Genomic DNA, 86,674 nt, shown 5'->3' with positions numbered 1-86,674 from the left:
CTGGCGTTGACTTTTGGCACGCTGTTGAGTTCTCAAGGAACGGACGCTTCCTTCGTACTCACCCTCTCGGGCTTTCCTCCGGGCGCTTCCCTTCGATGTTTCCGACTCTATCAGATCTTTTCTCGATCCGATTTCCTCGGTGCTTTCCAGGTTCCCGCTCTCGCGTTTCCCTTTCCGGCGGACCCGACTTTATCAGAAGTTCTCGACCGGTCAGACCGGCCACTCATTTCCTGAGTAATCGGGGGGGCTTCTCGGAATGTGACTCCACGAGAAGCGGATAGAATCTAACGGGCGCCGCAGGGCATGTCCAGCTCTGGGCAACTGTTTGAATCTACCTCCCCACTCGACCCGTGTCAACGGGTCTCCGGGGGCGAAGAGGACAGTAGCAGGTCACCGGCGGTGCCCGCACATCAAGCGGCCATCGGCGCGGTCGCGCTGCGTTCGAAGGTCTCCAGGTCGCCCATGTCACCGGCCCTGGCCGCGCGGCCGCCCAGCACGAAGACGTAGGCGAGGAAGGCCAGCTCAGCGGCGATTCCGATGGCGATGCGGGCCCAGGTGGGCAGGCCAGATGGAGTGACGAAGCCTTCGATGGCTCCGGAGACGAAGAGGACGAGGGTCAGCCCGATCGCCATGCCGATCGCGGCCCGGCCCTCCTCCGCGAGGGCCGTACGGCGGGTGCGCGGACCGGGGTCGATGACGGTCCAGCCCAGGCGCAGGCCTGTTCCGGCGGCGACGAAGAGGGCGGTCAGTTCCAGCAGGCCGTGCGGGAGGACCAGGCCGAGGAAGGTGTCGAGCCGACCGGCCGACGACATCAGGCCGAAGCCGACGCCCAGGTTGAGCATGTTCTGGAGGAGGATCCAGAGGACCGGCAGGCCCAGGAAGACACCCAGGACCAGACAGAGCGCGGCGGCCTGGGCGTTGTTGGTCCACACCTGGGCCGAGAACGAGGCGGCGGGATGGCTGGAGTAGTACGTCTCGTATTCGCCGCCCGGGCGGGTCAGCTCACGCAGCTGGCTGGGGGCGGCGATCGACGACTGCACCTCCGGATGCGTACCGATCCACCAGCCCAGAAGGACCGCGACCGCCGTGGACAGCAGTGCGGTCGGTACCCACCAACGGCGCGACCGGTACACCGCGGCCGGAAAGCCCTGGCCCAGGAAGCGGGTCACATCGCGCCAGGAGGCGCGGCGTGTGCCTGTGACGGCGCTACGCGCGCGTGCCACCAGCTGGCTGAGCCGACCGGTCAGCTGGGGGTCGGGTGCGCTGGACTGGATCAGTGAGAGGTGGGTGGCGGTGCGCTGGTACAGGGCGACGAGTTCGTCCGCTTCGGCGCCGTTGAGACGGCGTCGTCGGCGCAGCAGGGCGTCTAGGCGGTCCCACTCGGCTCGGTGGGCGGAGACGAAGACGTCCAGGTCCATCGGTTGTGCCTGCCCCTCGGCCGGTCGTCGGCTGGTCGTCGGCCGGCGGTCGACCGCTCATTGTTGCTGTCAGCTTGTCCTACTGGCGCATGATGCGCGTTCAGCTTGGCAGACTTGCGGTTCTCGGGGCGGACCAGGGGAAGGACGACGGGTGTGAGTGAGCTGGTGACCGGCGAGGCGGTGGCGCTCGAACTACGCCCCGCCAAGCTGCCGAGCAGGGCACTGGCGGTGTTGCTCGACCTGACCGTGGCCATGCTCGTCTACATCGTCGTGGCCACGGTGCTGGTCGCATCGACGGCGTCCCTGGACGACGCTGCGCAGATGGCGCTGTCGATCGCGTCGTTCCTGCTGGTACTGGTGGGCGGGCCGATCGCGGTGGAGACGCTCAGCCATGGGCGCTCGCTGGGGAAGATGGCGTGCGGGCTGCGGGTGGTGCGGGACGACGGTGGACCGATCCGGTTCCGGCATGCGCTGATGCGCGGGGCGCTCGGTGTCGTGGAGATCCTGGTGACGTTCGGGGTGGTCGCGTGTATCGCCTCGCTGGTGTCGGCGCGGGGGCGGCGGCTCGGGGATGTCTTCGCGGGCACGCTGGTCGTGCGGGAGCGGGTGCCGGCCGGGCAAGCCGGTTCCGTGCCGCCTCCGCCGCCGTGGCTGGCGGGGCGTTTCTCGGCGCTCGACCTGTCTGCGGTCCCGGACGGTCTGTGGCTCGCCGTCCGTCAGTACCTGACGCGGATGCAGCAGCTCGACCCCCAGGTGTCCTGGGCGATGGCGGAGCGGCTGGCGGCCGATCTGGCGGCGCGCACGGGGGCCCCGGCGCCGCAGGGTGTTCCGCCGGCCGCCTATCTGGCCGCGGTGGTGCAAGAACGTCAGGCGCGTGAGGCCCGGAAGGCTTTCGGCGGCGCACCGGCCGTCGCGGGGGCACCCTCCGGTGGGCCGCCCTTCGGCGGTGTGCCCGTTGCCGGTGAGGCGCCGTCCGGTTTTCCCGCGGCGGGCTGGGCGCCGGGCGGCCATGTCGCTCCGGTGGCGCAGCCTCCCGCGCCGGGTGCGTACGCCCAGCCGCCGTCTTCGCCGCCGGTGGGGTACCCCGTTCAGGACGGTACGCGGGCTCCGGAGCCCGTCATGCCGCCCGTGCCGCCGGCCGGGGGCACGGCTCCGGCCGACCGTCCAGGCACCGGCTTCGTGCCGCCCGCGTAGGCGGGCAACCCGGGTCAGCCGAAGGCCGACGGGGGCGATTCGAGGTCTTCCAGTTCGACGCCGGGTGCGGCCAGCACCACGTCGCCGGCGATGTGAACGGTGTGCCTCTCGCCCGTGTCCAAGGCTGTGACCTGGTATTCGTCCACGGTCAGGGGGCCGTTGTCAGTGGCGTGTGCTTCGCTGTTCACCAAGGCCCAGGACTGGTCCACGGTGCGTGGGGCGAGGACCGGGTCCGTGAAGGCCACGAGGCGTACGCGGGTCGCGGAGGCGGAAGGGGTGAGGCGCAGGAGACGGGCGGTGGCGATGAGGAAGGCCGGGGAGGTGCCGGTGAAGGCGTGGGCGCGCACATTGCCTTCGGTGGCATGAGAGCCGGTGGGGTCGGTGCGGACCCAGGTGACGCCGTCGAGGGCGGCGCCGCGCACCTGCCAGCCGGCCGCGTGGAGTTCGAGGCGGATGGGGCGGCCGAGTTCGTCGATGGCGAGGTCGACCGAGCCGCTGGGTTCGCCGGACGGGGTGGTCAGCCGCGAGGCATAGCGCCAGCCGGAGGGGCCGGGGGCGCACTGGAAGTGTTCTTGTGCGAAGGGGGTGCGATGGTGCGGATCGAGGAGCGAATAACGGCCGCGGGGCATGGGGGTCCTGGGGCTTGACGGGCTGGTGGTCCGGTCGGCTCGACGGACCGTCCCGGCCGGTGTGACGGCCGGTCGGACCAAAGGGGCAGGCCCCCGGCACGGGGGTGCGGGGGCCTGCCTCGGAGGGACCGGCGCCGGAGGGGTACGTCCGTGGCGGGACGCACACTCCCCGGAGATTCGCCTGTGGGGCGGTGCTCAGTAGCGGTAGTGCTCCGGCTTGTACGGGCCCTCGACGTTCACGCCGATGTACGCGGCCTGCTCGGGGCGCAGCGTGGTCAGCTTCACGCCGAGCGCGTCCAGGTGAAGGCGGGCGACCCGCTCGTCGAGGTGCTTGGGCAGCGTGTAGACGCCGGTCGGGTACTCGTCGGGCTTGGTGAACAGCTCGATCTGGGCCAGGGTCTGGTCCGCGAAGGAGTTGGACATCACGAACGACGGGTGACCGGTGGCGTTGCCCAGGTTCAGCAGACGGCCCTCGGACAGCACGATGATCTTCTTGCCGTCCGGGAAGGTCCAGGTGTGGACCTGCGGCTTGACCTCGTCCTTGACGATGCCGGGGACCTTGGCGAGGCCGGCCATGTCGATCTCGTTGTCGAAGTGGCCGATGTTGCCGACGATCGCCTGGTGCTTCATCTTGGCCATGTCCGAGGCCATGATGATGTCCTTGTTGCCGGTCGTGGTGATGAAGATGTCGGCCTTGTCGACGACCTCTTCGAGGGTCGTGACCTGGTAGCCGTCCATGGCCGCCTGGAGCGCACAGATCGGGTCGATCTCGGTGACGATGACGCGGGCGCCCTGTCCGCGCAGGGACTCCGCGCAGCCCTTGCCCACGTCGCCGTAGCCGCAGATGACCGCGGTCTTGCCGCCGATCAGGACGTCGGTGGCGCGGTTGATGCCGTCGACCAGGGAGTGGCGGCAGCCGTACTTGTTGTCGAACTTCGACTTGGTGACGGCGTCGTTGACGTTGATCGCCGGGAAGAGGAGGACGCCGTCGCGCTGCATCTCGTACAGGCGGTGGACGCCGGTGGTGGTCTCCTCGGTGACACCGCGGATCTCGGAGGCCAGCTGGGTCCATTTCTGCGGGTTCTCGCCGAGGGTGCGGTGGAGCAACTGGAGGATGACGCGGTGTTCGTCGGACTCGGCGGTCTCCAGGCCGGGGACCTTGCCGTCCTTCTCGTACTCGACGCCCTTGTGGACGAGGAGGGTGGCGTCACCGCCGTCGTCCAAGATCATGTTGGGGCCGCCGGTGGCGCTGTCCGGCCAGGTCAGCGCCTGCTCGGTGCACCACCAGTACTCCTCCAGAGTCTCGCCCTTCCAGGCGAAGACCGGGATGCCCTGGGGGTTGTCGGGCGTGCCGTTCGGGCCGACGGCGATGGCGGCGGCCGCGTGGTCCTGGGTGGAGAAGATGTTGCAGGACGCCCAGCGGACGCGGGCGCCGAGGGCGACCAGGGTCTCGATGAGGACGGCGGTCTGCACGGTCATGTGCAGGGAGCCGGTGACACGGGCGCCGGCGAGGGGCTGCGCCTCGGCGTACTCCTTGCGGATCGCCATGAGGCCCGGCATCTCGTGCTCGGCGAGGGTGATCTCCTTGCGGCCGAACTCGGCCAGGGAGAGGTCGGCGACCTTGAAGTCCTGTCGGCTGTCGACAGTCGTCATTGCGAGCTGCTCCTCGGGGTTGGGGCGAGGTGGGTACGGCTGGTCTGCGCGGCGGCGGACAGGGGTGCCCGAAAAGAGGACACAGGCATGCCCACGTACACGCAGCGCAGTCCGTCGGAGGCCCTCTCTCCCTCGGTCGGCCCGCACCGGGGCCGCCCGACCGCCATCAGCAGCGACGTCTGGCTCCGTCCCAAGCTACACCGCAGGACCGTGCCGTCCCCAGTCGGTCTGCGAACACTTCACGCCGTTCCGGGGCGTCGTGGGCGGGCCGAAGGTCGGGGGCGGGCCGAAGGTCGGGGGCGGGCCGAAGGTCGGGGGCGGGCCGGGGTCAGTGCCCGGCCGCGTGCGGGGTGGGGCCGCCGGGGGCGGCTTCCGGGTCGGGGCCGCGGGTGGCCTCGGCCTCGCTGTAGATGTCCGGTTCCAGGTAGATGACCCGGGCGATGGGGACGGCGGCGCGGATGCGGGCCTCGGCGGCGTCGATGGCATCGGCGACCTCGGTGGCCGTGTCGTCGTGCTGGACCGCGATCTTGGCGGCGACCAGCAGTTCCTCGGGGCCGAGGTGGAGCGTGCGCATGTGGATGACGCCGGTGACGGTGTCGCCGTCGGTGATCGCGGCCTCGATCTTCTTGACCTCCTCGACGCCAGCGGCCTCGCCGAGGAGCAGCGACTTGGTCTCGGCGGCGAGGACGAGGGCGATGAGGACGAGCAGGACACCGATGCACAGCGTGCCGATGCCGTCCCAGATGCCGTCGCCGGTGACCAGGGCCAGGCCGACGCCGCCGAGGGCGAGGACGAGACCGATCAGGGCGCCGAAGTCCTCCAGGAGGACCACCGGCAGCTCGGGGGCCTTGGCACGGCGGATGAACTGCGACCAGGAGAGCGTGCCGCGCTGCTCGTTGGACTCCTTGATGGCCGTGCGGAAGGAGAAGCCCTCCGCGATGATCGCGAAGACGAGGACGCCGACCGGCCAGTACCAGTGCTCCAGCTCATGCGGGTGGCGGATCTTCTCGTAGCCCTCGTAGACGGCGAACATGCCGCCGATCGAGAAGAGGACGATCGAGACGAGGAAGGCGTAGATGTAGCGTTCGCGGCCGTAGCCGAAGGGGTGCTGCGGGGTCGCCTCGCGCTGGGCCTTCTTGCCGCCGATGAGCAGCAGGAACTGGTTGCCGGAGTCGGCGAGGGAGTGCACGCCCTCGGCGAGCATCGACGACGAGCCGCTGAACGCGAACGCCACGAACTTCGATACCGCGATCGCGAGATTGGCGCCGAGTGCCGCCACGATCGCCTTGGTGCCGCCTGACGCGCTCATGTGTCGCGTTGTCCCTTCGCCTACGTACGTCTACGCCGTCCAGGCCGGTGCCGGTTGTCTTTGCCCGCCCTTTGCCGGTGGGCCATTCTTGCAGCCCGTTCGGGTGGTGGTGCGGCAGGTGTCCACAACCTCGGTCGGATCGTCGGACAAGTCCGGTCAGAGTCGTACGGTGGCTCGGAAGAGGGTGCCGGTTCCGGACACCTCCGCCTTCTCGGCCGCCGGTACGAACACGGACTGGCCGGGGGTCAGCTCGTGCTCGCCCGCCCGTACGGAGCCGGCCGTGCACAGCAGGATCTGCGGGGTCGGCAGGGTGAGGTCGTGGGTGGTGCCGCCGGCCGGCAGGACGTACCGGGAGAGCCGGAATTCGTCGATCGGCGTCTCGTAGACCTCCTCGCCGTCCGGGGACGCCTCCGGGCGGAGCACGCCCGGGTCGCCCGGCTCGAAGCGGACGATGCGCAGCAGCTCGGGGACGTCGACGTGCTTGGGGGTGAGACCGCAGCGCAGCACGTTGTCGGAGTTGGCCATGATCTCGACGCCGAGCCCGCTCAGATAGGCGTGCGGGATGCCGGCGCCGAGGAACAGGGCCTCGCCGGGCTGGAGGCGGACGTGGTTGAGGAGCATGGCCGCGATGACGCCGGGGTCGCCCGGGTAGTGGTGGGCGATGCCCGCGTAGGGGGCGTGGTCGCCGCCGAGCCGGGCGCAGGCGGTTGCGGCTTGGGCGACGGTGTGGGCCATCTCGTCGCGGTCGGCGGTGAGGACCGCGGTGAGGACCTCGCGCAGCGCCGCGTCCGCGGGGCGGGCGTGCAGCAGGTCGACGTACGGCTTGAGGGAGTCGACGCCGAGCCCGTCGAGCAGGTCGGCGGCGCGCAGCGGGTCGCGGAAGCCGCACAGGCCGTCGAACTCGGTGAGCGCGCAGATCAGTTCGGGCTTGTGGTTGGCGTCCCGGTAGTTGCGGTGCGGGGCGTCCACCGGGATGCCGCGCCGCTCCTCGTCCGCGTAGCCCTGCCGGGCCTGTTCCAGGTCGGGGTGGACCTGGAGGGAGAGCGGGGCGCCGGCCGCGAGGATCTTCAGCAGGAACGGCAGACGCGGGCCGAACTCGGCGACCGCCTCCGGTCCCAGTTCCCGCTCGGGGTCCGCGTCGATGACGTCGACGAGTGTGCCGCGCGTGGTGCGCGAGGGCGCGCCGGGGTGGGCGCCCATCCACATCTCCGCCTGCGGTTCGCCGGTCGGCAGGGCGCCGAGGAGCTTCGGGATGGCGGTGGCCGAACCCCAGGCGTAGGGGCGGATGGTGTTGTCGAGGCGGTCCATGGGTTCTCTCTGCCGGGTGTTTGCTGCGTGGTGTCGCGGTGTACGTCTCGGGTTCGTCCCGTGTACGGCCGGCCGGACGTCGGCTACCAGATCAGGCCCCCGAAGCGAGCGCCAGGTAAACGGCGGCGAAATCCGTCATGGCGATCAGCTCGGCGAGGGTCTCCAGTTCGTCGCCGGGTTCCGGTTCCAGTTCGCTGACGGGTGTGTCGTGGCTGAGGACCAGGTCACGGGCGGCCGGGGCGGCGGTGAGGCCGCCGATGGGGCGGTCCCGGAGCAGTACCACGCGCGCGTGCAGTGCGGCCGGTTCCTCGACCCGGTCGCGGAAGAAGTCGTCCGGGTCGGCGCTGGCGGCGAGCGGGCCGGCGAGCAGGGCGCTGTGGGCGGCGAGCGCCTCGGGGAGTTCGGCGACCAGGGCGGGCCGGCCGGCCAGTTCGGCGAGGGCGGCGGCGAAACGCCGGCCCGCGGGACCGGCCGCCGCGCCCTCCGTCCAGATCACCGGGAGCGCGTCGGCGAGTTCGGCGGCGAGCGTCTTGGCGGGGTTGCTGTACGTCACGATGGCCGGGCCGCACCGCTCGGCGATGTGGTCGAGGCGGTCGGCGGCCTTCTCCAGGGCCTCGGGCGGGGCGGTGACCAGGCCGATGCGGTCGAGGAGGGCGAGCAGCGGGGTGAGCAGCGCCCACAGGACGCCCGGGGAGGACGCGGCGAGCGGTTCTTCCTGGTCGTAGGGGGCCGTCGCCATCGGTACGAACAGGCCGTGCGCGCCGGTGACCGCCTCGCCGAGCGGGGTGCGGGCGGGGGCCACGGCGACGACCGAGCAGCCGCGGCGGTAGGCCTGGTCGGCGAGGAGCGAGAGGCTGGGTTCGGTGCCGTCCGGGGTGGCGATCAGCAGCAGGTCGACGGAGCCGGCCCAGCCCGGCAGTTCCCAGCGCAGGGCGCCGGCGGCGGGGGCGACGCCGGAGGGCGCGAGCCGGATGACGGGGCTGCCGGGGCCGGCGAGCGAGCCGAGGAGGTCGGCGGCGTGGGTAGCGGCGGCGCCGGGGCCGGCGATCAGGACCGACCGGGGCCGGCCGTCCGGCTTGAGGTCGCCGATGCCGGCCTCGACGGCCTGGCGGGCGGCGGTGCGCACGCGGGCACCGGCTTCCGCGGCGCCTCGTAGGAGACCTCGGCGGTCGGCCTCGGCGAGGCCCTCCGGGGTGTCGAGCAGCGATTCGTCGAGCATGGGTGACGGCCTCCGATGCGCCGGGGTCCTGGGTGAGGGCTCTTCTGTGCGATGGGGCGCCTTGGGCCTACCGCCGGTCCCGGGCGGGGCTCGTCGTCAGGCGGGGCGGCGGGCCTCGTCTACGAGGAGGACCGGGATGCCGTCGCGGACGGGGTACGCGAGGCCGCAGTCCTGACCGGTGCAGATCAGCTCGGTGTCCTGCTCCTTGAGGGGAGCGTGGCAGGCCGGGCAGGCGAGGATCTCCAGGAGGCCGGCTTCGAGCGGCATGGGGTGTCCCTTCGGGCGGATGCGGGCGTGCACTGATGTGCCTGGTCAGGGTACCGCCGTGCGGGCGGCCCGCGGGGGCGGGTGGAGCGCTGCCCTGCGGCCCGGCACCGGACGGCAGGGGAGCCCGGCCGCACCCGGGGGCCCGGCCGTGCGGTGGCGCGATGCGGAGCGGGGTGGCCGTGGAGGTGTCGGCCGCCCCGGGGTCCGCAGGGTTCGGTGTCAGCCTCGGATGATGGCCAGCGCCTCGTCCCGCACCTTGGCCATGGTCGCCTCGTCGCGGGCCTCCGCGTTCAGCCGCAGCAGGGGTTCCGTGTTGGAGGGGCGGACGTTGAACCACCAGTCGGCGGCGGCCACGGTGAGTCCGTCGAGGTCGTCCAGGGTGACGTCCTCGCGCGTCCCGTAGGCGGCGCGGATCGCGGCGAGGCGGGCCTTCTGGTCGGCGACCGTGGAGTTGATCTCGCCGGAGCCGACGTAGCGGTCGTACTGGGCGACGAGGGCGGACAGCGGGCCGTCCTGGCCGCCGAGGGCCGCGAGGACATGCAGGGCCGCGAGCATGCCCGTGTCGGCGTTCCAGAAGTCCTTGAAGTAGTAGTGCGCGGAGTGCTCGCCGCCGAAGATCGCGCCCGTGCGCGCCATCTCCGCCTTGATGAACGAGTGGCCGACCCGGGTGCGCTGCGGGGTGCCGCCCTGCTCCTTGACGACCTCGGGGACCGACCAGGACGTGATCAGGTTGTGGATGACCGTGCCCTGCCCGCCGTTGCGGGCGAGTTCGCGGACGGCCACCAGGGCGGTGATCGCCGACGGCGACACGGGGTCGCCGTGCTCGTCGACGACGAAGCACCGGTCGGCGTCGCCGTCGAACGCGATGCCGAGGTCGGCGCCCTCCTCGCGCACCCGCTTCTGCAGGTCCACGAGGTTGGCGGGGTCGAGCGGGTTCGCCTCGTGGTTCGGGAAGGTGCCGTCCAGTTCGAAGTACATCGGGACCAGGGTCAGGGGCAGGCCGGCGAAGACCGTGGGGACCGTGTGCCCGCCCATGCCGTTGCCCGCGTCGACGACGACCTTCAGGGGGCGGATGGAGGTCAGGTCGACGAGTGAGCGCAGGTGCGCCGCGTAATCCTCCAACGTGTCGCGTCCGGTGATGGTTCCCGGTCGCGCGGTGGGCTGTGGGGCGCCCGACTCCAGCCAGCCCTCCGTCAGTTCACGGATCTGGGCGAGGCCGGTGTCCTGGCCGACCGGCGCGGCGCCCGCGCGGCACATCTTGATGCCGTTGTACTGCGCGGGGTTGTGCGAGGCCGTGAACATGGCGCCCGCGAGACCGAGGGCGCCCGAGGCGTAGTACAGCTGGTCGGTCGAGCACAGGCCGATCTCGGTGACGTCGACGCCGCGGGCCGCCGCACCCCGCGCGAAGGCACGGGCCAGGGCGGGCGACGACGGTCGCATGTCGTGGCCGGTCACGATCGCCCGGGCGCCGGTCACCTGGACGAACGCGGCCCCGAAGAGTTCGGCCAGCGTTTCGTCCCACTGGTCCGGGACCACTCCGCGTACGTCGTACGCCTTTACGATCTGCGACAGATCAGCAGCCACGGCCAACCCTCCTGAAGTCCTATCGGTCAGCACAAACTACCCGCCCGGACCTGCGGCGCGCTGTGCGGGCTCGGGGTGGCCGCTTTGCGCGTGCCGCCGAGGTCAGGGCAGCGTCCGGTCCAGGACCGGCGTGCTCTGGCCGACGACGATCAGGCACCTCACCAGGAGCAGGCCGGCGCTCCAGGGCAACACCCGGCGCAGCAGGTCGCCCTCGCGGCCGGCCAGGCCGACGGCGGCACAGGCGATGGTGAGGCTCTGCGGCGACCGGCTCCAGTTGCCCGACGGACACGGGGGGCCTCCCCGGTTTCCGTCATGCGGAAGGAGAATTCGCGTTCCGGTTGGCGGAGTGGTGGTGTTGGTGACAACCGTGCGCGCGATGGGTGTGCGGGGGTCCGCGGCAGGTTCCCCGGGGGGGTCAGTTGTCCGGTGAGCGCAGCACCCGCAGATGGCCGCGGCGGGCGACCTCCATCGGATCCGCCGCGCGCCCTCCGCCGCCGCCCGCTCCTGCCGCTCGCTCCTGGGGGCGTGCCGCCTCCCGCACGGCGTTGGCGAGCGCCTCCAGGTCGTCGCCGCTGGGGCGGGCCGGGGCCGAGCCGTCGATGAGTCGGACGACCTCCCAGCCGCGCGGGGCGGTCAGCCGCTCGGAGTGTTCGGCGCACAGGTCGTAGCAGTGGGGTTCGGCGTAGGTGGCGAGCGGGCCGAGGACCGCGGTCGAGTCGGCGTAGACGTACGTCAGCGTCGCGACGGCGGGTCGGCCGCAGGCGGTGCGCGAACAGCGACGTACAGGGCTCACGACGATGGACGGTACCGCACTCTTGAGCGGGCCGCGACGACTCTCCACCAGGTCACTCCACCGTGTCGTGCTGTGAAACGCCTCACATGCCTCTCCCGTCAGGCCCTGTTGACCTGCGCGAACGGTGACGCGGACGAAACCCGGCGCATCGGCATCCGGTCATGAGTCGGCACAAACACCGTCAATTGGCTTGAGCTCGGCGGTCCTGGAGGGATACGGAATCGTGCTCAACCTTGGCTGGAATGGTCATCACGCGACATGCGGTACAGGCCGCCCGGCCTGCGTTCCGGTTGCCGCGTGGGGACCGGCGGGCGGACCGCGCGAGGACTACGCTTCACCAGTGATGGACAACCGTGTACCGCCCCGTGCCGCCGGCCCCGGGCCCCGTCGTCGTGACCGCCACGGGCGCGGCATGCGCGGGCCCATCGCCCCGCCGCAGGTGCCGCTCGCGGCCAGTCGCGCCGAGGCGTTCGCGGACCTGGTGCAGGACTCCGTGGAACGGCTCGAACGACGGTGGCCGCAGCTCGCCGACATCGATTTCCTGGTGCTGGAGGTACCCCGGCTCGAGGGGCGGCCCGGGGACGTCTGGAGCGACGACGCCGTGCCGCTCGGCGGCACCCTGCCCGCGCGCGACGGGCACCCGGCGCGCGTGGTGGTGTACCGGCGCCCCGTGGAGATCCGCACGAAGGGGCGGGACGAGCGGGCGGCGCTGGTGCACGAGGTCGTCGTGGAGCAGGTCGCCGAGCTGCTGGGGCTCACTCCGAAGACCGTCGACCCCCGGTACGGGGAGGACTGAGCCCGCACCGCGCCCTCCCCTCATCGCGCCACCCCTGGTCGCGCCTACTTCTGCAGCACCGACAGGTCCTGGTCCGCCTCCGGCACCGCGACCGTCCCCCGGTCGTCCGGGAGCGTCTGGACCGTGAAGCCGGCGACGCCGGACTCCGTGTCGGTCAGGGTGCGGGAGGCGTACACCGGGCCGCCGGAGACGGATTCCACGGTCAGGGCGTACGTACCCTTCAGCCCGGCCGGGGCCGGGATGTCGAGGTCCTGGGTCGTGCCCGCCTTGACCGGATAGGTCTTCGTCACCGCGGTGCCGCCCTCGCTGCCCGCCGAGGCCGTCACCTTGACCTGGGCGGCGGTGGTGGGGGCGGTGACGGACAGGGTCGTGTCCTTGGCGCCGTTGCCGACGACCGTCGCGCGCCGGCCGACGGGCGCGGTGGCGGGGATGAAGGCCGTCTCCTGCTCGTCGCCCTTGCCGCGTATCACGCGCAGGGCGGCGACCACCGGCACCGACCGGTCCGTCGCCGACAGGACCAGGGAGCCCGCCTCGCCACGGGTGACCTCGCCCAGGTCGATCGCCGTGGTCATGCCCGACTTCACATGCAGCGTCTCGTTGCCTGCGGGGGTGATCAGACCGTCCGGGGAGGCCAGGCGGATCTTCACGTCCGCGTCGGAGTCCGCGGGGGTGAAGGCGATCAGGCGGACGGAGGTGGCGTCCTTCGGGATGCCGGGCAGCACCAGAGTGCCGGCCGGGTCGGTGGACGCGGTCAGCCAGTCGCCGCCGTTCTTGGCGTCCAGGGCCTGGACGGCCGCGCCGACCCGCCCGCTGCGCACGTTGACGTGCAGGGTCAGATCGGCCTGCTGCTGGTCGGCCAGCGTGGACAGCAGGACGGGCTTGCTGGAGTGCGGCGGGACCGTGATGCCCTCCCCCACCGTGGACTTGACCGCGCCGTCCTTGCCGTACAGATCCAGGTCGACGACGGCCGCGTTGTCGTCGGGGTTGGTGAGGTGTACGTAGTCGGTGCGGTCGGTGTCCGTGGCGACGCCCGGGAACCAGAACTCGGTGTCCGGCGCGGTGCAGGTGACGCCCTGGAGGCCGCGGCCGGCGCCGGCGGCGACCGCGGTGGTCTCCTGGACGGTCCAGCCGGGCGCGAACTTCCCCTCGGCGGTGCCGACGAGCGCGGCGCCGTCGGCGCCGGAGGTGTCGCCGGTGGCCGGGGTGCCGGGCTTCTTGGGGGTGAGCACCGGCTTGGCGGTCTTCTTCTTGCTGTCCCCGCCCTTCTTGGCGTCGCCCGAGCCGTCCCCCGACTCCTCGGTCGCCGCCTGGAGTTGGGCCTTTCCGTCGCCGGCCGCGCCCTTGGTGACCGGGGTGAAGGACGTGTACGACGTCTCGGCGATGTCGGAGAGGCTGGGTGCGGGACACAGCAGGCTCGTGCGCTCCACGGGCAGCTCGACGGCCGCCTCGGTGGTGGTCGTGCCGGCCGCGTCCGGGGTCTCCAGCGCGGCGAATCCGGTGACGGCGGCGAGCGCGGCCGTGCCGGCGATCAGGGACAGGGTCGTGCGCTTCACTGCTGGCTCCCGTCGGGGCGCTCGCTGCCGGTGGCGGGATGCGGCTGCTGGGGCGGGTGGGGCTGGGCCGCCGGGTCGTATCCGGGGTGGTATCCGGGGTCGTAGCCCTGCTGGTACGTCGGGTCGTACGCGCCCTGCTGGGACTGGCCGCCGTACCCGTAGGGGTCGTACTGGCCGCTCTGGTACGGGTCGGACTGGTAGGCCTGCTGGTCGTAACCGCCCTGGTACGGGTCGGCGCCCTGGTACTGGCCGCCGTAGTACTCGGCGCCCGCGTAGGCCGCCGGGTCGCCTTCCCAGGCGCGCGTGTCCTCGGCCGGGTGCGTCCCCGCCTCGTAGGACTGCTGATGCGGTACGGCCGCAGGGGCCTGGGGCGCGGGCGGCGGTGTGCCGTCCGGGTCGGTCACCTCCGGTGCGCCGGATGCCTCGGCCTCCGCCTGGGCCCGCAGCCGGCGGGCGCGGCGGCCCTCGCCGGTGGTGGTCTCGGCGTCGGCTGTCTCCTCCTCGGGCAGGTCGTCGTCGATGTCGCGGCGGCGGCCGGGCAGAGCGAGCACGACCAGGACGACGGCGAGCGCGCCCTGGGCCCACAGCCAGGCGGTGTGGCCGAACGGGGCGTCGTAGGTGACGTCCAGAGTGCCGCCGGTGGCGGGGAGTTCGAAGCCCTGGGCCCAGCCGTCGACCGTGGTGCGGGTGAGCGGCTTGCCGTCCAGGGTGGCGCTCCAGCCGTCGGCGGCGGTGTCGGCCAGCCGCAGGACGCGGCCGTCGGAGCCGGACGGGATCGTGGTGTGGATCTCCACGGGCCCGGCGGCGACGGACCGCGGGCTGCCCGAGCCGTCGGCGGACACGATGGCGACGCGGGAGACCGGCCGGTCGACGCGCCACAGCGCGCTGCCGTCCTGCTGGCTGAGCCTGCTCAGGCCGGGCGTGGCGTCGAGCACGCGGCTGACCTCGCGGGGCGCACCCTTGTGGACCAGGACGTAGCGGACGGCGAAGCCGCCGAGCTGGTCCACCTGGTCGGCGCCGGAGCCGGCGACGAGGTTGGCGACGACCTTGTCGAGGGTCGCGTTCTCCCCGTCGGCGACGGCGAGTTCGGCGTCGCCCATGCGGACGCCTGAGCCACGGACGAGGATGTAGCGCACATGCGCGCCGGAGTCGCTGTCGAGGACCAGGGTGCGGGCCTGGTCGCGGGTGCCGCTCTCCTCGGCGACGAACGCGGGCACCTGCACCGGGTCGCGCCGCTGCACCGGCCCGTCGGCGCCGCGGATCATCCAGCCGGCGGCGACCAGCAGCGGTCCGGCCGCGGCGGCGAAGGCGATCAGCGCGGCGACCGGCTGGCGCCAGCCGAAGCTCTGCTCGGCCACGCGTGCGCGTGCCCCGTCGGCGCCGAGCGCGGCGGCGGCCAGGAGCGCGATGCCGTAGACGAGGGTGGCGGGCCCGGCCCAGGCGGAGCCGTTGGACAGGGCCGCGAAGAACAGCGCGACCAGGGCGGCCACCCAGGCGGCGCGGATGCCCAGTTGGCGCTCGGAGCGCAGCAGCGCGGCCAGCGCGGCCAGGACCAGACCGATGAGCATCAGCCCGTGCATCGTGCCGGGGCCGCCCGGGCTGGCGCCGAGCAGATCGAGCGCGGAGGCGGCCGAGGAGCCGTACTCCAGGCCGGCCTCCTGGAAGAAGCCGGACGGGAGCAGCGTCAGCGACCAGGGCGCGAGGATCAGCAGCGGGGTGCCCAACTGGGCGAGGAAGCGCAGGCCGTGGGCGACAACGTCAGCGCGGCGCAGGGCCAGCACGCCGACGCCGAGGATCAGGGCGATGGGCCACACGATCGGCGTGAAGGCGGTGGCCACGGTCAGCAGCAGTGCGTACGCCCAGGTGGCGCGCCAGCTGCCGCGCGCGCCCGGGCCGTGCGCCAGGCCGCTCGCGGCGATGCCCGCGCGGGCGATCAGCGGCAGCAGCACGGCCAGTACCGCGGTGCCGATCCGGCCGCCCGCGAGGGCGCCGGTGGCGGCCGGCAGGAACGCGTAGGCGACGGCCGCCCAGGCGCGCAGGAGGCGGGAGGTGACGAGCGGCCGGGAGACGAAGTACGCGGTGACGCCGGCCAGCGGCACCGAGCAGGCGAGCAGGACGGTGACCGCGAGGCCCGTCGAGCCGAAGAGCAGGGAGGCGAGCAGCGCCACGATCGCGAGGTAGGGCGGCGCGGACGGGGTGCCGCCGGCGCCGACCGGGTGCCAGGCGTCCAGGTAGCGCGACCACAGCTCGCCGGCCTCGGCCGGAGCGGGCAGCAGGGCGCCGCCGGACAGGGCGCCGCCGCCGAGCAGGGAGCGGCAGGCGGCCAGCGAGACGAGCAGCAGGACCAGGAAGAGCACCGGGCCGGGCTTGCGGGCGATGCGCTTGAGGCGGGCGAACTGCTCGATCTCCAGGAAGTCCGCGTCGTCGCCGCCGGGCCCGGACTCCACCGCGCCGCCGTGCCGTCCGGCCGAGGAGACCTCGGGGTCGGAGGCGCCGAAGAGGTTGCCCGCGACCTGCTCCACGGTGGCCCGCACGGTCGCGCCGGGCGGCGGGAACAGCGGGCGCAGTTCGGCCTTGTCGGTCTGGGGACGGCCGCGGCTGCGCCGGCCCGCGGCGATCCGCTCGGGCCGCAGCAGCACGCCCAGCAGACCGCGGACCTCGTCGACGGCCTGCCCGGGGACCTTGCCGACGAGATAGGCGACGGTCCGCAGGAGGGTGCCGAGCACGAGGCGCAGCAGGATCCAGGGCAGCACCGCCGTACGGGCGTTGACCAGGAGGGTGTAGACGGCGCCCGCCTTGTCGACCTTGTGCGGTGAGGCGGCGGTGCGGCCCCCGCAGTCGACGGTGCGGCGCTCGCGGGAGGCGGCCTCGGCGTGCCGCACGACGGCCTCGGGGGCGATGAGGACGCGGTGGCCGGCGGCCTGGGCGCGCCAGCACAGGTCGACGTCGTCGCGCATGAGGGGCAGCCGGCGGTCGAAGCCGCCCAGTTCCTCGAAGACATCGCGCCGGATCAGCATGCCGGCGCTGGAGACCGACAGGACGCGCTGCACGTGGTCGTGCTGGCCCTGGTCCTGTTCGCGGCGGTCGAGGCCGGTCCAGCGGCGGCCGGAGTTGGCGATGCTGACGCCGACCTCCAGGAGCTGTCGGCGGTCGTACCAGCCGCGGAGCTTAGGGCCGACGACGGCGACGTCGTCGCGGCCCAGCTCCATCTCGTTGTCGACCACGCGCAGCAGCTGGGCGAGGGCGTCGGGCTCGGGAGCACAGTCGTCGTGCAGCAGCCACAGCCACTGGACCGGTTCCCCGTGCGGCAGTTCCGGCAGGTCGTAGGCGTCGTCGCGCCAGGTGCGCGTGACGGGGTCCCAGCCGCTGGGGCGCCTCAGATACGGCAGGTCGTCCGGGGTGAGGAACGGTGCGGTGCGGTGGGCCTCCTCGACGGCCTGGCCGAAGCCGGTGCGGCGGGCGAGGTGCAGGACGCGATCGGCGCCGAGCGCGTCGGTGACGAGCTGGGCGGAGTCGTCCGCGCTGCCCGTGTCGGCCGCCACCGCGTACTGGACGGGCCGCTCCTGGCCGTACAGCCCGGCGAGGGCGTCGGGCAGCCAGCGGGCGCCGTCGTGGGAGACGAGCACCGCGGTCACCACGTGACGCGGAAACTCGGGGTGGTGGGCGGGGTCGAACGCCGCCGAGCGGTCTGGGTCGAACGCTGCCGGGCCGGCAGGGTCGAACGCTGCTGCGGCAGCGGCGTCTTGACGGGCTGCCGTATGGCTGTGCACGGACATCGAGGTACGGGCCCCGGTTCGGTGGACTGTGGTGGACGCCTGTGCCCCGAGGGGGCACGGGGGCGTCTCGGACGAGCGACCACACTATCGGCTGGGCATGCCGACGGCCCGCCGCCTGTGGATAACCCACCTGCTACGGGCCGTTCGTGACCTCTGTACGTGAAGGTTCCGTGCTGTTCGAATCAGACGGCCGCCTTCTTCAGGCGGCGGCGTTCACGCTCGGACAGGCCGCCCCAGATGCCGAAGCGCTCGTCGTTGGCGAGGGCGTATTCCAGGCACTCGGAGCGGACCTCGCAGGCGAGACAGACCTTCTTGGCCTCTCTGGTCGAGCCGCCCTTCTCGGGGAAGAATGACTCGGGGTCGGTCTGGGCGCACAGCGCGCGCTCCTGCCAGCCGAGTTCCTCGTCCGCGTCGTCGACCAGCAGTTGCTGCACCAGCTCGGTCATGTGCGCCCCTCGTCTGTCTTTCACGTCCCCGTGTGGTGGCCGTTACCGATTTCGGCTGAACGACACGAGTGAAATTACAAGTGTGCTGCTCCGGGCGAGTCAAGCCGAGATCTGCTATTGGGCCCGTTATTCACTCTGCGGAACCAAGGCCGTGCGGAAAGTGTTCAAATCGCCATAAACCTTGCCACGCCGAGGGGGCCCGGGAGGGCCGCCGACCTCGCACAGACATCCGTACGGAGAAGGACGCCCAGGAGTTCGATCGCGTTCCGACGAGACCCGTGCTCCCGGATGTGCGCCATGTCTCCCGGACACCCGGTGGGCAAACCTTTCCTCCCGCAGATGAACCGGATGAGGTGAAGCATGTGCCACATTTCGAGCGTCGAGTTGACAGTGCGGGTGTGAACCGCTGTCCTTGTGGGCATGCTCGCGCATTCGGCACTCATCCCGACCCGCTCCGCCGGGTCGCACGGGGCTGCCCGCGCCCGCTGTAGCTGTTGTCTCTGTTCCGGCTGTTGAGCCACCCGCGCTCCGGCCGCCCCCACGCCTCCGCTTGGTAGGCCCCTTTTCCTTTCGTACCGCCCTTCCTTCGGTTCGCCGTTCCATAAGCCGCCCCTCTTTCCTGCCGAGGACCCACAGCACCCCCATGAACAGCGAGAACGACCTCCAGATCGCCGGCGATCTCCTCGAAGTCCCGCACCTGCTCCAGCCACCGCGCGAGCACCCGGCCACCGTCGCCGAGTTCGTCGGCCTCGCCCGCGCGGTCGCGGCCGACCGCGCCCAGTGGGAGCACCTCGTCCGGTACGACGCGACGACCCGCTGGTACCACCGGCTGCGCACCGGCCCCGGCTACGAGGTGTGGCTGCTGTCATGGGTGCCGGGTCAGGGCAGCGGGCGGCACGACCACGGCCGCTCCTCCGGAGTGCTGACGGTCCTGGAGGGCGCGCTGACCGAGCGGACGCGGCAGGGCACCCGCGTACTGGCGCCGGGCGTGCAACGGGTGTTCGCGCCGGGCTATGTGCACGAGGTGCTCAACGACGCGCTGGAGCCCGCGGTCAGCCTGCACGTCTACCACCCGGGCCTCACGGAGATGCCCATGCACACCGCCCCGCACTGCGAGGCGCGCGTCGACCCGCGTCCGGTGACCGCCTGACGCGTTGTCGTACCCGGCTGACACACTGGCCCCATGCGCATTGTGGTTCTGGCAGGCGGCATCGGCGGTGCCCGGTTCCTGCGCGGCCTGAGGCAGGCCGCGCAGGACGCGGACGTCACGGTCATCGGCAACACCGGCGACGACATCCACCTCTTCGGGCTGAAGGTCTGCCCGGACCTCGACACGGTGATGTACACGCTCGGCGGAGGCATCAACGAGGAGCAGGGCTGGGGTCGGGCCGACGAGACCTTCCACCTCAAGGAGGAACTCGCGGCGTACGGGGTCGGTCCCGAGTGGTTCGGGCTCGGCGACCGGGACTTCGCCACACACATAGTGCGGACGCAGATGCTGGGCGCCGGCTATCCGCTGAGCGCGGTCACCGAGGCACTGTGCGACCGCTGGAAGCCGGGCGTACGGCTGATCCCGATGACCGACGACCGCGTCGAGACGCATGTGGCGGTCGAGATCGACGGCGAGCGCAAGGCCGTCCACTTCCAGGAGTACTGGGTGCGGCTGCGCGCCTCCGTTCCCGCCGAGGCCGTCGTGCCGGTCGGCGCCGAGCAGTCCAAGCCGGCGCCGGGTGTCCTGGAGGCGATCGCCGAGGCGGACGTGATCCTCTTCCCGCCGTCCAACCCGGTCGTCTCCGTCGGCACGATCCTGGCCGTGCCCGGTATCCGGGAGGCGATCGCCGACGCCGGGGTGCCGGTGGTGGGCCTGTCCCCCATCGTCGGGAACGCGCCCGTGCGCGGGATGGCCGACAAGGTGCTCGCGGCGGTGGGGGTGGAGTCCACGGCCGCGGCGGTCGCCGAGCACTACGGCTCGGGGCTGCTCGACGGCTGGCTGGTCGACACGGTCGACGCGGACGCGGTCGAGCGGGTGGAGACCGCCGGCATCCGCTGCCGGGCCGTGCCGCTGATGATGACCGACGTGGACGCGGCCGCGCAGATGGCGCGTGAGGCGCTGGCACTCGCGGAGGAGGTGCGGGGAGCGTGAGCGACGAGACGATCCCGCGGCGGGCCGTAACCGGTGGCACCGCCGACACCGGCACACGTGCGGGCGCGCTCGCCGCGACCGGCGCCGGGGACAGCGATGCGGGCGACGCCGACGCGACTGACGGGCCTGCGGCTGGCGCGGACGGTGGGGTGGCCGACGCCGCTGACGAGCCTGCGGCTGGCGCGGACGGTGGGGTGGCTGGTTTTCGGGTCTGGGCGCCTGACGGGATTCCCGAGGTGCAGCGCGGTGACGACATCGGCAAGCTGATCGCCGCCGCCGAGCCCGGGCTGCGCGACGGGGACGTGCTGCTCGTCACATCCAAGATCGTGTCCAAGGCGGAGGGGCGCGCCGTCGAGGCGGCCGACCGGGAGGCGGCGATCGACGCGGAGACGGTACGGGTCGTGGCCCGGCGCGGCCCGCTGCGAATCGTCGAGAACCGGCAGGGCCTGGTCATGGCCGCCGCCGGGGTCGACGCCTCCAACACCCCGGCAGGGACCGTGCTGTTGCTGCCCGAGGACCCGGACGCGTCCGCGCGCGCGATCCGCGACGGGCTGCGCGACGCCCTCGGCGTGGACGTCGGGGTCGTGGTCACCGACACGTTCGGACGGCCCTGGCGCGCGGGGCTCACGGACGTGGCGATCGGCGCCGCGGGCGTGCGGGTCCTGGACGATCTGCGCGGCGGCACGGACGCGTACGGCAATCCGCTCAGCGCCACCGTCGTCGCCACGGCGGACGAACTGGCCGCAGCGGGCGACCTGGTGAAGGGCAAGGCGGACGGGCGGCCCGTCGCCGTGCTGCGCGGGCTGCCCCACCTGGTGGCCGGGGAGCATGCGCCGGGCGCGCGTGCCCTGGTGCGCGACGCGCGCGACGACATGTTCCGGCTCGGCACCTCCGAGGCGATACGGGAGGCGGTGACCCTGCGGCGTACCGTGCGGGCCTTCACCGACGAGCCCGTCGATCCCGGGGCGGTACGGCGGGCGGTGGCCTCCGCGGTGACCGCGCCGGCCCCGCACCACACGACGCCGTGGCGGTTCGTGCTGCTGGAGTCGGCCGACGCGCGGACCCGGCTGCTCGACGCCATGCGGGACGCCTGGATCGCGGACCTGCGGCGCGACGGCAAGAGCGAGGAGTCGATCGCGAAACGGGTGCGCCGCGGGGAGGTGCTGCGCGGGGCGCCCCATCTCGTCGTGCCGTGCCTCGTCATGGACGGCTCGCACACCTATGGGGACGCGCGGCGCGACGGTGCCGAGCGGGAGATGTTCGTGGTCGCCATGGGCGCGGGCGTGCAGAACTTCCTGATAGCGCTGGCCGGGGAGCGGCTGGGGTCGGCGTGGGTATCGTCGACGATGTTCTGCCGGGACGTGGTGCGCGAGGTTCTGGGGCTGCCCGGCACCTGGGATCCGATGGGCGCGGTGGCGGTCGGGCATCCGGCGGAGCGGCCCCGGCCGCGGCCCGAGCGCGAGGCGTCGGCGTTCGTGGAAGTACGCTGACGGTGCCGTATGAGCGCCTGGTCTCGTACGTCTCGTAGGACTACTCCGGCAGCTCTGGGACCCCATCGTGGCAGGACGCTTCGCTCCGCGGCCCACGCGTACGACCGTGCGCGGCGGGCACATCGCCGTGCCCGCGGGCGTGCCGCGGCAGACCGGACCGGCTCCGGGGCGGGTACGGACCTGGGTGCCGGACGGGCCGCTCGACCTCGGGCTGGTGCTCGGGCCGCTCAGGCGCGGGCCGGCGGACCCCACGTTCCGGGCCACGCCGGACGGGTCCGTGTGGCGGGCCAGCAGGACGCCCGACGGGCCCGGGACGCTACGGGTGTGCGCGTACGGCGGCGGGGTGCGCGGGGAGGCGTGGGGTCCGGGGGCGGACTGGCTGCTGGAGCGGCTGCCTGAGCTGCTCGGTGCGGCGGACGACCCCGACGTGTTCGCGCCGCGGCACCGGCTGGTGGCCGTGGCCCGGCGCCGGCGGCCGGGGCTCAGGCTCACCCGGACCGGGCTGGTGCTGGAATCGCTGATCCCGTCGGTCCTGGAGCAGAAGGTCACGACCGGCGAGGCGTACCGGGCGTGGCGGCTGCTGGTGCGCACGTTCGGGGATCCGGCGCCGGGGCCGATGGCCGGGCGCCTGTGGGTGATGCCCGCGCCGCGGACGTGGGCGCTGATCCCGTCCTGGGAGTGGCATCGGGCCGGGGTCGACGACAAGCGGGCGTCGACGATCCTGCGTTCGGTGCGGGTCGCCGCGCGGCTGGAGGAGGCGGCCGGTATGGAACCGGCGGACGCGCAGGCGCGGTTGGAGCTGGTGCCGGGGATCGGGCCCTGGACGTCGGCGGAGACGGTGCAGCGCAGTCATGGGGCGCCGGACGCGGTGACCGTGGGGGATCTGCATCTGCCGGGGATCGTGGGGTGGGCGCTCGCCGGGGACCGGTACGCGGACGACGCCGCGATGTTGTCGCTGCTTGAGCCGTACGCGGGCCAGCGGCACCGGGCCGCCCGCCTCATCCTCCTGAGCGGAAGGGCACCGGCCCGCCGCGCCCCCCGCATGCCCCGCACGGACATCGGCCTGCTGTAGCCCCCGCGCCGACAAGACCTCCGCGCAACGGCACACACCCAACGCCACCCCCCTCACGCCCCGCACGGACATCAGCCTGCCGTAGCCCCCACGCCCACAGGACCTCCGCACCCAACGGCACACACCCAACGCCACCCCCGTCACGTCGGCGACGACAAGAACCACGGCCGACGCGCGGTCCGCGAGGCCGGAGGGCACCCAACTGCGTGCCGCCGGGCGACCGCGGCCTGGCGGGCCGGGGGGGCCTGGCGGGCCGGGGGGGCCTGGCAGGCCGGGGGCTCCGGTGTGATGGGGGGCGCCCCCGGAGGGGGTTACTGGTCTGAGGAGAAGCGGACTGCGCCGGCTGGGATGTGGGCGTCGCACCATACCCGGGCGCCCTCGCGGAGTTCGTTGTCGGCGCCGATCACCGCGCCGTCGCCGATGACCGTGCCGGTCAGGACGGAGCGTTCGCCGACCCGGGCGCGGGTGCCGATCAGGGAGTCGGTGATGACGGCGCCGGGTTCGATGACCGCGCCGGGCAGGATCGTGCTGCCGAACACCCGGACGCCGCCGGCCACGAAGGCGCCCTCACCCACCACCGTGCCGCCCGTCAGCTTCGCGTCCGGCGCCACCCGTGCCGTCGGCAGCACCAGCCGGTCCCCGCAGCGACCGGGGACGGCAGGCGAGGGGACCCGGCCCAGCACCAGGTCGGCCGAGCCGCGCACAAAGGCGGCCGGGGTGCCCAGGTCGAGCCAGTACGTCGAGTCCACCATCCCCTGCAGATGGGCCCCGGCCGACAGCAGGTCCGGGAAGGTCTCGCGCTCCACCGACACCGGGCGGCCCGCCGGGATCGTGTCGATCACCGAGCGCCGGAAGACATACGCCCCGGCGTTGATCTGGTCGGTGACGATCTCCTCGGGGGTCTGCGGTTTCTCCAGGAACGCGAGGACGCGGCCCGTGTCGTCGGTGGGCACCAGACCGTAGGCGCGCGGGTCGGTCACCTGGGTGAGGTGCAGGGAGACATCGGCGCCCGTCGACTCGTGTGTGTCCACCAGCGCCCCGATGTCGAGGCCCGTGAGGATGTCCCCGTTGAAGACCAGCACCGGGTCGTCGGGCCCCGAGTGCAGGCGCGCGGCGACGTTGCGGATCGCGCCGCCCGTGCCCAGTGGCTCCTCCTCGGTGACGTACTCGATGTGCAGGCCGAGCGCCGCGCCGTCACCGAAGTACGGCTCGAAGACCTCGGCCAGATAGCTCGTGGCGAGGACGATGTGGTCCACGCCGGCCGCTCTGGCCCGGGCCAGTTGGTGGCTGAGGAAGGGAACCCCGGCGGCCCGGACCATGGGCTTGGGCGTGTGCACCGTGAGGGGACGCAACCGGGTGCCCCTGCCGCCGACCAGGAGGATGGCTTCTGTCACCTGTCGTCTCTGCTTCCTGCCGGGACCGGCCGAACTGTCTTCCGGCCGGCCAGTGTATGCAGACCCTGCGATGACGCCCTGATGGCCGCGCGGTGTCCCGGACATCCGCGTACGGATTTCCCCCGGCCGTCCCCGACGGCGTGAACGCGTGCCGCGGCCTCAGCGCCCCTGGTAGCGGGCCGCGGCGGAACGGGCCGAGCCGAGCTTGGAGTACAGGTGCTTGCCCGGGCAGTCCGTGGCGTATCCGTCCCGATGGCCGGAGATCACGTTCAGTCGTACGTTCTTCCCCTTGGGGTACAGGTTCCCACCGCCGGACTTGAGGTATGTCTTGCCCTTCGGATCGGCGCCGAAGAGCCCGAGCTTCCACGCCGTCAGCTTGGCGACGGCGGTCACCGCGGAGGCGGTCGGCTTGCTGGAGTTGAACGTGCCGATGGCCGCGATTCCCATGCTGTCGCTGTTGAACCCGAGGGTGTGGGCGCCCAGGACGGCCTTGGTCACGCCACCGGCGCGGCCCTCGTAGATGGTGCCGCACTTGTCCACGAGGAAGTTGTAGCCGATGTCCCGCCAGCCCATGCTCTTGACGTGGTAGCGGTAGATACCGCGGATGACGGACGGGGCCTGCGCGCACTTGTAGTTGTTGCCCGAGGCGGTGTGGTGCACGAACGCCGCCTTGACCGACTTGGTGTAGACGAAGCCCCGTTCACGCAGTTTCTCGTCCGCGCCCCAGCCGTGCCGTGTGACGATGCGCGGGCGCGGCCCGACATACGGCTGGGCGTGCTCCGCCCCGGGCCGTGGGGCACCGCGCAGGGCGAGCGCCTCCCGCTCGGTGTCCTTCTTGCTCAGCGACGGGATCTCGGCGGCGCCGAGGGGGACGAGGTCGGTGTTGGCGGCCGAGGCGCCGGCTTCGGCGTCGTCCAGATCGACATGGGTGCGGGAGGCGTCGGCCGGTGAGAGCTGGCGCGGGGGTTCCGTACCGGGGTCGATCAGTTCCAGACGCAGCCCCGAGGGCAGGGGGGACGGGGAGCCGCCGGTGCGGCCGTCGCCGGTGGCCGGTGCGGCATCGGCCCGGACCCGTAGCTCCACGGCGTCCGAGTCGCCCACCCACAGCGGGGCCGTGGCGCCGCGCACCCGGCCCGAGGTGCTTTCCGCGCTGCCCGGGTCCGCCCCGTGGTCGGCGTTGTGCGTCTCGACGTCCTGCCAGCCGGACCACTTGCCGGTGGCGGCGGAGCGGGTGCGGACCTGGACCTGGCCGTGGAGTTCGGTGCCGGGGTTGTCCCAGACCACGCCGACGAGTGAGAAGTGGCGTACGTCCCGGCGGTGCACGCCCTGCTCGGAGACGGAGCCGAGGACGCGGTCACGGGTGAGGGGGACGAGGGGCAGCGACTGGGTGCCGCCGGGCACGGCGGCGTCGGTCGGCCGGCCGACGGTCGTGGCCCCGTCCGCGGTCGGTGCCGGTCTCGCGGCCGGTGCCGGTCTCGCGGCCGGTGCCGGTCTCGCGGCCGCGGCGGTCGGGGCGGGCGCGGCGGTCGGGGCGGTCGGGGCGGGCGCGGCGGTCGGGGCGGTCGGGGCGGTCGGGGCGGGCGCGGCGGTCGCGGGCAGGGTCAGCGGGAGGGCGAGTACGGCCGCGCAGGTGAGACCGACCGAGGGGGCACCGATCGAAGAGGAGAAATATCCACGCATGCCCATGATCTTGAACATAGTCACACATATCTGTCCATCGGTGAACTGACGGCCCGTCGGCTGCCGCTCCCCCGAACCGGTGGCGCCGCCCATCGGTGCGCGCTCACGCCGCCGCGTACCCTTGCACGGGTGAACGCCACCGATCGCACCCCTGCCGACCTGCTGCGTTCCGCGCTCGCCGCGGACCCCGTACGCCCCCTGGTGACCTTCTACGACGACGCCACGGGCGAACGCGTCGAACTGTCCGTGGCCACCTTCGCCAATTGGGTGGCCAAGACCGCGAATCTGCTCCAGGGCGACCTGGCCGCCGGACCCGGGGACCGGGTCGCGCTCCTGCTGCCCGCGCACTGGCAGACCGCGGTGTGGCTGCTGGCGTGTTCGTCGGTGGGCGCGATCGCGGACGTGGCCGGGAATCCCGCCGCGGCCGACGTCGTGGTGAGCGGGCCGGACTCGCTGGAGGCGGCGCGGGCCTGTTCCGGCGAGCGGGTCGCGCTGGCGCTGCGCCCGCTGGGCGGGCGTTTCCCGCAGCCGCCGGCCGGGTTCGTCGACTACGCCGTGGAGGTGCCGGGCCAGGGGGACCGGTTCGCGCCCTTCGCGCCGGTGGATCCGGAGGAGCCGGCGCTGATCGTGGCCGGGGCGGAGATGACGGCGGCCGAGGTCGTGGAGCGGGCCCGCGGCGACGCGCCCGCGCTGGATCTGGTCGGGCCCGGCTCCCGGCTGCTGTCGGGACTGCCGTACGACACCTGGGAGGGGCTCAGCGCCGGGCTGTACGCGCCGCTGGCCGTCGGCGGGTCCGTGGTGCTGTGCCGGAACCTGACGCGGCTGGACGAGGCGGCGCTGGCCAAGCGGATGGAAACCGAACGGGTGACCGCGGCACGCCACTGAGCGGACGGCTCCGCCCGGAAGCAACGGCCCAACCGCCCCGGCGGCACCCGCGCCCGCCCACGCCGACCGGAGCAGACGCCAGCCCCGACGGCACCCGCAACCGCCCGCCGACCGGAACAGAAGGCGCCGGAGCGCAGAGGCGGCCACGCCCGGCGTGGAGAGCGGTCCCGCCCGGGAACGAGCACCGCCCTGCCAGGGAACGAGCATGGCGACACCGGGAATCGAGCGCGGCCCCGCCGACCGGAGCAGACGCCTGACCCCGCGCCACCGACAGGCGAGCACACCCACCCCGACCGGAGCAGACGCCAGCCCCGACGGCACCCACAACCGCCCGCCGACCGGAACAGAAGGCGACGAACAGCGGAAGCGGCCACACCCGGCATCGAGCACCGCCCCACCCGAGAACAAGCAACGACCCACCCGGGAACGAGCATGGCGACACCGGGAATCGAGCGCGGCCCCGCCGACCAGAGCAGACGCCTGACCCCGCGCCACCGACAGGCGAGCACACCCACCCCGACCGGAACGGACGCCAACCCCGACGCCACCCGCACCCACCCACGCCGACCGGAACAGAAGGCGACGAACAGCGGAAGCGGCCACACCCGGCATCGAGCACCGCCCCACCCAGGAACGAGCACACGGCCCCACCGGGGAACGAGCACCACCCACCGACCCGAGCAGACAGCGATCCCCCCGGCACCCGCAACCGCCCACACCGACCCGAGCAGACGGCGATCCCCGCGGCACCCGCAACCGCCCACACCGACCCGAGCAGGCGGTGGTCCCGGGTGGTGGGGGGTGTTACCGGAGGTTATGTGCATGTTTTGGGGTGGCTGTCGCGGCGGGGCGGCCCCGACCTCCGGAGGACTCGTCGGATTTCACCTGATTGGAGTAACACGGGGCCGCCTCTGGAACCCCCGCGGGCCATCGTCGTAGGAGCAGGACGACACGCTCGTACGCCACGAGGGGGTGGACCGGACGTGACCGACACCGCAGGTACGCCCCCCGGGAGCGACCCCGGTGCGGACGTGGGCGCCTCCGCCTCCGGAGACGGGTTGATACGCCGGCGCCGGCGGCGCTGGACACAGGGGGCGGTCCTGGGGCTGACGGCGCTGGTCCTGCTGGGCGCGGGGGGCGGCCGGCTCGCGTACACGAGACTCGACGGCGACATCACGGCGGACGAGGCGGCCGCCGCCGAGTTGGCCCGCTATGAGCGTGAGCGGCCCACGGCACTGGTGCGCGGCGCGCAGAACATCCTGCTCATCGGCTCCGACACGCGTTCGGGGGACGGCAACGGGGCGTACGGGCGGAACACGGGGAACACGGGGGCCGGGCGGTCCGACACCGCGATCCTGCTGCACCTGGGCGCCGACCGGCACAGCGCCACCGCCGTATCCCTCCCCCGGGACCTGATGGTCGCCGTGCCGAGCTGTCTGCGCCCGGACGGCGGGCGCAGCGCGCCGGGCTTCGCGATGCTCAACAGCGCCTTCGAGACGGGCGGTTCGGCCTGCGCGGTGCGCACCGTCGAGAAGCTGAGCGGCATTCGGATCGATCACTACGCCGTCGTCGACTTCAGCGGGTTCAAGGAGATGGTGGACGCCGTCGACGGGGTGGAGGTGTGTCTGCGGGAGCCCGTCGACGACAGGGCCGCCGGGCTGAGGCTGCCCGCGGGCCGGGTCACGCTCGACGGCGAGCAGGCGCTCGGCTATGTGCGGGCCCGCAAGTCGCTGGGCGACGGGAGCGACACCGACCGGATGGAGCGGCAGCAGCAATTCCTGGGCGCGCTGGTCAACAAGATGCGCGGCAACGATGTCCTGCTGAACCCGGTGAAGCTGTATCCGCTGCTGGACGCGGCCACTTCGGCGCTCACCACCGACCCGGGGCTGGCCAGTTTGCGCGGCTTGTATCAACTCGTACGCGGACTGCGGAACATCCCCACCGAACATGTGCAGTTCCTGACCGTTCCGCGGGAGTCGTATCCGTCCGACGCCAATCGCGACCAACTCGTCGAACCCGAGGCCGGAAAGCTGTTCGAGCAGTTGCGGTCCGATGCCCCGGTGACGATCACCCGGCGGATTCCATCGGAATCGGCGACAAAAAGTGGCAATTCAGGTGGGCAGAACGACCCCTCTCCGCCACCGACCTTCCGCGGGAACACCGCCACCGAGGACCCCTGCGGGTAAAGCCCGCGCCAAGGGAACGAACTTCCGTCCAGAAATATGAGGCGGATTGCCCGGTTGTAGGGAGGTGGAATTTGTCACCGCCGTCGCTTGAAGCCGAACTGGCCGGATAGTGTGAGCGATCCGGTGCACCATGCCACGAGGACCGTCCTGGGGCCGTGCACTGTTTGAACCGAGACCCGAGCGCCTGAGGGGGAAGGCGCCGCGTGGCCCCGACGGAGGATTCGGACAATCGTGGACGCGCAAGGCCGTGGGCGGGCGGACAACATCGATCCCGCAGACCAGTGGGTGCTCAATCCGAACACCGGCGAATACGAACTGCGACTGAGTCCTTCCGCACCGCAGTCGTCGGTGCCCGGCCCGCGCAGATCCGATTCCCGGGGATCCGGCCGTGCCCCGCGGGAGCGAACGGCGACGCCGGAGCGAACGGCGACGCCGGGCCGGCAGCAGAGCAGAGCACCGGGCCAGAAAACGGGCCGGGAAACGGGGAGGGCGCCCGGCCGGGAGGTTCCGCCGCAGCGCAGACGGCGGGCGGAGCCCGAGCCGCCGGCCGGCCGGCGCAGCCGCCGGCCGGTCAAGAAAAAGTCGAAGGCGAAGAAGGCCGTGGTGTGGACCGGCGGCACCATGGCGTTCGTCCTGATCGCCACCGGCGCCGCCGCCTACGCCTACCTCAAGCACCTCGAGGGCAACGTCACCACCACGGACGTGGGCAGCGCGGGCAAGCAGGGCTTCAGCAAGAACGAGGCCTTCAACATCCTCGTCATCGGCACCGACAAGCGCACCGGCAAGGGCAACGAGGGCTACGGCGACAGCGGCAGCGTCGGGCACGCCGACACCAACATCCTGCTGCATGTCTCCAAGGACCGGACGAACGCCACCGCGCTCAGCATCCCGCGCGACCTGATCGTGGACGTCCCGGACTGCCCGACGAAGCAGAAGGACGGCAGCGAGAAGGTCATCCCGGGCACGGACGGCGTCCGCTTCAACACCAGCCTGGGCCAGGACGGCCGTGACCCGGGCTGCACCATGCGCACGGTGGAGGCGGTCACCGGCATCCCCGTCGACCACTTCATGATGGCCGACTTCAACGCGGTGAAGACGCTGACGTCGGCCGTCGGCGGGGTCAATGTGTGTCTCGCCCACGCGGTGAACGACGCCAAGTCGCATCTGAATCTGCCCGCGGGCGAGTCCAAGATCGAGGGCGAGCAGGCGCTGGCGTTCGTCCGCACCCGGCATGCCTGGGGCAACCAGGGCGACCTGGACCGCATCAAGGTGCAGCAGCAGTTCCTGGCGTCGCTGATGCGCAAGATGGCCTCCAGCGACACCCTGACCAGCCCGACCAAGCTGGTGTCGCTGGCCGAGGCCGCCACCAAGGCGCTGACCGTGGACACCGGCATCGGCAAGGTCAGCACGCTGAAGGACGTGGCACTTGAGCTGAAGAAGGTGCCGACGAAGAACATCAGCTTCATGACGGTGCCGGTGCTGGACAACCCGGCGGAGGCGGTCAAGGCGACCGTCGTCGTCAACAAGACCACGGCGCCCGCGATCTTCGACGCGATCAAGAACGATGTCTCCTTCACCGAGGTGAAGAAGAAGCAGAAGGCGCAGAAGGACGCGCAGGCCGCCCGGCTCAAGGGCACCAAGTCCGACGCGTCCGAGGTCCGGGTGCGCATCCTCAACGGCGGCGCCGCGTCCGGCAGCGCGCAGGAGACCCTGCAGTGGCTGCAGAACGACGAGGGCGTGCTCAAGTCGGAGAACGCCGGCAACGCACCCGCGGAGTTGAGCAAGACCACCCTGGAGTACGGGCCGGACCAGGCGCCGCAGGCACGTAAGCTGGCCGCCATCTTGGGGTTGTCCGGTTCTGCGATGAAACCGGGCGAGAGCGTGACCAACTCCCAGGGGCTGCCGACGATAACGCTGACCCTGGGCAAGGACTTCAAGGGTGCGGGCGTGTCCCTCACCACTCCGACAAAGGCGCCGGACGTGGAGAAGTCCACTGCAGACAAGGTCAAGTGCGCCTCGTAGGTAACCCAACGGGCCCGTCGCGCGTCTAACCCGACGCGGGACGGGCCCGTTGCAGGGCGCAGGGTGGGGAGGGCAGGGATTTGGCGCAGAGCGGTGTGCGGGGGGAAGCTCCTGCGGTCGACGACACGATGTCGCTCGCACCGCGGGGACCAGACGCGTCCGACGGACGCGGCCGGCACGGCGGCGGGCAGCGCGGGGGCGGCCCGAGCGGCGGCCAACGGGGCCGCGGACGGCGGGCGTTGCGCTGGTCGGCGACGGTGCTCGCGGTGCTGATACTCGGCACGGCGGGCGCCGGCTACCTCTACTACCAGCACCTCAACGGCAATATCCAGAAGGGCCAGCGCAGCAGCGGCGACTCCAAGGCGCACCGGACCGAGCCGAACGCGGCCGGGCAGACGCCGATGAACATCCTGCTGATCGGCTCCGACAGCCGTAACTCGGACGAGAACGTGAAGCTCGGCGGCAGCAAGGACAACCGGGGCAACCCGCCGCTCGCCGACGTGCAGATGCTCATCCACCTCTCCGCGGACCGCAAGAGCGCGGCCGTGGTGAGCATTCCGCGTGACACCCGGGTCGACATCCCCCAGTGCAAGGACCCGGTGACCGGCGAAACGTTCCAGGCGACCAACACGATCATCAACGAGTCACTGGCCCGCGGCGGGGCCGGCTGCACGCTGGCCACCTGGGAGAACCTCACCGGGGTCTACATCGACCACTGGATGACGATCGACTTCGCCGGCGTGGTGAAGATGGCAGACGCCATCGGCGGGGTCGAGGTCTGTGTGAACCAGAACGTGTGGGACCGCCCGCTGCCCGGCGTGCCCGGCGGCTCCGGCCTGAAGCTGACGGCCGGCACCAAGAAGGTGAAGGGCGAGCAGGCTCTCCAGTGGCTGCGCACCCGGCACGCCTGGGGCAGCGACATCCTGCGGGCACGAGCCCAGCACATGTACATGAACTCGATGATCCGCACGCTGAAGCAGCAGAACGTCTTCACGGACACCGGCCGGCTGATGGGCCTCGCCGAGGCGGCCACCAAGTCCCTGAAGGTCTCGGAGGAGATCGGCACGGTCAGGAAGCTGTACGACCTGGGCATGCAGCTCAAGACGGTGCCGACGAACCGCATCACCATGACGACGATGCCATGGGTCGAGGACGCGCAGAACGCCAACCACGTCGTACCGGACCCTGCCGACGCCGAGAAGATGTGGCAGATGCTCCGCGACGACGTGCCGTTCGACGACAAGGGCGCGGCGGACACGGAGAAGAAGCCGACCGCCACGGCCGCGGCGACCAAGGCGCCCTCGCTCGCCGCGGACCGGCTCGGGGTGCTGGTGCAGAACGCCACCCGGACCGCCACCCAGGCCCCGGTCTCCGGCCGGGCGCGCACGATCAGCCAGGTGCTGGTGCAGCAGGGCTATGCCAGGGCGACGGCGGACACATCGGCGACGCTGTCCGAGGACGCGACGGTGGTGCGCTACCCGAGCGCCGACCTGGAGGGCGATGCCCAGGCGGTCGCCAAGTCGCTGGGGATTCCGACGAGTTCGGTGAAGAAGTCGACCGATGTGTCGGGGGTCACCGTCGTCGTGGGCGCCGACTGGCGCGAGGGCACCGCCTACCCGAAGCAGTCCAAGCCGAAGGCCGGGGACCTGCCCGGCAGTTCCGACGCCATCAACGGCTCGGACAAGGGCCAGTGCATGGACGTGTACCGGCCCTACCGGTGGTAGCCGACCGCCACGGGTCCCTGCTGCGGACATCACACGGGCCCCTCCCGGCGTCGAGAGGGGCCCGCATGGGTTCGGGTGGAGTCCGGTCGGTTCAGCGGGAGTTCAGCACCGCCGGGCGGCGGGAGGCGACGACCCGCCGGGCCAGGGAGCGCGGGCTGGTCAAAAAGCCCCAGCCCCAGGACATGTGCATGGTGGCGAGGGCCACGGGGATGCGCAGGCGGGCCGCCGGCGGCAGGCCCTTGCCCGCGGGCACCGAACCGGCGACGATCGCCGCCAGATAGCCGCCGGGGATCACGAGGGCCCAGGGGGTGAGGACCGCGCCCACCACGAGACCCGCCGCTATCGCGCACACCGCCGTCGGCGGGGCCAGATAGCGCACGTTGATGGAGCCCTCGTGGTAGCGGGCCACGACATGCCGCCAACGGCCGTAGTCCTTGTACTGCTTGGCCAGGGCGCGCACCGACGGGCGGGGGCGGTAGGACACCTTCAGCTCGGGCGAGAACCAGATCCGCCCGCCGGCCTCGCGGATGCGGAAGTTCAGCTCCCAGTCCTGGGCTCGGATGAACTCCTCGTTGTAGCCGCCCTGTTGCTCCAGTGCCTCGCGGCGGAAGACACCCAGGTAGACGGTCTCCGCCGGGCCGGGCTCGCCGCCGGTGTGGAAGGCGGCGTTGCCGACGCCGATCTTCGAGGTCATCGCGGCGGCGACGGCCCGCTCCCAGTCGTTCTCGCCCTCGGCGTGCATGATGCCGCCGACGTTCTGCGCGCCGGTCTCCTCCAGCAGCCGTACGGCGGTCGCGATGTAGTTCGGCGAGAGCATGCCGTGCCCGTCGACGCGTACCACGATCGGATGGCGGGATGCCTTGATCGCGGCGTTGAGGGCGGCCGGCGTGCGGCCGGTCGGATTCAGGACGGTGTGCACGCGCGGGTCGTCGCGGACCAGCTCGGCGGCGATCTCGTCCGTGCGGTCCGTGGACGGACCGAGGGCGATCACGACCTCCATCTCGCCGGCGTACTCCTGCGCGAGGATCGCTTGGACGGCGCCGCGCAGATGCCGCTCCTCGTCGAGGACGGGCATGATCACAGAAACTGCGGGGAGCCGCACGTCGGGCTTGGCGTTCATAGGGGGCTCACGTTACCGCGAACGGGGGACACGGGTGCGCGCCGCCGGGCCGCTGACGCGGGCTGGAGATCGTATGGGCCTACGGTGCTCCCGGATCCCACGTACGGCCGTCGTCCGGAGGTGTCCCCTTGTCCGCCAGCCCGTCTCGGCCCGCTGCCCGGCCGCAGCGCCGCCCGCAGCCGCCCCGTCCTGCGCAGCGGCCGCCCGCGCGGCCGGTGCGGCCCTTGCGCCAGAAGCGGCCCCGCTGGGCCATGCGGGCGGTGACGACGCTGTCCGTGGTGGTGCTCGCCTCGGCCGGGATCGGGCACGCGGTGGTCAGCAGCCTGGACGCCGACATCGCCCGGGTGGATCCGTTCCGGGACATGAAGAACCGGCCGAGCGGCGGGCACGGCACAAACGTCCTGCTGGTCGGCACCGACGGCCGGGACAAGATCACCGAGGAGCAGCGGCGGCGGTTCCGGCTGGGCGGCGCGCCGTGCCACTGCACCGACACGATCATGATCGTGCACATCTCGGAGGACCGGGAGCGGGCCACCGTGGTGAGCCTGCCGCGCGACTCGTACGCCGAGGTGCCCGAGCACGTCGACGAGACCACCGGGGCACACCACGGCCCGCATCCGCTGAAACTCAACGCGGCCTACGCGGAGGGCGGGCCGCAGCTGACCGTACGCACGGTGGAGCACATGACCCATGTGAAGATCGACCACTATCTGGAGGTCGACTTCACCAGTTTCATGAAGACGGTCGACGTGGTCGGCGGGGTCCGGATCTGCACCGCGACGCCCCTGAAGGACCCGTTCACCGGCCTTGACCTCGCGCCCGGCACCCACACACTGATGGGCGGCGAGGCGCTGCAGTACGTCCGTTCGCGGCACATCGACGGGGCCAGCGACCTCGGCCGGATGCAGCGCCAGCAGCGGTTCCTTGCGGCGCTGATCGAGCGGGCGACCTCCTCCGGGGTGCTGCTGAACCCGATGAGGTTCCGGGACGTGACGCGGGCGGTGCTGGGCTCGGTCCGGGCGGACACCGGCTTCGGCACGGACGAACTGCTCGACCTGGGCCGCGCGATGCGCACCTTCTCCCCCGCCTCGTCCGAGTTCACGACCGTGCCGATCGGGCAGATGGCGTTCCCGGTCAAGGGCATCGGGTCGACGCTGAAGTGGGACCAGGCCCGCGCGGAGCGGCTGTTCCGGTCGCTGCGCGAGGACAAGCCGCTCACCGTGGAGCGGCGGCCGACGCAGACCCCGTCCGTGCCGGTGGACGTGGCGCCGCAGCAGATCCGGGTGCAGGTGGAGAACGGCACCGGTACGGCGGGGCTCGGCAAGCGGGTGGACGCGGCCCTCGCCGCGACCGGCTTCGCCACCACCGGGCGGCCGGTGACCTCGGCGGAGCGGGAGGTGCGGCGCACGGTGGTCGTCTACGACCCGCGCTGGGACCGCTCGGCCCGGTCGGTGGCGGCGGCGCTGCCCGGCAGCGAGCTGCGGGCGGAGCCGGACCAGGGGCCGGTGCTCAGGGTGATCGCCGGGGCGGACTTCCACGCGGTGCACAAGGTGAAGGCGCCGCCGCCCGCGCAGGGCCGGCCGGGGGCGGTGCGCGGGGACGAGGTGCTGTGCTCCGGCAAGGACAAAGCGTCGTTCCAGGGCGTGTTTCGACAGTAGCGTCGTCCGCCAGGAGGGCAGACGGGACTGTCGAAACACGCTCTAGCGCGGTCGTCGGATGGCGGGACATAGCCGACCGGAGTAGGACGGAAGCACAGGGGCCCGTCGGGCCCCCTTCGTTCCCCGTGGAGGAGCCATGACCCAGCCCGGAACCATGCCGGCCATGACGCAGCAGATGCAGGACTGCATCCAGGCGTGCATGAGCTGCCACAGCGTGTGCGAGGAGACGATGAGCTCCTGTCTGTCGATGGGCGGCCAGGCCCAGATGCAGATCATGCGCACGCTCATGGACTGCTCGGAGATGACCCGGATGTGCGCGGACATGATGATGCGGCGCTCGCCGCTGTCCGCCGAGATGTGCCGGATGTGCGCGATGGCGTGCGACATGTGCGCGGAGGCGTGTATGGCCATGCCGGACGACGCCCAGATGCAGCGCTGCGCCGAGGCATGTCGGCGCTGCGCGGAGACCTGCCGAGCGATGGCAGCCACCCGAACCTGACCCCCACCCCCGAGGGCACCCCCCCGGGGTGCCCTCACCACGCCCCCAAGGGGGCGCTGGGAAACTGCGCGGCCAGCCGGGACGGCGCCGCTACCCGAACGACGGCGTATCACGGCCCCTCCAGCGGAGCTAACCCGTGACCGTGACCTTCTCGTCGTTGTTCAGTTCGTTCACCAACGTCTTGACCTTGGCCTTGTCCCAGACCAGATTGCCGCCGCTGGAGCCGGAGATCGGCATGTTCATCGAGGTGCCGTCGCCGCCGCTGACGCCCTTCATCGCCCAGAACATGGACGCCAGGTTCCACAGGCTCATGTCCTTGTCGACGGTCAGCGAGTCCAGGCCCGCGCCCAGCGTCGGATACAGCTTGAACGGGTTCAGGACCGTCGACGGCGTGGCCACCTGGTGGGCCAGCGCCGACAGGAACTTCTGCTGGTTCTTGGTGCGTTGGAGGTCGGAGGCGGCGAAGGCGTGCCGGGTGCGGACGAAGGCCAGCGCCTGCTCGCCGTTCAGCGTCTGCTTGCCCGCCTTGAAGTCGGCGCCCGAGTACTTGTCCTTGAAGCCCTTGTCGATGGTGATGTCGACGCCGCCGACCGCGTCCACGATGTCCGCGAAGCCGGCGAAGCCTATCTCCACGTAGTGGTCGATGTGCAGACCGGTGTTGAACTCGACCGCGCGGACCAGCAGGGTCGGCCCGTCCTCCGCGTAGGCCGCGTTGAGCTTCGTGTGCCGGCCGGTGCCCTGGTAGACCTTGCCGGACGTCGACCCCTTGTAGCTCGGGATCTCCACGTCCGAGTCGCGGGGCAGCGAGATCAGTGTGTCGCCGTTGTCGCCGACGTGCAGGATCATCATCGAGTCGGTGCGCTGCCCCTCGGCGGAGCCGGTGTGCAGCTTCTTCTTCTCCTCGTCCGACATGCCCTTGCGGCTGTCGGAGCCGACGATCAGATAGTTGGTGCCCTGGCCCGCCTCCGGCCGTTCGATGACCGTCGAGAGGTCGACGTCCCGGTTCAGCTTGGAGTCGGCCCAGAAGTAGGTCGCCACGGTGGTGACCACGAGTACGCCGACCACGGTGATCGCGGTCCACTTGATCCGGCGGCGCCAGTTCGGCGCGGGCCGCGGCCCGCGGGGGTCCGGCCCGGCCGGCCCGCCCGGACCGCCGCCGTAGACCTGCCCGGTGTTGTAGCCGCTGTCGTAGCCGTGCGGGTCGCCGTAGTCGTCGTAGCCCTGGCCGTCGGTGTAGGTCGGCTGCTGCGGGACCTGGCCGTGCGGCGGCGCCGACGGGCCGGGGTCACCGTACCCGCGCTGTCCCGGCGGGCCCTGCCGGCCACGCCGTACCTGGCGCATCACGCGGGCGCCCTCAGGCTGCGCGCCGGCGCTGCCGCGTCCGTAGCGGCTGCCGCGGTTGTCGTCGGACCATCCCTCGGGCCAATCATTCATGCGCCCCAGTGTGCCGGGCAGGGCTGTATGGCTTACAAGGGCCGTCGGAAAATAACAGCGCCGCTGTTGCCAACCTGACACAAATTCCGCAGATGTCGGCTCCGCATAAGGTGGGGCCATGACAGACCAGGCCCGCGCAGACCAGGCACGCGCAGCGGAGTCCGACATTCCGGGCAAGCCCGCATCGGCGTCCCGCACCACGCTCAGCCACATCATGACCCACAGCGACACCAACCTGCTGGGCACGGTGCACGGCGGTGTGATCATGAAGCTGGTCGACGACGCGGCGGGCGCGGTGGCCGGCCGGCACAGCGGGGGTCCCGCCGTGACCGCGTCCATGGACGAGATGGCGTTCCTCGAACCGGTACGCGTCGGCGATCTGGTCCATGTGAAGGCGCAGGTCAACTGGACCGGCCGGACCTCGATGGAGATCGGTGTGCGGGTCCTCGCGGAACGCTGGAACGAGTCGGCCCCGGCCACCCAGGTCGGCTCCGCCTATCTGGTGTTCGCCGCGGTGGACGCGGACGGCAGGCCCCGCCCGGTCCCGCCGGTGCTCCCGGAGACCGACCGGGACCGCCGCCGCTACCAGGAGGCCCAGATCCGCCGCACCCACCGCCTCGCCCGCCGCCGGGCGATCCGGGAACTGCGCGAGAAGCGGGCGGCGGAGGGGTTCGACGACTGAACACGCCCGCGGGCAGGGGCGGTCGGGCTCTCGCGGTCCGAGGGCGCAGGGGTACGGACGCGGTGGTGATGTTGATCACCGTTGGGTAACCGAGATTTCAGGGGCCGTCCATCTGGCGCCCAGGTGAGCCGGTGACAGCGGGCATGTTGCCCGCCGCGGGGCGCAGATCACCCCCGGCTATGCTCGGCCTCGCATCGCATCCGTTCCCCCAGGAGCACCCATGAGCCTGAAGATCACCGTGATCGGAACCGGCTATCTCGGCGCCACGCACGCCGCGGCCATGGCCGAGCTGGGCTTCGAGGTCCTGGGGCTCGATGTCGTGCCCGAGAAGATCGCGCTGCTCCAGCGGGGCGAGGTCCCGATGTACGAGCCGGGGCTCAGGGAGTTGCTGCGGAAGCACGTGGCCGGCATCGAGGGCGCCACCGGGCGGCTGCGGTTCACCCTGGACTGGGCCGAGGTCGCGGAGTTCGGCGATGTGCACTTCGTCTGTGTGAACACCCCGCAGAAGCACGGCGAGTACGCGGCGGACATGTCGTACGTCGACGCGGCGATCGCCTCCCTCGCGCCGCATCTGACCGGTCCCGCCCTCGTCGTCGGCAAGTCCACCGTGCCCGTCGGCTCCGCGGACCGCCTGGCCGCCCAGCTGGCCGCGCACGCGCCCGCCGGCGCCGACGCCGAACTGGCCTGGAACCCGGAGTTCCTGCGGGAGGGCTTCGCCGTCGAGGACACCCTGCATCCGGACCGGATCGTGGTGGGCGTGCGCAGCGAGCGGGCGGAGAAGCTGCTGCGCGAAGTGTACGCGGCGCCGATCGGCGAGGGCACGCCGTTCGTGGTGACCGACTTCCCGACCGCCGAGCTGGTGAAGACCTCCGCGAACTCCTTCCTGGCCACCAAGATCTCGTTCATCAACGCGATGGCGGAGGTGTGCGAGGCCGCCGGCGGCGATGTGGTCCGGCTCGCCGAGGCCATCGGCTACGACGACCGGATCGGGAAGAAGTTCCTGCGCGCCGGGATCGGCTTCGGCGGCGGCTGTCTGCCCAAGGACATCCGGGCGTTCATGGCACGGGCCGGCGAACTGGGCGCCGACCAGGCGCTGACCTTCCTGCGCGAGATCGACTCCATCAACATGCGCCGCCGCGGCCAGATGGTCGAGATGGCCCGTGAGGCGCTGGGCGGCGGCTCCTTCCTGGGCAGGCGGGTCGCGGTGCTCGGGGCGGCCTTCAAGCCCGACTCGGACGACGTCCGGGACTCACCCGCGCTCAACGTGGCGGGCCAGATCCATCTCCAGGGCGGTCAGGTGACGGTGTACGACCCGAAGGGCATGGACAACGCCCGCCAGGTCTTCCCGACGCTCGGCTACGCGGACTCCGCGCTGGATGCCGTGCGCGGCGCGGATGTCGTCCTGCACCTCACCGAGTGGCGGGAGTTCCGCGAGCTGGACCCGGCCGAGCTGGGCGCGGTGGTCGCGGCGAAGGTGATCCTCGACGGCCGCAACGCCCTGAACCCCGACCTGTGGCGCCGCTCCGGCTGGACCTACCGCGCCATGGGCCGCCCGACCGCGTAACCCACCCCACCGCTCCCACCGAGGGCTTTCAGGGACCTCGGGGCGCACGGCTGTTCCTAGACTAGGGGCGGCCCCTCCACGACAGCCCCGCGGTACGCGACAGACGAGCGACGCCCAGGCCGTACGGCACACCCACGAGACCGACCGACCAGGACCTCACGAAAGCACGCCGACCGCCCAACCGAACCCCACCCTCGCCCCCACAGGGCTCACGCCCCGACCTCGTCCCGGCAGGGGGCTCGCCCGGTCCACCCCGCGGGCCGGACACGGGCCCTCCACCGCACGGCCACCCGACGACTCGGCGCGCGTGGCCGCCCGGCGGTACGCGACAGACGAGCGACGCCCAGGCCGTACGGCACACCCACGAGACCGACCAGGACCTCGCGAAAGCACACCAGGCGCCCGACAGAAAACCACCCTCGCCCCCACAGGGCTCGCGCCCCGCCCACCCCCGCCCTCGTCCCGGCAGGGGGCTCGCCCACCGCGCAGGCCGACCCCGGCCCTCCACCGCACGGCCACCCGACGACTCGGCGCGCATGGCCGCCCGGCGGTATGCGGCAAACACGCCCAGGCCGTACGGCACACCCACGAGACCGACCGACCAGGATCTCGCGAAAGCACGCCGACCGCCCAACCGAACCCCACCCTCGCCCCCACAGGGCTCACGCCCCGACCTCGTCCCGGCAGGGGGCTCGCCCGGTCCACCCCGCGGGCCGGACACGGGCCCTCCGTCGCGTGGTCGGCTGGCGGCGCTGCGCGAGTCATTCCCGCCGACAACAGGTCGTCGCGTGCCGGCTGCGGTCGTTGCTCGGGGCGGGTGGGGGACGTCGGTTCGGCCGAGGCTCAGTCGGCCGAACCGGCGTCCTGGTGCATTCTGCCGCACCAGGCCGGGGCGCCGCCGACGAACGGGGTCCCTAGCCCATCCCTAGCCCATCTCCTTGGCCCGGTACCGGCGCATCTTCGCGCGCGCCCCGCACACCTGCATCGAGCACCAGCGGCCGCGGCCCGCGGGGCTGCGGTCGTAGTACGCCCAGTGGCAGGTCACGGCCTCGCACGCCTTCAGCCGCATCCAGGTGCCGGCCACCAGCGCCTCGGCGACGGCGGCGGCGACCCGGCAGAGCAGCGCAGAGCCGTCGGCGGCGGGGGCGAGGGCCGCGGCGCCCTCCCGGTCGTCGACGGCGACGTACAGCGGGGCGTGCGCGAGCAGCCGGCCGAGCGGGGTCACCTCGCGGTGCGGCGGGTGGCCCGCGTGGGCGAGCAGGGTGGCGCGCAGCGACTCGCGCAGTTCGCGCGCCGCCGGCAGTTCCTCGGCGCCGATGGCGAAGCGCGCCCGGCCGTCCGCCGTGTCGAGCGCGTCGGCGCCCGACTCGATGTCCAGGGTGTTGACCAGGCTCTCGATCAGCGCCAGCCCACCGGGTGCGGGCGATCGCTCACTCATGCTTGCGACGTTACCTCCCATGCGGCAGCATGCAGTAACAGTTACCTGTATCCCCGATCTGGGGGTAACCAGCGATCGAGGAGGACGTCATGACCTACGCCAAGCTCGGCGCCGTCGTACTGGACTGTCCCGATCCCCGCGCGCTCGCCGGGTTCTACGCCGAGGTGGTGGGCGGCACCGTCGAGACGCACCCCGAGGAGCCCGACTGGGTGGACCTGAAGCTGCCCGGCGGGCAGACGCTGGCCTTCCAGGCGGCACCCGGGTATGTGCCGCCGAAGTGGCCGGCGCCCGAGCAGTCCCAGCAGTTCCATCTGGACCTCGTGGTGGCGGACCTGGACGCGGCCGAGGAGAGCGTGCTCGCCCTGGGCGCGACCTCGCTCGACACGGCGGACCGCTCGCGCACCTGGCGGGTGTACGCGGACCCGGTCGGCCACCCGTTCTGCCTGTGCGCCGGCTGACCGGACGACACCCATGACACCCGCCGCGCCCGGGGGACACGGGCGCCCGGGGGCGTGCCGACTCATACCCCCGGGCGGTCTCGGCCGTCTCGTCGGGCGGGGTGGACGGCCGCAGGGGCCGCCCGGCCCGGGCGGTCAGCCGTCCAGGGACTCGATCGTGGCGTTGGACGGGGCGCGCGTCGCCTGGAGCGAGCGGGCCACGTCCTCCGCCGCGCCCAGCACCCGTACCGCGTTCTGCCAGGTCAGCTTGGCCAGGTCGGAGGTGGACCAGCCGCGGTCGAGCAGTTCGGCGATCAGGTTCGGATAGCCGGAGACGTCGTTCAGGCCGTCCGGTGTGAAGGCCGTGCCGTCGTAGTCGCCGCCGATGCCGAGGTGGTCGATGCCCGCGACCTCGCGCATATGGTCCAGGTGGTCGGCGACGGTGGCCACCGTGGCGACGGGACGCGGGTGCGCCTCCTCGAAGGCCCGGTGAACCTTCATCGACTCCTCCGTGGTGTCCAGGTGGTGGAAGCCGTGCGCGCGCATGTTGGCGTCGGCCTCGGCCGTCCAGTCCACGGCGGCCTGGAGCACGAACTTCGGCACGAACGTCACCATCGCCATGCCGCCGTTCGCGGGCAGCCGTTCGAGGACGTCGTCCGGGATGTTGCGCGGATGGTCGCACACCGCGCGGGACGAGGAGTGCGAGAAGATCACCGGCGCGGACGTCGCGTCCAGCGCGTCCCGCATCGTCGTCGCCGCCACATGGGACAGATCGACGAGCATGCCCAGCCGGTTCATCTCCCGCACGACCTCACGGCCGAAGGCCGACAGGCCGCCGGCGTTCGGTTCGTCGGTCGCCGAGTCCGCCCACGGCACATTGTCGTTGTGGGTGAGCGTCATATAGCGCACGCCCAGGCCGTACAGGCCGCGCAGGGTGCCCAGCGAGCAGGCGATGGAGTGGCCGCCCTCCGCGCCCATGAGCGAGGCGATACGGCCGTCCGCGCGCGCCGCCTCCATGTCGGCGGCGGTCAGCGCGGGCGCCAGGTCCTTCGGGTAGCGGGCCAGCAACTGCCGTACGCAGTCGATCTGTTCGAGGGTGGCCGGGACCGCGTCGGGCAGGTCCGAGCGGACGTACACCGACCAGTACTGCGCGCCCACGCCGCCCTCGCGCAGCCGGGGCAGGTCGGTGTGCAGATGCGCGTTCTGGTGGTCGGCGAGGTCACGGGCGGCGAGGTCGTAACGGACCTGCTCGCGCAGCGCCCACGGCAGGTCGTTGTGACCGTCGACCACGGGGTACTCGCGCAGCAGCGCCCTGGCTTCGTCCAGTGAGGTCATACCTGTCACTTCCCGAAACCGAAGCCGTTCGACCCTTCCGCCTTGGCGCGCAGCCGTTTGCCCTTCTCGGTCGCCTGGTCTTTCAGCTCCTGCTGGAAGTCCCGCATACGGACGAGGAGTTCGTCGTCGTGCACGGCGAGGATACGGGCCGCGAGGAGACCGGCGTTGCGGGCACCGCCGACGGAGACGGTGGCCACGGGGACACCGGCCGGCATCTGCACGATCGACAGCAGGCTGTCCATGCCGTCGAGGTGCTTCAGCGGGACCGGGACGCCGACGACCGGCAGCGGGGTGACCGATGCGAGCATGCCGGGCAGATGGGCGGCGCCGCCCGCGCCCGCGATGATCACCTTCAGTCCGCGCTCCGCCGCTCGTTCGCCGTACGCGATCATCTCGCGCGGCATGCGGTGCGCGGAGACGACGTCGACCTCATAGTCGATCTCGAACTCGTCGAGGGCCTTGGCGGCGGCCTCCATGACGGGCCAGTCGGAGTCCGACCCCATGACGATGCCAACAACGGGGCTCATTCGGTGATGGTGCCTCTCAGATAGCCGGCTGCGTGACGGGCGCGCTCCAGCACGTCGTCCAGGTCGTCGCCGTAGGTGTTGACGTGCCCCACCTTGCGGCCGGGCTTCACATCCTTGCCATACATATGGATCTTGAGCTGGGGGTCCCGGGCCATGCAGTGCAGATACGCCGAGTACATGTCGGGGTAGTCGCCGCCGAGCACATTGACCATGACGGTCCACTTCGCGCGCGGGCGCGGGTCGCCGAGCGGGAGGTCTAGGACCGCGCGGACATGGTTGGCGAACTGCGATGTGATCGCGCCGTCCTGGCTCCAGTGGCCGGAATTGTGCGGGCGCATCGCCAGTTCGTTGACGAGGATGCGGCCGTCGCGGGTCTGGAACAGCTCGACGGCGAGGTGGCCGACGACGCCGAGTTCCTTGGCGATGCGCAGCGCCAGCTCCTCGGCCCGCAGCGAGAGCGACTCGTCCAGGCCGGGGGCCGGGGCGATCACCGTGTCGCAGACCCCGCCGACCTGCCGGGACTCCACCACCGGGTAGGCGACGGCCTGGCCGTGCGGGGAGCGTACGACGTTCGCGGCCAGCTCGCGGACGTAGTCGACCTTCTCCTCGGCGAGCACGGGGACGCCTGCGCGGAACGGGTCGGCCGCCTCCTCGGCGGACTGAACGACCCACACGCCCTTGCCGTCGTAGCCGCCGCGCACGGTCTTCAGGACGACCGGGAACCCGTCGCCCTCGGCCGCGAAGCGGGCCACGTCCTCCGGGTCGGCCACGATCCGGTGCCGTGGGCTCGGCACGCCGATGGCGTCGAGCTTCGCGCGCATCACCCCCTTGTCCTGGGCGTGCACCAGCGCGTCGGGGCCCGGGCGGACGGGAACGCCGTCCGCCTCCAGGGCGCGCAGGTGCTCGGTGGGCACATGCTCGTGATCGAAGGTGATCACGTCGCAGCCCCGCGCGAACGCGCGCAGCGTGTCCAGGTCGCGGTAGTCGCCGATGACGACATCGCCGACGACCTGTGCCGCGGAGTCCTGTGGGGTGTCACTGAGGAGCTTGAATCTGATGCCGAGCGGGATGCCCGCCTCGTGTGTCATACGAGCGAGCTGGCCCCCGCCGATCATGCCGACTACCGGGAACGTCACGACCCCAGGGTATCGGCCGCGCCACGACGACCGGATTCCGCTCCTCTTCGCCGTCGTCTTATCCGTATTTCGCCCGTTCCTTTTTGCCCTCTCCTGCCGACCCGTGGCCGGATGCAGAGGCAGGAGCGGTGGCCGCTGGTTAGCATGGCTGGGTCGGCGAAACCTACGGACAGGAGCCTGCACGACCATGGAACCAGGTTCCTCGGGGCTGCGAAGGCTTGTGCACGAGGTCGCCAAGTTCGGCGCCGTGGGCGGCGCGGGACTACTCGTCAATCTGGGCGTGTTCAACCTCGTACGGCACGTCACGGAGCTGCCGGTCGTCCGGGCCAGCGTCATCGCCACCGTCGTCGCGATCGTCTTCAACTACATCGGCTTCCGCTACTTCACGTACCGGGACCGCGACAAGAGCGGCCGCACCCGGGAACTCACCCTGTTCCTGCTGTTCAGCGTGGTCGGCCTGGTGATCGAGAACGGCGTCCTGTACGCGGCGACGTACGGGTTCGGCTGGGACAGCCCGCTGCAGAGCAACGTCTTCAAGTTCTTGGGCATCGCCGTCGCGACCCTGTTCCGCTTCTGGTCCTACCGCAGCTGGGTGTTCCGGGCCATGCCCGCCCGGGAGACGGTGGTCGGCGCGGAGTCGTACCTGGCCGCGGAGACCCCGCAGAACCGCCAGCGCCAGCGGATCTCCTAGGAAGCGCCGCCCCGAAGCGGCGGGGACCCGCGGGACCGGCCACACCCCCACTCGCAGCCGACCGACGACCAGAACCGGCCAAACCGAGCAGAGCGTCAACGCACTGTCGGCTGCTCCCCGTCCGGCTTCTTCAGCGGAGGCGTGCGGGACAGGAACAGGCCGAACACCGGTGGCTGGGCCTGAAGGAGTTCCAGTCGTCCCCCGTCCGCCTCCGCGAGATCGCGGGCCACGGCCAAACCGATCCCCGTCGAGTTCCGTCCGCTGATCGCCCGCTCGAAGATCCGGGCGCCGAGGTCGGCCGGCACCCCGGGCCCCTCGTCGGTGACCTCGACCACGGCCTGGTTGCCGGTGACGCGGGTGCGCAGCGCGACCGTGCCGCCCCCGTGCATCAGCGAGTTCTCGATCAGCGCGGCCAGTACCTGGGCCACCGCGCCCGGCGTGCCCACCGCCCGCAGATGCCGCTTGCCGGAGCTGACGATGGCCCGGCCCACGCTGCGGTAGGCGGGCCGCCACTCGGCGAGCTGCTGCTGGATGACCTCGTCCAGGTCGAAGCTGACCGCGGAGCCGGTACGCGGGTCACGGGCGTTCGTCAGCAGCCGCTCCACCACGTCCGTCAGCCGTTCCACCTGGGCGAGCGCCACGTTCGCCTCGTCCTTCACCGTGTCCGGGTCGTCGGTGAGGGTGATCTCCTCCAGCCGCATCGACAGCGCGGTCAGCGGCGTACGCAGCTGGTGGGAGGCGTCGGCGGCCAGCCGCCGCTCGGCGGTGAGCATCCGGGCGATGCGCTCCGCGGAGGAGTCCAGCACATCGGCGACCCGGTCCAGCTCGGGCACCCCGTACCGCTTGTGCCGGGGCCGCGGATCGCCGGAGCCGAGCCGTTCCGCGGTCTCCGCGAGGTCGGTCAGCGGGGACGCGAGGCGGTTCGCCTGGCGCACCGCGAGCAGCACCGCGGCGATCACCGCGAGCAGCGCCACCGCCCCGATGATCAGCAGCGTCCGGCCCACCTCACGGGTGACCGAGGAACGCGGCTCCTGGACAGTGACCCGCTCGCCCTCCTCGCCGTCGGCGCTGGACTGGATGACCTCGCCCTGCGGCTTGGTGCCGACCGTGATCGGCGACCGGTCGGGCATCCGGATGATCGCGTACTGGCCCGTGCCGACCTGGTTGCGCAGTATGTCCGCGGTGACGTCCTCCGCGCCGAGGATGCGGCTGTCCACGATGCTGGCCAGCCGCAGCGCCTCGGAGTCCACCCGCTCCTGGGCACTGTTGCTGATCGTCCGGGTCTCGACGATGACGAGGGACACACCGAAGACGGCGATCACCACGAGCACCACGGCGAGCGTGGACTGGATCAGTCGGCGGCGCATGTCCTCCTACCCGGTGCTTCCCCGAAGGGGCTCAGCTCTTCTCGAAGCGGAAGCCGACCCCGCGCACGGTCGCGATGTACCGCGGGTTCGCCGCGTCGTCGCCGAGCTTCTTGCGCAGCCAGGAGATGTGCATGTCGAGCGTCTTGGTCGACGACCACCACGTGGTGTCCCAGACCTCACGCATCAACTGGTCACGGGTGACGACCCGGCCGGCGTCCCGGACCAGGACCCGCAGCAGGTCGAACTCCTTCGCGGTGAGCTGGAGTTCCTCGTCGCCCATCCACGCGCGGTGCGACTCGACGTCGATCCGCACGCCGTGCGTGGCCGGCGGCTGCTGCGGCTCCGCGGCGCCGCGGCGCAGCAGGGCCCGGACGCGGGCGAGGAGTTCGGCGAGACGGAAGGGCTTGGTGACGTAGTCGTCGGCGCCGGCGTCCAGGCCGACGACGGTGTCCACCTCGTCGGCGCGCGCGGTCAGGATGAGGATGGGCACGGCGTGGCCCTCGGCACGCAGCCGGCGGGCGACCTCCAGGCCGTCCATGCCGGGCAGGCCCAGGTCCAGCACGACCAGGTCGACGCCACCCTGTATTCCGGCGTCGAGCGCGGTGGGTCCGTCCTCGCGCACCTCGACCTCGTAACCTTCCCGGCGCAGGGCGCGGGCCAGCGGCTCCGAGATGGACGCGTCGTCCTCGGCGAGCAGTACACGGGTCATGGAGTGATGGTAGTCCGCTCACGCGGCGTGCTGGGGTGTGATCGTGACCCGGGATTCTTACCTTGGGTCACAGCGGTACGAACCTGTGTACGGAAGGTGCGACGGTGGGGGGACCTTCGGAACCGGGCGCCCGGTTCCACCGGCACCTGTGATCCATGTCTCAAGTCCTTCCATATCCGGCACTGTCCTGCCGTATGGTGATGTGAGAATACCTGTGTGCACAGGGGACCTTTGGCGCGTACTCGACGCTGGAGGTCTCTTTTGTGTGCGGGCCGGCCCGCGCCGGCCTCGAAGGAACGACCTCTGGCCGGCCCCGCACGCGCTCATCGCGCGACGGGGCGTGGACCCCGGTGGTCACCGTCCGCCGCCCCGCGATCCGGGGCGGGACACCCCGTGGGCGTGGGGACGGACGGCCCACCCGCCGGTGCCGGCCGCCCCACCGGGCGCGCAACGCTCCACGCGCGTCCCGACCAGCAAGGAACGACCATGGCGTCCAGCCTGACGAAGGACTCGCTCCAACCGGGCACCCTCGGCACCGGGAGGACCTTCTTCGGCCACCCCCGGGGACTGGCCACCCTCTTCATGACCGAGATGTGGGAGCGATTCTCCTACTACGGCATGCGGGCCCTGCTCCCGCTGTATCTGGTGGCCCCGGCCGGGCTGCACCTCGACGCGGCCACGGCGACCGCGATCTACTCGGTGTACCTGTCCCTCGTGTACCTGCTCGCCCTGCCCGGCGGCTGGTTCGCGGACCGTGTCCTCGGCCCCCGCAGGACGGTCGCCGTCGCCGGCACGGTCATCATGCTCGGTCATCTCACCCTGGCACTGCCGAGCGCCGGCACCTTCTACGCCGGACTCGGCCTGGTCGCGATCGGTTCCGGCCTGCTGAAGGCCAACATCTCGACGATGGTCGGCCACCTCTACGACGGCCCGGAGGACCCGCGCCGCGACGGTGGCTTCACGCTCTTCTACATCGGCATCAACGTGGGGGCCTTCGCGGCGCCGCTGGTCATCGGCACCGTCGGGCAGAAGGTCAACTGGCATCTGGGCTTCGCGCTCGCCGCGCTCGGTATGGCGCTGGGCCTGGCCCAGTTCCTGCTCGGCACCCGGTATCTGAGCCCGCGCTCGAACGTGGTGCCGACGCCGCTGTCGGCACAGGAGAAGGCCGCCACGCTGCGCAAGGCGGCCCTGTGGGCGGCCGTCGCCGCCGTCTTCTACGCCTTCGTCGGCTTCTCCGGTGTCTACACCCTGAACTGGGTGATGGTTCCGATCATCGTCGCCGGCCTGGCCATCCCGGTCATAGTGCTGGCGCGCATCAAGCGCGACAAGGAACTGGACCGCACCGAGCAGTCCCGGATGTCGGCGTACATCTGGTTCTTCGTCGCCGCGGCCGTGTTCTGGATGATCTACGACCAGGGCGGTTCGACGCTGTCGATCTTCGCCGACGGCCGGGCGGAGAACAGTGTGTTCGGCCGGCAGTTCCCGGTCTCCTGGTACCAGTCGGTCAACCCGGTGATGATCATGGCGTTCGCGCCGGTCTTCGCCGCGCTGTGGCTGACGCTGGCCCGGCGGGGCAAGGAGCCGAGCACGGCGACGAAGTTCGCCCTCGGCCTGATCCTGATCGGCGCGTCCTTCTTCCTCTTCCTGGCCCCGCTGTCGATCGCCGGGGACGGTCACAAGGCGGCCGCGCTGTGGCTGGTCGCGATCTACTTCGTGCAGACCGTCGGGGAACTGCTGCTCTCCCCGGTCGGCCTGTCGGTCACCACGAAGATGGCGCCCGCGAAGTACGCCTCGCAGATGATGGGCGTCTGGTTCCTTGCCGTCACCGCCGGCGACGCCACGACCGGTCTGCTCGGCGTGGCGGGCGTCAACCTGGACAAGATGGGCATCGTGGCCCTGGAGGCGACGCTCGCGGTCGTCGCCGGTACGGCGGTGTGGATGTACCGCGGAAAGGTGAAGCACCTGATGGGCACCGTCAACTGACCGCTCCGCACCCCAAGCCCGCCACCGGTGTGCCCCACGCCCCAGAGGGGAACGCCTTCCCCCTTTCACCACCCCGCCTCCCCAGCAGCGGGCTCCCGACGGGTCCGGTGGGGGGCTCCGGCAGGAGTGACGGGGGCCCGGTGGGGCGGGCGTGGGGCTTCAGCAGGGCCGGTGGGGGCCCGGCAGGCCCGGCGGGGAGACTCCGACAGGAGTGACGGGGACCCGGTGGGCCCAGCGACGGGGGGCTTCAGCAGGGCAGGTGGGGGCCCGACGGACCCGGCGGGGAGACTCCGACAGGAGTGACGGGGACCCGGTGGGCCCAGCGACGGGGGACTTCAGCAGGGCAGGTGGGGGCCCGACGGACCCGGCGGGGAGACTCCGACAGGAGTGACGGGGCCCGGTGGGTCCGGCGACGGGGGGCTTCAGCAGGGCCGGTGGGGGCCCCGGTGGGTCCGGCGGAGGGGGCTTCGGCAGGCCCGATGACGGGCTCCCCGGCGAGTCCGGCACAGGGGGCTTCGGCAGGCCAGCAGTCTTGCCAGCCCCGGCGGCGGGCTCACCGGCGGGTCCGGGCGACGGGGCTTCGGCCGGTCGGAGGGCCCGGTACGGCGGTCAGTGCAGCCGCCCCCGGGCCCGATCGTATGTCGGCGGAGTGCTCAGCGGGTCCTGCGGCGGGGCATGAAGGTGAAGACCGCCGCGCCCAGCAGGATCGCCGTGCCGGCCACCAGTCCGAGGGCCTTGACGGCGCCGTGGTCGTCGGAGCCCGTCGCGGCCAGACCGCCGCCGGTGGCACCGCCGCCGGTCGACGAGCCGCCCGAGGACGAGGAGCCGCCCGCGGCCCCGCCCGGCTGGGCCGCCGTGTCGAGGGTGAGCGAGACCTCCGACTCGGTCGGCGTGCAGGTCGTCGTCGTACCCAGGGCCTCGACCGTCAGGACGCCCGGCGAGAGCGTGGACGTACCGCTCGCACCCGGCTTGTAGGTGCCGGTCAGGTCGGGGATCTCGATCGGGTCGCCGGACTTGATGGCGGCGGGGTTCATCGGCCCCTCCACATGCACGGTGCCCTTGTCGGCACCGCCCAGAACCACCTCCATCGACGGCTTGACGGAGTCCTTCGGAATGTCGGCGGGGCTGTCCATCACCGACTTCTTGAACTGCACGGTGAGGTCATAACTCCCGCCCTGCTTCCTGGCGTTGATCTGCACCGGCGAGGTCGCGCTCTTGTCGCCGATCGGCGTCTTGCAGGCGTAGGGGACCTGGACCTCCTTGCCGGTGAAGTCGGTCTGGCCGCCGCCGGTGCCGTCGCTCTCGCTCGCCGAGGCGGACGGGGTGGGCGTGGGCGTGGCCGTGGGGGTGGGCGTGGCCGACGGGGAGGCCGAATCGGACGGCGTGGGCGATGGGCTCGGCGAACTCCCGTCGCCCGCGGTCACCTCGATGGTCGCCGCCTTCTGCACGGTCTCCGTAGGCGTGCACTTGGTGTCCGTAGACATGGCGTTGACGGTGTACGCATCGGGCGTCAGCGTCACCTCGCCGGGCGCCGTCAGTTTCAGCGTGCCCTTCATGTCGGACAGCACCATGGCACCGCCCTTGGGAATCGCCGGGTTCTCGCGCGGCCCCTGCATCGCGAGGTCCGCGGTCTGCGCGCCGGCCGCCTTCAGGGTGCCGGACGGCTGCACCGAGTTCGCGGGCAGGTCGATGATGTCGGGGTTCTTCGAGGCGGCCTGCGCGAACTTCCACACGATGTCGACCGTGTCGCCGACCTTCGCGGTGGCCGGGGCGGTGATCTCGACCTTCGTCGTGCCGTCCACCGGGTCGATGCCCGCGGGCGGTACACAGTGGGTGGCGAACGACACCTCGGCGGCCTGCGCGGGCGGCACGGCCACCCCCAGCAGGACACCCGCCCCGCCGAGTATCAGCGCGGCCGCCGCCGCGCCCGCGCCGCGTCCGCCGACCGGTGTGACTCTCCTTCGCATGCTCACGTGGGTCCCTTCGTGGTGGGAGTCGTAGGACTCGTCGGGCTGTCGTCGTGCGGTGCGGAGAGCCGACCGGCCGTGCCCGGACCGGAGTGCGGGGTGAACCACGGCAGGGTCGGGGTCGCGGCGGGCCCGGCGGCCGGCGCCCGCGGCCCGGGCGCCCGGAGCGCCGGCCGGGGCAGCCGGAAGGGCGGCCGGGGCAGCCCCCGGTGGCGCACGCCGCCCGCCCGGCGCGGCCGCACCCGGTCCACCACGGCCAGGCCGGCCCGGAACAGGGCGGCCGGTACGACCAGACAGAGCAGGATCCAGAACAGCGTCACGCCCCAGGGCCGGCCCACGCCCCACGGCTGCTCGGCGAGGACCTTGCCGCCGTACCGCAGCGACACGGTGTAGTCGCCGTGCGCCCCGGCGGCGAGTTCGACGGGCAGCTTGATCTGCGCCTTCTTGCCGGGCGCGAGGGTGCCGCGCCACTGCTGCTCGTCCCACTGCGGGGCGAACACGCCGTGCGCGGAGCCGACTTGGAACACCGGGTCGCGGACGGCCGTCGACCCGAGGTTGCCCACGGTGAAGACCAGCGTCCGGGAGGGAGGCGCGCCGAACCAGGTGAGCACCCCGCTGGACCCGTCGAGCCGGGTGTCGGACAGGACCGCGAGACGCCCGGTGGCGGGCTCGGCGGGCAGCGGCTCGACGGCGTGCCCGGCGACCTGGAACGCGGCGTCCGCGTCGGCCCGCGCGCCGGTCACGGTGGCCACGTGCACCACGCACGGGCAGGGCACCGGCGGCTCGGTGACCGGCAGTTTCCGGCTGAAGCCGCCGTGGGCGTCGGTGGTGACGGCCCGGCCGTCGCCGTTGGCACAGGAGTTGGTGCCGCCGATCACGCCCCGCCCGGGTGTGGCCCGCCCGCAGATCAACAGCATCAGCAGGGTGCGCGGCCGCCAGCCGGTGCCGCTGACGGTGACCGACCCTCCGGTGCCCGCCTGGGACGCGGACAGTTCGACGACGGGCCGCTGCGCCGCCTGCGCCGGGGCCGCGAGCGGCAGCAGGAGCAGTGCGAGCACCGCCGTCAGCACCGGGATTCGCAGCTTGCCGCTCACGTCACCGCTCCCGTCAACTCGACCTCCGTACACGGGGATTCGCCGTCGGTCGCGACCGGGCGGCGGCCCCGGCGACGGCGTACGACGAGTGCCGCCGCCACGCCGGCCGCCGCCGCGGCGGCCCCGGCGCCGAGCGCGCCCCAGGGCACGAACCGCGCCGACGTGTCCGCCGTGGCGCGCGCACCGCCCGGCGCGGTCACCGTCAGCCGTACGTCGACCGCGTCCAGGGCGGGCCGGTCGGTCCATGGCTCGCTCAGCCGCAGCCGGTGGCCGGGGGCCAGCCGGACGGGCAGGGTGCGCGGTGCACGGTCCAGGACCCGGCCGAAGACGCCGTCCGCGCGCACCGCGAGCCGCGGTACAAGGACGGTCGTACCGCGGTTGACCAGCTCGTATGTGATGCGGTCGGCGTGCACGGCCGGATTCTCGACGGTCAGCGCGGACAGCGCGGGCCCGCCGACGCGCAGCCGGATCCGTACGGTTTCGGCCCGGCCGTGGCCGTCCTGGGCGACGAGCGTGCCGGAGCGGTCGCCGGGTGCGGCCTCGGCCGGCACGGCCAGCGTGAACGGGACGTCGGCGCGGGTGCGGGCGGGGACCCGCACACCGGTCTCGGCGAAATGGACGCGCAGGCCGGTGCCCCGCAGCCGTACCGTGACCGGTCGGGTGGTCCGGTTGGTCACGGACACGGTGTCCCGCAGGACCGCGCCGGGCGTGCCCTCGGCGTAGAACGAGGGTCGCGCGCCGCCGGCGGGCGCGAGGGACCAGCCGGCGGACCCGGCGACCGGCACTGACCCGGCGGGCCCCGCGGCAGGGCGGGACCGGTCGGCCGCCGCGGTCGTCGGGGCGGCGCCGAGCAGGGGCAGCAGGGTGAGCAGGGACAGGCACAGGGCACGGGCGGCGGACGGCATCGGCGGCTCCAGCGGTCGGGCCCGGGGGGCTCAGCGGCGTACGGGCTGGTTCCGCCGCGTCACCCACAAGGCGCCGGCCAGACCGGCGAGCAGGACGGTGCCGCCCAGCGTGCCGAGGGCGATCGCGGAGTCGTCGGGGCCGGTCTGCGGGAGCTGCCCGGCGGAGTCGCCGCCGCTCGGGGCGGAGCCCGCGGACGAACCCGAGGAGTCCGACGACGAGGCCGAAGAGTCGGACGACGAGGCTGAGGAGCCGCCGGCCGCCGTGATGTCCAGGGTCAGCGAGGGCTTGGGGTCGTTGGACGGGGTACAGGTCGTCGTGGTGCCGAGAGCCTTGATGGTGAGGACGCCGGCCGTGAAGGTGACCTTGCCCGACTTCTTCGGCGTGTACGTACCGCTCAGATCGCTGATCTTGATGGGTGTGTTGGCGGGGATCGCGGCCTGGTTGGCCGGGCCCGACACGCTCAGCGTGCCGCTGTCGGCGCCGCCCAGCCTGATGGTGGCGCTCGGGTTCATGGCACCCTTGCCGAGTTCGACCGGGCTGGAGGAGACGCCCTTCTGCCAGGACATGGTGATCTTGTAGCCGTCGCCGCTCTTGACGCCCTTGATGTCGATGGGCGACACGGCGCTCTTGTCGCCGATGGGCGTCTTGCACTGGTAGTCGACGTCGACGACATCGGCCCGGGCCGCGGGCGCGGCCAGCAGCACCACCGAGCCGGCCAGCACCGCGGCGGACGCGAGCGCGGCGGTTCGTTTCGGGTACGACACGGTCCACCCCATTCCTGACGGCACATCAGATCGGCCGTCAAGGTACGCCCGGGGTCGTAAGGAGGGAAGAGACGACGCAAGCCGGAGTTGTGACGATCCGGCGCGCGAGGGAGGGAGCCCGGGTGGAGAAAACACCCCCGAACACCCCCGCCCAGACACCCACGCCAGCCCCCTCCCTCACCCAAACGGCCCACCCGAACCAGACGAGCCGGTGCACGGACGTTCAGGGGGCGCGGGGCGCACGGGTCACGCGAGCGCGGGACGTACAGGACAGGCAAGCGCGGGACGTACAGGGCAGGGGCAGGGGACGCGGGACGCACGGGGCGGGCGAGCGCGGGACGCACGGGGCAGGGGACGCGGGGCCTACAGGCCAGGCGAGCGCGGGGCACGGGCGTCAGGCGGTCAAGGGCGCCGGGCGGGCGCGGGGCGCGGACGTCAGCCCGAACGCACCGCCTCCGCACAGGGCAGGGCAGGCAATCCCGAGGCGTAGGGGCCAGGCCGAGCCGATCACATCCACCCAGGCCAGACCGGCGCGCGCCGCACAAGCCAAACCCGCGCACCCGGTAGGCCGGACCTACACAGGCGTACGACTCACCCCGACAAGACGCCCCTACAAGCCGAACCCGCGCCCCGTGCCACAGGCGTACGGCATTCGCCGCGCAAGCCGAGCGCACGCGGGGTGTCAGGCCGGGGCGCCCAGTTCGGCCCAGACTCGTTTGCCGGGCGTGCCCGGGGTCCGTACCACGCCCCAGTCCAGGCAGAGCCGCTGCACGATGAACATGCCGTGGCCGCCTGGGCGCCCCGCGCGGTGCGGGTTGCGGGGGGCCGGCTGGCCGGTGCCCCGGTCGGAGACCTCGATGCGGATCGCCTTGTTGTCGAGGGCGAGGAACAGTTCCTCGGGGCCCTCGGCATGCAGACACGCATTGGTGACCAGTTCGGAGACGACGAGCAGGACGTCCTCGGCGGCGGCCCGCTGGTCGGCGGAGGCGGCGGGCAGCCAGCCCCACGCGTACAACGCCTGGCGGGTGAAGTCACGGGCGAGCGGCACGACGCCGCTCTCGCCGTACAGACGGAGCCTGCGGGCCTGTGGACCCTCCGGCGGAACGGCCGCTGCCCCCGCGGACGCGCCGTCGCCGGGCGCTCCCCCCTCGGACGCCCCGGAAGCGCCGCTCGGCTCCGGGCCGCGGTCGCCCGGCGGGTAAGGCCGGGTGGTGCTCATCAGCGCTTCACCTCACCGATTCACCAGTTCACGATCGAGCACTTCACGATCGAGTAGTTCACGTTCAACATGCGGTCGCGGTCGGCATCCGTCGGCCCATACGTCACCCACAGATCGTCCATCGGTTCCGCGACACTCCCGGCGGCCGACCGGTCCAGGATGTCTCCTGCCCGGCGCACCGGACGAAACACCCCCCGATTCGGGGGGCCCGGGAAGGTCCACGGCGGGCTCAGTCGGTCTCGTCGACCAGGGCCGCCTCAACGGTGTCGTGGACGGTGAAGACCGCCTCCGCCCCGGTGATCTCGAACACCCGGGCCACGACCGGCTGCATGGCCGCCAGATGCACCCCGCCCCCCGCGGCCTCCGCCTTCAGGCGGGCGCCGAGCAGCACATTGAGGCCCGTGGAGTCGCAGAACTCCAGCCGTGAGCAGTCCACGACGAGTCGGGAGAAGCCCTTGCCCAGGAGGTCGTCGAGCGGCTCGCGCAGCAGATCGGCGGTGTGGTGATCCAGCTCACCCGCCGGTGCCACCACGGCGCTGGAGCCCGCCTCCCGCACCTCCACCAGAAGCCGGCCCGACTGTGCGCTGCCGACCGTCCCGCGGTCCATGCCGTCTGTCTCCCGAGGTCGTGGCTGCTGACTGAGGTCCCGCTGATGCCCTGCTCGTGCTTCTGCGCCTGCTTGCTCGCGCATGCGTAGCCAGGGCTCCGCGGTCGCCCTCGAACACTACGCCTTCCGTACGCACTCCGACACCCGAACAACCGCACACAAACGGACACATAACCACAAAAGCCACTTGCAACGGTCTCGGTGAAGCAGGTAGGGCTAGTAAGGACACACAAACCGACACGGCCGGCTTTGGAGGCGCCGCACACCGCAGTGCACGCATGGCTTCGGCAGCCCAATGCCGAGAACGATGGAGGACACCATGTCACCCCGGCTCGACGCATCGCATACCCCGACCGCGACGTCGACACCCCCACCGGAACAACTGGATCCCATCGCGGGGCTTCCCGAGATCCCCCCGTACGACGAGGTCGGAGCCGTCGACGCACGGGCGTTGTCCAGGACCCTCTTCGAGCGGCTGGAGTCGCTGGAGGAAGGCACCCACGAATTCGCGTACGTCCGCAACACCCTCGTCGAACTCAACCTCGCGCTGGTCAAGTTCGCCGCCTCCCGCTTCCGCTCCCGCAGCGAGCCGATGGAGGACATCATCCAGGTCGGCACGATCGGCCTGATCAAGGCGATCGACCGCTTCCAGCTCTCCCGCGGTGTCGAGTTCCCGACCTTCGCGATGCCGACCATCATCGGCGAGATCAAGCGGTTCTTCCGGGACACCTCGTGGTCCGTGCGCGTGCCGCGCCGACTGCAGGAACTGCGCCTCGACCTGGCCAAGGCGGGTGACGAACTGGCCCAGCAACTGGACCGCGCCCCGACGGTGTCCGAACTCGCCCGGCGGCTCGGCATCTCGAACGAGGAGGTCGTCGAGGGCATGGCTGCCTCCAACGCGTACACCGCCTCCTCGCTGGACGCCCAGCCCGAGGAGGACGACGCCGAGGGCGCGCTCGCGGCCCGTATCGGCTACGAGGACCATGGGCTCGAAGGCATCGAGTACGTCGAGTCGTTGAAGCCGCTGATCGCCGAACTCCCGCCGCGGGACCGGAAGATCCTCTCCCTGCGGTTCGTGGCCGGCCTGACCCAGTCGGAGATCGGCGAGGAACTCGGCATCTCGCAGATGCACGTGTCCCGGCTGCTGTCACGGACGTTGGTACGGCTGCGCAAGGGGCTGACGCTGGAGGAATGAGCCTCCCGGCCTCCCGGGCCGTCCAGCTTTCCGGACGCCCGGGTCTGGCAGCCTCCCGAGCCGCCCGGCCTCCCGGGCCGTCCACTCTGCCGAGCCGCCCAGCCTTCCGGGCCGCCCACCTCCCGAGCCACCCAGCCTTCCGGGAGCGGCCTCCCGACCTCCCGGGTCTGGCAGCCTCCCGGGCCGCCCACGCCGCCCGGCCTTCCCGGGCCTCCCGGACGTCCCTTGGTGGCCCGGGTCACAGGACCCGGGTGCCTCGGCGCCAGACACCGGTCACCAGGGGCACACCCGGCCGGTAGGCCAGATGTACATGGCTCGGGGCGTCCAGGAGGGTCAGGTCGGCGTAGGCGCCGGGGGTGAGGCGGCCGATGTCGGTGCGGCGCAGGGCCGCGGCGCCGCCCGCCGTGGCCGACCAGACCGCCTCGTCCGGCGTCATGCCCATGTCCCGCACGGCCAGTGCCACGCAGAAGGGCACCGACGACGTGAAGGACGAACCGGGGTTGCAGTCCGTCGACAGCGCGACCGTGACGCCCGCGTCGAGCAGCCGGCGGGCGTCGGGCCACTGGGCGCGCGTGGAGAACTCGGCGCCGGGCAGCAGCGTCGCGACGGTGGTGCCGCTCGCGAGGGCGTCGACGTCCGCGTCCGTGAGGTGGGTGCAGTGGTCGGCGCTCGCCGCGTCCAGTTCGACCGCCAGGCGCACGCCGGGCCCGTGGGAGAGCTGGTTGGCGTGGACCCGGGGGTGCAGCCCCTTCGCCCTGCCCGCCGTGAGGATCGCCCGGGCCTGGTCGCCGTCGAAGGCGCCCTGCTCGCAGAAGACATCGATCCAACGGGCGTACGGTGCGCAGGCGTCCAGCATCTCGCCGGTGACCAGGGCGACATACGCGGCCGGGTCGTCGGCGTAGTCCGGTGACACGATGTGCGCGCCGAGGTAGGTGACCTCGTCGGTGTGGGCGGCGGCGATGCGCAGCGAGCGCGCCTCGTCGGCGACCGTCAGGCCGTACCCGGACTTCGTCTCGAACGTCGTCGTGCCCTGGCGCAGCGCCTCGGACAGGTAACGGGTGAGGTTCGCCTCCAGTTCCCCGTCCGTGGCGGCGCGGGTGGCCGCCACCGTCGTCCGGATGCCGCCCGCCCGGTAGGGGCGGCCGGACATGCGGGCGTTGAACTCGGCGGTGCGGTCGCCCGCGAAGACCAGGTGCGAGTGGGAGTCGACGAAGCCCGGCAGCACCGCCCGGCCGCCGGCGTCGACCCGATTGTCAGTGGCGGGTGCTTTGCTGGATTCACCGGTCCAGACGACCCGGTCGCCGTCGATGACGACGGCCGCGTCCTGGATCAGACCGAGAGGGGAACCGTCGCCTGAGGAGGGATCGTTGGTGACCAGCGTGGCGATGTCGGTGATGGCGGTGCTGCTCATGGCGTCCTTGTCCGTGGGCGGGCCGGTCGGGAACGGGCTCTTCGGGAGCGGGATCTTCGGGGGCAGACTGACCGGGGGGAGACTGATCGGGGGCGGGGTCGTGAGGGGCGGGCTCGTGAGGGGCGGGCTGATCAGGGGTGTCAGGCGCGCAGGGCTTCTACCGCTGCCGCCAGCGCCTGCGGGACATCGGGGACGAGCGTGTGCGCCCCGTCGCGTACGACATGCCGGCCCGCGACGACCGTGTGCCGCACGTCCGCCGCGCTCGCGGCGAATACGGCGGTCTCGGCGCCGAGCCTGGGCAGCGGCCCGGCCGTCCTGACCGAGTCGAGCGCGATCGTCGTGAGGTCGGCGAGCGCGCCCGCCTCGATGGTGCCCGCCCCGTCCCAGCCGAGGGCGGCGTGGCCGTCGGCGGTGGCGGCGCGCAGCAGGGCGGCGGCCGTCCAGTGACCCCGGGCGCGGGTGCGCAGGCGTTCGTTCAGCTCCATGGCGCGCGCCTCTTCGAGCAGGTCGATGACGGCATGGCTGTCGGAGCCGAGGCTGAGCGGGGAGCCCGCGTGTTGCAGGGCCGCCGCGGGGCCGATGCCGTCGGCCAGGTCCCGCTCGGTCGTCGGGCACATGCAGGTGCCGGTGCCGGAGCCGCCGAGCAGGGCGATGTCCTCGCCGGTGACATGGGTGTTGTGCACGCCGGTGGTGCGCGGGCCGAGGACACCGTGGTCGGCGAGGAGCCGGGTGGGGGTGCGGCCGTGCGCCTCCAGGCATGCCTTGTTCTCGGCGGTCTGCTCGGACAGATGCACATGGAGCGGGGCCCGCCGCTCCTGCGCCCACCGCGCCACCGTCGCCAACTGCCCTGCGGGCACGGCCCGTACGGAGTGGACGGCCGCCCCGATCCGTGCGTGATCCCGTTCCTTGAGAAGTGAACAGCGTGTGGCCCAGGCCTCGGCGGTGCCGTCGGAGAAGCGGCGCTGATGGGTGGTGGGCGGGCTGCCGAAGCCGGCGGAGAGATAACAGGTGTCGAGGAGGGTGATGCGGATGCCGGCTTCGGCCGCAGCGTCGATGAGCGCCTCGCCCATGGCGTTCGGGTCGGCGTAGCGGGTGCCGCCGGGCGCGTGGTGCACGTAGTGGAACTCGCCGACCGCCGTGACGCCCGCAAGCGCCATCTCCGCGTACACGGCGCGGGCCAGGGCGTGGTAGGTGTCCGGGGTCAGTCTGTCGGCGAACGAGTACATGACCTCGCGCCAGGTCCAGAAGGTGCCGGAGCCGACCTGGACGGTGCCGCGCAGGGCGCGGTGGAAGGCGTGGCTGTGCGCGTTGGCCAGCCCGGGGAGGGTGAGACCGCGCAGCACCTCGGCCCCGGGCGGCGGGGCAGGCGTCCGGTGGCGTACGGCCGTGATGCGTCCGTCCGCCACCTCGACGGCCACGCCTGGCTCGACCCGGTCGCGAAGCCAGGCGTGTTCCATCCAGTAGGTCGTCTTGGTCACGCGCGGGCCAGCCCTTCCAGTACGTCGGCGAGCGCGGTCACCCCGGCCGCGCAGTCGTCCTCGGCGGCGAACTCGGCCGGGGAGTGCGAGACCCCGGTGGGGTTGCGCACGAACAGCATGGCGGTCGGGATGCTCCCGGAGAGGATTCCCGCGTCGTGTCCGGCACCGGTTCCCAGGACGGGCACCTTCAAGCGCGTCCCCAGGATGCGGGCGAGTTCGTCGCGCAGGGCGTGGTCGAACCCGACGACGGGCGTGAAGGACTCGCGGACCATGTCGACGTCGACGCCGTGGGCGGCGGCGTACTCGCGCGCGGCCTGCTCCACGCCCGTGACGACCGTGTCGAGGGCCGTCTGGTCTACGGCGCGTGCGTCGAGCCAGCCGCGCACCAGGGAGGGGATGGCGTTGACCCCGTTCGGCTCGACGGCGATCTTGCCGAAGGTGGCGACGGCGGCGGCAAGCCGGGCCTCGCGGCGGGCGGCGAGCACGGTCTCGGCGTACGGCAGCATCGGGTCGCGCCGGTCGGCGAGCCGGGTGGTGCCGGCGTGGTTGGCCTCGCCGCGGAAGTCGAGCCGCCACCGCCCGTGCGGCCAGATGGCGTCGGCGAGGCCGACCGGGTCGCCGGACAGGTCGAGCGCCCGGCCCTGTTCGACGTGGAGTTCCACGAACGCGCCGATGCGGGCCAGCCGCTCCGGGTCCGGCCCGATGGCGTCGGGGTCGTGTCCGGCGGCGGCCATGGCCCGGGGCAGCGTGACGCCGTCGGCGTCGGTCAGCCGGTGCGCCTGCTCGACGGTGAGCTGTCCGGCGGTCAGCCGGGAGCCGACACAGGCGAGCCCGAACCGGGCGCCCTCCTCGTCGCCGAAGTTCACGATGGCGAGGGGCCGGCCGAACCGCACGCCCCTCGCGCGCAGTTCGTCGAGGGCGGCGAAGGCGGAGACCACGCCGAGGGGCCCGTCGAAGGCGCCGCCGTCGGGCACGGAGTCGAGGTGCGACCCGGTGACCACGGCGTCCCCGGCGGCCGGGTCCCCCAGCCAGGCCCACTGGTTGCCGTTGCGGTCGGTCTCGTACGCGAGTCCGCGCCGCTCGGCCTGCTCCCGGAACCAGGCACGGCACTCGGCATCGGCCCCGGTCCAGGCGTAGCGCCGGTAGCCGCCCGAGTCGGGGTGCCGGCCGACGGGCAGCAGTTCGGCCCACATCTCGTGGAAGGAGGGCGTGCGGTGGCCCGCGGCCCCGTCGGGCCCGTCGTGGCCGGTGGCCCCGCGATGCCGTGGGGCCTCGTTCCGCGGGGCGGCCGGGGGGCCGCCCGTACCCGTGCTCGTGGCGGATTCCCGGGGGAGGGCGGGCACGGCCGCAGCCGCGGACGGCGACGTGTCCTCGGCCCCCGCCGGGAGGCGGCCCTGCCCGCTCGGATCCCGGCTCACGCGTGGTCACCCTCGCGCATCGGCACCCGCACGCCGCGCTCGGCGGCCACCGACTCGGCGCTGTCGTAGCCCGCGTCCACATGCCGGATGACGCCCATGCCGGGGTCGTTGGTGAGCACACGGCGGATCTTCTCGCCGCCGAGTTTCGTGCCGTCGGCGACCGTCACCTGGCCGGCGTGGATGGAGCGGCCCATGCCGACGCCGCCGCCGTGGTGGATGGAGACCCAGGAGGCGCCGGAGGCGACGTTGACCATGGCGTTCAGCAGTGGCCAGTCGGCGATCGCGTCGGAGCCGTCGAGCATGGCCTCGGTCTCGCGGTACGGGGAGGCGACGGAGCCGCAGTCGAGGTGGTCGCGGCCGATGGCGAGGGGGGCCGCCAGTTCCCCGGACGCCACCATGTCGTTGAAGCGCTCGCCTGCCTTGTCGCGTTCGCCGTAGCCGAGCCAGCAGATGCGGGCGGGCAGGCCCTGGAAGTGGACTCGCTCGCCGGCCATCCTGATCCAGCGGGCCAGGGACTCGTTCTCCGGGAACAGCTCAAGGATCGCCTTGTCGGTCTTGGCGATGTCGGCCGCCTCGCCCGACAGGGCCGCCCACCGGAAGGGTCCCTTGCCTTCGCAGAACAGCGGACGGATATAGGCAGGGACGAAGCCGGGGAAAGCGAACGCCCGGTCGTATCCGGCGAGTTGAGCCTCGCCACGGATCGAGTTGCCGTAGTCGAAGACCTCCGCGCCGGCGTCCTGGAAGCCGACCATGGCCTCGACGTGCCGGGCCATGGACTCGCGGGCGCGGGTGGTGAAGCCGGCCGGGTCCTTGGCGGCGGCGGAGGCCATGTCGTCGAAGGCGATACCGACCGGCAGATACGCGAGCGGGTCGTGGGCGGAGGTCTGGTCGGTGACGATGTCGATCGGGGCGTTCATCGCGAGCAGGTCCGGGACCAGTTCGGCCGCGTTGCCGAGGACGCCGATGGACAGCGGGCGGCGGGCGTCGCGCGCCTCCACGGCCAGACGGAGTGCGTGGTCGACGGAGTCGGCCCGGACGTCGAGGTAGCGGTGCTCGATGCGCCGCTCGATGGCGCGCGGGTCGCAGTCGACGCAGATGACGACGCCGTCGTTCATGGTGACGGCGAGCGGCTGGGCGCCGCCCATGCCGCCGAGCCCCGCGGTCAGGGTGATCGTCCCGGCGAGGGTGCCGCCGAACTTCTTCGCGGCCACGGCGGCGAAGGTCTCGTAGGTGCCCTGGAGGATGCCCTGGGTGCCGATGTAGATCCAGGAGCCGGCGGTCATCTGGCCGTACATGGTCAGGCCGAGGGCCTCCAGACGACGGAACTCCTCCCAGTTGGCCCAGTCGCCGACGAGGTTGGAGTTGGCGAGCAGGACGCGCGGGGCCCACTCGTGGGTCTGCATCACGCCGACCGGGCGGCCGGACTGGACGAGCATGGTCTCGTCCTGCTTGAGGGTCTTCAGCGTGCGGACCATGGCGTCGAAGGAGCGCCAGTCGCGGGCGGCCTTGCCGGTGCCGCCGTAGACGACGAGCTTGTCGGGGTGCTCGGCGACCTCGGGGTCCAGGTTGTTCTGCAGCATCCGCAGGGCGGCCTCCTGCTGCCATCCCAGGGCGCTCAGTTCCGTGCCGCGGGGCGCTCGTACGGCGCGGGGTCCTGACATGGTGTGCCTCCTAGCGGATCGCTCCCGGTGGGTCACTGCGGCTTGTTGCTGTGGTTATTCACATCCTGACGTCATGAATAGGGCTAGTCAATACGCGGGCGGGCCGCCGCGGGAGGCGTCATGGATGTTTGGCTGGACGCATGGGCTCAGGCAACGACTGGACGGGGGGCGCCGTGGACACCGGTGAAGACACGCACACGGACGGGACCTACGACGAGATGCGCGTGGAGGCGCGCGAAGCCGCGGCGGACGGGCACGGGCGTACCGCCCGACGGGACCGGGCGGTACGGGCCGCCGTGGCGCAGGGGCTGCTCGGGCCCACGGCACCCGTCGTCGGACTGCTGGACGTCACCGGCATCCGGGACTCGGCGGCGGCACTGCGGGCGGCGTTCGACGCGGTGGTGGCGCCGGGCACACCGGTGCTGCACGCCTTCGCCGTGAAGGCGACCCCGCTGGTGGCCGTCGTGCGGCTGCTGGACGGCGAGGGCATCGGCGCGGAGGTGGCCAGCCCGGGCGAACTGGCGCTGGCGCGGGCGGCCGGGGTCCCGCCGCAGCGCACCGTGCTCGACTCGCCCGCCAAGACACCGGCCGAACTGCGCGAGGCGCTGGCGCTTGGCATCGCGGTCAACGCTGACAACGCACAGGAACTGGACCGCATCGACGGCCTGGTGCGGTCGGCGCCGACCCGATCCCGGCTGGGCATCCGGGTCAATCCGCAGATCGGCGGGGGCTCCATCGGGGCCACCTCGACGGCGACGGCGACCTCCAAGTTCGGGGTGGGGCTGCGCGACGAGGGCGCCCGCGAGTGGGTCGTACGTGCCTTCCTGGACCGGCCGTGGCTGACCCGGCTGCATGCGCACACCGGCTCGCAGGGCATCCCGCTGGCGCTGCTGGCACAGGGCGTGGCGGAGACGTACGCGCTCGCCGAGGAGATCAACGAGCGCGCCGGGCGACCGCAGATCGACACGCTCGACATCGGCGGCGGGCTGCCGGTGAACTTCGAGTCGGACACGACGGCGCCGACCTACGCGCGGTACGCCCGTGCACTGCGGGAGGCCGTGCCGGGGCTGTTCGACGGACGGTACGGGCTGGTGACCGAGTTCGGGCGGTCGCTGCTGGCCAAGCACGGCACCGTGGTGGCGCGGGTGGAGTACGCCAAGAGCGCCGGCGGGCGACGGGTCGCGGTGACCCACGCGGGCGTGCAGGTGGCGACGCGGACGGTGTACGCGCCGACGGCGTGGCCGCTCAGGATCGCCGTGTACGACGCGAAGGGGCGGCCCAAGTCCGGGCCCGAGGTGGTGCAGGACGTGGCCGGGCCGGCCTGCTTCTCCGGCGACCTGCTGGCCGAGGGCCGTGTGCTGCCCCCGCTCGACCAGGGGGACTACGCGGCGGCCCTGGACACGGGCGCCTACTACTTCGCCCACCACTACGCGTACAACTCGCTGGCCAGGCCCGGGGTGTACGGCTTCGCGCCGGACGGCACGGGTGAGGTGGCCTTCGCGACGGTGCGGGCGCCGCAGACGATCGAGGAGATCGTGGCCGAGTCGGGAGGGTCGCACGCCGCCGCACTCACCACCCTGCGGACACCCGAGCGCCCCTGACGCACCCCGGGCGCGATGGCCAACGGGCTTGCGGCGCACCACAGTTGAGTCACCCTAGTTCATCGGCCGCATGTTCCTACGGAAAATGCCAGAAGCCTCACCCGTCCCGCACACCGCGCGTAGTGTCGTCGTCACTCAGCCGGAGTCCCAGGCGGGAGGGGAGCCACGGTGCCCGGAATCGACGCGTGCTTACTGGAGGCCATGCGACTGCCCGGTGCCCGGGGCGCCGCGCTGGTCGACTGGACGAGCGGACTGGCCCTGGGCACCGTCGGGGAAGCCCCCGGCGAGGACCATGAGACATCCGCGGCGGAGGCCGCCGAGCTGGCCCGGCTGGCCGCCGAGCACGGGGCGTTCGCCGCCGCCGACGACCCCGGCGGTGAACGCCCCCCGGTCGAGGACCTGATCGTCAGCAACCGGGACAGCTACCACCTGCTGCGGTTCGTGGACACGCCCTTCGACAGCACCGTCTTCCTGCATCTGTGGCTGGCCCGCGAGGAAGGCAACCTCGCGCTCGCCCGCATCCGGCTCGGCGAGATGGCCGGCCGACTGGTGCTGGAATGACCATGGTCACCACACCGCCACCACCGCTGCCCGTGCGGAACGGGGCGACCGCCTGGGAGCAGACCCACGGCGCCCTGTCCCCGATGCTCAGCCGGCTCGCCGACGAGCGGGCCACCGGGGTGCTCGTGCGCGAGCACGGCACGCTGCTGCTGCACGAGGGCCGGGTGATCCACGCGGAGAGCCCCTTCGCACCCGGCCTCGATGTGCTCCTCACCGCCCGGGGCACGCTCGACGACGCCGTGTGGCGGCAGGCCGTGGAACGGGCCGCCGACCCGCCGGGCGCCGTCCGGCTGCTGCTCGACGCCGGCCGGCTGACCACGGGCGCGCTGGAGCTGTGCCATCTGGGCGCGCTGTACGACGCCGGGTACTTCGCGCTGGCCCCCAGCAGCGCCCCCGGTCGCTTCCGCTACGAGGCCGTGGCCCGGCCAGGACCGCTGCGTCCGGTCCCCGTGACGGCGCTGGAGCGCGAGACGCTGCGCCGCCGCCGGCTGCTGCACCGCATCTGGGCCGACCCGGCCGTCGACGAGGCGCCGCTGATCCGGGCCGACCCGGTCGCGGCCCCGCCCCTCACACCACGCGGGCGGGCGGTGCTGAACCGCGCCGACGGCGTCCGCACGGCCCCCCAGATCGCCCGTGAGCTGGGCAGACACGCGTTCCACACCCTGGTGGACGTACGACGGCTGGCGGCGGCCGGGCTGCTGTCGCCGGGACGCTCGACGGCCGCCGCTCCCCTACCCACCCCCGAGGTCAACGACCCCGACATCGCGCTGCTGAAGAGGCTCAGGGATGCGCTGGAGGCCCTTTGAACGGCACCGTCCCACCGAGAGGAGACACCTGATGGCGGCCGAGTCGGACATCCTCGACGAGCTGCGCCGACTGCGCACCCGCGTCCCCCAGCTCACCGGCGCCCTCGCGGCCGGCGTCGACGGTCTCGTCGTCGCCCAGGACACCCCCGGCGTCGATCCCGAGGGCCTGGCCGCGCTCACCGCCGCCGCGCTCGGCGTCGCCGTGCGGCTCGCCGACGCGACCGGCCAGGGCGAGCTGCGGGAACTGCTCGTCCGCGGCTCCGGCGGCTATGTCGCCACCTATGCGGCGGGCCGTACCGCGGTCCTCACCCTGCTCACCCAGGACCGGGTCAACGTCGGCCGGCTGCACCTGGAGGGCCGCCGGGCCGCCGCCCGGATCGGCGAGCTGGTCGACGCCGCGGAGAGCGCCGCGGCACAGCGGGCCGGGAACCCGGCGGCGGGCCGTACCGCCGCCGCACGTACCAGAACCACGCGCGCCCAGGGCGCCGCCATGACCGACGCGCGCACCGCAACCGACAGTTGACGAAAGGAAGCACCGCCATGGCCAACACCGAAACAGCGTTGAAAGAGGCGATCACCTCCATCGAGGGTGCCACCGGCGTCGCGCTGGTCGACTACACCAGCGGGATGGCGCTGGGCACGATGGGCGGCAGCAAGACCTTCGATCTGAACGTGGCCGCCGCCGGCAACACCGACGTCATCCGGGCCAAGATGCGCACCATGGAGCACCTGGGCCTGAAGAGCGAGATCGAGGACATCCTGATCACGCTGAGCAACCAGTACCACCTGGTCCGGCTGCTCAAGGGCCGGGGCGGCAACGGTCTGTTCCTGTATCTGGTGCTGGACTCCGGCCGGGCCAACCTCGCGATGGCCCGGCACCAGCTGAAGAAGATAGAGCAGGACCTGGAGGTCTGAGGCGAGGCCCGGTCAGACGAGTGCCGCGGTGCGGCGGCGCGCCCCGCCCGGGGCCGCGTCGCCCGCCGCGATGCCCGTGTCCCGGTACGCCCTGACCGCCTTGCCGGCCGGGCGCCCGCCGCGGCCGTCGAGCCAGTCGACCCGCACCCACAGCAGCGCGTCCCCGGCCCGTTCGCGCCGCCCCAGCCAGGCGGCCTTGAGCCGCAGCCCGGCACCGGTCCCGGCCAGCAGCATGCCGCCGGCCGCGGGCACGGCGAACGAGCTGCCGAGCGCGGCGAGGAAGGCGAGCAGCAGCCACCAGCGGTGGCCGCGGCGCCAGACACGGACCGTCACCGCCCGGTCCTGGAGCACATCGTGCCGGCCGGCGCGGGCCGCTCCGCCGGCGAGGGCCGTGTAGCGGCGGCGCCGGGTGTACGCCACGGCGGCGGCGCCGAGGATGAACAGCGCGGCCCCGCCGAGCACACCGATCCTGCGCCCGGTCACGCCCGGCACGAGCACGCCGATGCCGGCCACGCACACCCCCAGCCACCACAGCGGTGCCGCCCCGGCCCGCACCACGACGGCCACCCGGGCCAGCCCCTGTCCTCCACGTGCCACGTCCGGCCTCCCGTCTTCCGGCTCCTTCGCGTTCCTGCGCGCGGAACGGTAACGGGACAACGTGAGACAATTCTGAGAGCGGCGGGTCACTCCACGAACAGCCCGCGTGCGGCCGCCTTCGTATCGAACTCCTCCAGCCGCGCCTGGGCGTCCGGCAGGTCGTCGCACATCGCCTCCAGCAGCACCCGCCCGAGCAGCATCGGCGCGCACGCGGTGTCGAAGGCGAGGCCCGTGCCGATGGCGGCGGGCAGCAGCAGGTCGCTGTGGCGGGCGACGGGCGCGAACGCCGAGTCGGCGACGGTGACCACGGTCAGCCCGGCGTCCTTGGCGTAGGCCAGGGTGTCCACGACCTCGCGCGGATGCCGTGGCAGGGCGAAGCACAGCAGCGCGCTCGCACCCGCCCGGACGGCCGCGTCGACCCGGTCCTGGATCATGGTGCCGCCCTCGTCGAGCAGCCGGACGTCCGGGTGCACCTTGGCGGCGAAGTACGCGAAGCCGTACGCCTGCGCGGCGGCGGCGCGCAGCCCGAGCACCGGCAGCGGCCGGGAGGCGGCCAGGACGCGGCCCGCCTTGTGCACCGGCCGCGGGTCGGCGAGGACCTCCGCCAGATGCCGCAGATTCTCGATCTCGGCCTCGACGGCCTGCTGGTACTCGTTGTGCGACGTCGCGTCCGGGGCCGGTTCGGCGGGCACGACGTCGCGCAGGTGCCTGCGCAGGGCCGGGTAGCCGTCGAAGCCGAGGGCGACCGCGAACCGGGTCACCGACGGCTGGCTGACCCCGGCCAGCTCGGCCAGCTCCACGCTGGACAGGAACGGCACGTCGGCGGCCCGCCGCACCATGTTGTGCGCGATGCGCCGCTGGGTCGGCGTGAGCCGGTGCCCCTCGAAGAGCGCCTGCAGGCGGGTCGCAGGGCTGTCGGTCACGCTCATCACGTGCTCCCCCTCCAGATGGCCATAAGGTTCGGACTCCCTCGGACCCGGACGCCGTTCGACGCCGGGGCACCGGGCGCCCTATTCACACACCAAGAACTCTGCATGACCGTATACAGCCGGGCAAGGGACACCCCTGATCCAGGCCGTGATCCGGCGCTGTGCCCCGGCCGTTCGCGCGGCGCCGCGCGACCCGTGCGCCGGAGCGGGGGACGCCCGCGCCGGTGACCGGGCGAGCGGCGGTGGCCCGATGGCGGAGCACCTGCGGACGAGCGCCCCGGTGCCGGGGCATCTACGGACGGGCGCGCCGGTGCCGGGGCATCTGCGGCTGCTCGTCGGCGAGATCATCCCCGCGGCGCGCCGGACCCGGGCGGTCCCCGGCGACTGGGCCGAGCACACCATGCGCGCCCACACCGCCTGCGTCCGGGACGCGATCCGCGCGGACCCGGCGTTCAGGCCGGCGTATGTCGCTGCTGCCCGCCGCGACCTCGGCACCGGACTCGTCTGCCTGCTGCCCTGACACCCGCCCTGAGGCGGCCGCGGTGCCGCCGTCCCGAGGCCAAGAGGGGGGCTAGCCCCAGTGCGGCGGGCGACCCGGCATCCTACGGTGCCCGTATGACCGGAATCGAGGCGCGGGACGCCGACCTGAAGAAGGAACTCGACGCCACCCTCCAGGCGCGTCGGGAACTCGGCGAGGAGTACGAGTCCGCGCTGGTCGACTCGTTCCTGGAGAAGGTCGACCAGCGCATCGACGGCGCGGTGGAGCGCCGGATGCGCAGACTTCTCGCCGAGCAGCAGATGCAGATCGCGCGGGGCTCCCGGTCCCCGAAGCCGACCGACTCCTGGGGGGAGCGGTTCGGGTTCGGCATCGTCTCGATGGTGCTGGCGATCCCGCTGTCCGCGATCGGCGGCGCCGTCGGCCATCTGCCCGGTCTGATCGTCACCTGGGTGGGCATCGTCGGCGTCAACACGGTTCAGGCGGCCCGCACCACCCCGGGCCTGTTCGGCCGGCTGCGCCACCGCTCGGACCCGTCCTCCAGGGACGACGCCTGGGAGGAGTGACGGCCGCTCGGGCCGCGCCCCGACAACGCACCGGGCGGGCCGGGGCGAAGGTGTGCGCGGGGACCGCCGCACCCCCGTTGCCGGGGGGCGGGACGACGGCGGTCCCCGCGAGGGACGCGGGCCGGGTCAGGGCCGGGCTGCGCGTCCATGGCGTCCATGGAGGTCCGGGAGCCGCTCCGGAGGTCCTTGGCGCCGTTCGGCGCCGGCCGGGGCGGGGAGCCGCTCCCGCCCTGCCGACACCCACCAATGTGCCGGACGCGTGTTAAGCGGGTGCTGCGCGCACGTGACGCGCGCGTACCACTTCCGAAACAGCTGCGAAGCCGCCGGACACCGCAGGTTCGCCGTGGACACCGGCGGTTCACCGCAGATTCGTCACTGCTTTCCGGCCTTGGCGAGAAAGGCCAGCAGGTCCTGCCGGCTGACCACACCGGTCGGCTTGCCCTCGACGAGGACGATCGCCGCGTCCGCCGCGCCGAGCACCGACATCAGATCGGCGACCGGCTCACCGGACCCGACCTGGGGCAGCGGGCCGCACATGTGCTTCTCCAGCGGGTCCTCCAGCGAGGCCCGCTTGCTGAACAGGGCGTCGAGCAGTTCCCGTTCCACCACCGAGCCCACGACCTCCGCGGCCATCACATCGGGATGCCCGGCGCCCGGCTTCACGACCGGCATCTGGGAGACGCCGTACTCGCGCAGCACCTCGATGGCCTGGCCGACGGTCTCGTCCGGGTGCATATGGACGAGGGAGGGGATGTGACCGCCCACCTTGTCGTTGAGGACGTCGCCGACCCGGGCGCTCGGGCCCTCGTCCTCCAGGAAGCCGTAGTCGGCCATCCACTCGTCGTTGAAGATCTTGCTGAGGTAGCCGCGGCCGCTGTCGGGCAGGAGGACGACCACGACGTCGTCCGGGCCGAGCCGCTCGGCCACCCGCAGCGCGGCCACCACCGCCATGCCACAGGAGCCGCCGACCAGCAGGCCCTCCTCCTTCGCCAGCCGGCGGGTCATCTGGAAGGAGTCCTTGTCGGACACGGCGACGATCTCGTCGGCGACGGTCCGGTCGTAGGCAGTCGGCCAGAAGTCCTCACCGACGCCCTCGACCAGATACGGGCGCCCGGAGCCGCCGGAGTAGACGGAACCCTCCGGGTCGGCGCCGATCACCTTGACCCGGCCGTCGCTGACGTCCTTCAGATAGCGGCCGGTGCCGGAGATGGTGCCGCCGGTGCCGACGCCCGCCACGAAGTGGGTGATCCGGCCGTCGGTCTGCTGCCACAGCTCGGGCCCGGTCGAGTGGTAGTGGGAGAGCGGGTTGTTGGGGTTGGAGTACTGGTCGGGCTTCCAGGCCCCGGGGGTCTCGCGCACCAGCCGGTCGGAGACGTTGTAGTAGGAGTCCGGGTGCTCGGGCGCCACGGCGGTCGGGCAGACGACCACTTCGGCCCCGTACGCCCGCAGCACGTTGATCTTGTCGGTGCTCACCTTGTCCGGGCACACGAAGATGCACCGGTAGCCCTTCTGCTGGGCCACGATCGCCAGGCCCACGCCGGTGTTTCCGCTGGTCGGCTCGACAATGGTGCCGCCCGGCTGCAGTTCCCCGCTCTGCTCGGCGGCCTCGATCATGCGCAGGGCGATGCGGTCCTTCACGCTGCCGCCCGGGTTGAAGTACTCCACCTTGGCCAGGACGGTCGCCCGAATGCCCTTGGTCACGCTGTTGAGCCTCAGCAGCGGGGTGTTGCCGACGAGGCTGATCATCGAGTCGTGGAATTGCACCGTCGTCTCCGGTTGCTTGCACAAAGAAGTGGTCGTAGTAGTTCCGTCAGCCTAAGGCCAGCTGCCCCGCCCCGGGCCGGCGTTCACTCACTGTTGAGATTGGCGGACAGGCAGTACGGGGCAAGGAGTGGGTGTAGGGCTACGAGGAGGTGGCGGCGACGCATGACGAGCATGTCGAGGGCGAGGGTGGCCCGGCGGATCGCGGCCGGCGCGGCGTACGGCGGCGGCGGGGTCGGGCTGGTCGGGGCGGCCGCCGTCGGCCTGCTGCTGGCCGAGGTACAGCTGGCCAAGCGGCACGTGGGCAACGGCACCGCGGACCGGGTCCCGTCGGCGGAGGGAGAGTACGGCCGGGGCTATGCGGTGCCCGGTGAGCCACCCCTGCGGCTGGCCATGCTCGGGGACTCCACGGCGGCGGGCCAGGGCGTGCGCCGGGCGGGCCAGACGCCGGGCGCGCTGCTGGCGTCGGGCCTCGCGGCCGTGGCCGAACGGCCGGTGGAGCTGCGCAACGTCGCCCTGCCGGGGGCCCAGTCGGACGACCTGGACCGTCAGGTGAGCCTGGTGGTGGCCGTGGGCGCGCCGGTACCGGACGTGTGCGTGATCATGATCGGCGCGAACGACGTGACCCGCCGGATGCCGCCGACGCGTTCGGTCAGGCATCTGTCGGGGGCGGTACGGCGGCTGCGCACGGCCGGTGCTGAGGTCGTCGTGGGCACCTGCCCCGACCTGGGCACCATCGAGCCGGTGCAGCAGCCGCTGCGCTGGCTGGCGCGCCGTGCCTCGCGGCAGCTGGCGGCGGCCCAGACGATCGGGGTGGTGGAGCAGGGGGGCCGCGCGGTGTCGCTCGGCGATCTGCTCGGCCCCGAGTTCGCGGCGAACCCGCGCGAGCTGTTCGGCCCGGACAACTACCACCCCTCCGCGGAGGGCTACGCCACGGCCGCGATGGCGGTGCTGCCGACGGTGTGCGCGGCCCTCGGCCTGTGGCCGGCGGACGAGGAGCGCCCGGATGTGTCGCGGCGCGAGGGTTTCCTGCCGGTGGCCCGTGCGGCGGCGGAGGCCGCGGACGAGGCGGGCACCGAGGTCACCGCGGCGATGCCCACGGGGCCGCGGGGTCCGTGGGCGCTGCTCAAGCGCCGCCGCCGACGCCGGGTCACCGAACCAGAACCCGCCCCTGCCACCACCACCCAGCCTTCCTGACACCCCACCCAGCCCTCCGGTCCAGACCCGCACCAACCAACCGACCCACCCGGACCGCCCGATACGCGCGACCGCGAGTGGCCCCTGCCACGCACGTGGGATCCAGGTCAGCCGCACCGCGAGGGCAGTCTCGCGGTGCAGCCAGACCGCATGGGCGGGATCACGCCGCGTGGACGAGGCCCCGGGACCACCGGACCGCGTAGGCAGGGGTACCGGGACCGCCGGAGCGCGTAGGCGGCAGTCGCGGATGGCTACGCCGCGCGGGCGGGTCCCGGGTGGCTACGCCGCGCGGGCGGGTCCCGGGTGGCTGCGTCGGGCGCGCAAGCTCGCGGTGCGGCCGGGTCGCGTGCGCGGGGTCCCCGGGCATCCCCAGCGGCGTACGCAGGGTCCCAGGGGGTCCCCGGCCGCGTACGCAGGGATCCGGGGATGGCCGCGCCGCGTGCCCGGAGTCCAGGCAGCCGGGCCGCGTACGCGAGGTCCCGGGGTTAGCCCCGGCCGCGTACGCAGGGTCCCAGGGATGGCCGTGCCGGGTGGCTCGGGGCACGAGGTCAGCGCCGGCCGCATGCGCGGGGGCTCGGGGCACGAGGTCAGCGCCGGCCGCATGCGCGGGGGCTCGGCTGAACCGAGCGGGGTGGAAAGCAAGCGCTTAGAAGATTGCGGTCTGTGTCACATCGCGCCGCCGGTGACCGTGACGGTACGGGCAGGTAGCTTCCCAAGGAGTCCTGCCCATCCGTACGCCCATGGAGCCGTGATGCCCGAAGCCGTCATCGTCTCGACCGCCCGCTCCCCCATCGGCCGCGCCTTCAAGGGCTCCCTGAAGGAACTGCGCCCGGACGACCTCACCGCCACGATCGTCCAGGCCGCCCTGGCGAAGGTCCCCGAACTGGACCCGAAGGACATCGACGACCTCATGCTCGGCTGCGGCCTGCCCGGCGGCGAGCAGGGCAACAACCTCGGCCGGATCGTCGCCGTACTGATGGGCATGGACCACCTGCCGGGCTGCACCGTCACCCGCTACTGCTCCTCGTCCCTGCAGACCAGCCGGATGGCCCTGCACGCCATCAAGGCCGGCGAGGGCGATGTCTTCGTCTCGGCCGGCGTCGAGATGGTCTCGCGGTTCGCCAAGGGCAACTCCGACACCTGGCCGGACACCCACAACCCGGTCTTCGCCGAGGCCGAGGCGCGCACCGCCGCGGTCGCCGAACAGGAGGGCACGAGCTGGCACGACCCGCGCGAGGACGGCCTCGTCCCCGACGCCTACATCGCGATGGGCCAGACCGCCGAGAACCTGGCCCGCCGCAGGGGCATCACCCGCCGGGACATGGACGAGTTCGGCGTCCGCTCGCAGAACCTCGCCGAGGAGGCCATCAAGAACGGCTTCTGGGAGCGCGAGATCACCCCGGTGACGCTCCCCGACGGCACGGTGATCGGCAAGGACGACGGTCCGCGCGCGGGCGTGACCATGGAGGGCGTGCAGGGCCTCAAGCCGGCCTTCCGCCCGGACGGGCTCGTCACCGCCGGCAACTGCTGCCCGCTGAACGACGGCGCCGCCGCGGTCGTCATCATGTCCGACACCAAGGCCCGCGAGCTGGGGCTGACCCCGCTCGCCCGGATCGTGTCGACCGGCGTCTCCGGGCTGTCCCCCGAGATCATGGGCCTCGGCCCGGTGGAGGCATCCCGGCAGGCCCTGCGCCGCGCCGGGCTGAGCATCGACGACATCGACCTGGTCGAGATCAACGAGGCCTTCGCCGCCCAGGTGATCCCCTCCTACCGGGAACTCGGTATCGACCTCGACAGGCTGAACGTCAACGGCGGCGCCATCGCGGTCGGCCACCCCTTCGGGATGACCGGCGCCCGTATCACCGGCACGCTCATCAACTCGCTCCAGTGGCACGACAAGCAGTTCGGCCTGGAGACGATGTGCGTCGGCGGCGGCCAGGGCATGGCCATGGTCATCGAACGCCTCAGCTGAAAGCGCGTCCGGTCCCGAACGGTGACCGGCCGAAAACCCAACGTGACGGCACGGACCCGGTGTTCGAGGACGTTCCGAACGCCGGGTCGATTTGTGATCCAATCTCCCTCAGGATGTGACCTATCTCCCTTCCGGGAGATATCCCGCAGGTCAGAGCGGTTGTGGAGGTATACCTCGGACCCAAAGTCACGTCCGTTTCGTGACGTTACGCACTGACAGCTGGTTAGTCCACCCTTCAAGCTGATGTAGGAAGTCGGGGGTCGACTTTGAACCGGGAGTACGTCAGTGAGCGCCATGCCGATCGCCCTGCTGCTCACCACGGCCGCCACGGGCGCCGTGGGCGTCGCCGTCCTGCGCACCATGCTCGTTCTGCGCCGCCAGGTCACGGCCCTGCACACCCAGCTCGCGGAGAGCCAGGCAGCCGCCACGCGTGCGCTGCTGCCCGGCGCCCGCACCACGACCGACACCGAGCAGATACGCTCCGCCGTCGCCGAGGCGCTCGCCGAGGAACGGGAGCGTGAGCTGGCCGAGGCGCGTGCCTTCTGGGCCGCCCAGGAGGCCCGGGACGCCTCCGACGCGCCCTCGCTGCTGGGCCTCGCCGACAACGAACCGTTTCTGCCACGGCAGGCGGACTTCGCGGGCCTGGAGCCGGTCACCGAGCCGGTGATCGAGCCGGCGACGGACACCGACGAGTTCGCCGGTGAGTCCCCGGAGTTGGCCGCGGCCCGCCGCCGGCACCCCTCGCATCCGGACTTCGTGCCGGTGCCGTCACCGATCGTCAACGACCATGAGCGCACCGTCTCCACGCTGGAGGAGCTGGCCGAGTCCGGCGTCGAACTGACCGACGTCCGCCCCGGCCCCCTCGGCACCCTCGACGTCTATGTCTTCGCGGACGGCACGACCCTGTGTATGACCCCGGGCCACCGCGAGACCGCGGAGCGCCTGGCGGCGTTCCTGCGCTGCGGGGTGGCCCCGGTCCTGCTGGGCGGCTCGGGCATCTCGGGCGCGTACACCCTGACCTTCGCGTGCGGCGAGGAGACCGTGTACATCCTGGCGGACCGGGTCATAGCGTCCCTGTAGTCCTCCGGTCCTGCGGTCCTCCGGTGCGGAACGGCTCGTAGAACCGGCAGGGGGAAGCGCATACGGCTCGGCCGACCCGGGCGGCGCGTCGCGGCGACCGCCGCACCCTCCGGCGAGAGGCGAGCCCGAGCACGGCGACGACGGCGCTCCGCGCGGCGAAGGACCCGGAGGCGACCGGAACGAGCACCCGGCTGACGACGACCGATGCGATAAGCCCGCGCGAGCCGGGGCAGTACGACGGCGACCGGCGCGACGGACCCGGCAGGCCGGGGCACTACGACGACGGGCCGCGCGGCGAAGTACCGGGTGGCCACCGGGAAGAACACCCCGCTGCCGGCGACCGGCGCGACGGACCCGGCAGGCCGGGGCACTACGACGACGGGCCGCGCGGCGAAGTACCCGAAGGCGACCGCACCGAGCACCCCGCTGCCGGCGACCGGCGCGGAGCCGGAGGGCCGTGCGCCGCTCACACGCCCGCGCGCTGCCGGGCCTCGTCGACCAGGCGGACCGCCTCCGCCACCTCCGCCTCGCTCGTCAGCACGAGCGCCAGATCGTGCCCGGCCACGGTGATCTGGTCGGCGGCGGCGAACATGCCGGCGTCCGGCATCTGCCGCGGCTCCGCCGAGGGATCCTCGATCCGCTGGGCGCGCACCGCCAACTCCCTTGCCAGACCCAGCGCCTCGGCGGCGGCGCTGCGCTGCAACCGGCTCTGCGGAGCCGCCCGCAGACGGTCGGCGAAGTGATCCACTGCATGGGTCAGGGGCGTCGTATCAACCACGCGGTGAGCGTAACGCGTCCTACCTGGAGTGTTGCCAACACGCCAACGCTCAGGCACGGTGACGTGAAGGACCGGCTTCGAATGCGTCCGGAGGCGCCGATGTCCCAAGTCTTCTCCGAAGAGACCCATCGCAATCTGCTCGCCCGCATCCCCCACTGCACCGGTCGTGAAGTCTCCGACTGGCTGCGCACCGTCGAGGAAGGCCCCGCTCTCTTCCGCTTCGAGGAGAAAGTCAGCTGGCTCCGTCAGGAGCACAACCTCGCATACGGCCACGCCAAGGCGCTTGTCCATGAGTACGACTTGAGGAGGGCCGCGCGCAAACTCCTCTAGGCGCGCACATCCGGAACATCGAAAGGGCCCCGGGACGGAACCCGGGGCCCTTCGCGTGCCGGCGTGCGGCCGACCAGTCGTAGGACCGACTAGTCGTTGCTACTGAAGATCGCGACCAGCCGCAGCATCTCCACGTAGATCCACACGAGGGTCATGGTCAGACCGAACGCGGCCAGCCACGCCTCGTTGCGCGGGGCGCCGTAGGCGATGCCGTCCTCGATCTGCTTGAAGTCGAGGGTCAGGAAGAACGCGCCGAGCAGGATCGCGATGATGCCCACGATCGCGCCGAGCGGGCCGAAGCTGCGCAGACCGCCGTCCTCGGCGACGCCGAAGGCCACCAGAAGCAGGTTGACCGCCATGACCGCCACGAACGCCATCGCGATCACGAGGCCGATGCGGGCGTAGCGGGCGGTGACCCGGATCCAGCCGGCCTTGTAGACCAGCAGGGTCGCGCCCGAGACGGCCATGGTGCCGAGCACCGCCTGGAACGGGGCGCCGCTCCACCGGCTGTTGAACATCTCGCTGATCACGCCGAGGAAGACGCCCTCGAGGGCGGCGTATCCGAGGATCAGCGCGGGGGACGGGGTGCGCTTGAAGCTCTGCACCAGCGCCAGGACCATCGCGATCAGGCCGGCGCCGATCGCGAGACCGTAGCTGCCGGACGAGACCGGCAGCAGGGTCCAGGCGAGGACGGCACCGACGGCGACCACGCCGAGCGTGGTGGCCGAGCGCAGGACGACATCGTCCATCGTCATCCGGTCGGTGGTGACCGGGGCCTGCGGCGGGGCGCCGTACTGCTGGTCCTGCTGGGCGTAGGGGTTCGTCGCGTACGGGTTGCCGCCCTGGGCGTACGGGTTGCCCGGCGCGTACCCGGCCTGCGGCGCGGTGTTGAAGCCCGCGTAGCCGTTGTCGCGGCTGAACCCCCGTCGCGAGAAGACCGGGTTGCTGCTCCTCATTTCACTCCTCCATGGCCGCCCTGCGCGGCCTTGGCTGCAAGAGTAATAGGTTGGCAAAAGATTGACCCTAGTACCTGGGGAGGATCTTTCCCCAGCCGTGCTGCGCAACACGCTAACGGGCGGCCTCATTCCCGGCCACGGAGGGGCCCCATTCCATGACGGTTCCGCTACACGGGCGAAACCGGCCGGAGACGGACCGCACTGGGCCGGTTGTGGCAAGGCTCCCTGCGCCTACGCGGTGGCGTCCGGTGCCGCGGCGGCGCGGGCGCGGTGGGCCGCCACGCGCTCGCGGGTCGCGCAGCGGCGGGAGCAGTAGCGGCGTTCCGGGCCGCTGCCCTGCGTGATGAAGACGTTGCGGCAGGCGGGCGACGCGCAGACGGCGCCGGGCGGCCGCCGGCGGTCCCAGACGAGGACGGTCAGGGCCATGCAGGACGAGGCGAGGAACCACTCGTCCCAGGGGCCGTCGTCGGCGCGGTCGAGGTGCGGGTGCCAGGGCGTGCCGCCGCCGTGCGAGGTGAGCCGGAGCCGTCCGGTGTGTGCGCGCAGCAGGCGGTTGAGCGCGGTGGCGGCGGCGTCGGTGTCCGCGGCGGCGAAGACCTCCCGCAGCCGGGCGGCGGCGACCCGCATCCGGTCGACGTCCCGCTGCGTCAGGCCGAGGGGTCCGTCCTCGCCGTGGGCGCGGAGCACCCGGGCGACGGCGGCGGGGTCGGGGGCGTCCGGGTCCAGCGCGTTGACCAGGGCGGCGGTGCGGCGCGCCATGGTCAGCACGGAGTGCCGGGCGGACCAGTCGCCGGGGGTGTCGGACACAGGCTCAATGTAACGCATATTGCAGAGTTTTACGTTACCTACGTAACGTTTCACTAATGACGAAGCGTTACGCGACGCCTGGCACGGCCCGCTTCGGAAGGTCCGCGAGAACGGCCTGGGGAGCGGCCTGGGGAGCGGCCTGGGCAACGGTCTCCCCGCACGCCGGGGCGCTGGCGGCCCGTACCGGGGACGAGATGTCGGGGCCCGCACTGATGCTGGCCGGGCTCGCCCTGACCGGATCGGCCGCCGCCGGAGCCGCACTGCTCGCGGGCATCACCGTTGCGGCGGCGGTGGGCGGCCCGGTGCTCGGCGCCCTCCTGGACCGGGCGGCGCAGCCCGGCCGGCCGCTGGCCGCGGCGCTCGTGCTGTACGCCGCCGGCCTGGCCCTGGTCCTGCTGGCGCTCGGCCGGCTTCCGTTCGCCGTCAGTGTGCTGCTCGCGGTGGCCACCGGGCTGCTGGGCCCGGCGCTGTCCGGCGGCTGGACCGCCCAGCTGCCCCACGTCGTACCGGCCGACCGGCTGCCCAGGGCGAACGCGCTCGACGCCATGACGTTCGGCGCGGCGAGCCTGGCCGGGCCCGCCCTCGCGGGCGGCACGGCGGCGGCACTGGGGGCGCCGACGGCCGTCCTGGTCTCCGTGGCCCTGATCGGTGCGGCGGTGCCCGCGGCGTGGCGGCTGCCCGCACGTCCCGGTGCGGCGCACCGCCCGCGGGCCGCCTCCCTGTCCGGCGACCTCACGGCCGGCGTACGGGCCCTGGTGGGCGGCCGCCGGCTGGCCCGGGCCACTCTCGTCTCGGTCGTCTGCTGCATCGGGCAGGGCATGCTCACGGCCTGTCTCCCGCTGCTCGGCGAACGCGTCCTCGGCGGCGCCGGCCGCGGCACGGCGCTGCTGTCCTGCACGGCGGCCGGGGCCCTCGCCGCCAACGTTCTGCTCGCCCGTTTCCCGCGCGCCGTGGCCCCCGACACGATCCTGTGGGCCACCGCCCTGATCCAGGCGTCCGCGCCGGCCCTGGCCGCGCTCTCGCTGACCGCGTCCGGCGGCCCGGCACTGCTGGTGACGGCCGCGATCGTGACGGGACTGGCCGAAGGGCCGGCTTTGAGCGCTCTGTTCGCGGTGCGCCATCAGGAGGCGCCGGCCCGGCTGCGTGGCCAGGTCTTCACGACCGGCGCCAGCCTGAAGATCACCGCCTTCGCCCTGGGCGCGGCCCTCGCCGCCACCCTGTCGCCCCGCTCCCTCCCCCTCACGCTGGCCCTGGCGGCGGGCACGTCGACGGCGGCGGCCCTGACGTTCGTCGCTCTCCGGGAATCCGCCCACGAAACCGCCGCCCCGCCGTCGTCGGACTCCGTCCGCTGATCGCGAGCGGCGCCGACATGGGAGACAGCCGGCGCAGAACGCACGGGATTTCCCGGATAAAGCTCCGCACCGCGGGGAGGACAACCCCGGGGAACGCGCGGCCGAGGCCGCCCGGTGCGAGGTGGGGCAGGAGGGGCCGTGGCTCAGGGGTCGGGTGGGTGCCGGTGAGCGCGCGGATGCCGCCGCGCCGGGTCGGTGCGTGGGCGCGCGTCGCCGGCAAGGTCGCGGCAGGGGTGGCCCTGACGACCGTGGCGGCGCTGTTCGCCGTCCTCGGGTACGGGTTCGCCCGCAGTGGACTGGACGGACTGCACGACGCCTCCGCGGTCGCGGCGCGTGGGCGGTCGGCCGACGGGACCGTCCTGGCGAAGGACGAGGTGGCCGGCCCTCAGGGAAGCCGCACCAAGCGGATCGAAGTGAGCTTCACCGCCGCCGACGGGACCTCGTACCGGTTCTGGGAAGGCGGCGACGCGGACGTCGGCGACACGATCCGCGTCCACTATGTGCCGGGGCGTCCCGACACGGCGAGCACGCACTCCCCGACGGGCAACAGGATCGGGTACGGCATGCTCGTCCTGGTCGGGCTCGCGCTCATGATCCTCATGCCGCTCCTGGCCCTCAGACTCGGCTGGACGGGTCTTCGCCACCTCCGACGCGCCAACCGGAAACGAGCGGCAGCGGGATGACACCGCCTCGGCCCCGGGTGTCAGCGGGCTCCCCGTTCGTCCAGGGCCGAGCGCAGACTGCGTAGGGCGTAGTACACGCGGGATTTGACCGTGCCCTGGGGGACGCCCAGGTCCTGGGCCGCCTGGTGGGTGGTGCTGTCGGCGAAAAAGGTGGCCTGAAGTGCCTCTCGGTGGGCCGGAGTCAGGGAGTTCAGGGCGTCGTGCAGGACGATGGACGACAGCATGCGTTCGATGTCGTCCGCCTCGGCGCCCAGGTCGGTCAGCCATGTCGCGCCGCTGACCTCCTGGGGCCTGGCCATCTTCGTGCGGTGGGCGTCGATGACGAGGTTGCGGGCCACCCGGAACATCCACGGGCGTACCGCCATGCCCTCGTCGTCGACCAGGTTCTGCTTGTTCCAGCAGCGCAGCAGCGTCTCCTGGATGATGTCCTCCGTCCGGTGCGTGTCCCCGCCCAGCATGCGCAGCACATACGCGTAGAGCGCCGGGCCGTGTTCCACGTACAGATCACGCAGCGCGCGCTCCTCGGGGGATATCGCGCCTGCCGAGCCTATGACCATCACGTTCATCGTGTGCTCCTGCTCCTTGGGATGACCGGCCCCAGTGGGGGTTCGCGGGCCGGGGCCTCCGAGGCAGGGGAGTGTTCCGATGTGTGTTCCACGTTCGGTTGACGGTCGTTGTACGGCGCTGTGGATCCGCTGGTCGGCATGCTCTTCGCGGCTGCCGTGCCGTGCTCGGTCTGCCTCACGCCAAGCTCAAGGCGTCCTCAAGTCGCTCCAGACGTACGCCTCCAGCTCGGCCACATGGCTGCGCACCCGGTCCGCCAGTTCCGTGTGGCCAGGCGGCAGTCGGCCCTTGCTGTGCAATCTGTCCCACATGTGCAGCAGTTCGTAGCCGTGCACCACCGCCGCCCTGTCGTCCTCCAGGCGTTGCCAGGCCGCCGCCGCCCTCGCCACGTCCTCCGGGGCCCGGCTGTCCCCCGCACCGCAGCGGATCCTCGCCACGGTCAACGCCAGGACCGTTGCGGCCCGGTGGTCGCCGCGCAGGTGGGCCAGATACGCCTCCACCGACCGCGCCTCCAGCGCTTGCGGGTGTTCCGCGCCCGACCTGTTCGTCACGCTCTCGCTCAGCGCCGTCGCGTCCGCGTACGCCTCGTCCAGCCGGCCCGTACGCGCCAACTCGTTGATCTTCGCGATGCGTTCGGCCAGGTCCGTCGATACGTCCGCGGCCGGTGGCGGCGCCGCTGTCCCGGCCGCTCCCGCCCTTGCCCGTGGCGGGGGCGGTGCCGCGTGTGCCGCCGCCGTCGCCCTTGCCCGTGCTACCGCCTGCGCTATCGCCGACCTCTGGGAAGGCTCCGGCTCCAACTCCGGCGCCGGCCTCGGCTCCAGCTCCAACTCGGGCCTCGGCTCCAGCTCCAACTCGGGCCTCGGCTCCGGCTCCGGCTCCGGCTCCGGCTCCGGCTCCGGCTCCGGCTCCGGCTCGATCGTCCCCGTCGGTTCGTCCTCCTGCATCAGGACCCTGCTCGAACCGTCCGGTGCCACCTCCAGGACGAAGTACGTGGCCCCGGCCGTGTCGTTCACCGTCGCCTGCACCGGGGTGCCGTGGACCTCCGCGTGGCGCTGGAGTTCGTCAAGTACCGCCTCGTGCAACGAGTCATCCGGTGCGGCCACGACCGGGCGGCCGTCGATCTCCGCCCGGCCCTGGTCAAAGATGCGCACGTCGAAGCGGGTCATGGGCGGCCTTTCTCTCATGGGGTCGTCGTCTCCCCGGACTCCGTCGGGGTGGGGGTCACACCGGGGGTGGCGCCGTCCGGGGGCGCGGCCACGCCCGCGTACTTCGCGAACTGGGCGCGGACAGCGGCGACATAGCCAAGGGCCTCGTTCGTCTGCGGTACGCCCTTGGCGTCCAGCACCGCGTCCATGCCGACCTTGTACGCGGCCAGGGTGAGGTCGAGGACATTGCCGTCGGCCTTGGCCGTGTCGAGCGCGTTCTGCGCCTCCTTGGCCAGGTCGCACATGTAACGGCCCTGCGCCCGGATCGAGTCCGTGTCGTCCTCGGCGGAGACCTTGCCGTTGTCGTCGTCGTCCTTGCCGTACTTCTCGAAGACGGCGGGCGGCAGTTGGGAGATGCCCTTCTCACCGTCGGGGCCGACCATCTTGGAGTTGTATCCGGACGCGAACTCGATCTGCGACACGATCACGACCGGGCCGATGGTGTCGCACTCCTTGCCGGCGTCCTCGATGGGCTGCACCAGGTCCTCGGGGACGGTGCTCTCCTCCAGCGGGTCCTTGCCGTCGCCCTGCATGATGCGCACCACGTCGTTCGCGGTGGCCTCGTTGTCGGCGTCACTGTGGCTGCCGCCGCCCCCGCCGAAGAGCAGGATCAGCGCGATGAGCGGGGCCAGCAGGACGCCGAGCCCACCGAAGATGATCACCACGACGGCGCCGCCCACCAGGACCACCGGCAACAGCATGCAGCCGAAGCCCAGGGCGGCCACCGAAGTGTTCCGTACGGTCTTGGCGACGCTGCCCTCGCCGCCGTCGCCGCCCTTGTCTGCCATGTCCGCGCTCATTCGCGCCCGCCTTCTTCCCCTCACCTTGAACCGCTCTGCCCGGACGGCCCGTTGTGCTGTCCGACGAGCCCGGGACATCAAACGGGGCTCGGGGCAAAGAAGTTCAAACCGGTGGAAACCACATGAGTCAAAGCAGCGGACATATGAGTCAGCAGGGGGGCGGGACGCGCATGGGTACTCCTTCGATGACGCCGCCGGGGCCGCGGTCCTGGGTGCGCGGACCCACATCCGGCCGCTCGGCGCCACCTTCACCGGCGCCCCCTGCCCCCTCCTCACCGGCACCGGCACCGGCACCCGCGCCGGCACCCGCGCCGTCACCGGCTCCGGCTCGCGCGACTCGCGCGGCTCCCCGTACGGCGCCCGCTTCTGCCGCGGCCCCCCGTCCGGCCGCCGCCGCGCCGGCGCCCGCTCCCCCACGGACCGTCGCTCCCCCGACTCGTCCCTCTCCCCCGCCCCCGCCCGCGCGCCGCGCCTCCGGCGCCCGTGGCGGTGACGCCGGCTGGGGCGAGCCCCGGCGGCCCCGGACCACCGGACGGGCGCAGGGACAGGGACAGGGCCGGACACGGACCCGCACGCGGACACGGGACGAGATCGGGTGGGTCAAGGCGCACGGCGGTGCCGGGGCGTCCTCGCTGTGCGAACTGCTCGGCGGGGTCGACGTGGGAGCCCGCTGGCCGGAGCCCGCCCGGGGCGAGCCGGGCCGGATCGTGCTGGTCGGCCGGACCAGTGCGCGCGGTCTGCGGGCCGTGTCCCAGGCGCTGGGCGCGCTGCACGACGGCAGCGCCCCGCAGGGGCTCGACCTGCTGGCCGTGGTGCTCGTCGCCGACGCCCCGGGGCGGCTGCCGCTCGGGCTGCTGCGCCGTATCCGGGTCATCCGGTCCGCCGCCCATGTGCACCGGGTGCCGTGGATTCCGGCCTGGCGGAAGGGCGGCCGGCTGCGGACCCCGCCCCGGCAGCTCAGCGCCCTGGCCCAACTGGTGGGCGCCGACATCCAGCCCGAGGAAACCCTGTCATGAACCGTCTGCCGCCGCACGGGTATCTGCTGGCCGACTCCTTCAACCCCAACGCGAACGGGGAGACCACCGACATCCTCGGGATGCTCGCCTGGTGCGCCACGGCCGCCGGGGTCGGCGGACTGATCATCGTCGGCATCCAGATGGCCGTCCAGCTGCGCCGGGGTGATCCGGGAGAGGGCGGCGAGCACTTCCGCGGTGTCTTCTTCGTCGCCCTCGCCAGCCTCCTCGCCACCTGCGCCGGACCGCTCGTCGCCGCCCTCGGGGACCTGTCGCTCCACTGACCCGCGCCGGGGCGTCCCGCCCCCTTGCGTACCGCCGGCCTTCCCTACCGCCCGCCCTCCCTACCGCTCACCACCCGCGTCCTACCGCTCACCACCCGCGTCCGCCGCCCGGCGGACGCCGACCCACCCGGAGAATCCCCGATGTCCTCCTCACTGCTGTACAAGACCTCCGCCCTGCTCGCCTCCGACGTGCCCAACCCGACGCGGGAGGCGCCCAGCGAGCTGACCGACAAGGTCGACACCGTGCTCGGCATCGCCGCCTGGGCCGGTACCGCCGCCGGCGTCGCCGGTGTGCTGATCACCGGCGCGATGATGGCCATCTCCCTGAAGCGCGGCGAGAGTTCGGAGCACATGAGCCGCCTCGGCATGGTGCTCGGCGGCTGTGTGCTGGTGGCCACCGCGGGTCCGCTGATCTCGTTCGTCTTCAACTGAACAGGCGGCCTTCGAGATGCTCACGCGCAGGCAACGGCGGACCGATGACGCCGAGCCGTACTGGCGGCAGCGCGGCTGGCAGTTGTCCGCCGGGTTCCTCGCCGTCGCCGTCGTGCTGGGCGGGTTCGCCGCGCTGGCCTCCGGCGGGGACGGCCGCGCCGGTGCCGCGGCCTCCCCCGGCCCGCTGTCCGGCGCCCTCACCGAGGACGGCCGGCCCCAGGGCTGCCACACCGACGACAGCGCCGGTGACGCCCTGCCGAAGGCCGCGCCCAAGGACATCGACTGGCGCATGATCGGCGTCGTACGGGTGCCCGTCTCCGCGACGGCCGGGCCGACGCACGACGACGGCACGCCCTGGTGGTGTTTCGCGCACACCGCCACCGGCGCGGTGCTGGCCGCCCATGTCATCACGGCCCAGATGGGCGAGTCCGGCTGGCGGACCGTGGCCGCGGAGCAGCTCGTACCGGGGCAGCCGCGCGACATGTTCGTGTTCCGTCGCTCGACCGTCGGGGACTCCGTCTCCGCGAACACGACGGACACATCGGCCGTGTCCACGTACGTCGGCTTCTCCGTGCCCTCGTACACGGGGAGCACGGCACGGGTGAACCTGCTCATGCGGTCCACCCAGGGCTACGCCGCGACCACCGTCAACCTCCGCTGGGACAAGGGCGACTGGAAGATCGTGCCGTTCAGCGACGGGGCCCTCTACGCCCAGGTGCAGTCGGTGCAGAACACCCGCGGCTATCTGCTCTGGGAGGTCTGACATGCAGTGCTCGCAAGGCACCGGGGTGCCCGTCCTGGACGCGCTGGTGGGGTTCTTCAGCTTCCTGGGCGACCCCATCGGAACCATCATGAACGCCATCGCGGACTTCGTGCTCGCGGCCGCGATCACCGTGTTCGGGGCCCTGGCCACCGCCATTCCGACCCTGTCGAGCGTCAAGTCGTCACAGAAGATCAATCAAGCCTCGCAATGGCTCGTGGTCTATATGGCGGTGGGCTCGCTGATCTTCGCCGCCTGCCGGATGGCGATCGAACGACGCGGCGACGCGGGCCGCACCGCGCTCAAGGGGATCCTCCGGGTCGTCCTCGTCTCTGGCGGCGCCACCACCCTCGTGTCGGCGGCGGCCGGCCTCTCGGACCGCTACTCCGACTACCTGTTCAAGGCGGGGGCGCAGGAGCAGCTGGACCACATCGGCCAGTGCACGGACGGCGGCGGCATCCAGGCGTTCCTGCTGATGATCCTCGCCTTCCTGCTGCTGATCTCCGGGATCATCCACACCATCCTGCTCTACATCCGCCTCGGCGTGATGATCCTGCTGCTGGGCACCCTGCCACTGGCCGCCGCCGCCTCGATGACCGAGTGGGGCGGCGGCTGGTGGCGCAAGCACCTCGGCTGGATGATCGCCTGGCTGCTGTACAAGCCCGCCGCGGCCCTCGTGATGTACGGGGGCGCGGTGATGCTCAACTCGGACGACCCCGTCAGCGTCAACGAACGCATCGCCGGGATCGGCGTGATGCTGCTGGCCGCCGTCTCGCTGCCCGCACTGCTCAAACTCATCGTGCCCGCCACCGCCGCCCTCGGCGGCGCCGGTGCCGTCTCCGGCGCGATGTCGGCGACCGGCAACGCCCTCGCCTCCGGCGCCCGCTCGCTCGGCGGGGGTCTCAGCGGCGGCGGCAACAGCGGTCGGACCGGGGGCGCGGGCCCCTCCGGCGCGTCCGGGACGACCGGCGGCAGCGGTTCCGGCGGGACGTCCGGACGCGGCGGCCCGGCCGGGGCGGCGGGGGCGGTCGGCTCTTCCGGCGCGAACGGTACGAGCGGCACGGGCCGTTTCGGGCCCGCGGGCGCCCAAGCGGGCGTCGGCGGAGCGGGATCGAGCGGTGCGGGATCGAGCGGTGCGGCCGCGGGCGCGAGCCGGGCGGCAGCGGCGGCCGGCCCCGTCGGCGCAGCCGTCGCCGCCGCGGCCACCGCCGCCAAGATCGTGGGCCGGGCCGCGGCCGGCTCGCTGGACGACGCCGAGCCTCCCGACCGGGGGCACAACTCCTGACGCCGCCCAGCCCCTACGAGCCCGCCCCCGAGCCGCCCCGTGAACCCTTCCGCTTCCGGGCCTCCGTCGCCCGCCCGGGTGACGCGCCGCTGCACATCAGCAG

The 86,674-nt window shown here is 72.5% G+C and carries 79 protein-coding genes and 1 pseudogene; 37 read left to right on the top strand and 43 right to left on the bottom strand.

All coding sequences use genetic code 11. The features are described from left to right. Positions 1 to 234: hypothetical protein (locus tag ABT245_RS28975; protein WP_351738801.1), on the top strand; the 234-nt coding region annotated here is incomplete at its 5' end. Between the two features lie 176 nt (positions 235 to 410). Here the strand turns inward: ABT245_RS28975 and ABT245_RS28970 are convergent. Further along, complete coding sequence (locus ABT245_RS28970; protein WP_351738798.1) at positions 411 to 1,418, bottom strand: stage II sporulation protein M; 1,008 nt, start codon at positions 1,416 to 1,418, stop codon at positions 411 to 413. A gap of 153 nt (positions 1,419 to 1,571) precedes the next feature. Between ABT245_RS28970 and ABT245_RS28965 the strand changes: the two genes are divergently transcribed. Then, a complete protein-coding gene (locus ABT245_RS28965; protein WP_351738795.1) occupies positions 1,572 to 2,612 on the top strand; it encodes an RDD family protein in 1,041 nt (346 codons plus the stop codon). 14 nt (positions 2,613 to 2,626) lie between these two features. Here ABT245_RS28965 and ABT245_RS28960 read toward each other — a convergent pair whose 3' ends face one another. The 9 genes and pseudogenes from ABT245_RS28960 to ABT245_RS28920 all read right to left on the bottom strand — a co-directional run bounded on the left by ABT245_RS28960 (position 2,627) and on the right by ABT245_RS28920 (position 11,422). Continuing rightward, the gene (locus ABT245_RS28960) at positions 2,627 to 3,241 is read right to left on the bottom strand and encodes a hypothetical protein (RefSeq protein WP_351738791.1); all 615 of its coding nucleotides are present in this window, start codon (positions 3,239 to 3,241) and stop codon (positions 2,627 to 2,629) included. Between the two features lie 195 nt (positions 3,242 to 3,436). Then, a complete protein-coding gene (ahcY, locus tag ABT245_RS28955; RefSeq protein WP_351738789.1) occupies positions 3,437 to 4,894 on the bottom strand; it encodes an adenosylhomocysteinase in 1,458 nt (485 codons plus the stop codon). Positions 4,895 to 5,222: 328 nt separating this feature from the next. Then, on the bottom strand, positions 5,223 to 6,203 hold the full coding sequence (locus ABT245_RS28950) for a cation diffusion facilitator family transporter (RefSeq protein ID WP_351738786.1): 981 nt from the start codon (positions 6,201 to 6,203) through the stop codon (positions 5,223 to 5,225). 156 nt (positions 6,204 to 6,359) lie between these two features. Continuing rightward, positions 6,360 to 7,511: a mannose-6-phosphate isomerase, class I gene (manA, locus tag ABT245_RS28945; RefSeq protein WP_351738784.1), complete on the bottom strand. Its 1,152-nt coding sequence runs from the start codon at positions 7,509 to 7,511 to the stop codon at positions 6,360 to 6,362. Positions 7,512 to 7,602: 91 nt separating this feature from the next. Beyond that, positions 7,603 to 8,730, bottom strand: a complete 1,128-nt coding sequence (locus tag ABT245_RS28940; RefSeq protein WP_351738781.1) for an SIS domain-containing protein — start codon at positions 8,728 to 8,730, stop codon at positions 7,603 to 7,605. 96 nt (positions 8,731 to 8,826) lie between these two features. Further along, positions 8,827 to 8,997: a Trm112 family protein gene (locus ABT245_RS28935; protein WP_007382472.1), complete on the bottom strand. Its 171-nt coding sequence runs from the start codon at positions 8,995 to 8,997 to the stop codon at positions 8,827 to 8,829. Positions 8,998 to 9,216: 219 nt separating this feature from the next. Continuing rightward, complete coding sequence (locus ABT245_RS28930) at positions 9,217 to 10,581, bottom strand: phosphomannomutase/phosphoglucomutase (protein WP_351738778.1); 1,365 nt, start codon at positions 10,579 to 10,581, stop codon at positions 9,217 to 9,219. Positions 10,582 to 10,683: 102 nt separating this feature from the next. Then, positions 10,684 to 10,845: pseudogene (locus ABT245_RS28925) on the bottom strand (L-lactate permease); the annotation flags it as partial. 151 nt (positions 10,846 to 10,996) lie between these two features. Next, on the bottom strand, positions 10,997 to 11,422 hold the full coding sequence (locus ABT245_RS28920; protein WP_351738776.1) for a DUF3499 domain-containing protein: 426 nt from the start codon (positions 11,420 to 11,422) through the stop codon (positions 10,997 to 10,999). A gap of 295 nt (positions 11,423 to 11,717) precedes the next feature. On the opposite strand from ABT245_RS28920, the gene ABT245_RS28915 reads away from it, so the two are divergent. Beyond that, complete coding sequence (locus tag ABT245_RS28915; protein ID WP_351738827.1) at positions 11,718 to 12,170, top strand: metallopeptidase family protein; 453 nt, start codon at positions 11,718 to 11,720, stop codon at positions 12,168 to 12,170. Positions 12,171 to 12,214: 44 nt separating this feature from the next. Here ABT245_RS28915 and ABT245_RS28910 read toward each other — a convergent pair whose 3' ends face one another. The 3 genes from ABT245_RS28910 to ABT245_RS28900 form a co-directional block, all read right to left on the bottom strand. Next, entirely contained in the window at positions 12,215 to 13,723 is a 1,509-nt protein-coding gene (locus tag ABT245_RS28910; protein ID WP_351738773.1) for a DUF5719 family protein, read from the bottom strand. Continuing rightward, the gene (locus ABT245_RS28905; protein WP_351738770.1) at positions 13,720 to 17,499 is read right to left on the bottom strand and encodes a glycosyltransferase; all 3,780 of its coding nucleotides are present in this window, start codon (positions 17,497 to 17,499) and stop codon (positions 13,720 to 13,722) included. Before ABT245_RS28905 ends, ABT245_RS28910 begins: the two co-directional genes overlap by 4 nt. A gap of 182 nt (positions 17,500 to 17,681) precedes the next feature. Beyond that, the gene (locus ABT245_RS28900) at positions 17,682 to 17,945 is read right to left on the bottom strand and encodes a WhiB family transcriptional regulator (RefSeq protein ID WP_003975777.1); all 264 of its coding nucleotides are present in this window, start codon (positions 17,943 to 17,945) and stop codon (positions 17,682 to 17,684) included. A 643-nt stretch (positions 17,946 to 18,588) separates the two neighbouring features. On the opposite strand from ABT245_RS28900, the gene ABT245_RS28895 reads away from it, so the two are divergent. From ABT245_RS28895 to ABT245_RS28880, 4 genes are all read left to right on the top strand, one after another. After that, entirely contained in the window at positions 18,589 to 19,095 is a 507-nt protein-coding gene (locus ABT245_RS28895) for a cysteine dioxygenase (protein WP_351738767.1), read from the top strand. 33 nt (positions 19,096 to 19,128) lie between these two features. Next, positions 19,129 to 20,088 carry a 2-phospho-L-lactate transferase gene (gene cofD / locus ABT245_RS28890; RefSeq protein ID WP_351738764.1) on the top strand — a complete coding sequence of 320 codons (960 nt, stop codon included), beginning with the start codon at positions 19,129 to 19,131 and terminating at the stop codon, positions 20,086 to 20,088. A gap of 149 nt (positions 20,089 to 20,237) precedes the next feature. Then, the gene (locus ABT245_RS28885; RefSeq protein WP_502982216.1) at positions 20,238 to 21,578 is read left to right on the top strand and encodes a coenzyme F420-0:L-glutamate ligase; all 1,341 of its coding nucleotides are present in this window, start codon (positions 20,238 to 20,240) and stop codon (positions 21,576 to 21,578) included. A 67-nt stretch (positions 21,579 to 21,645) separates the two neighbouring features. Further along, a complete protein-coding gene (locus tag ABT245_RS28880; protein WP_351738761.1) occupies positions 21,646 to 22,650 on the top strand; it encodes a DNA-3-methyladenine glycosylase family protein in 1,005 nt (334 codons plus the stop codon). Between the two features lie 311 nt (positions 22,651 to 22,961). Here ABT245_RS28880 and manB read toward each other — a convergent pair whose 3' ends face one another. Together manB and ABT245_RS28870 are read right to left on the bottom strand one after the other, a co-directional pair. Then, positions 22,962 to 24,044, bottom strand: a complete 1,083-nt coding sequence (gene manB, locus ABT245_RS28875; RefSeq protein WP_351738759.1) for a mannose-1-phosphate guanylyltransferase — start codon at positions 24,042 to 24,044, stop codon at positions 22,962 to 22,964. A 159-nt stretch (positions 24,045 to 24,203) separates the two neighbouring features. Continuing rightward, complete coding sequence (locus ABT245_RS28870; protein WP_351738821.1) at positions 24,204 to 25,724, bottom strand: peptidoglycan recognition protein family protein; 1,521 nt, start codon at positions 25,722 to 25,724, stop codon at positions 24,204 to 24,206. A gap of 129 nt (positions 25,725 to 25,853) precedes the next feature. On the opposite strand from ABT245_RS28870, the gene ABT245_RS28865 reads away from it, so the two are divergent. The 4 genes from ABT245_RS28865 to ABT245_RS28850 all read left to right on the top strand — a co-directional run bounded on the left by ABT245_RS28865 (position 25,854) and on the right by ABT245_RS28850 (position 32,541). Further along, positions 25,854 to 26,609 carry a TIGR03089 family protein gene (locus ABT245_RS28865; protein ID WP_351738756.1) on the top strand — a complete coding sequence of 252 codons (756 nt, stop codon included), beginning with the start codon at positions 25,854 to 25,856 and terminating at the stop codon, positions 26,607 to 26,609. A 983-nt stretch (positions 26,610 to 27,592) separates the two neighbouring features. Beyond that, positions 27,593 to 28,795 (top strand): LCP family protein, encoded by a 1,203-nt coding sequence (locus ABT245_RS28860; protein WP_351738753.1) that lies wholly within the window; start codon positions 27,593 to 27,595, stop codon positions 28,793 to 28,795. Positions 28,796 to 29,026: 231 nt separating this feature from the next. Further along, positions 29,027 to 30,817, top strand: coding sequence for an LCP family protein (locus tag ABT245_RS28855; RefSeq protein ID WP_351738751.1), 1,791 nt, complete (start codon positions 29,027 to 29,029; stop codon positions 30,815 to 30,817). 128 nt (positions 30,818 to 30,945) lie between these two features. Next, positions 30,946 to 32,541 (top strand): LCP family protein, encoded by a 1,596-nt coding sequence (locus tag ABT245_RS28850; RefSeq protein WP_351738748.1) that lies wholly within the window; start codon positions 30,946 to 30,948, stop codon positions 32,539 to 32,541. 91 nt (positions 32,542 to 32,632) lie between these two features. Here the strand turns inward: ABT245_RS28850 and ABT245_RS28845 are convergent, their stop codons facing one another. Further along, positions 32,633 to 33,661 (bottom strand): glycosyltransferase family 2 protein, encoded by a 1,029-nt coding sequence (locus tag ABT245_RS28845; protein WP_351738746.1) that lies wholly within the window; start codon positions 33,659 to 33,661, stop codon positions 32,633 to 32,635. A 128-nt stretch (positions 33,662 to 33,789) separates the two neighbouring features. On the opposite strand from ABT245_RS28845, the gene ABT245_RS28840 reads away from it, so the two are divergent. Both ABT245_RS28840 and ABT245_RS28835 read left to right on the top strand, forming a co-directional pair. Beyond that, a complete protein-coding gene (locus ABT245_RS28840) occupies positions 33,790 to 35,319 on the top strand; it encodes an LCP family protein (RefSeq protein ID WP_502982215.1) in 1,530 nt (509 codons plus the stop codon). Between the two features lie 136 nt (positions 35,320 to 35,455). Then, a complete protein-coding gene (locus ABT245_RS28835; RefSeq protein WP_351738743.1) occupies positions 35,456 to 35,818 on the top strand; it encodes a four-helix bundle copper-binding protein in 363 nt (120 codons plus the stop codon). A gap of 129 nt (positions 35,819 to 35,947) precedes the next feature. Here the strand turns inward: ABT245_RS28835 and ABT245_RS28830 are convergent, their stop codons facing one another. After that, positions 35,948 to 37,252: an LCP family protein gene (locus ABT245_RS28830; protein WP_351738740.1), complete on the bottom strand. Its 1,305-nt coding sequence runs from the start codon at positions 37,250 to 37,252 to the stop codon at positions 35,948 to 35,950. Between the two features lie 118 nt (positions 37,253 to 37,370). On the opposite strand from ABT245_RS28830, the gene ABT245_RS28825 reads away from it, so the two are divergent. Next, complete coding sequence (locus ABT245_RS28825; RefSeq protein WP_351738737.1) at positions 37,371 to 37,934, top strand: acyl-CoA thioesterase; 564 nt, start codon at positions 37,371 to 37,373, stop codon at positions 37,932 to 37,934. A 220-nt stretch (positions 37,935 to 38,154) separates the two neighbouring features. After that, positions 38,155 to 39,498: a UDP-glucose dehydrogenase family protein gene (locus tag ABT245_RS28820; RefSeq protein WP_351738735.1), complete on the top strand. Its 1,344-nt coding sequence runs from the start codon at positions 38,155 to 38,157 to the stop codon at positions 39,496 to 39,498. Between the two features lie 925 nt (positions 39,499 to 40,423). Here the strand turns inward: ABT245_RS28820 and ABT245_RS28815 are convergent. Next, entirely contained in the window at positions 40,424 to 40,936 is a 513-nt protein-coding gene (locus ABT245_RS28815; RefSeq protein WP_351738733.1) for a CGNR zinc finger domain-containing protein, read from the bottom strand. Between the two features lie 89 nt (positions 40,937 to 41,025). Here ABT245_RS28815 and ABT245_RS28810 point away from each other — a divergent pair, with 89 nt between their 5' ends. After that, positions 41,026 to 41,394: a VOC family protein gene (locus tag ABT245_RS28810; protein WP_351738731.1), complete on the top strand. Its 369-nt coding sequence runs from the start codon at positions 41,026 to 41,028 to the stop codon at positions 41,392 to 41,394. Positions 41,395 to 41,529: 135 nt separating this feature from the next. Here the strand turns inward: ABT245_RS28810 and ABT245_RS28805 are convergent, their stop codons facing one another. Genes ABT245_RS28805 through ABT245_RS28795 form a run of 3 tightly spaced genes read right to left on the bottom strand, consistent with a single transcriptional unit; the run spans position 41,530 to position 44,371 of the window. Then, positions 41,530 to 42,708, bottom strand: a complete 1,179-nt coding sequence (locus tag ABT245_RS28805) for a dipeptidase (RefSeq protein ID WP_351738728.1) — start codon at positions 42,706 to 42,708, stop codon at positions 41,530 to 41,532. A gap of 5 nt (positions 42,709 to 42,713) precedes the next feature. Beyond that, entirely contained in the window at positions 42,714 to 43,211 is a 498-nt protein-coding gene (gene purE / locus ABT245_RS28800) for a 5-(carboxyamino)imidazole ribonucleotide mutase (RefSeq protein ID WP_351738816.1), read from the bottom strand. Positions 43,212 to 43,231: 20 nt separating this feature from the next. Continuing rightward, positions 43,232 to 44,371: a 5-(carboxyamino)imidazole ribonucleotide synthase gene (locus ABT245_RS28795; protein ID WP_351738725.1), complete on the bottom strand. Its 1,140-nt coding sequence runs from the start codon at positions 44,369 to 44,371 to the stop codon at positions 43,232 to 43,234. A 187-nt stretch (positions 44,372 to 44,558) separates the two neighbouring features. On the opposite strand from ABT245_RS28795, the gene ABT245_RS28790 reads away from it, so the two are divergent. Further along, the gene (locus tag ABT245_RS28790; RefSeq protein WP_351738723.1) at positions 44,559 to 45,062 is read left to right on the top strand and encodes a GtrA family protein; all 504 of its coding nucleotides are present in this window, start codon (positions 44,559 to 44,561) and stop codon (positions 45,060 to 45,062) included. A gap of 95 nt (positions 45,063 to 45,157) precedes the next feature. Here the strand turns inward: ABT245_RS28790 and ABT245_RS28785 are convergent, their stop codons facing one another. Both ABT245_RS28785 and ABT245_RS28780 read right to left on the bottom strand, forming a co-directional pair. After that, positions 45,158 to 46,429 carry a sensor histidine kinase gene (locus ABT245_RS28785; protein WP_351738721.1) on the bottom strand — a complete coding sequence of 424 codons (1,272 nt, stop codon included), beginning with the start codon at positions 46,427 to 46,429 and terminating at the stop codon, positions 45,158 to 45,160. A 31-nt stretch (positions 46,430 to 46,460) separates the two neighbouring features. Then, positions 46,461 to 47,138, bottom strand: a complete 678-nt coding sequence (locus tag ABT245_RS28780) for a response regulator transcription factor (protein ID WP_138048974.1) — start codon at positions 47,136 to 47,138, stop codon at positions 46,461 to 46,463. A 486-nt stretch (positions 47,139 to 47,624) separates the two neighbouring features. Here ABT245_RS28780 and ABT245_RS28775 point away from each other — a divergent pair, with 486 nt between their 5' ends. Further along, on the top strand, positions 47,625 to 49,121 hold the full coding sequence (locus ABT245_RS28775) for an oligopeptide:H+ symporter (RefSeq protein ID WP_351738718.1): 1,497 nt from the start codon (positions 47,625 to 47,627) through the stop codon (positions 49,119 to 49,121). A gap of 653 nt (positions 49,122 to 49,774) precedes the next feature. Here ABT245_RS28775 and ABT245_RS28770 read toward each other — a convergent pair. The 7 genes from ABT245_RS28770 to ABT245_RS28740 all read right to left on the bottom strand — a co-directional run bounded on the left by ABT245_RS28770 (position 49,775) and on the right by ABT245_RS28740 (position 55,678). Continuing rightward, complete coding sequence (locus ABT245_RS28770) at positions 49,775 to 51,088, bottom strand: hypothetical protein (RefSeq protein ID WP_351738715.1); 1,314 nt, start codon at positions 51,086 to 51,088, stop codon at positions 49,775 to 49,777. Positions 51,089 to 51,090: 2 nt separating this feature from the next. Further along, positions 51,091 to 52,182: a hypothetical protein gene (locus ABT245_RS28765; RefSeq protein ID WP_351738713.1), complete on the bottom strand. Its 1,092-nt coding sequence runs from the start codon at positions 52,180 to 52,182 to the stop codon at positions 51,091 to 51,093. Next, positions 52,179 to 53,087: a COG1470 family protein gene (locus ABT245_RS28760; RefSeq protein WP_351738710.1), complete on the bottom strand. Its 909-nt coding sequence runs from the start codon at positions 53,085 to 53,087 to the stop codon at positions 52,179 to 52,181. The genes ABT245_RS28765 and ABT245_RS28760 overlap by 4 nt, the downstream gene beginning before the upstream one ends. Before the next feature lie 30 nt (positions 53,088 to 53,117). Continuing rightward, on the bottom strand, positions 53,118 to 53,852 hold the full coding sequence (locus ABT245_RS28755) for an LPXTG cell wall anchor domain-containing protein (RefSeq protein WP_351738707.1): 735 nt from the start codon (positions 53,850 to 53,852) through the stop codon (positions 53,118 to 53,120). 682 nt (positions 53,853 to 54,534) lie between these two features. Beyond that, the gene (locus tag ABT245_RS28750; protein WP_351738704.1) at positions 54,535 to 55,071 is read right to left on the bottom strand and encodes an ATP-binding protein; all 537 of its coding nucleotides are present in this window, start codon (positions 55,069 to 55,071) and stop codon (positions 54,535 to 54,537) included. 20 nt (positions 55,072 to 55,091) lie between these two features. Then, the gene (locus ABT245_RS28745) at positions 55,092 to 55,250 is read right to left on the bottom strand and encodes a hypothetical protein (protein ID WP_351738701.1); all 159 of its coding nucleotides are present in this window, start codon (positions 55,248 to 55,250) and stop codon (positions 55,092 to 55,094) included. A 50-nt stretch (positions 55,251 to 55,300) separates the two neighbouring features. Then, positions 55,301 to 55,678, bottom strand: coding sequence for an STAS domain-containing protein (locus tag ABT245_RS28740; protein ID WP_351738699.1), 378 nt, complete (start codon positions 55,676 to 55,678; stop codon positions 55,301 to 55,303). A gap of 319 nt (positions 55,679 to 55,997) precedes the next feature. Here ABT245_RS28740 and ABT245_RS28735 point away from each other — a divergent pair, with 319 nt between their 5' ends. Further along, positions 55,998 to 56,873 (top strand): RNA polymerase sigma factor SigF, encoded by an 876-nt coding sequence (locus ABT245_RS28735; RefSeq protein WP_351738696.1) that lies wholly within the window; start codon positions 55,998 to 56,000, stop codon positions 56,871 to 56,873. Between the two features lie 238 nt (positions 56,874 to 57,111). Here ABT245_RS28735 and hutI read toward each other — a convergent pair whose 3' ends face one another. The 4 genes from hutI to hutU all read right to left on the bottom strand — a co-directional run bounded on the left by hutI (position 57,112) and on the right by hutU (position 62,841). Then, complete coding sequence (gene hutI / locus ABT245_RS28730; RefSeq protein WP_351738693.1) at positions 57,112 to 58,284, bottom strand: imidazolonepropionase; 1,173 nt, start codon at positions 58,282 to 58,284, stop codon at positions 57,112 to 57,114. A gap of 140 nt (positions 58,285 to 58,424) precedes the next feature. Beyond that, complete coding sequence (locus tag ABT245_RS28725) at positions 58,425 to 59,762, bottom strand: formimidoylglutamate deiminase (RefSeq protein ID WP_351738691.1); 1,338 nt, start codon at positions 59,760 to 59,762, stop codon at positions 58,425 to 58,427. Then, entirely contained in the window at positions 59,759 to 60,955 is a 1,197-nt protein-coding gene (locus tag ABT245_RS28720) for an allantoate amidohydrolase (RefSeq protein WP_351738813.1), read from the bottom strand. Before ABT245_RS28720 ends, ABT245_RS28725 begins: the two co-directional genes overlap by 4 nt. A 221-nt stretch (positions 60,956 to 61,176) precedes the next feature. Then, a complete protein-coding gene (gene hutU / locus ABT245_RS28715; RefSeq protein ID WP_351738689.1) occupies positions 61,177 to 62,841 on the bottom strand; it encodes a urocanate hydratase in 1,665 nt (554 codons plus the stop codon). 140 nt (positions 62,842 to 62,981) lie between these two features. Between hutU and ABT245_RS28710 the strand changes: the two genes are divergently transcribed. From ABT245_RS28710 to ABT245_RS28690, 5 genes are all read left to right on the top strand, one after another. Next, the gene (locus ABT245_RS28710; protein ID WP_502982214.1) at positions 62,982 to 64,442 is read left to right on the top strand and encodes a type III PLP-dependent enzyme domain-containing protein; all 1,461 of its coding nucleotides are present in this window, start codon (positions 62,982 to 62,984) and stop codon (positions 64,440 to 64,442) included. Between the two features lie 168 nt (positions 64,443 to 64,610). Next, positions 64,611 to 65,003, top strand: a complete 393-nt coding sequence (locus ABT245_RS28705; protein ID WP_351738687.1) for a hypothetical protein — start codon at positions 64,611 to 64,613, stop codon at positions 65,001 to 65,003. Then, on the top strand, positions 65,000 to 65,809 hold the full coding sequence (locus ABT245_RS28700; protein WP_351738685.1) for a transcriptional regulator: 810 nt from the start codon (positions 65,000 to 65,002) through the stop codon (positions 65,807 to 65,809). Before ABT245_RS28705 ends, ABT245_RS28700 begins: the two co-directional genes overlap by 4 nt. Before the next feature lie 31 nt (positions 65,810 to 65,840). Then, positions 65,841 to 66,332, top strand: coding sequence for a roadblock/LC7 domain-containing protein (locus ABT245_RS28695; protein WP_351738683.1), 492 nt, complete (start codon positions 65,841 to 65,843; stop codon positions 66,330 to 66,332). 17 nt (positions 66,333 to 66,349) lie between these two features. After that, positions 66,350 to 66,724 carry a roadblock/LC7 domain-containing protein gene (locus ABT245_RS28690; RefSeq protein WP_351738680.1) on the top strand — a complete coding sequence of 125 codons (375 nt, stop codon included), beginning with the start codon at positions 66,350 to 66,352 and terminating at the stop codon, positions 66,722 to 66,724. 12 nt (positions 66,725 to 66,736) lie between these two features. Here the strand turns inward: ABT245_RS28690 and ABT245_RS28685 are convergent, their stop codons facing one another. Beyond that, positions 66,737 to 67,321: a hypothetical protein gene (locus ABT245_RS28685; RefSeq protein ID WP_351738678.1), complete on the bottom strand. Its 585-nt coding sequence runs from the start codon at positions 67,319 to 67,321 to the stop codon at positions 66,737 to 66,739. An 86-nt stretch (positions 67,322 to 67,407) separates the two neighbouring features. Then, positions 67,408 to 68,250 carry a MurR/RpiR family transcriptional regulator gene (locus tag ABT245_RS28680; protein ID WP_351738675.1) on the bottom strand — a complete coding sequence of 281 codons (843 nt, stop codon included), beginning with the start codon at positions 68,248 to 68,250 and terminating at the stop codon, positions 67,408 to 67,410. A gap of 250 nt (positions 68,251 to 68,500) precedes the next feature. Here ABT245_RS28680 and ABT245_RS28675 point away from each other — a divergent pair, with 250 nt between their 5' ends. Continuing rightward, on the top strand, positions 68,501 to 68,770 hold the full coding sequence (locus ABT245_RS28675; RefSeq protein WP_351738672.1) for a hypothetical protein: 270 nt from the start codon (positions 68,501 to 68,503) through the stop codon (positions 68,768 to 68,770). Positions 68,771 to 68,865: 95 nt separating this feature from the next. Continuing rightward, positions 68,866 to 69,312: a hypothetical protein gene (locus tag ABT245_RS28670; RefSeq protein WP_351738669.1), complete on the top strand. Its 447-nt coding sequence runs from the start codon at positions 68,866 to 68,868 to the stop codon at positions 69,310 to 69,312. A 372-nt stretch (positions 69,313 to 69,684) separates the two neighbouring features. Here ABT245_RS28670 and ABT245_RS28665 read toward each other — a convergent pair whose 3' ends face one another. Further along, positions 69,685 to 71,076 carry a cystathionine beta-synthase gene (locus ABT245_RS28665; RefSeq protein WP_351738807.1) on the bottom strand — a complete coding sequence of 464 codons (1,392 nt, stop codon included), beginning with the start codon at positions 71,074 to 71,076 and terminating at the stop codon, positions 69,685 to 69,687. A gap of 162 nt (positions 71,077 to 71,238) precedes the next feature. Between ABT245_RS28665 and ABT245_RS28660 the strand changes: the two genes are divergently transcribed. From ABT245_RS28660 to ABT245_RS28650, 3 genes are all read left to right on the top strand, one after another. Next, a complete protein-coding gene (locus ABT245_RS28660; RefSeq protein WP_351738666.1) occupies positions 71,239 to 72,270 on the top strand; it encodes an SGNH/GDSL hydrolase family protein in 1,032 nt (343 codons plus the stop codon). A gap of 751 nt (positions 72,271 to 73,021) precedes the next feature. After that, positions 73,022 to 74,242: an acetyl-CoA C-acetyltransferase gene (locus ABT245_RS28655; protein ID WP_351738664.1), complete on the top strand. Its 1,221-nt coding sequence runs from the start codon at positions 73,022 to 73,024 to the stop codon at positions 74,240 to 74,242. A gap of 285 nt (positions 74,243 to 74,527) precedes the next feature. After that, on the top strand, positions 74,528 to 75,322 hold the full coding sequence (locus ABT245_RS28650) for a hypothetical protein (protein WP_351738661.1): 795 nt from the start codon (positions 74,528 to 74,530) through the stop codon (positions 75,320 to 75,322). Positions 75,323 to 75,788: 466 nt separating this feature from the next. Here ABT245_RS28650 and ABT245_RS28645 read toward each other — a convergent pair whose 3' ends face one another. Continuing rightward, positions 75,789 to 76,100: a hypothetical protein gene (locus tag ABT245_RS28645; RefSeq protein ID WP_351738659.1), complete on the bottom strand. Its 312-nt coding sequence runs from the start codon at positions 76,098 to 76,100 to the stop codon at positions 75,789 to 75,791. Between the two features lie 99 nt (positions 76,101 to 76,199). Here ABT245_RS28645 and ABT245_RS28640 point away from each other — a divergent pair, with 99 nt between their 5' ends. Beyond that, positions 76,200 to 76,430, top strand: a complete 231-nt coding sequence (locus ABT245_RS28640) for a DUF4287 domain-containing protein (protein ID WP_121890605.1) — start codon at positions 76,200 to 76,202, stop codon at positions 76,428 to 76,430. Positions 76,431 to 76,519: 89 nt separating this feature from the next. On the opposite strand, the gene ABT245_RS28635 is transcribed toward ABT245_RS28640, so the two are convergent. Next, positions 76,520 to 77,386 (bottom strand): Bax inhibitor-1/YccA family protein, encoded by an 867-nt coding sequence (locus tag ABT245_RS28635; RefSeq protein ID WP_351738656.1) that lies wholly within the window; start codon positions 77,384 to 77,386, stop codon positions 76,520 to 76,522. A 231-nt stretch (positions 77,387 to 77,617) separates the two neighbouring features. Beyond that, positions 77,618 to 78,145 carry a CGNR zinc finger domain-containing protein gene (locus ABT245_RS28630; RefSeq protein ID WP_351738804.1) on the bottom strand — a complete coding sequence of 176 codons (528 nt, stop codon included), beginning with the start codon at positions 78,143 to 78,145 and terminating at the stop codon, positions 77,618 to 77,620. A gap of 104 nt (positions 78,146 to 78,249) precedes the next feature. Between ABT245_RS28630 and ABT245_RS28625 the strand changes: the two genes are divergently transcribed. Both ABT245_RS28625 and ABT245_RS28620 read left to right on the top strand, forming a co-directional pair. Beyond that, positions 78,250 to 79,545, top strand: a complete 1,296-nt coding sequence (locus ABT245_RS28625; RefSeq protein ID WP_351738654.1) for an MFS transporter — start codon at positions 78,250 to 78,252, stop codon at positions 79,543 to 79,545. A 164-nt stretch (positions 79,546 to 79,709) separates the two neighbouring features. Continuing rightward, positions 79,710 to 80,228, top strand: coding sequence for a DUF3592 domain-containing protein (locus tag ABT245_RS28620; RefSeq protein WP_351738651.1), 519 nt, complete (start codon positions 79,710 to 79,712; stop codon positions 80,226 to 80,228). A gap of 20 nt (positions 80,229 to 80,248) precedes the next feature. Here ABT245_RS28620 and ABT245_RS28615 read toward each other — a convergent pair whose 3' ends face one another. The 3 genes from ABT245_RS28615 to ABT245_RS28605 all read right to left on the bottom strand — a co-directional run bounded on the left by ABT245_RS28615 (position 80,249) and on the right by ABT245_RS28605 (position 82,785). Then, positions 80,249 to 80,794 carry a sigma-70 family RNA polymerase sigma factor gene (locus ABT245_RS28615; RefSeq protein WP_351738648.1) on the bottom strand — a complete coding sequence of 182 codons (546 nt, stop codon included), beginning with the start codon at positions 80,792 to 80,794 and terminating at the stop codon, positions 80,249 to 80,251. A gap of 186 nt (positions 80,795 to 80,980) precedes the next feature. Next, positions 80,981 to 81,958: a hypothetical protein gene (locus ABT245_RS28610; protein ID WP_351738646.1), complete on the bottom strand. Its 978-nt coding sequence runs from the start codon at positions 81,956 to 81,958 to the stop codon at positions 80,981 to 80,983. A gap of 14 nt (positions 81,959 to 81,972) precedes the next feature. Continuing rightward, positions 81,973 to 82,785 (bottom strand): lysozyme family protein, encoded by an 813-nt coding sequence (locus ABT245_RS28605; protein WP_351738644.1) that lies wholly within the window; start codon positions 82,783 to 82,785, stop codon positions 81,973 to 81,975. A 671-nt stretch (positions 82,786 to 83,456) separates the two neighbouring features. On the opposite strand from ABT245_RS28605, the gene ABT245_RS28600 reads away from it, so the two are divergent. The 5 genes from ABT245_RS28600 to ABT245_RS28580 all read left to right on the top strand — a co-directional run bounded on the left by ABT245_RS28600 (position 83,457) and on the right by ABT245_RS28580 (position 86,571). Then, positions 83,457 to 83,813 carry a hypothetical protein gene (locus ABT245_RS28600; RefSeq protein ID WP_351738642.1) on the top strand — a complete coding sequence of 119 codons (357 nt, stop codon included), beginning with the start codon at positions 83,457 to 83,459 and terminating at the stop codon, positions 83,811 to 83,813. Then, a complete protein-coding gene (locus ABT245_RS28595) occupies positions 83,810 to 84,094 on the top strand; it encodes a hypothetical protein (RefSeq protein WP_351738641.1) in 285 nt (94 codons plus the stop codon). The genes ABT245_RS28600 and ABT245_RS28595 overlap by 4 nt, the downstream gene beginning before the upstream one ends. A gap of 141 nt (positions 84,095 to 84,235) precedes the next feature. Beyond that, on the top strand, positions 84,236 to 84,526 hold the full coding sequence (locus ABT245_RS28590; RefSeq protein WP_351738639.1) for a hypothetical protein: 291 nt from the start codon (positions 84,236 to 84,238) through the stop codon (positions 84,524 to 84,526). 16 nt (positions 84,527 to 84,542) lie between these two features. Next, positions 84,543 to 85,289 carry a DUF8175 domain-containg protein gene (locus tag ABT245_RS28585; protein ID WP_351738636.1) on the top strand — a complete coding sequence of 249 codons (747 nt, stop codon included), beginning with the start codon at positions 84,543 to 84,545 and terminating at the stop codon, positions 85,287 to 85,289. Between the two features lies 1 nt (position 85,290). Next, positions 85,291 to 86,571, top strand: coding sequence for a hypothetical protein (locus ABT245_RS28580; RefSeq protein WP_351738634.1), 1,281 nt, complete (start codon positions 85,291 to 85,293; stop codon positions 86,569 to 86,571). Positions 86,572 to 86,674 lie beyond the last annotated feature (103 nt).

It is taken from the genome of Streptomyces sp. NPDC001508 (assembly GCF_040298665.1).
Classification (GTDB): domain Bacteria; phylum Actinomycetota; class Actinomycetes; order Streptomycetales; family Streptomycetaceae; genus Streptomyces.
Note: the sequence above shows the minus strand (reverse complement) of the source record. Positions and strands in the feature narration are given on the sequence as shown.

Bases quoted from the DNA above. Each gene is read 5' to 3' on its own strand.
- ABT245_RS28970 (WP_351738798.1), bottom strand. From the start codon at position 1,418: ATGGACCTGGACGTCTTCGTCTCCGCCCACCGAGCCGAGTGGGACCGC.
- ABT245_RS28960 (WP_351738791.1), bottom strand. From the start codon at position 3,241: ATGCCCCGCGGCCGTTATTCGCTCCTCGATCCGCACCATCGCACCCCC.
- ahcY (WP_351738789.1), bottom strand. From the start codon at position 4,894: ATGACGACTGTCGACAGCCGACAGGACTTCAAGGTCGCCGACCTCTCC.
- ABT245_RS28950 (WP_351738786.1), bottom strand. From the start codon at position 6,203: ATGAGCGCGTCAGGCGGCACCAAGGCGATCGTGGCGGCACTCGGCGCC.
- manA (WP_351738784.1), bottom strand. From the start codon at position 7,511: ATGGACCGCCTCGACAACACCATCCGCCCCTACGCCTGGGGTTCGGCC.
- ABT245_RS28940 (WP_351738781.1), bottom strand. From the start codon at position 8,730: ATGCTCGACGAATCGCTGCTCGACACCCCGGAGGGCCTCGCCGAGGCC.
- ABT245_RS28935 (WP_007382472.1), bottom strand. From the start codon at position 8,997: ATGCCGCTCGAAGCCGGCCTCCTGGAGATCCTCGCCTGCCCGGCCTGC.
- ABT245_RS28915 (WP_351738827.1), top strand. From the start codon at position 11,718: ATGGACAACCGTGTACCGCCCCGTGCCGCCGGCCCCGGGCCCCGTCGT.
- ABT245_RS28905 (WP_351738770.1), bottom strand. From the start codon at position 17,499: ATGTCCGTGCACAGCCATACGGCAGCCCGTCAAGACGCCGCTGCCGCA.
- ABT245_RS28900 (WP_003975777.1), bottom strand. From the start codon at position 17,945: ATGACCGAGCTGGTGCAGCAACTGCTGGTCGACGACGCGGACGAGGAA.
- ABT245_RS28895 (WP_351738767.1), top strand. From the start codon at position 18,589: ATGAACAGCGAGAACGACCTCCAGATCGCCGGCGATCTCCTCGAAGTC.
- cofD (WP_351738764.1), top strand. From the start codon at position 19,129: ATGCGCATTGTGGTTCTGGCAGGCGGCATCGGCGGTGCCCGGTTCCTG.
- ABT245_RS28870 (WP_351738821.1), bottom strand. From the start codon at position 25,724: ATGCGTGGATATTTCTCCTCTTCGATCGGTGCCCCCTCGGTCGGTCTC.
- ABT245_RS28850 (WP_351738748.1), top strand. From the start codon at position 30,946: ATGTCGCTCGCACCGCGGGGACCAGACGCGTCCGACGGACGCGGCCGG.
- ABT245_RS28845 (WP_351738746.1), bottom strand. From the start codon at position 33,661: ATGAACGCCAAGCCCGACGTGCGGCTCCCCGCAGTTTCTGTGATCATG.
- ABT245_RS28835 (WP_351738743.1), top strand. From the start codon at position 35,456: ATGACCCAGCCCGGAACCATGCCGGCCATGACGCAGCAGATGCAGGAC.
- ABT245_RS28830 (WP_351738740.1), bottom strand. From the start codon at position 37,252: ATGAATGATTGGCCCGAGGGATGGTCCGACGACAACCGCGGCAGCCGC.
- ABT245_RS28825 (WP_351738737.1), top strand. From the start codon at position 37,371: ATGACAGACCAGGCCCGCGCAGACCAGGCACGCGCAGCGGAGTCCGAC.
- ABT245_RS28820 (WP_351738735.1), top strand. From the start codon at position 38,155: ATGAGCCTGAAGATCACCGTGATCGGAACCGGCTATCTCGGCGCCACG.
- ABT245_RS28815 (WP_351738733.1), bottom strand. From the start codon at position 40,936: ATGAGTGAGCGATCGCCCGCACCCGGTGGGCTGGCGCTGATCGAGAGC.
- ABT245_RS28810 (WP_351738731.1), top strand. From the start codon at position 41,026: ATGACCTACGCCAAGCTCGGCGCCGTCGTACTGGACTGTCCCGATCCC.
- ABT245_RS28805 (WP_351738728.1), bottom strand. From the start codon at position 42,708: ATGACCTCACTGGACGAAGCCAGGGCGCTGCTGCGCGAGTACCCCGTG.
- purE (WP_351738816.1), bottom strand. From the start codon at position 43,211: ATGGGGTCGGACTCCGACTGGCCCGTCATGGAGGCCGCCGCCAAGGCC.
- ABT245_RS28790 (WP_351738723.1), top strand. From the start codon at position 44,559: ATGGAACCAGGTTCCTCGGGGCTGCGAAGGCTTGTGCACGAGGTCGCC.
- ABT245_RS28785 (WP_351738721.1), bottom strand. From the start codon at position 46,429: ATGCGCCGCCGACTGATCCAGTCCACGCTCGCCGTGGTGCTCGTGGTG.
- ABT245_RS28780 (WP_138048974.1), bottom strand. From the start codon at position 47,138: ATGACCCGTGTACTGCTCGCCGAGGACGACGCGTCCATCTCGGAGCCG.
- ABT245_RS28775 (WP_351738718.1), top strand. From the start codon at position 47,625: ATGGCGTCCAGCCTGACGAAGGACTCGCTCCAACCGGGCACCCTCGGC.
- ABT245_RS28770 (WP_351738715.1), bottom strand. From the start codon at position 51,088: ATGCGAAGGAGAGTCACACCGGTCGGCGGACGCGGCGCGGGCGCGGCG.
- ABT245_RS28760 (WP_351738710.1), bottom strand. From the start codon at position 53,087: ATGCCGTCCGCCGCCCGTGCCCTGTGCCTGTCCCTGCTCACCCTGCTG.
- ABT245_RS28750 (WP_351738704.1), bottom strand. From the start codon at position 55,071: ATGAGCACCACCCGGCCTTACCCGCCGGGCGACCGCGGCCCGGAGCCG.
- ABT245_RS28740 (WP_351738699.1), bottom strand. From the start codon at position 55,678: ATGGACCGCGGGACGGTCGGCAGCGCACAGTCGGGCCGGCTTCTGGTG.
- ABT245_RS28735 (WP_351738696.1), top strand. From the start codon at position 55,998: ATGTCACCCCGGCTCGACGCATCGCATACCCCGACCGCGACGTCGACA.
- hutI (WP_351738693.1), bottom strand. From the start codon at position 58,284: ATGAGCAGCACCGCCATCACCGACATCGCCACGCTGGTCACCAACGAT.
- ABT245_RS28720 (WP_351738813.1), bottom strand. From the start codon at position 60,955: ATGTGGGCCGAACTGCTGCCCGTCGGCCGGCACCCCGACTCGGGCGGC.
- hutU (WP_351738689.1), bottom strand. From the start codon at position 62,841: ATGTCAGGACCCCGCGCCGTACGAGCGCCCCGCGGCACGGAACTGAGC.
- ABT245_RS28710 (WP_502982214.1), top strand. From the start codon at position 62,982: ATGGGCTCAGGCAACGACTGGACGGGGGGCGCCGTGGACACCGGTGAA.
- ABT245_RS28700 (WP_351738685.1), top strand. From the start codon at position 65,000: ATGACCATGGTCACCACACCGCCACCACCGCTGCCCGTGCGGAACGGG.
- ABT245_RS28695 (WP_351738683.1), top strand. From the start codon at position 65,841: ATGGCGGCCGAGTCGGACATCCTCGACGAGCTGCGCCGACTGCGCACC.
- ABT245_RS28690 (WP_351738680.1), top strand. From the start codon at position 66,350: ATGGCCAACACCGAAACAGCGTTGAAAGAGGCGATCACCTCCATCGAG.
- ABT245_RS28680 (WP_351738675.1), bottom strand. From the start codon at position 68,250: ATGAGCGTGACCGACAGCCCTGCGACCCGCCTGCAGGCGCTCTTCGAG.
- ABT245_RS28675 (WP_351738672.1), top strand. From the start codon at position 68,501: ATGGCGGAGCACCTGCGGACGAGCGCCCCGGTGCCGGGGCATCTACGG.
- ABT245_RS28670 (WP_351738669.1), top strand. From the start codon at position 68,866: ATGACCGGAATCGAGGCGCGGGACGCCGACCTGAAGAAGGAACTCGAC.
- ABT245_RS28660 (WP_351738666.1), top strand. From the start codon at position 71,239: ATGACGAGCATGTCGAGGGCGAGGGTGGCCCGGCGGATCGCGGCCGGC.
- ABT245_RS28655 (WP_351738664.1), top strand. From the start codon at position 73,022: ATGCCCGAAGCCGTCATCGTCTCGACCGCCCGCTCCCCCATCGGCCGC.
- ABT245_RS28640 (WP_121890605.1), top strand. From the start codon at position 76,200: ATGTCCCAAGTCTTCTCCGAAGAGACCCATCGCAATCTGCTCGCCCGC.
- ABT245_RS28635 (WP_351738656.1), bottom strand. From the start codon at position 77,386: ATGAGGAGCAGCAACCCGGTCTTCTCGCGACGGGGGTTCAGCCGCGAC.
- ABT245_RS28630 (WP_351738804.1), bottom strand. From the start codon at position 78,145: ATGGCGCGCCGCACCGCCGCCCTGGTCAACGCGCTGGACCCGGACGCC.
- ABT245_RS28625 (WP_351738654.1), top strand. From the start codon at position 78,250: ATGACGAAGCGTTACGCGACGCCTGGCACGGCCCGCTTCGGAAGGTCC.
- ABT245_RS28615 (WP_351738648.1), bottom strand. From the start codon at position 80,794: ATGAACGTGATGGTCATAGGCTCGGCAGGCGCGATATCCCCCGAGGAG.
- ABT245_RS28610 (WP_351738646.1), bottom strand. From the start codon at position 81,958: ATGACCCGCTTCGACGTGCGCATCTTTGACCAGGGCCGGGCGGAGATC.
- ABT245_RS28605 (WP_351738644.1), bottom strand. From the start codon at position 82,785: ATGGCAGACAAGGGCGGCGACGGCGGCGAGGGCAGCGTCGCCAAGACC.
- ABT245_RS28595 (WP_351738641.1), top strand. From the start codon at position 83,810: ATGAACCGTCTGCCGCCGCACGGGTATCTGCTGGCCGACTCCTTCAAC.
- ABT245_RS28590 (WP_351738639.1), top strand. From the start codon at position 84,236: ATGTCCTCCTCACTGCTGTACAAGACCTCCGCCCTGCTCGCCTCCGAC.
- ABT245_RS28585 (WP_351738636.1), top strand. From the start codon at position 84,543: ATGCTCACGCGCAGGCAACGGCGGACCGATGACGCCGAGCCGTACTGG.
- ABT245_RS28580 (WP_351738634.1), top strand. From the start codon at position 85,291: ATGCAGTGCTCGCAAGGCACCGGGGTGCCCGTCCTGGACGCGCTGGTG.